Below are 112960 nucleotides of genomic sequence, written 5' to 3' on the forward strand. Positions count from 1 at the left end.
CGCAACCATCGCATCATCAATTCCGGCACCCATCCAACCGAAATGTTCCGCGACATGTGGCAGACCATCTCGCTTGGGAAGGTCTGGCGTGGCGAAGTCTGCAACCGGGCGCGAAACGGAGACTTGTACTGGGTGAATGCGACGATTGTTCCGTTGCTCAATGCCGCCGGAGAACCGGAACGGCACATCGCCATCCGTACCGATATTACCGACCGCAAGCGCATCGAGGCACAGCTCTCGGAACAACTCCATCTGGTTGAAGAGCTGATCGAAGCAATCCCGCTACCGGTTTATCTGAAAGATAGCGCAGGACGCTATGTTCGCCTGAACAAGGCCTTCGAGCTGTTTTTCCAGATCAGTCGCGAAGAACTGCTCGGTCACACGCTGAACGACCTCCTGCCGCCGGAAGATGCCAGCCTGCACACTGAAAAAGACGCCGAGCTGTTTGCCAACAAGGGCATGCAGTCGTACGAGGCCTCCGTGCACAGCAGGGATGGGCTGATTCACGATACGGTCTACCGTAAAGCGGTGCTGACTCGACGAGACGGAAGCGTTTCCGGCTTGCTCGGTGTCATCGTCGACATCACCGAGCGGAAGCGGGCCGAGGTCGAAGTCCTCCGCGCCAAGGAGGCAGCCGAAGCAGCCAGCCGGGCGAAAAGCGATTTCCTGGCCAACATGAGTCACGAGATTCGTACGCCGATGAACGGCGTCATCGGCATGACCGATTTGGCCCTGGAAACGGCGTTGACCGCGGAACAGCGGGAATACCTGACCATCGCCAAGTCATCCGCCGAGTCGCTACTCACGATCATCAACGACATCCTCGATTTTTCGAAGATTGAAGCCGGCAAGCTGCTCGTCGAGGAAATTTCCTTCGATCTGTATCGCCTCATCGCCGAAGTCCTTAAACCGCTGGCCCTGCGCGCCCACGAAAAGGGGATCGAACTGCTCAGCGAGGTGTTGCACGATGTCCCTCGCTACGTTCGAGGCGACCCCAGCCGCATACGGCAAGTGCTGGTCAATCTGGTCGGCAACGCCATCAAGTTTACCAACGATGGCGAAATCGCCTTGCGCACCGAACTGCTGCAGTTGCAGGACGGCCACGCGATCGTCCATTTTTCGGTGCGCGATACCGGCATCGGTATCGCTCCCGACAAGCAGGATCTGATTTTCGACGCCTTCTCGCAGGAAGACACATCGACGACCCGAAGGTACGGTGGCACCGGTCTTGGCCTGTCTATCTGCCGCCGTCTGGTCGAACTGATGGGTGGCCGAATCTGGCTGCACAGCCAGATGGGCGAGGGCAGCACCTTCCACTTTTCGGTGCAACTTGAGTTGTCGGAGCAGGCAACATCCGCCCAGGGGAGTCAGGTCAATCTGGTCGGCCGCCGCATCCTTGTGGTCGACGACAATGCCACCAACCGGCGCATCTTGAGCAGCATGTTGAGCTTGCTGAAAACCATTCCCCGCGCTGTCGATTCGGCTCAGGCGGCGCTGGCGTTAATGGAAGAGGGCAACACTGATTTCGATTGCATCCTGCTCGATGCGCAAATGCCTGAAATGGATGGATACGAACTGGCGCGCCGCCTGCACGCCACCTACAAATACCTGCCGCCCATGTTGATGCTCTCCTCCGGCGCCCTGCGTGGCGATGCTCAACGATGTCAGGAAGCCGGAATCGCCGGATTTTTCTCCAAACCCATTTCGCTGGACGAGTTGCATGCTGCTCTGGGGCGCCTGTTCGACAACGCGCCCATCACCAATGACGCGACAGGAGCACCGCTGGTCACCCGCCATTCGCTGCGCGAAGCCCGGCGCGCCCTGAATATACTGCTTGTCGAAGATCATCCGACCAACCAGAAACTGGCCCTCGGCCTGCTCGGCAAATGGGGACACCAAGCAACACTGGCCAGAAACGGCCAGGAAGCGCTCGATATTCTGGCCACCCGGTCCTTCGATGTGATCCTGATGGACATGCAAATGCCGGTCATGGGTGGCATCGAAGCAACGCAACGAATTCGCGCCCACGAGGCCGAACAGCAGATGATGCGCACGCCGATCATAGCGATGACTGCCGCTGCCATGCAGGACGACCGCGATGCCTGCCTGGCAGCCGGGATGGACGACTATCTGTCGAAACCAATCAGCGTCAAGGAGTTGCAGGAAAAACTGCAGTCGATTGGCGGAAACCACTGATTCAAAGCAGATTTTATTCGACGGACCGGTGACACAAGGTAAACTCGTCGTTTTTCAATTTCAGGCAATAAATCCGGTTGACCGTGGCAAGCACGCTGCATGGTCGGCACCCCGCCCTTATTCCTTGCCCCATGACCCAATCGAACAACCTGCTAAAGCTGCGCAAATATCTGGAAGGCCGTACCGGCAAGGCAATCATCGACTTCAACATGATCGAGGAGGGCGACACCGTGCTCGTCTGCGTTTCGGGAGGCAAGGATTCCTACACGCTGCTCGCCATGCTCATGGCACTGCAAAAGCGCGCGCCGGTCAAATTCCGCCTGATCGCCATGAATCTTGATCAGAAGCAGCCCGGCTTTCCGGCTGACATCCTGCCACGCTACTTCGAATCGATCGGCATCGAGCATCGAATTGTCGAAGCCGACACCTATTCGGTCGTCAAGGAAAAGATCCCGGAAGGGAAGACTACCTGTTCGCTCTGTTCGCGCCTGCGGCGTGGCGTCATCTACCGTACAGCCAAGGAACTCGGCGCCAACAAGATAGCCCTCGGCCATCACCGTGATGACATGGTCCATACGCTATTTCTCAACATGCTTTTCGGCGGCAAGCTCAAGGCCATGCCGCCCAAGCTCGTCACCGACGACAAGGCGCATATCGTCATCCGGCCACTCGCCTATTGCGCCGAGGCCGATATCGCAAAATTCGCGCGCGGCATGGAATTTCCGATCATCCCCTGCAACCTGTGCGGCTCGCAGGACAACCTGCAACGCCAGAAAATCCGGGAAATGATGCAGGACTGGGACAAGCGCTATCCCGGCCGTACCGAGTCCGTATTCACAGCCATGCAGAATGTCGTTCCTTCCCACCTGGCAGATGGCGACTTGTTCGATTTCCATGGGCTGACTCTGGACACTCCTGTCGAAGAAGGCGATATTGCATTCGACCTCCCGGAAATGCCGATCAGCGGGACAATCCCGATAAGCCTTTCGGCATAATGCAGAAGCGGCACGATCAACATATAATAAGCAGTCGTTAATCCATGGACTCCAGGTAGACAATGAGTGCCACGCAACGAAAACTGATTGTGATGTTCGCCGATGTCTCCGGCAGCACCGCGCTTTTCGAGCGTCTTGGCGACAAAGAGGCAATGCACGCTGTTGAACGTTGCCTCAAGCGTATGAAGCGATCCATCGATGGCTACAAGGGCAAGACCATACAGGTTGTCGGAGACGAGTTGCTGGGTGCCTTTGAAACAGCTGAAGATGCATGTCAGGCGGCGATCGACATGCAACAGCGGATCGCCGATCTGCCCCCCGTTTCCGGCCTGAAATTGACTATTCGCATCGGTTTGCATTGCGGAGAAGTGTCTGACGATGGCAAAAAACTAACAGGCTCAGCCATCTCCACGGCCGCGCGTATCGCCGGTATTGCTCGGCGAGATCAGATTTTGTGTAGCTCGCTTCTGGTTGAGGCTCTGTCCGAACCCTGCTTCATTTCTGCCGACCCCGTACCAGAACTTGGTAGCGTTCCTGAAGACGGCGAAGCATTGGCGCTTTTCCAGATCAACTGGCCAAACTATCAAGGTGCAACCGCCAATTCGGCACATTCAGCTTTTGGCCCAAGCAGCACCGCCCCTCCTGAACGGCTATGCGTTCGCCATCGCGGCAAAGCCTTCCTGCTTGACGACAAAACCCCGGTCCTGACTATCGGCCGGGATCTTGGCTGCAAGCTGATCATCGATGACCGCAAGGCCTCGCGCCAGCATGCTCGGGTCGAACGGCGCAACGATGGCTTTTATCTGATCGACACCAGCACAAATGGCTGCTTCGTGACCCTGTCAGGGCGTCAGGAAGTTATGGTCCGGCGCCATGAAATTCAACTCGAAAGTCGTGGCCAGATCAGTTTTGGCAATTCCGGTAGCGATCCGCTGGCCGATATTGCCGAATTCGAGCACTTGTAAAAAAGTCGGCCATCCGCAGATGGCCGACTATTCCCCGTACGGGTTGATTACTTGGCTGCAGCGTCGGCCGCGCACTTCTTCATAAAGCTGTTCTTGGCAGCACCAGCCAGTTTCTTTTCCTTGGCGGCGGCGGCACAAGCTTCGTTTTCCGGAGCAGCACCGGCGTCTCGGGTGCACTTCTTCATGAAGCTGTTTTTCGCGGCACCAGCCAGCTTTTTCTCGGCGGCCTGCGCAGCACAATCATCAGCGGCAAAAGCAGTGGTAGCAGTAAATGCGACAATCAACAGAGCAATCAATTTCTTCATTGGGAGTCCCCTCTATAAGGTTTGAAACGCCGATGTACTATCGGCGATTCATGCGTCATCGTCAAGCATCGTACGCTGCTGACGATCCATGAAATCCTGCATGCTGTCGATCCCCCGCAACTGAAGAATCGTGTTGCGCACAGCCGCTTCGAGCAAGACTGCCAGATTGCGGCCAGCCGCCACGGGAATGACAACCTTGCGAATCGGAACGCCGAGCACTTCATGGGTTTGGGCATCGAGCGGTAAACGTGGCGCATCGGCAGCCGTCGACGTTCTTTGCAGGTGAACGATCAGCTTGAGTTTCATTTTCCGGCGCGAAGCCGTTTCGCCAAAGATTGTCCGGATATTGAGCAAGCCAAGCCCGCGCACCTCAAGAAAATCGCGAAGCATTCCGGGGCAACGGCCTTCAATAGTGGTCGGCGCAATTCGGGCCATTTCGACAACATCGTCGGCAACCAGCCCATGGCCCCGAGAAATAAGCTCCAGCGCCAACTCAGACTTGCCTACCCCGGAGTCGCCGGTAATCAGGACGCCCATCCCGAGAACATCCATGAAGACGCCATGGAGGCTGACCGTATCGGCCAGGCGTGCAGACAGGTAAATGCGCAGCAGATCAATGATTGCCGAACACGGCTTGGGTGAAAAAATCAGCGGTGTCGTCAATTGGGTGCAAGTCTCGACCACCAATGGCGGTGGCGTCAGGCCATCCGCGACGATGACGGCTGGCGGTTGGGCCCCGAGCAGATCACTGAGCATCTGTGCGAAGCGACGCTCGCCAATGCGCATGGCCCACTCATATTCCGCCAGACCAAGGACCTGCAGACGCTCCGGATGAATAATATTGATGTGGCCAACCAGATCGGCACCGTAGTTATTGGAGCCCTTGATCTCGATGCGGCGGTCAGCATGGGGGACGATATTCCAGCTCAACAGCAACTTTTCGCGGTTGTCCTCGTAAAGCTGAACCAGGCTTACGTGACGCACGAACTAAACTCAGCCCTGAAAAAGGGCGACTACGGCGGCTGGATCAGCCGCGGCGTGCAATTTTTCGCGGAATGCCCGATCGGAAAAGTTCTGGGCCAACTCGGAAAGTATCTGCAGGTGCTGCTCGGTCGCTTGCTCGGGTACCAATAGCACGAAGAGCAGATCGACGGGTCGCCCGTCCGGCGAATCAAAAGGAACCGGTGTTGCCAGACGCAGGAAGGCGCCAACGGCTTGTTTCAGCCCTTTGATTCGACCATGGGGAATCGCTACACCCTGACCCAAGCCGGTGGAACCAAGCTTTTCGCGGGCGAACAAGCTATCGAAAATGATCGATCGGGCAAGACCAAGGCGATTTTCGAAAAGCATGCCTGCTTGCTCGAAGACCCGCTTCTTGCTGCTGGCTTCAAGATCGAGCAGTACCTGATCGGTTGATAGAAGGTTGGTTAGGGGATTCATAGGGAAGGTTGGAAAAACAAAGGCCGCAGCCTGTTACGGTGCGGCCCGTTCAACGCTTATTCAGCGACGGTGTGCAGCCCCGGCTTGTCACCGCGATGGTGGTCCTGGACTTTTTGCTTGTACTTCTGAACCTGACGGTCCAACTTGTCGAACAAGGCATCGATTGCGGCGTAGAGATCATCACCGGATTCTTCGACGTGAATATCCTTGCCAGGCACGTGGAGCGTGACTTCACCTTTCTGCTTGAGCTTCTCAACCGACAACACGACGCTGACGCCGGTTACCTTGTCAAAATGGCGGATCACGGGATCCAGCTTGTTTTCGACGTATTCGCGAAGTGCCGGGGTAACTTCAATGTGGTGACCACTGATCTGCAGATTCACTTTATTCTCCTCTCTCTACAGGGTCTTGCGTAAATTGACCGGTGGGATGTTGAGCGACTCGCGGTATTTTGCAACCGTCCGTCTGGCAACTACGATTCCCTGCTGGCCTAGTATTTCGGATAATTGACTATCCGACAAGGGCTTCTTGCCATCCTCGGCCGAGATCAACTGCTTGATCAGCGCCCGGATGGCCGTAGCAGAACAGGCACCACCGGTATCGGTGGAGACATGACTGCCGAAGAAGTATTTGAGTTCGAAGATGCCACGCGGCGTCGCCATGTATTTCTGGCTGGTGACGCGCGATACGGTCGACTCGTGCAAACCGAGAATATCGGCAATTTCGCGCAGGACAAGCGGCCGCATGGCGACTTCACCGTGCTCGAAGAACTGACGCTGGCGATCGACAATGGCCTGCGTCACGCGGTGTATGGTCTCGAAACGCTGCTGGACGTTCTTGATCAGCCAGCGGGCTTCCTGCAACTGCGTAGACAGATGGCCATTGCCGCGCCGCTGCTTGGAAAGAATTTCGGCGTAAAGACGGTTTATGCGCAGGCGCGGGTAAGCATCGGGATTGATGTACGCAGTCCACTTCCCCTTGAGCTTCTTTACGATCACGTCCGGCGTGATGTAGCGGGCTTCGATCTGCGAAAAGCGGGAGGCCGGTCGCGGATTCAGACTGGTTATCACCGATTGAGCCGCCTTCAGCAACTCGTCGTCACAACCAGTCAGGCGACGGATCTTGGCGAAATCGCGGGCGGCCAGTAGCTCCAGATGCTTCTGGACAATAGTCAAAGCCAGATCCCGGACCTCATCGCCGCGCGGCAAGGCTTTAAGCTGCAGGGCCAGACATTCCTGCAAGTTTCGGGCACCAATCCCGACTGGATCGAAGTTCTGGATGAGATGCAGTGCAATTTCCAGTTCTTCGATTTCAATTTCGTACTCCGGCGGCAGCGTTTCCCAGAGCTCCTCCAGCGTAGCCGACAGGTAGCCGTCGTCGTCAAGTGCCTCGATAAGGAAACGCACCAGACTGCGGTCGCGCTCCGAAACCTGGGTCATCCCGAGTTGCCAGCCAAGATGATCGCGCAGGCTGATGGTCGTGCCGTGAATGTCCTGCGAATCGCTGTCGTCATCTTCGTCGCGCCCGGCGCCGGTAAAGGTGCCAGCATCGGCCGCCCAGCGGTCGTCATCGACATCGGATGGGGCTGATGGAACATCCTGCTCGCGGTCGTCGCGCGCGTCACGTTCTTCGCGTTCGACCTTTTGTTCGCGTTCGCCTTCTGTGGTTTGCGGCGCATCGAACTGCTGAGCACTGGAAAAGGCCTCACCACCTTGCTCGTCCTCGCGCTCGAGCATGGGATTCTCAAGCAGATAACGCTCGAGTTCCTGCTGCATTTCGATCGTCGACAGCTGTAGCAGCTTGATCGACTGCTGCAGCTGAGGGGTCAGCGCCAGATGTTGGGAGAGTTTTAGCTGGAGTGCCGGCTTCATTGGTTGGGGTCGGTTTCTATCTAACGGTCAGAGCTTGAAGTGCTCGCCGAGATAAACCTTTCGTACGCTTTCATTATCAACGATTTCGTCCGGCCGTCCAGCCGCCAGAACGTTTCCGGCGTTGATAATATACGCGTGGTCGCAAATACCCAGGGTCTCGCGGACATTGTGGTCGGTGATCAGGACGCCGATTCCGCGCTCCTTGAGGAAGCGGATGATTTTCTGGATTTCGAGCACGGCGATCGGGTCCACCCCGGCAAACGGCTCGTCGAGCAGAATAAAACGGGGATTGGTCGCCAGCGCGCGGGCAATTTCAACGCGGCGCCGCTCGCCTCCGGACAGCGCCGACGCATTGACGTGGCGAACATGGCTGATGTGCAGTTCGCCCAGCAGCCCCTCGAGGCGATCGTTCAGCTCGGCTTCGGGCAAATTGAGCAGCTCGAGAATGGCGCGTATGTTTTCCTCGACATTGAGCTTGCGGAAAACTGAAGCTTCCTGCGGCAGGTAGGACAGGCCGAGCCTGGCCCGGCTATGCATCGGCAGGTGAGTCAGGCGATTGTCGTCGATATAGACCTCGCCGCCATCCGCCGCAACTAGTCCGACTATCATGTAGAAACAGGTGGTCTTGCCGGCACCGTTTGGACCCAGAAGACCGACAACTTCACCGGACTTGACCTCGAAAGAGACGTCCTCGACGACAGTCCGCGCCTTGTAGCGCTTCTTGAGATTGTGGGCCGAGAGTTTGGCTGCCGGCATGTTCATTCATCGACTCCCTGCATGGCCCGCCGGATGGCGTCGTTGGAAAAACCACGATATTGCAGGAAACGCATCTGTTTGCCACGCTCTTCGGCAGTTTCCGGCGGTCGACCGAATTTCTTGGCCCAAATGGCCCGGCAACGCTCGGTTTCATCACCGGCTTCGGGCAGGGCCGCGGCAATGTCAGTGTCGCTGACGCCTTGCTGCCTCAGTTCCTGGCGTAGGCGCGCATCGCCATAACGTCTGCCCCGCACGGCGACGCGCTGGGTGGCGTAGCGGCAGTCAGAGAGCAGGCGTTCGGCTTGCAGGGTATCGAGAACGGTCGACAGCTCCTCCGCGGATTCGGCATGCGGAGCGAGCTTGGCCTGCAAGCCGGCCCTGCTGTAATCGCGCCGGGTCAGCAGTTGCAGGGCGCGAACGCGCAGGTCAGGCATCCGCCGCAGCCGCCTTGGTCGGCTTGATGACGGTGGTGCTGGCCGCTTCGCGGATCTTGGCTTCGATTTCCTGGGCAATTTCCGGGTGCGACTTCAGGAATTCGCGAGAATTGTCCTTGCCCTGGCCAATCTTTTCGCCCTTGTAGGAATACCAAGCGCCGGATTTTTCGACCAATTTGTGCGCCACGCCCATTTCGACCACTTCGCCCTGACGGGAAATGCCTTCGCCGTAGAGGATGTCGAAGATGGCTTCGCGGAAAGGCGGGGCGACCTTGTTCTTGACGACCTTGACCTTGGTTTCGCTGCCGATGACTTCGTCGCCCTTCTTAATCGCGCCGATGCGGCGGATGTCGAGGCGGACGGAGGCGTAGAACTTCAGCGCATTGCCGCCGGTCGTCGTTTCCGGCGAGCCGAACATGACGCCGATCTTCATGCGGATCTGGTTGATGAAGATGACCAGCGTGTTGGTCTTCTTGATATTAGCGGTCAGCTTGCGCAGGGCCTGGCTCATCAGACGGGCGTGCAGGCCAACCATCTGGTCGCCCATTTCGCCTTCAATTTCAGCGCGCGGGGTGAGGGCGGCGACGGAGTCGATGACAATAATGTCGACCGAACCGGAACGAACCAGCATGTCGGCGATTTCAAGAGCCTGTTCGCCGGTATCCGGCTGCGAGATCAGCAAATCGCCGACGCTGACGCCGAGCTTCTGGGCATATTGCGGGTCGAGCGCGTGTTCGGCGTCGATGAAGGCGGCAACACCACCGATTTTTTGCATTTCGGCAATGACTTGCAGACAAAGCGTGGTCTTGCCGGAAGATTCCGGACCATAGATTTCAACGACGCGGCCGCGCGGCAGGCCGCCGACGCCCAATGCGATGTCCAGACCGAGCGAGCCGGTAGACACGACCTGAATGCCTTCGTCGATTTCAGCATCGCCCATCTTCATGATGGAGCCTTTGCCAAACTGCTTTTCAATCTGTTGCAGCGCCGCGGCGAGCGCCTTTGCCTTGTTGTCGTCCATGGTGTTACCTCGGAAATTTGAGCGGATTATGGCACAGGGGCCAAAGATGGAATAGAAATTGCTGAGCTTGATCGACTGGCTGATTGCTTCGGATAGGTCATCAGCAGTCGTCAATTTCAGCGATTACACGGACCGGACGGGTTATATTTCCTGCCCGCTCCGTCTTTACTTTTATACTGTGTATAAATACAGTACATATACCATGGCCGCTTGGCAAGAAAATTCTGCATTCAAATCAACGCTCGGCAAGCTGCTGCTCAGTGTTTCACTGTCCGTCCTGGCGCCCCAAGGCTGGGCCAAACCTGCGCCGTGGTACTGGTGGGCGAGCCACTCGACTGACCACCGCGTCTGCGCGCAGACTTCGCCCGGCGCCGGCTGGTTTCGTGAGAGCACGGCGTTCAGGGACAGCGGCTGCAGTATCCGGGTGAAGGCATTTTGACGGCCTATTTGCCGCCGCCCGACAACGGGCTGGCCATCATCCATGTCGATAACGAAATCATCGTCGTCGACAAACCGGCCGGGCTGCTATCCGTGCCGGGGCGCGGTGAAGGCATGGACGACTGCCTGGCATCGCGCGTCCAGGCCCGGTTTTCCGATGCGCTGATTGCTCATCGCCTCGACATGTCGACCTCCGGCCTGCTGGTCCTGGCCCGTGGTGCGGAAATGCACCGGCAGCTGTCGCGATTTTTTCGCGAGCGGCAGATCGACAAACGTTACGTCGCCGTCGTGCACGGGCAAATGGTGGAGGAGAGCGGCGAGGTTGAGTTGCCGCTAATCTGCGACTGGCCGAATCGGCCGCGACAAAAGGTCGATTTCGAGATCGGCAAGCCGTCGCTGACCCGTTTCCGCGTCGTCAGCCGCGATCCAGCCGCCAATACGACGCGGGTCGAACTCGAGCCGATCACTGGCCGCTCGCACCAACTGCGCGTCCACATGGCCTCGCTCGACCACCCTATTCTTGGCGACGACCTCTATGGCGGCGAAGCGACTGCGCTGGCTGATCGACTGCTGTTGCACGCCATGGATTTAGGCCTTTTTCACCCGCTGACCGCAGCAGCCATTCAATTTCATTCCGACGCCCCGTTTTGACGCTGCGAAACCGCGCAACGACCGTATAATTTTTGCGTTTTTAATCCTTTTTTCCGGTTGACCGTAGGATCATGCTGATCTGGTTCGTCGTCCTCTATCTGATGGTTTCCATCGGCATCGGCCTGTTTGCCGCGACCCGCGTCCATAGCGCCAAGGATTTCGCCGTCGCTGGCCGCCACCTGCCGCTGCCGGTCGTCACCGCCACTGTCTTCGCCACCTGGTTCGGCGCCGAAGCGGTGTTCGGCGTCTCCGCTACCTTCGTCAAGGACGGCCTGACCGGCGTTGTCGCTGACCCCTTCGGCTCGTCGATGTGCCTGATCATCGCCGGCGTCTTCTTCTCACGGAAGCTCTACAAACTCAACATCCTGACGCTCGGCGACTACTTCCGCCTGCGCTACAACCGCACGGTCGAGGTGCTGACCACGCTGTGCATCGTCGCTTCCTACCTCGGCTGGGTGTCGGCCCAGATCAAGGCGCTCGGGCTGGTTTTCAATGTCGTCACCGCCGGCTATGTCAGCCAGACCGCCGGCATGATCCTCGGCGCCGCCATCGTGCTGACTTACACGACCTTCGGCGGCATGCTCTCGGTGGCCATCCTCGATTTCGTCCAGATGGGCGTCATCATGGGCGGCATGCTGTACATCGGCTACGTCGTCTCCGGGCTGACCGGCGGCGTCGAAATCGTTATCAATCACGCCTCGGCGGCAGGCAAGCTCGACTTCTTCCCGCCGCCCGACCCGTGGCTGTGGCTGACCTTCCTCGGTGCCTGGATCACCATGATGCTCGGCTCGATCCCGCAGCAGGACGTCTTCCAGCGCATCACCTCGGCCAAGAGCCAGCGCATTGCGCTGTGGGGCTCGATCCTCGGCGCCACTATCTATTTCTGCTTCACCTTCGTACCGATGTTCATCGCCTATTCGGCAACGCTGATCGACCCCGAGCTGTTCAACGGCCTGATGCAGACCGACTCGCAGCTCGTCCTGCCAACGCTGGTCCTCAACCACACGCCGGTCTTCGCCCAGGCCATTTTCTTCGGCGCCGTGCTGTCGGCCATCATGAGCTGCTCATCGGCTACCTTGCTGGCGCCATCCGTCGCCTTCTCGGAAAACATCGTGCGCGGCTTCTATCCGCACATGGGCGACCACCAGTTTCTCAAAGTGATGCGCGGCTCCATAGTCGTTTTCGCCGGCATCGTCCTTGGCTTCGCGCTGTATTCCAACGCCAGCATCTTCAAGATGGTCGAAAACGCCTACAAAATCACGCTGGCCGGCGCATTCGTGCCGCTTTTCTTCGGCGCCTTCTGGAAACGGGCGACGACGCAGGGTGCGCTGGCCGCCATTTTTGGTGGTCTGTCGGCGTGGATCCTTGTTGAAGTTTTGGTCAGTGTCAGCGGCCAACCGTCCGGCGCGCCCGAGTACGCCTACGCGCTGGTCGGCATCGGTCAGGCCGTGCCGCCGCAGTTGATCGGGCTGGGCGTCAGCATTCTCGGCATGATCGCCGGATCGCTGTTGCCGCAATGGGTCGGCCATCGGCTGCCGCATGAAGACATCCATGAAGCCCTGCATCACCGGGCGGCAGCGGAGACCCATCACGCGACGGAACATCCGCATCACCATTAAGCCTGCACGAAACAACCGGAAGCACAGGATTTGCCTGACAGTGTAACCAACCGTCACCCGAAATTGGCCTACGCCGCCATCATTGTTACGACACATAAGGGCTGACGGGCCGGCCAATCGCCCCTAAAATCGGGTCATGCCTCATCACGGTCGTGGCCCCATCCTGCTTTCCCGCTACCTGGCGCTTGCCTGGCTCGGGCTGGTCGTCTACGGCAGCCTGCATCCGTTTACCGGCTGGCGCGATACGGGGGTGTCGCCGATTGCCTTCCTCGATGGCGGCTGGCCGCGCTACTGGACGGTCTTCGACCTGGCCGCCAATGTCGCGGTATATCTGCCATTGGGCTTCTTTCTGACACTGGCGCTGAGCAGTCTGCCCTGGCGCTTCACCGCCCTGATCCTCGCCATATTGCTCACCTGCGGCGTCAGTTTCGGTCTCGAAACAGTTCAGACCTGGCTACCCTCGCGCGTGCCGTCCAATCTCGACCTCGCCTGCAACACACTGGGCGGGCTGTTCGGCGCGCTGTGGGCACAACATGTCGGACCACGCGTATTCGCCCGCATCGCTGCGCTGGAACACCGGCTGATCGCCCCCATCCCGCACGCCGAACTCGGCCTGACCTTGCTCGGCCTGTGGCTGCTCGTGCCGCTGTCGCCGGAAACACTGCTCTTTGGGGCCGGCGATGTACGACAGATTTTCGGATTGACCGGTGCCGTTCCATTCGCCGCCGAGAGTTTCGTCATGATCGAAGCCAGCATCACTGCCTTCAACGTTGTTGCCGTCGGTCTGATCGTCCGCATGCTGTGCGCACGGCTGCTCTTCGCCTACCTCATCGTGCCGCTCTTCCTGCTCCTCTGTCTGGTCATCAGCACGGTCTCCGCCGCCGTTCTGGTCAGCCCGGCCGATTCGCTGGCCTGGCTGACGCCGGGAGCCAAGCTCGGGCTGGCTGTTGGCTGTGGCATCCTCGCCGTCGCCATTGCACTGCCGGCAACGCCGCGCCTTATGATCGCCGCGCTGGCGCTGATGGCGGGTACAGTGCTGGTCAACATGGCACCGCCCAACCCCTATTCGGAAGCTGCGCTGGCCGTCTGGCGGCAAGGACACTTCCTGAATTTCAACGGTCTGACCCGATTGGTGGCTACCTTATGGCCCTTCCTGACCATTCCCTTCCTGCTGCTGACGACGCGCCGGACCTAGCCTGGCATGCCGACACGGCGGAGGCTGCCGCCCAGCGGCTGGATGTAGATCACGCCACCGGCCTGGCCGACGATGAAGCAGCGACACGACTTTCCCGCCACGGCCACAACCGCCTGACCGAGCGCCCGGGTAAACCGGCCTGGCGACGCTTTGCCGCCCAACTCGGGCAACCTCTCGTCATCGTCCTGATCGGCGCCGGGATCGTTACCGGCGCCTTGGGCGAAGTGGTCGACAGCAGCGTCATTTTCGGCGTCGTGATCGTCAACGCCCTCATCGGCTACTGGCAGGAGGCCAAGGCCGAAGGGGCGCTGGCCGCTTTGGCGCGCAGTGTCGCGACGCCCGTCACCGTGCGCCGCGGCGGCCAGCGCCAACAACTCGACGCAACGCAACTGGTGCCCGGCGACATCGTCATCCTCGCTGCCGGCGACCGCATTCCGGCCGACCTCCGGCTGATCCAGCAGCACGAACTGCACACCGACGATTCGATGCTGACCGGCGAATCGCAACCCGCCTCCAAGAATATCGCCGCGCTGCCGGCCGACACCATGCTGGCCGACCGCCTGAATATGGCTTACGCCGGCACCACGGTGGTGGCCGGGCAGGGCACCGGTCTGGTCATCGCTACCGGCGACGCCACCGAGACCGGGCGTATCGCCGACCTGATCGCCGCCGCCCCCGATCTGGTCACGCCGCTGACGCGCAAGATGGCAACTTTTTCGAGCTGGCTGCTGTGGGCCATCGGCGGCCTGGCGCTGCTCACTGTTGGCGTCGGACTGGCCCGCGGCGGCTCGGCGTTCGACATGTTCATCGCCGCCGTGGCGCTCGCCGTCGGCGCCATTCCCGAAGGCCTGCCGGCCGCCGTCACCGTCACGCTGGCCATCGGCGTCGCCCGCATGGCCAAGCGACGGGCCATCATCCGTCACTTGCCGGCGGTCGAGACGCTGGGCAGCACGACGATCATCTGTTCCGACAAGACCGGCACGCTGACCGAAAACGCGATGACGGTGCGCGCCCTGTGGTGCACCGGCGAGGGCTACGCGGTGGGTGGCCACGGCTATAACCCGGAAGGTGCGATCAGCCACGACGAAATGCCGGCCCCTAGCGAAGGAGCATTGCGCGAGGGCCTGATTGCCGGCGCACTGTGCAACGACGCCTCGCTGCGCCACGAACACGGCCAATGGAAGATCACCGGTGACCCGACCGAAGCCGCGCTGCTCGTCGCCGCGCGCAAAGGGGGGCTGGACGAACATACGCTGAGCGCACTCTTCCCGCGCGTGGACGTGCTGCCCTTCGACGCCAGCCGGCAGTTCATGGCCACCGCCCACGATGGCGACGGGCAAGCCGTTGTTTACGTCAAGGGCGCGCTTGAGCGACTCTTGCCGCTCTGCATCGATCAGCTTTCGGCCAGCGGCCAACCGCTTGCCATTGACCCCGCCGCCATCGAGAAAGTGGCCCACGCCTACGCCGAACAGGGCATGCGCGTGCTGTTGCTGGCCCGTCGGGATTTCAATTCCGGGCAAAATTTCCGGTTGACCGTGGAATCGGTCGACAAGCTCACGCTGATCGGCCTCGTCGGCATGATCGACCCGCCGCGCAAGGCCGCCATCGGCGCCATCCGCAACTGCCATTCGGCCGGCATCCGGGTCAAGATGATCACCGGCGACCACGCCGTCACGGCGCTCGCCATCTCCCGGCAGATCGGGCTCAATGCGGACAAAGCGCTGACCGGCCGCGAACTGGCCTTGCTCGACGACAGCGCGCTGGGCGAAGCCGCCCACAACGTCGAGGTCTTCGCCCGCGTCGAACCGGAACAGAAGCTGCGCCTCGTCCGCGCCCTGCAGGCCCGCGGCGAAGTCGTCGCGATGACCGGCGACGGCGTCAACGACGCGCCGGCGTTGAAGCAGGCCGACATCGGCATCGCCATGGGTCTGGCCGGCACCGAAGTGGCCAAGGGCGCGGCCGACATGGTCCTCACCGACGACAATTTCGCCAGCATCGAAGCGGCCGTCGAGGAGGGCCGCGGCGTCTGGGACAACCTCGTCAAATTCATCACGTGGACGCTGCCGACCAATTTCGGCGAAGGCCTGGTCATCGTCACCGCCATCCTCTTTGGCAGCACGCTGCCGATCACGCCGCTGCAGATTTTGTGGATCAACATGACCACCGCTGTGCTGCTCGGCCTGCCGCTCGCCTTCGAACCGATCGAACGCGGCATCATGCGCCGGGCGCCGCGCCGGCTCGACATGCCGGTCCTCGACGGCGGCCTGATCCGCCGCATCATCCTCGTCTCGGTCCTTCTCCTGGCCGGCTCCTTCGGCCTCTTTCTGCTTGAACTGGAACAGGGCCACAGCCTGGCCGAAGCACGCACCGTCGCCGTCAATGTCTTCGTCATGGTCGAAGCCGCCTACCTCTTCAACTGCCGCTCGCTGACCCAGGGCTTCTGGAAACAGGGGCTGTTTTCCAACCCGTGGATCTGGGCCGGCCTCGGCTGCATGGCCGCCCTGCAAATGGCTATGACCTACCTGCCGGTGATGAATCGGCTGTTCCAGACGGCGCCAATCGGGCTGGAAGAGTGGGCAAAAATCTTGGCTGTCGCCTTGCTCTCATCGATGCTCATCGGGATCGAGAAGTGGCTGTCCGGCATCAAGAGGAAAAAAAGCTAAACTTGGCGGATCGCCATTCGTAATCCTCCCGATGACCGCCCCCTGCCTGATGAAAGCCTGGTCTGCCTGCGAAGCCGAGTTGCTCGGTTATCTGCGGCACCGGGTCGGGTACATCGAGGATGGCGAGGAAGTGCTGCAGGAAGTTTTCATCAAGGCCATGCGTCAGGGGCAAGGGTTTTGTCGCATCGACAATCCGCGCGCCTGGCTTTTCCAGGTCGCGCGCAATGCCCTGGCTGATCGCCTGCGCGTCTCGCGGGAACATGTGTCGCTGCCGGATGATCTCGTCGCACCGCTGCACGATGCGCCGTCACCGGTCGATGATCTGAGCCAGTGCCTGCCGCGCGTGCTCTCCGAACTTTCCGCGACGGATCGCCAGGCCATCAGCTTCTGCGATATCGAAGGACGCTCGCAGCAGGAACTCGCCGATTTGCTCGGCCTGTCGCTATCCGGGGCAAAGTCCCGCCTGCAGCGCGCCCGCCAGCATCTGCGCCAAAAAATGGAAAGCGCCTGTCAGGTTCGCTACGATGAATCCGGGTCGGTTTGCGGTTTTACGCCGCGGCCGCGGCTGCCGGAGCAATGACGCCTGGCGCACAGAGCGGCGCCTTTTCTTCCGGAAAATACGGGTTGCGTCTTTTTTTTCGATGCATCGTCTTCACAGGTGTGAACACCTTTGAGCAGAACCCGGAGCAAGGCCATGAGCACCGTTTCCGTCGCAACATCTGAGCGCAACAAACTGGTCCAGTGGCTGATCGGCATTTCCATAGCCACGGCCGTCTGGCTGTTTGCCTACAGCCAGCTCACGGCCTTTGCCGACTGGGTCGTCGATATTCTCGGCCTGTCGCGACAGACGCGTTTTGGCGAGGCCATTCATTTCTTCTTCTACGACAGCCCAAAGGTCGTCTTGCTGCTGACCGGCATTGTTTTTCTCATGGGCATCGTGCAGACCTTCTTTTCACCGGAGCGAACGCGGGCGATGCTGTCCGGCAAGCGCGAAGGCGTCGGCAATGTGCTGGCCGCCTCGCTCGGCATCGTCACACCGTTCTGCTCCTGCTCGGCCGTCCCGCTGTTCATCGGCTTTCTGTCGGCCGGCGTGCCGCTCGGCGTGACTTTCTCCTTCCTGATTTCAGCGCCGATGGTGAACGAAGTGGCGCTGGTCCTGCTCTTCGGCATGTTCGGCTGGAAAGTCGCCGCGCTCTATCTCGGATTGGGCCTGCTCGTCGCCATCGTCGCAGGACTGGTCATCGGCAAGCTCAAGATGGAACGTTTCCTTGAGGACTGGGTGCAGAAGATCCTTGGCGGGCAGAGCGCTCACCAGCCGGGTGAAACGCTTTCCTGGGTACAGCGTTTTGAAGCTGGTGGCGCCCACGTCAAGGAAATCGTCGGCAAGGTATGGCCCTACATTCTGGCCGGCATTGCGCTGGGGGCCGGCATCCACGGTTACGTGCCGGAAGATTTCATGGCCTCCTTCATGGGCAAGGATGTCTGGTGGGCCGTGCCCGCCGCTGTCGTCCTCGGCGTGCCGATGTATACCAACGCGGCCGGCGTCATCCCGATTGTCGAAGCGCTGATCGGCAAGGGCGCCGCGCTGGGCACCGTGCTCGCCTTCATGATGAGCGTCATCGCCCTCTCGGCGCCGGAAATGATCATCCTGCGCAAGGCACTCAAGCCGACGCTGATTGCCACATTTGCCGGTGTCGTGGCGTGCGGCATTCTGCTCGTCGGTTACGTTTTCAACTGGGTCCTGTAACCCATCCCTCTCCCGAGAAAGGAAGCAGCATGAAAAACATCAAGGTTCTGGGCACCGGCTGTGCCAACTGCCGCAACACGATTGCGCTGGTCGAAGCCGTCGCCAAGGAAAAAGGCGCTGAAGTTACGCTGGAAAAAGTCGAGGATATGGCCGCCATCATCGGCTATGGAGTGATGTCTACACCCGGCGTGGTGATCGATGGCGCCGTCGTCCATGCCGGCGGCGTGCCGTCGCGGGGCAAGGTAGAAGGCTGGTTTTGAGGCTTCCACGGTCAACCGGAAATAACGGCCAAAATTGAAATCGGCTCGTCTTTACGGAATCGCCGCTGAGGCCGTTCTTTTGATGCCGGCCAGGGCAAGCAGCCCGATGCCCGACAAAACGCCGGTCAGCAGGATGGCGACGCCACCGCCCCAATGTTCAAGAATGAGCGCCAGCAGAAACGGCGCGGCGGCCTGGGCGAGACGCTGACCGATGGCCAGCACACCCTGACGAACGCCGTAGCCGCTGGCGCCGAAGAGGGCGAGCGGCAAGGTGCCCTTGGCGATGGTGATCAGGCCGTTGCCGGCGCCATGCAGAAGGGCGAAGATGGCCAGCGCCCAGGGCGTCCCGCCAGCCAGCAGCAAGACCGCACCGCCCAGCGGATGCAAGGCCACTGCCACCCGCGCCGTACTCAGGGGATGCACGCGCAAACGTTTGCTGGCGACGAATTCGATCGCCCGGGCCGCCACCTGGGCCGGCCCGACCAGCGCCGAGGCAGCGATCGCCAGGCCGGCGGCGACGCCCAGGGCCTGCAACAGGCCGGGCAGATGCGCAGCCATGGCCGAGGTGACAAAGGAAGTGGCCGTGCCAAAAACGGCCACCAGGACAAATGCCCGTCGGCTGCCTGCAGCGTCGTCCGGGTGCGGTGTAGCAGACGCCAGTTCGGCCGTCGGCAAGTGACTGGCCGCCGGTGACAGCGTCAGCCAGTTGAGCGGCAGGGCAATCAGCAGATGCGCCGCTGCCCACATCAGGCAGGCCGTCGGCCAGTCGCTGGCGGCGACCACGGCCGAGGTCAGCGGCCAGCCTATCGTGCTGGCGAAACCGGCGAGCAGGGTGATGCCGGTAATCGACTGCCGGGCCTGCATGCCATGCTGGCGGACCAGCGCGGCAAACGCCGCGTCGTACAGGCCGAGCGCCATGCCGGAGCCGATCACCGCCCAGGCCGCGAACAGCATGACCACACTGGACGCCGAGGCGAGCAGGAGCAGGCCGGCAACAAACACCACATTGGAAAAACATAGCACCCGTCGCCCGCCATGCCGATCAATGCTGCGCCCGATAACCGGCCCGAGTGCCGCCATGACCAGCAAGCCGAACGAATACGCCGCGAATACCGTCGAAGTCGACATGCCAAGGCTTCGCGCGACAGGCTGGCTGATCACCGCCGGCAAATACGCCGACGAAGCCCAGGCGATGGTCTGCGCCGTTCCAAACGCAATAATTCGCCATCCGGACGCACCGCTCGCCGCTCCGCCTTCAGTCATCGTGTTTACCCATGCCCTGGATGGCCCATTGTGCAACAGCGGGCGACTTCCACGGTCAACCGGAAATAATGGCCAAAATCGAAATCAGCCGTTCACCGGAATCCGTTCAGGAAGGATTGTCCGCCTTCGGAATAATCCGAATAAGCACGATGCGCGGTCCGATCATCTTCTTCACCACGGCGTCAAATTGCGGAAAGGAGATGCGTTGCCCCTCTTCTGGCAGGGCGCCCAATTGCTGCAGGATCAGACCGCCAACCGAGTCGACGCCGGATTCATCGATGTCGATGCCCAGCGTACGTTCGAGCGTGAAGATGGGCAGACTGCCTTTGCCGATCAGCGAACCATCATCGAGCCTCGACCACTCGTTGTGGGTCTGGCGGAATTCGTCGCGAATCTCGCCGACCAAGGCGCCGAGCAGGTTATCGAGCGTGATGAAACCAATCGGATGACCGTCGCTGTAGGCGACCACGGCAAAATGCGGCGCGCCCTTGCGAAAGCGGCGAAACAGCTCGGTCGCCGAAAGACTCGGTGAAACGACGACGACCGGCCGCACCAGTTTCTCCAGCGTGTTGAGGTCCGGATCCTTGCGCAGGGCGATGAAGATGTCTTTCAGATGAACGACGCCCTTGGCATGACCATCGTCGGCCAGATAGGGATAGCGGCTGAAACGATGCTGCACGATCCGCTCGAGGCTGACCTCGATGTCATCCGTTTCCGACAACGGCACGGCTTCGCTGAAGGGCCGCATCAGGTCGGCCACCTCGAGGTCGCGAAAATCGAGCGCCTGGGCCAGGACCCGCCACTCGTCCCCGGTGAAATCGGCATTGGCCCGCGACGAGCGGAGAATAACCTTGAGTTCTTCAGCCGAGTAGTGGGTGTCGTGCCCGGTATTCACATCTAGATTGACCTTGCGCAGCACCCAGTTGGCGCTGTGGTTCAACACCCAGATCGCCGGATACATCGCCCAGTAGAAGGCATACAGCCCGGGCGCCGTCCACAGCCCGACCTTCTCCGTGACGCGGATGGCCATCGATTTGGGAGCCAGCTCGCCAACCACGATGTGCAAATAGGAAATGATGAAGAAGGCGACAGCGAAGGCAATGCCGTGCACCAGCTCCTCACCGGCGACGCCGAGCGCGTTGAGCAGCGGGCGCAGGAGATCGGCAAAGGCCGGCTCGCCGATCCAGCCCAGGCCGAGCGAGGCGAGGGTGATACCGAGCTGGCAGGCCGACAGGTAGGCTTCCAGATCCTGATGGACCTTGGCCAGAATGCGACCGCGCCAGCCGCGGGTCTTGGCAATCGCCTTGACCCGGCTTTGGCGCAGTTTGACCAGACTGAACTCGGCGGCAACAAAAAAGCCGTTCAAAACGACGAGGACCAGCGCCAGCACGACCAACATAAAACTATTACCCATATGGCGGGCACCTCGTGCCCCGCTCCTTCAAGTGAATTGGATGATTCGGATACTACCCCGTTGGTCCGCAGCAACATAAAATCACCGATCCGCCGCAACCAGCCTGGTTCGCCCATTGCCGGGCAGGGCAGGCTTCCACGGTCAACCCGAAAAAACGGCCAAAATCGAAATCTCCCGCCACGTTCCACGTGAAACCGGCTCGCCTATAATGCGAGGTCTGCACAGGAGACCCCGCATGAGCTACTTCAAACATCACGTTTTCGTCTGCACCAACCAGCGCGAAGGCGGCGAGCAATGCTGCAATAACGTCGGCGGTTCCGACATGTTCGCCTACGCCAAGGAGCGCATCGGCGCCCTCAAGCAGAATGGCGTCGGCGCCGTCCGCATCAACAAGGCCGGCTGCCTCGGCCGCTGCGAAGTCGGCCCGGTCATGGTCGTGTATCCCGAAGAAACCTGGTATTCCTTCATCGACAAGGAAGACGTCGAGGAAATCATCCAGTCCCACCTGATCGGCGGCAAGGTCGTCGACCGTCTGAAGATCTGACCCCCATGCGCGCCCCCGAAGAGAAAATCCTCATCGACGGCCCGGTCGGCAAGATCGAGGTCATCATGGAACGCCCTGATGCGCCGAAGGGCATCGCCCTGATCGCCCATCCGCACCCGATCGGCGGTGGCGCCAATACCAACAAGGTCGCCTACACGCTGGCCCGCACTTTCGTGGCGCTGGGCTATGCGGCTTTCCGCCCGAATTTCCGGGGCGTCGGCGACACCGAAGGCATCCATGACGACGGCGTCGGCGAGACCGATGACCTTCTCGCTGTCCTCGAAGACGCCAAATGTCGTTGCGGCAACCTGCCTGTTGCGCTGGCCGGCTTCTCGTTTGGCGCCTACTGCCAGACCCGCGTCGCCAAGCGCCTGGTCGAAGCCAACCACCCGGCCCAGCGCCTCGTCCTGGTCGGCACCGCCGCCGGCTTCGTCGAAGGCACCCGCCAGTACGACACCGAAGCCGTGCCGCACGACACCATCGTCATCCACGGCTCGGCCGACGATACCGTGCCGCTCGGCAACGTCCTCAACTGGGCGCAACCGCTCGACCTGCCGGTCGTCGTCGTGCCCGGCGCCGATCACTTCTTCCACCGTCGCCTGCACCTCATCCGCGACATCGTGACGCGCGCATGGCGGCATTAGAAGCCAGCAATCTGCGCAAGACCTACGGCGACAGGGAAGTCGTCGCCGGTCTGTCGTTCGCCGTCGAACCGGGCACCTGTTTCGGCCTGCTCGGCCCAAACGGCGCCGGCAAGACGACGACGCTGCGCCTCTGCCTCGGCCTGACCGCGCCGGACAGCGGCGACATCGTGCTCAACGGCCACGTCATTCCCGACGACGCGCAGGCGGCGAGGGCGCGCATCGGCGTCGTGCCGCAATTCGACAACCTCGACCCGGACTTCACCTGCGCCGAAAACCTGCTCGTCTTCGGCCGCTATTTCGGCTTTAAAGACGCCGACATTCGCGCCAAAATCCCGCAACTGCTCGAATTCGCCAGCCTGACCAGCAAGGCGGAGGCCCGCATTTCAACGCTATCCGGCGGCATGAAACGCCGGCTGACGCTGGCCCGGGCCATGGTCAACGACCCCGACATCATCTTCCTCGACGAGCCGACCACCGGCCTCGACCCGCAGGCCCGCCACCTGATCTGGGAACGTCTCAAACAGCTCAAGTCAGCCGGCAAGACGCTGATCCTGACTACCCATTTCATGGACGAAGCCGAACGCCTGTGCGACACGCTGATCGTCATCGACCACGGTCGCAAGATCGCCGAAGGCAGCCCGCGCCAACTGATCGCCGAGCAGATCGAACCGCAGGTCGTCGAGGTTTTCGACGAATCCCACGGTCAACTGGAAATTTTCGTCAAAAATCAAAAACACCTCGCCGAGCGCGTCGAAACCAGCGGCGAAACCGCCTTCTTCTATTGCCGCGACCCGCGTGAACTGCTGGCCCGACTTGCCGATGCCGACGGCCTGCGCTATGTGCACCGCGCCTCCAACCTCGAAGACGTCTTCATCAAACTGACCGGCCGCGAACTGCGCGACTGAACCCGGCGCAATCTGGCCAGGAAGCCGGCAAACAGGCCCGGAAACGAGACCAATCCAGCCCCTTGGCATTCGCCACCCGAGATGCCAAGCTCATGTTTCTCCTGGACATTTTCCAAAAGCTGCTAAAATGGAACATTGGCTCAGTTTGGAAATCGCAATGCGTTGGTTGATGGTCGCGGCAGTGCTCGCATTCTCGGCAGTGGAAGTGGGTGCCTCGGAACAAGGTTCCGACGAGGCAGCGTCCGTCGTCGACATGTCCGTAGCTGCCCAAGGCGTCACCATCTCGGCCATTCCGATGCCGCCGCGCGCCATCAAGGAACTGACGCTCGAACAATCTGACCGCTTGCGCGCCGCCAAAAAGGCACGCATCGAGGCGCGCCTCGCCAAGAAAAAGGCAGCGACCGTCCTCATGCTGAGCCGCACCGAGCGCCGCCAGGTCGCGCTTCTGAGCGCCAGTACGCACGCCGGCGAGCCACAGATTTTCACCTACGACCCGAACGACAACTATCAGGGCGGCCTCGACGAACTCGACCTGCACCGTTCGTTCAATCGCCCCAAAGTCGTCGACGAATCTGCCAGCGAAGAAGCTGATCGTGATGAAGTGCCCGGCCACATTCGACTCCGCCTGATGGTGGCGCGACTCAAGGCAGTCGAAGCCCACGCCCTGAGCCAGGTGCCGGATAGCGACGAGGCACTTCCTGATTCAGTCCTGCTTCGCCTCAAAGAAGCCCGCCAGAAAGCCGTTGAAGCGCATCAGCGCAAGTTCGGCTGATCTCCCAGCTCAGCCGAGCAGGGCGTCGACCACAGCAGAAAAATCATCGTAAATCGCCGCCGGACGAATGTCCGGATGCGCATCGTCGCCGGCCCGGAATTTCCCTGTCCGCACCAGAATCCCCGGAATACCCGCCGCCTGCGCGCCGCCGATGTCATCGCTCAGGTCGTCGCCGATCAGCACCGCCTGAGCCGGCGCGATACCCAGTTCAGCCAGCGCCGCATTGAAGAAAGCCGGTGCCGGCTTGCCGGTAATTTCGGCCGAGATCCCGGCCGAATACTCCAACCCGGCGACGAAGGCGCCCATGTCAAGCGATAGCCCGTCCGGCTCCATGAAATAGCGATTGCGCGCCATCGCCATGAGCGGCAGGCCGTCCATGAGCAGGCGGAAAGCATGATTGAGGATCGGGTAGGTGAAATGCGTCCCCATGTCGCCGAGCACGACGATATCCGGCTCGGCAGCGCTGTCACCCATTTCGGCGGCGATATCGGGGTGGATCAGCCACAGCGGGCGCAGGCCACGAGCCCGAACCAACGTTCGCGCCGCCAGCGCCGCCGTCTGTATCTCGCTGGCGGCCAGCGTGAAACCCATGCGCTGCAACTTGGCGAACAAAATCGAACTGGGCGTCCGCGTCGTATTGGTCAGGAAACGCAGCGGCAACCCCGACGCCCGCAGCCGGTCGAGTGCCCGCACTGCCCCCGGCAAGGCGTCATCCCCGGTGTGCAGGACGCCGGCCAGATCGATCAAAGCCGCTTTCGGTGAAATTGTCGGCGCCATCTCCGCCACCTTCGAAGAGTTTTAACAGTGGTTCGATTATCGTTTTTGACTAAAGTTTTGTCATTGGCTCAGCGGGCTAGAATAGACGGATGACGACACCTTCCGCCTCTGCCGAAAAGCTTTTTTATGAAGCCTTGCAGGTCATGGAGCAGGGCGATCTGGCTGCCGCAGAAAACGGGTTTCGCCAGACCTTGCTGCTGGCACCAACGCTGTCCGAAGCTCATGCCAATCTTGGTTACCTGCTCGACAGTCAGGGCCGCCATCAGGAAGCCGAGGAGAGTTACCGTCAGGCCCTGGCGCTGTCCCCGACACAGGTGCAGACCTACATCAATCTGGGCGCCCTGCTCGAATCCCAACAACGCTTTGACGAAGCCGAGGTGGCATATCAGAGTGCACTGGCCATCGACCCGGAATCGGCCGCCGCCTGGTCCAATCTCGGTGTGTTGATGACCTGCATGAAACGGGAAACGGAAGCCGAGCGCTGTTTCCGCAGCGCACTGGAACTGGCACCGGATTATCAGAAAGCCTCATTCAACCTCGCCCACCTGCTGTTGCGCCAGGGACGCTACGAAGAAGGCTGGCGCCACATGGAATCGCGCGACTGGTACGCCCAGATCGCGAAACACCTCGGCATGCCGCGCTGGCAGGGCGAAGCGTTGGCGGGAAAAGCGATCCTGATCGGGCTTGAGGCCGGTCACGGCGACATGATCCAGTTTTGCCGCTACGGCAAACTGCTCAAGGAACAGGGCGCCCGGCGCGTCTCCGTCCTTTGCCACCCGCCGCTCAAGACCCTGTTCCAGAACCTCGCCGGCATTGACGAGGCGATTGCCGTCGGCGACCCGGATCCCGGTATCGCCTGGGATTACTGGACGCCGCCCATAAGCCAGCCGTATTACCTCGGCACACGCCTCGACACCATCCCGGCCGAACTGCCCTACCTGCGGGTGGCGCCGGACAAGGTCGCCGCTTGGCGGGCCGTCATGGGCGACAGTGGCGACGCGCTGCGCGTCGGACTGGTCTGGAAGGGCAACCCGCGCTTCGAGAACGACGCTTATCGTTCACTGGGCTCGCTCCGCGAACTGGCGCCGCTCAGCGACGTCGCGGGCATCCGCTATTTCAGCCTGCAGAAAGGGGCAGGAGAGGACGAAGCGGCCAGCGCCGTCTCGCCGTTTGCTATCACCCCGCTCGGCGCCGATATCGCCGACTTTTCCGACACGGCGGCGATCATGATGAATCTCGATCTGGTCATCGCCGTCGACACCGCCGCCGCCCATCTGGCCGGCGCTCTGGGTCGTCCCTGCTGGGTCCTGCTGCCCGATTACAAGACCGACTGGCGATGGCTCGCCGAGCGCAGCGATTCGCCGTGGTACCCGAGAGTCATGCGGCTGTTTCGGCAGGGTGCCACCGGCAGCTGGGCGCCGGTTATCGCCGAACTCAAGAAAGCGCTGGCTGATCTGGTGAAGCAACGCAGCCAAGCAATCGCCAGCGGGCCGTGATTGTTAACCGGAGCTGGTGCCGTGCCGGTCCTGCCGCTGGGCGAGCGCCCTGGCCACTCGCGGCACCGGTTTTTCCCGGTCCTTCAACAAACCTTGCAGGCAGGCCGGATTGGCACGGGCCCCGCTCGATTGGTAGTCGGCGAGCAACGTCTGGCGGACGCTTTCGTTTTCCATTCGGAGACCGCCGGTCAGGTAGTCGAACAGGCAATCGACCAGTTTTTCCGGCGTCAGGCGACTGGTCTGGCCGGTGCTTTGCCATAGCCAGTCGGCGAAGGCGAGGAAGGCGGCAAAGGGCGAGGGGCCGGCGAGCAGGATGGGCAGGGTTTGCGGAAAGCGGCCGGAATTGGCGAGCAGATCCCAGTAACGGGCGAGGCGGGTGAAACGCTCGACGGTCGGCGCGTCGACCACGGCGGTTTGTCGAACGGTATAGGGCGGTTCGGCGTCGTAGACCATGCCGTAAGCCACGCTGTGCCGGGCAATCGGCGTGCCGCGCAGGCGTTTGAGGGCACCGAGCTGGATTTCCTGCGGATGCAGGGCGTACAGGCGGTCGAAACCGATGGCAAAGCTGGCCAGCGTTTCACCGGGCAGGCCGAAAATGAGGTCGGTATGCAGGTGGGCGTGGCTGTGATTGACCAGCCAGGCCAGGTTTTCACAGGTTTTGGCGTTGTCCTGCCGGCGCGAGATGGCCTGCTGGACTTCCGGATTGAAGGTCTGGATACCGACTTCGAACTGCAGCACGCCAGGCGGGAAGCGGGCGATCATTTCTTTCAGACGGTCCGGCAGGTGATCGGGGATCACTTCGAAATGCAGGAAGAGATCCGGCGTCAGGCGGTCAAGGAAGAATTGCAGGATGGTCAGCGAGCTGTCGATCTTGAGATTGAAGGTCCGGTCGACGAACTTGAAGTTGCGCGCCCCGCGCTCGTAGAGCGTTTCCAGCGCGGCAAGAAAGCGCTCGGGCTCAAAGGCCCAGGCCGTCTTGTCGAGCGAACTGAGGCAGAACTCGCACTTGAACGGACAGCCGCGCGACGCTTCGACATAGAGCAGGCGATGCGCCAGATCGTCGGCGCTGAACTCGGCGTAGGGCAGGGCGATGTCGTCCAGCGCCGGCTGCTCGCCGGGGATCACTTTCATGAGCGGCGGCGGCCCGTCTAGCAGGGCGCGGCACAGCTTCGGAAAACTCACGTCGCCCCAGCCGGTGATCAGGTGATCGGCCAGCCGGACGATTTCCTGTTCTGCCCACTCGTAACTGACTTCCGGCCCGCCGAGGACGATTTTCAACGCCGGCCGGGCCAATTTAAGGCGGCGGACGACCTCGGTCGTTTGCACGACGTTCCAGATATAGACGCCGAAACCGATGACCTGAGGCTCTTCGGCGAGCAGCGCAGCGACGATTTCCGCCACCGGTCGGGCTATGGTGAATTCGCACAAAACAGTCCGCTCACGCAGCCCGACGCCGCCATGCCGGTCCATGTTGGCGAGCAGGTAGCGCAGGCCAAGCGAGGCGTGGATGTATTTGGCGTTGAGCGTGCTCAGGATGATGGCGGGCGGCATTTCGCCATTTTGACAGCTTCGCCGACGCCTCCCGAAGCGATCCCACGGTCAACCGGAAAAAAGGCCCAAAATTGAAATCGCTCGAATGGCGAACTAAAGCGCTGTCGGCTCGGCCAAAGGCTAAAATGCGTCTTCCGTTTCATTCGTTCAGCCCCATGCTGCCTCTACCCTCCCTGCTCGGCTGGTTTCCCGTCTGGCAACGCAATTTCCTGGTCTGGAAGAAGCTCGCCCTGCCGTCCATTCTCGGCAACCTGGCCGATCCGCTGATCTACATGCTCGGCCTCGGCTATGGCCTGGGCGCCATGCTGCCGAGCATCGAAGGTCAGCCTTATATTGCTTTCCTGGCGGGCGGTACCGTCTGCGCCTCGACGATGAATGCCGCGACCTTCGAGGCCCTGTACTCGGCCTTCTCGCGCATGCACGTCCAGAAAACCTGGGAAGCCATCCTCAACACGCCGCTCGGGCTGGGCGATGTCGTCGCCGGCGAACTGTTCTGGGCGGCGACCAAGTCGCTGTTCTCGGGCGCCGCGATTCTCGTCGTCATCACCGGCATGGGCCTGACCAATGGCCCGCTGATGCTCTGGGCGCTGCCGGCCATCGTCCTCACCGGGCTGGCCTTCGCCGCCCTCGGCCTGATCTGGAACGCGCTGGCGCCGTCCTACGATTTCTTCATGTACTACTTCACCCTGTTCATCACGCCGATGACGCTGGTTTCCGGCGTTTTCTTTCCGACCGACCAGCTCCCAGGCTGGCTGGCGCTGATCGGCGGCTGGCTACCGCTGGCCCAGGGTGTCGCGCTGGTTCGCCCGCTGCTCGCCGGCCAGATCCCGGCCGACGCCCTGATCCACATCATGGCGCTGCTCGGCACCGCGGCCGTAGCCTTCGCGATTGCTCTCCACCTGACCCGTCGCCGCCTGCTCAAGTAGAATCCGCTAATGGAAACTCTGCTCGTCATCACCAACTGTCCGGACGAAGAAACCGCCAACGCCATCGCACTCGCCGCGGTTGAGGCCGGGCTGGCCGCCTGCGTGAACATCCTGCCGCGCGTCCAGTCGATCTATCGCTGGCAGGGCAAGGTCGAATCGGCTTCCGAAATTCCGCTGTTTTTCAAGTTGACCGCAGCAAACTACCCGGCGCTCGAAGCCAAAATCCACGAACTCCACCCCTACGAGTTGCCCGAAATCATCGCCCTGCCGATCAGCCACGGCTTGCCCGCCTACCTGATCTGGGTGGCAGCAGAAACGACCCCATGACCATGCGCCTCCTGTTCCTCGTTTTCGCCTTTTTCATCTCGCTCGCCCACGCCGAGGAATTCCTCGACCCGGCCGTCGCCTTCAAGCCATCGGTCAAGGCCCTCGACGGGCAGACGCTCGAAATCAGCTACGAGATCGCCAAGGGCTACTACCTCTACCGCGACAAATTCCGCTTCACTGTCGACGGCGAAACGGCCCCCCTCGGCACGCCGACCTACCCGAAAGGCAAGGAACACGACGACGAGAATTTTGGCAAGGTCGAGGTTTATTACAAGACCGTCGCCATCCGCGTGCCGGTCGAGCGCATGTCCTCCGGCCCCTTGGCGCTCAAACTCAACGTCACCTCGCAAGGCTGCGCCGACGCCGGCGTCTGCTATCCGCCGCAAACCCAGCCGCTCAACGTCGAACTGCCCGACCCGGCCAGCGCCCCGACTGCCGCGGCAGCACCGGCTAACGGCGACGAAAGCGGCCGGATCGCCGACACGCTCAAAAACGCCGGCTTCTGGACCAGCCTCGCCTTTTTCTTCATCGCCGGCCTCGGCCTGTCGCTGACCCCCTGCGTCTTCCCGATGATCCCCATTTTGTCCGGCATCATCGCCGGTCAGGGACACAAGAACTCGCATGCCCGCGGTTTCGCCCTATCCGTCGCCTACGTCCTCGGCATGGCTGTCACCTATGCCGCGGCCGGCATCGCGGCCGGCCTGAGCGGCACGCTGATTTCCGCTGCGCTGCAAAACGCGTGGGTGCTCGGCAGCTTCGCGCTGGTTTTCGTCGTCCTCTCGTTCTCGATGTTCGGCTTCTACGAACTGCAATTGCCGACCGCGCTGCAAAGCAAGCTGTCGGAAGAATCCGGCCACCTGCAGGGCGGACGCGGCATCGGGGTTTTCCTGATGGGTGCGCTGTCAGCCCTGATCGTCGGCCCCTGTGTTGCCGCCCCGCTGGCCGGTGCGCTGCTTTACATCGGGCAGACCGGCGACGCTGTGTTCGGCGGTGCCGCGCTGTTCATCATGGCGCTCGGCATGGGCGCGCCGTTGATCGCCGTCGGCATTGCCGGCGGTTCGCTGCTGCCCAAAACCGGGCCGTGGATGGAAGGCGTCAAGAAGGCTTTCGGCGTGCTGCTGCTCGCTACCGCCGTCTGGCTTGTCTCGCCGGTCGTCCCGCCGGTCGCGGCTATGCTGGCCTGGGCAGCGCTGCTCATCATCCCGGCCATCTACCTCCACGCCCTCGATCCGCTGCCGCCCCATGCCAAGGGCTGGCACCGTTTCTGGAAGGGCATCGGCATCGTCATGCTGCTAACCGGCGCCGCGCTGCTCATCGGCGCCCTGGCCGGCGGGCGCGATCCGCTGCAGCCGCTGGCCGGGCTGCGCGGACAGGCCGTCGCCGCCGAGGAAAAACGATTGCCCTTCGAACGTGTGACGTCGGTGGCCGATCTGGAAGCTCGAATCAAGACGGCCGGCAAGCCGGTCATGCTCGATTTTTACGCCGACTGGTGCGTCTCGTGCAAGGAAATGGAGCGTTTCACCTTCTCCGACCCCGCTGTTCAGGCCAAATTGGCTGGCTTCACACTGTTGCAGGCTGATGTCACGGCCAATTCCGACAACGACAAGGCTTTATTGGCTAAATTCAAGCTGTTTGGCCCACCGGGCATCATTTTCTACGACGCAAAAGGGCAGGAAAACAAGACCGTGCGCATCGTCGGTTTTCAGGATGCGGCCCAGTTCATGAAGACCCTGCAACAGAACGCGACAAGCAGCTAGATTTTTTGCAGTTTCGCCCGGCCCAGCGCCTGGCGCAGGCCTAGAACGCCGAACACCGTGCCCACCACGGCGCCGGCCACAACGTCGATGACCACATGCTGACGCGTCGCCACGGTCGACCACAAAATCGCCAGACAATGCAGCCAGATCAGCCAGCGCAGGAGCAACGGGGCGCTGATCGTCGTCACCAGCCGGTCGAGCCAGATCGCTGCAAACACCGCCGAAGCGACATGCAACGACGGGCAGGCGTTGCCGCTGGCATCGACGTCCTTGATGATGGCCATTTCCGGATAGAGCTTCCAGTCGATGCCAGCCGGCGGAACGCCGGTCGGAAAGACCCAGAAAATGCCCAGGCAGAGCAGGCACATGGCCGCCATCCACAGGCCGAACAGGATCAACGTCCTGACATCCCTGAACAGGGCGGCCGGCAGTGAGGCGAAAACCCACAGCGAGGCGTAGACCGGAAATGCCAGCGCCGTGACGGGAATCCACTCGTCAACCACCGTCAGCGGCATCAGCGTGACCGGGAACAGCGGGTTACGCAACACCCCGAAATAGGCCCAGAAGAAAAGCAGCATGAACAGCGTCGTGCCGACCGCCTTGAGGGGCCACAGGAAGATCACCCGGGAGGCAATCTGCCGGGTCCAGCGGGGGTCGTCGAACTGTTGCATTGATGGCTCAAAAGGGCGCGACTGGGTGAGGGCCGCCACCATGGTAACAAATGGCATGTCTGCTGCCCGGGTACGGTACACCAGCGCAAGAGTATGGGGGGAAACCTTTGGAAAACATGGGCTTTCAGCTAAAATGGCGGGTCTATGGAATCCATTGGCCTGATTCGCGATTTTCTCAAGGACCGCCTCGGCGTCGAGCCGGAAAATGTCGTTCCCGGCGCCGCGCTGGCGGAGCTTGGTGTGGACTCGCTGATGATGCTCGAACTGATGTTCGAGTTCGAGGACCGCTTCGGCATCAAGCTTTCCCGCGATATCAAAACCCCCCGGACCGTTGGCGAGATGGTGTCGCTGATGGACGGGCTGATCGCCAAGTCAAAGAGCTGAGCGATGAGCCAGCGGCGGGTGGCGATTACTGGCCTCGGATTGGTCAGTCCTTACGGTGGCGACCTCACTGATTTCTTCAGGCGCCTGTGTGCCGGCGAATCGGCCGTCGGCTACCTGCTCACCGATGATGTGCCACGCCCGCTGTCGATGCCCTTTGTCACGAGCCCCGGATTCGATCCGGCTGCCACGCTCGGCAAACCACTGGCCGGCATGATGGACCGCTACGCGCAGTTCGGCATGGCTGCCGCCTTCAGCGCCTGGGACGATGCCGGTCTGCCGCGACAGACCGCGGGTGAATGCCGCGATAACTGGGGTGTCGCCTGGGGCACCGCGCTCGGCGGCACGATGGCCTACGAGCACGGCTACCGCGAGCTATGGCAACGCGGCCGCGAACGTCTTTCACCGCTAACGGTCGTACTTGGCATGAACAACGGCGCCAATGCCCACATGTCCATCCAACTCGGGCTGGGCGGCGTCAGCATGAGCCACACTGTGGCCTGCGCCTCGTCAGCCATTGCCATCGGCGAGGCTTTCCGCCGTGTGCGCAGCGGCGAAGCGACGATCATGCTGACCGGCGGTTCCGACGTGCCGCAGGCCTACGGCGTTGCCCGCGCCTGGGAGGCCTTGCGCGTCATGGCACCGGGCGACGCCGACACCTCGGCTACCGCCTGTCGGCCCTTCTCGGCTAATCGCCGCGGCCTGGTACTCGGCGAGGGCGGGGCGGCCCTGGTCCTTGAAGACTGGGAGCATGCCGTCGCCCGCGGCGCCCGCATTCACGGCGAGATCGTTGGCTACGGCACGACTTGCGACCACAGCCATCTCGTCCGCCCGGAAGCCGAAGGGCAGATTCGCGCCATCCAGCTGACCTTGGCCGATGCCGGGCTGGGCATCACCGACATCGATTACGTCAACGCCCACGGCACAGCGACGGCCGAAGGCGATCCGGTTGAAGTCGCCGCGCTGAAGGCAGTTTTCGGCGAGCGCGCCGCATCCCTGCCGGTCAGCGCCACCAAGTCGATGCATGGCCATTCGCTCGGCGGCTCGGCCGCCATCGAAGCCATCGTCACCGTCCTCACCCTGCGCGACGGGTCGATTCCGCCGACCGCCCATCTCGGCCAACTCGACCCGGCCTGCGCCGGCGTCGACCACGTCACGACAGCCCGTCACGGCCAGCCGTTGCGCGCCGCGCTCTCCAATTCCTTCGCTTTCGGTGGCAGCAACGCGGTCCTCGCGTTCCGCGCCGTCGACCTGTAACCCCACGGAAGTACCGCCATGTCTGAAGCCATTTCCCCGGAAATCATCGAAGCCCTGCTGCCGGAAGTCGCCGAGCTGATTGTCACGGCGCTCAACCTCGACATGCCGCCAGCCGGCATCGAGCCGGATGCGCCGCTGTTCGGCGACGGCCTCGGCCTCGACTCGATCGACGTGCTCGAAATCGCCCTGGTCATTTCGAAGAAATACGGCTTCCAGCTCAAATCGGACAACGAAGACAACCTGCGCATCTTCTCGTCGCTGCGCGCCCTGTCTACCCACATCGCCACCCAGCGGACCAAATGACCCTGTCCCCGGGCCAGCTGCTGCGCGGCCTGGCCGTCATCGTCTTTCTTGCAGTCTGGGCCTTCCTGGCCCACACCGGCAGCGCCGGCGAAGGCTCCGGCGATCTCTCCGTACTACTCGGCCTCGCCCCCATCGTCACCGCCCTCGTGTTGCTGCTCTGGCGCAGCAGCCACCCGGCGCTGACCGCAACCGGCATATTCGCCATGCTCGGCGGTCTGGCCTGGTATTGGCCGACCCTGCGCGAAAATATCGCGTTGCTATTTTTTATCCAGCACCTCGGCACCAATCTGGCGCTCGGCACGCTGTTCGGACGCAGCCTGCATGGCGACGGCGAAGCGCTGATCACCCAGCTCGCCCGCGCCGTGCATCAGGGCGAACTATCCGAGCGCAAGCGCCTTTACACGCGACGCGCGACACTGGCGTGGACGCTGTTTTTCCTCGGCAACGCACTGATTTCGGCCATTCTCTGGCTGCTCGCCCCGCACACCATCTGGTCTATTTTTGCCAATCTGATGTCGGCCCCGCTGCTCGCCGCCATGTTCATCGGCGAACACATCTGGCGGGTCAAAGCCCTGCCGCCAGAAGAGCGGCCGAGCATCGCCCAGGTCGCCCGCGCCTACCGCATGCGCAACCAGCAGAAAGCGCCGGTGGCCGATCCCGATACGCCGCAGCCGCCTGCCAATCCGTCATGAATACCGTTCCACTGCTCGCCCACGGCGACCTCGACGCCATTTTTGCCTGGACACCGGAAGGCCCGATCAGCGTCGGCGACTACCTTGCCGACGCCCACTGGCTGGCCGAACAATTGCCGGCCACTGGCTATCTGCTCAACCTCTGCCACGACCGTTACCGCTTTGCCGTCGGCTTCGCCGCCGGCCTGCTGCGCGGCATGACCAGCCTGCAACCGTCGTCGCAATCGCCGGAAACCTTCCGCCGCCTGCAGGCCGAGTACCCCGGGCTGCTTTGCCTGTGCGACGGCGCCGCCGACACGCTCGACCTGCCGCGCCTCGACTTCCCGGCGATTTCTACGGTCAACCGGAAAAAAGAGGCAAAAACGAAATCGGCCATCCCGCAGATTTCCGCCGATCACCTTGCTGCCATCCTGTTCACTTCCGGCTCGACCGGCCTGCCGCAGGCCCAGCGCAAGACCTGGGGCAAGCTCGTCGCCAACGGCCGCTCAGAAGCCATCGCCCTCGGCCTTGACCGCCAGCCGCACGCCATCGTCGGTACCGTCCCGGTCCAGCACAGCTATGGTTTCGAATCGACCTTCCTGCTCGCCCTGCACGGCGGCTGCGCCTTCTGGGCCGGCAAGCCGTTCTATCCGCAGGACATCGCCGGCGCGCTGGCCGCCGTGCCACAGCCGCGCCTGCTCGTCACGACGCCTTTCCACCTCTCGGCACTGCTCTCGGCTGAAATCGAACTGCCGCCCGTCGACATGCTGCTCTCGGCCACCGCGCCGCTGTCGACGACGCTGGCCGCCGAAGCCGAAGCCCGCACCGGCGCCCCGATGCTGGAAATCTACGGCTCGACTGAATCCGGCCAGCTAGCCAGCCGACGCACCACAGCCGGCGCGGCGTGGACATTGCTTCCCGGCGTCCGGCTCGAACAGGACGGCGACGACACCGTCGCCTGTGCCGGCCACGTCGAAGGCCGCGTCGCCCTGTCCGACCTCATCGAACTGCTGCCCGACCAGCCCACGCAACCCCTTCAACAGTTCCTGCTCCACGGCCGCCACGCCGACCTCATCAACATCGCCGGCAAACGCACCTCGCTGGCCTACCTCAACCACCAGCTTTGCGCCGTGCCCGGTGTCGTCGATGGCGCCTTCTTCCTGCCCGACGAGGAAGGCCCGGACGGCATCACCCGCCTGACCGCTTTCGTCGTCGCGCCCGGCCTGACTGGCCGGCAAGTTACGGTCGAACTGCGCCAGCGCATCGATGCCATTTTCCTGCCCCGGCCGCTCGTCCTCGTCGACAAGCTGCCACGCAACAGCACCGGCAAACTGCCGCGTGGTGATCTGCAGGCGTTGTATGTAGAGAAAGTCAGCCATGGCGGACGCTGAATATCGCTGGCTGGTCCCCGCCGACCACCCGGCTTTCGCCGGGCATTTTCCCGGCCGGCCCATCGTACCCGGCGTCGTCCTGCTCGACCGCGCCATCCTGTTCGCCGAAGAAATGCTCGGTAAGCCAGGCCTCAACTGGCAAGTCGGCAACGCCAAGTTTTTCAGCCCGGTCGGACCTGAGGAAGCGCTCACTTTCTCGCTAACGACCAAGCCAAGCGGGGCCATTGCCTTCACCGTGCGTGCCGCCGAGCGCGACGTCGCCTCCGGCAGCCTGACGCCCAGCGCGCCATGAGCCAGAAAGAGCCAACCGACGCCGACTGGATGCGCCAGCAGGAACGCAGCAATCTGGCCATCCTCAAGCTCATGGTGTGGATTTCGCTGACCTTCGGCCGCCGCGTTGGCCGCCTCGTCCTTTACGGCATCGCCGCCTATTTCGTCCTGTTCGCCCCGCGCGCCCGCCGCTTCAGCCGCGACTACCTGCATCTGGCGCTGAACCGTTGGGCCGAATGGTCGGACGGCTTCCGCCACGTCTTCAGCTTCGCGAGCACGATCCACGACCGGATCTACCTGCTCAACGACCGTTTCGACCTCTTCGACATCGAAATCATCGGCAACGAAGCCGTGCAGAAAGTCGCCGCCGAGCACCCCGGCGCCTTGCTCATCGGCGCCCACCTCGGCAGCTTCGAAGTCCTGCGCGCCGTCGGCCGCGGCAAGCAGGGGCTCAAGGTGGCGATGATGATGTACGAGGAAAACGCCCGCAAAATCAATTCGACCCTCGAAGCGATCAACCCGGCGGCCAGTCAGGACATCATCCCGCTCGGCCGCATGGATTCGATGCTGCAGGCCCGCGACCGCCTCGACGAGGGCTACCTCGTCGGCATGCTGGCCGACCGCGGGCTGGGCGACGACGCCACGGTCGATTGCGATTTTCTTGGCAAACCAGCCCCGTTCCCGCTCGGCCCCTTCCGCATGGCCGCCATGCTGCGTCGTCCGGTCTTCTTCATGACCGGCCTCTATCTCGGCGGCAATCGCTACCAGCTGCATTTCGAGCCGCTGGCCGATTTTTCGCAGACGACGCGTGAAGAACGCGACACGGCAATCCACGCCGCCATGCAACACTACGCCGACCGCCTGACGCATTATTGCCATCTGGCGCCGTATAACTGGTTCAATTTCTTCGATTTCTGGCAGAAAATATGATCAAACTTCTCCTCGGCTGTCTTTTTCTGCTGGTTTTGGCCCTGCCGGCCTCAGCCGCTTTCGATGTCGGCCAACTGATGACCGACCTCGCCAAAAACAAAGGCGGCAAGGCAAAATTCACCGAGAAAAAATACATCTCGCTGCTCGACAAGCCCGTCGTCTCGTCCGGCGAAATGAGTTACACGGCGCCCGACCGGCTCGAAAAGCGGACGCTGGTTCCCAAGGTCGAAACCCTGCTGCTCGACAAGGACATCCTGTCCATCGAGCGCGAGAAGCAGAAACTGAGCATCAATCTGGCCAACCAGCCGGAAGCGCTGGCTTTCGTGGACAGCATCCGCGGAACGCTGTCGGGCAACCGGGCGGCGCTAGAGAAAAACTATGCCCTGCATTTATCGGGCAATGCCGACAAGTGGGTGCTCACACTACTGCCTAGCGACCAGAAAATCTCGGCCCTGGTCCTGCGCATCACGGTCAGCGGCAGCAAGAACCTGATCCGCAGCATCGAGTACCTGCAGGCCGACGGTGACCGCTCGGTGCTCAACATGGAGCCGATCGAGACCAAATGAGCGCGGCGGCTCGTGCCTTCCTGATCTGGCTGCTGGCCATGCTGGCCGGGGCAGCCGTTGTCTGGAACAGCCACTTTTCGGCCGACATGTCCTTTTTCCTGCCGGCCCGGCCGAGCCCGGCGCAGCGGGTACTGGTCGACCAGTTGAAGGAGGGCGTCGTCACCCGACTGCTCATGGTTGCCATCGAAGGCGGCGATGCGGCGCAGCGGGCGACCGTTTCGCGCCAATTGCACGGTCGACTGGAAAAATTGCCCGAATTCGTCGCCGTCGAGAACGGCCAGGCCGGCAGTCTCGATGCCGACCGCGACTTCCTGTTCCGCCACCGCTACCTGCTCAGCCCGGCCGTCAAGCCTGAGAGATTCACCGTCGACGGCCTGCGCGACAGCATCGCCAACAGCATCGATCTGCTTGCCTCGCCGGCCGGCATGATGATCAAGCCCTTGCTGCCGCGCGACCCGACCGGCGAAATGATCGAGCTGCTCTCCGGCCTCGGCGCCGGCGCCCAGCCCAATGTGCGCGAGGGCGTCTGGGCCTCACGCGACGGCGAACGGGCCATGCTGCTGATCCAGAGCGCCGCCCTTGGGTCGGACACCGATGCCCAGGAACAGGCCATTGCCACCATCCGCAGCCAGTTTGCCGAGAGCGCGCAATACGCCGGTTTCAGCGACGCCCGGATCGTGATTTCCGGCCCCGGCGTCTTCGCCGTCAAATCGCGCGAAACGATCAAGAGCGAAGTCAGCAAGCTGTCGGCAATCAGCACGCTGGCCATCATCGCGGTGCTGCTCTTCGTCTATCGCTCGGCCCGCTTGCTCAGCCTCGGCCTGCTGCCCGTGGTCAGCGGGGCGCTGGCCGGCATCGTCGCCGTCAGCCTTGTCTACGGCACGGTCTTCGGCATCACCGTCGGCTTCGGTGCGGCGCTGATCGGCGAGGCGGTCGATTACTCGATCTACTATTTCGTCCAGTCCGGCCGGCTCGGTGCGGCTGAATGGCGGGCGCGCTTCTGGCCGACCATCCGCCTCGGCGTGCTGACCTCCGTTTGCGGCTTCGCGGCGCTGCTCTTTTCCGGTTTCCCCGGCCTCGCCCAGCTCGGCCTCTATTCGCTGAGCGGCGTGCTGACCGCCGCGCTGGTCACCCGCTTCATTCTGCCGGCCCTGGCCGGCAACGACCATCCGATCCGCGATCTGAGTCACCTCGCGCCGCCGCTCAAACAGGGCATCCGGGCCCTGCAGGGTCTGCGCTGGGCGATCATCCTGCTCACGCTCGCCGCCGCCACTGTCCTCGTCATCGACCGCCATCAACTGTGGCACCCCAACCTGTCGGCGCTGAGCACGGTCAGCGCCGAAGACTCGGCCACCGACATGGCACTCCGCGCCGACATTGGTGCCCCGGACTCACGCTACATGGCCGTCATCACGGCGCCCGACCGCGAAGCTGCGCTGCGGGCTGCCGAAAAGGCTGGGCAGCAACTCGATGCGCTGGTCGCCAAAGGCATCATCGGCGGCTACGACAGCCCGGCCCGCTTCCTGCCCAGCCAGGCCATGCAGGACAGCCGGCGGGCCAGTTTGCCGGCCGGCGACGTTCTGGCTGAGCGCCTGCACACCGCGCAGGCCGATTCGCCGCTCGCCGCCAACAAACTCGGCGCCTTCCTCGACGAAGTCGCCAGGGCGAAAGAGCAGGGCAGCATCACCCGCGAAACGCTCAACGGCACCAGCCTGGCGCTGGCCGTCGATTCGCTGCTCATGCAACGGCCGAACGGCTGGAGTGTGCTGCTGCCGCTGCGCCCGCCAGCCGGCGTCAAGGGCGTGGACATCGACATCGAGCCGGTACGCGCCACACTGGCCGGCAGCGGCGCGCTGTTCATCGACATGAAGTTCGAATTCGACCGGCTCTACAACGACTATCTCGACGAAGCGACGCTGCTCTCGCTGGCCGGCTTCTTTGCCATCGTCGCGCTGCTCGCCGTCACCCTTCGCTCCGTCCGCAGGCTCGGCGCCGTCCTGCTGCCGCTGCTGCTTGCCGTCATTCTGGTCGTCGCTGGCGTCCATCTGGCGGGCGAACAACTGCACCTCATGCACCTGATCGGCATGCTGCTGATCGTCGCCGTCGGCTCCAATTACGCGCTGTTCTTCGACCGGGCCGGCAATGAACACCGGCTCGATCCGCCGACCCTGGCCTCGATGGCCATCGCCAACCTGACCACCGCCATCGGCTTCGGCACGCTCGCCCTGTCCAGCGTGCCGGTGCTGCACGCCGTCGGCATCACCGTCGGCCCGGGCGCCGCGCTGGCCCTGCTGCTGTCGGCCTGTTTTTCGAGGCGCGAAGGTGACTGAGCGCAATTCCACGGTCAACCGGAAATATTGGCCAAAAATGAAAACCCACGTTTCACGTGAAACCGCCGCATGAGCGCCGCGCTTAGAACCCTGCGCCATGACGGTGGCGGCGACAGCCTGCTGGTCCTGCTCCCCGGCGCCTACATGACGCCCGAACATTTCGTCGCCAACGGTTTTTTTGCCGACGCCGCCGTGCGCCATCTCAAGCTCGACATCGTCGCTGTCGACCTCGGGCTTGACGCCGTGTCGAGCGGCGACGCGTTGCCCGCGGTCATCGAGCAGATTTTGATCCCGGCCCGCGCCCAGTATCGGCAAGTCTGGCTCGGCGGCATCTCGCTCGGCGGCCTGCTCGCGCTCTGCCTCAACGCCGATCATCCCGGCCTCGTCGATGGCCTGTGCCTCATCGCGCCGTACCCCGGCAGCCGGCTGACCACCAACGCCATCAAGCGGGCCGGTGGTCTCGACCTCTGGGAACCAAACGCCGTCGATCTGACCGACCCCGAGTTCCGCGCCTATCGCTGGCTCAAGGCGCCGCCGGCCGGTTTCCCGGTTTTCGTCGGCTACGGCACGGAAGACCGCTTCGCCGAAGGCATGCGAGACATCGCCGACCGCTTCCCGACCGCCACCCGCTGCGCCTTGCCGGGCAACCACGACTGGCCGGTGTGGCGTGATTTGTGGGAACATTTTCTCAACCTTGGCCACTTCGCCGCCTGACATGCCGACGCCCAGGAAGCCGACCCTCGCCATCAAAGCCACGCTCGCGACCCACGCCGCGGCTGCCGTCGGCTGCCTCGCCGCGCCGGCCATCTGGCCGTGGGCCGTCGGCGCGCTAGTCATCAACCACGCCATCATCACGACGGCCGGCCTGCTGCCACGGACAACGCTGCTCGGCCCCAACCTCAACCGCCTGCCAGATGACGCCGTGGCCCGCCGCGAAGTTGCCATCACCATCGACGACGGCCCCGACCCGGAAGTCACGCCGCGCGTCCTCGACCTGCTCGATGCCACCGAAGCCAAGGCCACCTTTTTCTGCATCGGCTGGCGCGCCCGCGAAAACCCGGCGCTATGCCGGGAAATCGTCGCCCGCGGCCATCGCGTCGAGAACCACGGCGACTCGCACTCCAAAGCCTTCGCCTTCTTCGGCCCCGGCCGCATGAAGGCCGACATTGCCGCGGCGCAAGCGACTTTCAGCGAAATCACCGGTCAGACGCCACGCTACTTCCGCGCCACGGCCGGCCTGCGCAATCCTTTCCTCGACGCCGTGCTGCACGGCCTCGGCCTCAAGCTGGCCAGCTGGACGCGCCGCCCCTACGACACGCGCTGCGGCGACCCGGATATCATTTTTCGACGCCTCACCCGCAATCTCGGTCCCGGCGACATCCTGCTCCTGCACGACGGCCACGCCGCCCGCACGGCAGATGGCCAGCCGGTCATCCTCGCCGTTCTGCCGCGCCTGATCACCGCTCTGCGCCAACATTCACTCAACCCCGTCACCTTGCCCGACGCCACCTCATGACCAAGCGTTTCCTGCGCACCCTGCTCGACGAAGCCAGCCGCCCCTTCATCGGCGGCGGCCATTTCGCCTACCACTACTCGCGCGGCAAGCTGTCCTCCGACAGCATCTTCCGCGAGATCCTCAAGCGCGGCCTGTTCCCGGCCGAAGGCCGTTATCTCGACCTCGGCTGCGGCCAGGGCAGCCTGTTTTCATGGCTGCTCGCCGCCCGCAAGCTGTACGAGGCCGGCAACTGGCCGAAGGGCTGGCCGGCGGCGCCCAAGGCCCTGAGCCTGCGCGGCATCGAACTCATGCAGAAGGACGTTGACCGCGCCGCCCGCGCTTTCGGTGCTGATCACCCGATCGTCCGCATCGAGCAGGGCGACATGACCAAGGCCGACTTTGGCCACGCCGACGTCATCACCATCCTTGATGCCCTGCATTATTTCGACCACGCCCACCAGAAAGACGTCATCAAGCGCATCCGCGCCGCGCTGCCGCCGGGCGGCCTGTTCCTCACCCGCGTCGGCGACGCCTCGGCCGGGCTGCCTTACCACGTCTGTAACTGGGTCGATCACGCCGTCACTTTCATTCGCGGCCATCGCCTGCCGCGCCTCTATTGTCGGCCGCTGGCCGAGTGGATCGCGCTGCTCGAATGCCTCGGTTTCACGGTCGAGACCGACCCGATGAACGACATCAAGCCCTTCGCCAACGTCATGCTGGTCTGCCGCGTTCCGGCCAATCTGCCCGCCTGACGCCATGCGTTGCAGCCGCCTGGCCATCCTCACCGCTGCGCTGCTTGCCACACTGGCCGGCTGCTCGCTGTTCGAGGAAGGCGAGGAGGAGGGCGGCGCGCTACCGCCCGACATGGCACGGCGGGCCGATGGCAAGACGGCCTCCGCCTGGCCGACTTCGCTGGCCGAAGGCGACGTCAAAAAGCGCATCGTCCGCCTGATTCCCGCTTACGCGAAAGACCGTCAGGGCTGGGCCGACGACCTGCACACGGCCTTCAAAACACTTGAAGTTCCGCACGCGACGCAAACCTATTGCGCCGCCCTCGCCATCATCGAGCAGGAATCGAGCTTCCAGGCCGATCCCAGCGTGCCCGGCCTGCCCAACATCGTGCGCCGCGAACTCGACAACCGGGCCGGGCGTTACGGCGTGCCGTCGCTGCTCGTCAATGCCGCGCTGAGCAAGAAGTCGCCCGATGGCAAGAGCTACAACGAGCGCATCGACGCGCTGAAGACCGAAAAGCAGGTCAATGCCCTGTTCGAGGACATGACCGGCGAGCTGCCCTTCGGCCGCCAGTTGTTTGCCGACTACAACCCCGTGCGCACCGGCGGCCCGATGCAGGTCAGCATCGATTTCGCGACGCAGCAGGTCAAGGAGCGCAACTACCCGTATCCGATGGCGAAAAAGGTGCGCGACGAGGTGTTCACGCGGCGCGGCGGCGTCTATTTCGGCAGCGCCATCCTGCTCGATTACGAAGTCCCCTACGACACCATCACCTACCGTTTCGCCGACTTCAATTCAGGCCGCTACAGCAGCCGCAACGCCGCCTTCCAGCTAGCACTCGGCAAGCTCACGGGCAAACCGCTGTCCCCGGACGGCGACCTGATGCGCTACGAAAACGGCCAGCCGGCAACCGTACCGAGCAGCGTCGAGGAAGCCGCCATCGGCATCGCCAAACAACTAGACATGAGCCGCCCGCAAATCCGCCGCGACCTGCTCCTGGAAAAATCCCCGGCCTTCGGCCGCAGCCCGCTCTTCAACCGCGTCTTCGAACTGGCCGAAAAAGGCGCCAAGCCGATGCGCCGGCAAACCCTGCCGCAGATCGACCTGAAAAGCCCGAAAATCAGCCGAAAACTGACCACCGAATGGTTCGCCCGAAAGGTCGAAGGGCGCTACCGGACCTGTCTGGCCCGCAGCAGCGGTCGCTAGCCGAATGCTACGGTCAACCGGAAATTTTGGCCAAAATCGAAATCAGAAATACATCTGCGCCAGCGAGTAGGCGACGATCGTCGAGGTGATGACGCCGATCCAGCCGGGAATCATGAAGCTGTGGTTGAGCAGGTATTTGCCGATGCGCGTCGTGCCGCTGCGGTCCATGTTGATCGCCGCCAGATCGCTCGGGTAGAAGGCGAAGAAGAAGTAGGCGTAGCAGGAGGGCATGAGGCCGAGCAGCAGTTGCGGGCTCAAACCGAGAGCGAGGCCGAAGGGCAGCATGATGGTCAGCGTCGCCGCCTGACTCTTGACGAAGGCCGAGACGGCGAACATGGCCAAGGCGAAGGTCCATGGCGCGTATTCGACCATGGCCTTGATGTTTTCAACCAGGAAAGCCTCGTTGGCCTTGACGAAGGTGTCGCTCATCCAGGCGATCCCGAAGATCGAGACGACGGCGATCATACCGGCCGTAAATACTTCCGATTTGGCGATGGCTGCCGCCTTGACGTCGGCGGCGAAGAGGATGAAGGCGCCGAAAGCGAGCATCACCAACTGGACGACAGTGGTCATCGGAATCGGCTTGCCCTTGGCCAGCGGCAGCACGCTCGGGTAGAGGGCAAGGGCGACGATGGTCAGGATGCCGGTAAAGAACAGCACGACCGACAGGCGGGCCGACTTGGGCAGGGTCTTGTCGAGCGTCGTCACCGACATTTCGACCGTGGCGCGGAAAGCCGGGTCTTTCATGCGTTCCTGAAACTCCGGATCCTTGTCGAGATCGAGGCCACGATTCATGCTCCAGAAGGCCGCCGCCAGAACGCCGATGAGGCCGGCCGGCAGCGTGACCATGAGGATCTGGGCCAGCGTCACCGGCGCATCGGTCTTCGCCGTCATCGCCAGGAAAGTCGTCACGGCGGCCGCCACCGGGCTCGCCGTGATGCCCATCTGCGAAGCGACGCTGGAAATCGCCATCGGCCGTTCCGGGCGGATTTTGGTTTTGAGCGCCACGTCAGCAATGACTGGCAGCAGCGAATAGACAGCGTGGCCGGTGCCGACGCAAACAGTCAGCAAAAAGGTGGAGAGCGGCGCCAGAATCGTGATCTGCTGCGGATGCCTGCGCATCACGCGTTCGGCCTGCTGGACCAGCCAGTCGAGGCCGCCAGCCACTTGCAGCGTCGCCGAGGCGGTGACCACGGCGAGGATGATGAGCATGACGGTAATCGGCGGTTCCGATGGTGCAACGCGGAAACCGAAACTGAGCACCGCCACGCCTAACCCGCCGATCAGCCCAAGTGCCACCCCGCCGCGACGAATACCGATCAGGATAGCGGTCAGAACCAGCGCAAACTGAATCCAGAAATCAAACATGGTGTTCCCCTTAAGCAAACTCTTATATGCTGCAGCGCAGCAATTTCAGGTCACTATGCCACAGGGGAACAGGCGACATAAGGGCGTCGGCAAGGTAAATCTGCACGGGTGTTGATCTGCATCAGCCCCAGCCGGGCTTGCCACGGTCAACCGGGAAAAAGGGGCAAAAATGAAATCTGAAATCAGCGAGCCAGCACCCAGCCGGCAATCTGCCCAACAACTTGCGACTCAATGCCATTGAAGCCGTGATAGGCCATCGCCTCGCACGGATCGCCCCGGCTGATTCCATCACGAAAGGATAGCAACTGCTGGCGCGGCAGCCCTTCCAGCCTCTGCATGAGGTTCGGTATTTCGCTGAAGGCGCAACGGCTGCAGCCGTCCAGCTCATGATGGGCGACGAGCACCGGGATACTCAACTTATCCAGCGCCATGGCCGGCACCGACGGCGCCTTCGGATCGGTCAGGATGGTCGAAGTCAGCACCAGACCGTCCGGCCCGTCGGCCCGACTCAGGCGTGTCGCCACCGCCGCAATCGACTGCGTCCCCCGGCTGGTCCCGACCAGCCACACCGGCAAGCCCGGTTGCTGGCGCACCCAGGCGATCACCGCCAGGGCATCCGCCGCGTGCTCCGGCCCCTGGCGGTAGCCGGCCAGAAAGGGCGGCGATTGGCGATCCGACGGCGCGTCGATGACCACTGTCAGCAAGCCATTATCGACAAACAGCTGTCGGCTGCGCATCAGGAAATTTGCTTTGCCCCAGCCGAAAGAGCCATCAGCAGCAATCTGCAAGCCGCCATGCCCACCGGCGAAGAGAATCACCGCCGCCTTGGGCGAGGGCGGGGCGAGAACCAGCAGGCGCTGCGTGACGCCGGGGCGTGTTGGAATGTCGACGACCTTGGACTCGGTCTGGCCGAAAGCCAGAGTAACGAAAAACCATAAGACCAGGCCCCGCCAGTTTTTCAGTAAGCCATGCATCTTCGTAACCCATCTTCCCGCGATAAAAATATTAAGAAGTCCATGCTCCTATAAGCCTGATGGAGTTGACCGCTAACGTACAAGCCCGGAAGAACAGTCTGGCTTATCCGCAGATAGGCAATCATGCCATCCATTTACAACGGCCCCCTCTGCTAAAATTCACGTCACCCCATTTCGAGCGCCACCGTGACCCCGCTGCTGCTTTCCGCCTACACCGCCACAACCTGCCTCGGGCGCGGCCTTGATACCACGCGCGAGGCTTTGCGCAATGGGCGGAGCGGGTTGGTGCCGTGCGCTTTCGAAACAGTGCAACTCGATACCTGGATGGGCGAGGTCGCTGGCGTTGATGCAGAAATACTGCCGGAAGCGCTGGTTGAATACGATTGCCGCAACAACCGGCTAACGCAGATGGGCCTCGAAACCGACGGTTTTGCCGACCGCGTGCGCGAAGCGATTGCGCGTTACGGCAAATCGCGGGTCGGCGTATTCCTCGGCACCAGTACCGCCGGCATCCTGCAGACCGAGCTGGCCTATCGCCGGCGCGACCCGGAAAGCGGTGCGCTGCCCGACGATTTTCATTACCGCACAACGCACAATTCCTTCTCGCTGGCCGAATTCACGCGCGATTATTTCGGGCTGGAAGGCATGGCGATGGCCATTTCGACGGCCTGTTCGTCGAGCGCCAAGGTCTTTGCCGCCGCTGCCCGCCAACTGGAACTCGGCAGCATCGACGCGGCCATTGTCGGCGGCGTCGATACGCTGTGCCTGACCACACTCTACGGCTTCGCCTCGCTCCAGCTGACCTCGGCCCAACCATGCCGTCCCTACGATGCGGCACGCAACGGTATTTCGGTCGGCGAGGGCGCCGCTTTTGCCCTGCTTGAACGTTGTGACCAGCCGGCCGCTGGTTCGGTATTGCTGCTGGGTACCGGTGAATCTAGCGACGCTTATCACATGTCTTCGCCCCACCCGGAAGGGCTGGGCGCCAAAATGGCCATGCAAGCCGCGCTGCGTTCGGCCGGACTGACGGCTGGCGACATCGACTACATCAACCTGCACGGCACCTCGACACCGGCCAACGATGCCGCCGAGGGCAAGGCCGTTGTAGCCCTGTTCGGCAACGGCGTTCCCTGCAGTTCGACCAAGGGCGCCACCGGCCATACCCTGGGCGCCGCTGGAGCGGTCGAGGCGATCATCTGTGCCCTGACCCTGACCGACGGCTTCCTGCCCGGCAGCCCGGGCACCGAGAATGTCGATCCGGCCATTCCCGTCGATTACCTGCTCAAAACTCGGGAGGGCAAGGTCAGCCGTGCCCTGACCAATTCCTTCGGCTTCGGTGGCAGCAATTGCAGCCTGATTCTGGGAGTCGCAAAATGAGCCGCCCGCTGACTGCGTGGATCGAAGGCATCGGCTTTCTGGCCCCCGGCCTGCCGGACTGGCCGACCGCCCGTGCCGTTTTGCGCGGCGAAACGCCGTTGACCGCAGCACCTTCCGTTTTGCCGGCACCGAGCATCCTGCCGCCGGCCGAACGGCGCCGGGCCAGCCGCGTCGTCAAGCTGACGCTGGCTGTCGGCCTCGAAGCCGCCGCCCATGCCGGCGCCGACGTCGCGACGCTGGCCACCGTTTTTTCGGCCTCAGGCGCCGACGGCCACAACTGCCACGCCTTGTGCGAGCAACTGGCCACCGACGACCGCCAGATTTCGCCGACCCGTTTCCACAATTCGGTGCATAACGCCGCCGCCGGTTACTGGGGCATTGCCACCGGCGCGATGGCGCCGTGCCAGGTCATCTGCGCCTACGATGCGAGCTTCGGCGCCGGCCTGATCGACGCGCTGGGTCAGGTCGTTCTCGACCGCCAGACTACGCTTTTGATCGCCTACGACAGCGAATATCCCGAGCCGCTTTTTGCCAAGCGGCCGGTGCCGGATGTAGCTGGCATCGCACTGTTGCTGACACCTGAACGCAGTGAGCGCTCGCTCGCATCGATTACGGTGACGCCGGATAGCGCGGCCGCCGAGCCTCTGGCCGACGCCGCACTGGAAGCACTGCGCGTCTCCATCCCGGCCCTGCGCGCGCTGCCGCTGCTGCAAAAACTGGCGCGCGGCGAGAGCGGGAAAATCTGTCTCGACTACCTGCCGCCGATGCAGTTGTCGATCGATATCGAATGTTGCTGACCCACCTAAACCTTCGCCGGCAAGGGGAAACGGTTTGATTCTGCGCATGGCCACGCCACTCGACCACGCCTGGATCGCCGCCCACATCCCGCATCAGGGCAGCATGTGCCTGCTCGATGCGGTGAAGGAATGGTCCGACTCGGCGATCACCTGCCGTGCCATCAGCCATGCCGACCCGGCCAATCCACTGCGGGCCGAAGGCCGACTTGGTGCGGCTAACGGTATCGAATACGCCGCGCAGGCCATGGCCATCCACGGCGCGCTGATTGCCGGCGACGACGCATCTCCGCGCCAGGGCTACCTGACCAGCGTACGCAGCGTCAGCCTGCATGTCGCACGTCTCGACGACCTGCCGGGCGAACTCGACGTGCAAGCCGAGCGCCTGTCCGGCGACAACAACAACATTCTCTACCAGTTCTCGCTCAGCCACGCCGGCCGCTGCCTGCTCGAAGGCCGCGCCGCCGTGGTCCTCGACGCTGCGGCGCTGGGCTGAGCCTTCTACGGTCAACCGGAAATAATGGGCAAAAAGGAAATGTCATGAAGCGCGCTCTCGTCACTGGCGGCAGCGGCGGCATCGGCGCTGCGATCTGCAAGCGCCTCGCCGCTGACGGCCATCACGTCATCGTCCATGCCAATCGCAGCCGCGAGAAGGCCGAAGCTGTCGTCGCCGAGATCATCGCCGCTGGCGGCAGCGCCGAAGCCGTGGCTTTCGATGTCACCGAGCGCGCCGCGACCGCCGCTGCGCTGGAAAAGCTGCTCGAACCGGGGCCGATCCAGATTCTCGTCAACAACGCCGGCATCCACGCCGACGCCGTTTTCCCCGGCATGAGTGCCGAGCAATGGCATTCAGTTGTCGACGTCTCGCTCAACGGCTTTTTCAATGTCACCCAGCCGCTGACCATGCCGATGATCCGCACGCGCTGGGGCCGCATCATCAATATTTCGTCGATTGCCGGCATCACCGGCAACCGCGGCCAGGTCAATTACTCCGCTGCCAAGGGGGCATTGCATGCCGCCAGCAAGTCGCTGGCCCTCGAACTGGCCAGCCGTGGCATCACGGTCAACGCCGTGGCGCCGGGCATCATCGCCACCGACATGATCGAAGGCGCCTTCGATGCCGAAGCGATCAAGAATCTCGTGCCGATGAAACGCGCCGGCAAGCCGGAAGAAGTGGCTGATCTGGTCGCCTTTCTCGCCTCCGAGCGGGCGGCCTATATTTCCGGGCAGGTCATCTCGATCAACGGCGGCATGATCTGAAGCCATCCTTCCGGCACGACAAATAATTCATCTTGCATGGTTCGGCCCGATACCGGATGATCGGATTCGACCCGTCGAAAAGGAGAATCCGCCATGCCCGACTTCTATCCCCGCGTTACCGCCAAAACATCGTCGGAGCCACTGACAACGGCGCCGCTCGACTTTTTCCAGAACCCTTTATCCGCCTGGCAATCGTTCCAGATGCCCCTGTCTGGCGACGTGACGCAGGCAATCAATCCGTGGTCATGGACCTTCGGCTCGGCGACCAGCCAGCTCGGGCTGGTCAACATCAACCTCGGGCGCAGCTGCAACCCGGAAGTCGAGCAGGAAGTGCTCGATGAAGTCGGCAGCTACGGCAAGCAGCTCGGCTGTATCGGCGACGCGCTAGGGGTGCTCATCAAGCACGTCAAGCTGGACGAACTGGCGCCCGCCGAGCGCGACGCCATCACCAAGTTGCGTTTCCAGCTTGAGGCCATCGAACAGATCAAGACCGGGCACCGGACCACGAAAAAGGTAACGAAGCGCACGTGACTCTACTGTGCAAGGCTAGAATGAAGCTGCCCAAACCTTGTAGGAGGTGTCCATGAATCCCCCAAATGACAGCTGTCTGAGCCTGCACGACGCGGCGCAAACACTGGCCGCCGGACCGGATGCCCAGCATGAGATTGAAGTCGCGCTGGCCCACGCCATCGAACATGGCGAATTGCACGCCAATGTGAAACGCTGGGCGACCGAGCAATGGGAAGGGCGGCAGTTGCCGGGCAATATCAACCGGCTGGAAACCTTCATCGAGCGCGCCGAACTGGATGCCTGGCAGCGAAGCCGCCAGCCGGCCTGAACGAATCAGCCGGCGAGCAGTTCGCTGATTTCCTGAGTGTTGGTCGGCCGGACGACACGGCCGATTTCCTGACCATCACGCATGAGGATCAGCGTCGGCCATAACTTGACGCGAAACGTGCGTCCGAGTCGACGGCCCGGGCCGTCCTCGACCTTGATGTGGCGAAGATCGGGAGTGGCCTGCAAGGCGGCCTCGATGAAGGATTGGGCGCCCTGACAGTGCGGGCACCAGTCGACACCAAATTCGATCAGCAGGGCGCCGGGCAGGGCATCGATTTCGGCCCGGTCCGGTGCCGCTTCCGGGTATTTGGCCACATAGCTCATGCTTGTCTCCTCAGGCGGAACGCAGGATCAACGATTTCAGGCGCGCCAGCTTCGGAGCGACCAGCGGCACGGTCAGCATGGTGCTGACCACAGCCATCAACAACAGGGCCGTGAAGGTCTCGCTGGTGATGATCCGCTTGTCGAGCAGGATGTTGGCGAAAATGATCATGATCAACGCCTTGGTCTGCAGCAGCCAGCCGATGATACTGGCCTCGCCCGGCGCCCATTTGAGGATGCGGCCGGCGATCCGGACGCCGATCAATTTGCCGGCGACCGAGGCAAGCAGCAGCAGGGCGGCGGCAATGAAGACGGCGGTGCCGCCAACGTCCCAGTTGGTGCGCAGACCGGTGGACAAGAAGAAGACCGGCATGAAAACGAGCAGCACGTGGTGGCGCAGCAGGTCCATTTTTTCCTGATCGAACCAGGCGGCTTCCATGCTCGCCCCGGCCAGGAAGGCGCCGACCATGAAATGCAGGCCGGCCCAGTCGGCGCCAAAGGCGACCACAGCGAGCCAGATCAGCGCGACATACCAGCGGTCGCGCGCCGGAATGCGCACCATCAGTTTGTGGAACAACCAGGCAGCGACAGCAAAAACGAGCAGAAAGGTGACCTGCCGGCCGATCCGTTCCCAATCCATGAGGATCAGCGCCAGCACGCCCCAGATCGCAATGTCGTCGAGGCTGGCGTAGCGCAGGATGCGCTGGCCGATGGGCTGGCGCAGGACTTCGAGCTTTTCCATGAGCAGAATGAGGATGGGCAGTGCGGTCACCGCGCAGGCCATGCCGACGCCGACGACGAATTGCCAGGTCATCGCTTTCTCGCCAATCCAGCCGTCAAAGCCGAGCATCAGCAGTGCCGCAGCACAACCGAAGGCGAGCGGCGTGCCGAGTGCCAGGCCGGCCGTTATGCCGCTCTCGCGCCGATAGGCCCAGACTTTCTTGAGATCGAGCTCGACGCCGGCAATCATCACGAAAAGCATGACCGCCCACCAGGCAATGCCGTTCAGCGACTGGATGACGGTCGGGTTGAAGACGAACTGGTAGTACTCGGGAAAGGCCCGACCGAGAATGCCCGGCCCGAGTAGGATGCCGGTGATGATCTGAACGACGACGAGCGGCGCGTAATAGTCGGTGTTGCCCAGTCGCCAGATCAGGTAGGGCACGGTAAAGATAATCGCCATGGCGATCAGGAAGACTTCGGTCGTATTCATGTCAATCGGCGCAGGATCAGCAGGGGCAGGCGCAGCACGAAGCCGATGAAGAGGCGGGTGTGCATCCACGTCAGCAGCGTGTTGTCACGCAGGTACTTGAAGTGCGAAACGCCGCCCTCATCAGCCCGGAAATAGCGCACCGGGGCGTCGATGTTGAGCGGCCGGACACCAGCCCAGCACAGCCGAACCACCGCTTCGGGATCGAAATCGAAGCGGCGCATGAAGCGGTTGGCGCGCATGATTTTTGTGAGCGGCTGGATCGGATAGACGCGGAAACCGTAGAGCGAATCACCGATGCCCATCCACAGCGTTTCAAGATTGGCCCAGCCGTTCGAGACCTTGCGGCCATTGACGCGCAGGGCCGGTGCATCGGCGGCGAACACCGGCTTGCCGAGCACCATTCTGTCCGGCTCGGCCTGCGAGGCGGCCATGAAGGCGGGGATCAGGTCGGCCGGATGTTGGCCGTCGGAATCCATGGTCAGGGCGTGGGTGAAGCCGGCGGCTGCGGCTTGGGTTATGCCTTCGAGCACGGCCGAGCCCTTGCCACGATTTTCCGGCAGGACGATGACTTTGAGGCCGGCATCGCTGGCGGCCAACGCCTGCAGCTTTTCGGCGCTGCCATCGGTGCTGCCATCGACCACGACCCACACCGGCGTCCATTGCGCCCGGGCGGCCAGCACGGTGGCAACGACCTTGGGACCGGGGTTGTAGCTGGGAATCAGGACCAGATGGGTTTTTGAAGCGGCGGACATGGTGAAAAGAGTTCGGACAGGGTTCAGGCAGCGATTGCCACGGTCGACCGGAAATTTTGGCCAAATTCGAAATTGAAATAGGCGTCGAGCTCGGCAGTAAAAGTCTGGATGTTGGCTGGCGGCGGAAAGCGGCGGCCGAGGCGGACCCGGCAGGTGAGCGGCAGTTCGGGGCGACGGAAGAGTGGCCAGGCCTTGCCGAGATACGGGGTGGAAAATTCGATGAGCAGGGTCTGGACGTCGACCTTGCTGCGGCTGGCGATCAGGCCAACGCTGGGCGAGCTGGCGTCAAAAGGAAAATCGAGCGTCCGTGAACCTTCGGGAAAAATGACCAGATTCGCGCCTTGCTGCAACTCGTCGCGCGCCCCGAGAATCATGTCGAGCGCCGCGTCGTTGCGGATATAGCGCGCCAGCCGGGCAGCAGCGCCGAACAGCAGGTTGTCCATGAGCGACGCCTTCATGACGCAGACAGCGTTGGGCAGCCGGGAAACGATCATTACGGCATCAAGCAGGGAAGGGTGGTTGGCGGCAACGATGAGCGGCCCCTGATCACGCAGACAGTCGATTTCGTCGAGGTCGAAATGGCAGGCGCAGAATGCACTCAAAATGCGCAGATAGAGCCGGAAACCCCATGAAATCGTGGCACGGCCAACCGTTTGACCGAGACGCCGAGGCAACAGGAGATCGAGAAGCAGCGCGCAGGGCAGCCAGATCAGGCAAAGCACAGCCAGCGCGCCGAGACCGACGAGCATGGCAAGGTACTCGTAGGCGATCCACAGGGGATTGCCTGCGCGCGAACGATCAGTCATCGACCTTGACGCGGGTTGAAGACTCTCCGAAAACCCAGGTGACGGCGATGCCGGCAGCGAAATAGTCCTTCTGGCGAACCAGCGGGCTGTCCTCGAAGGTGGCACCACTCAGATTATCGTAACGGACGAAGCCGCCGACCCAGTATTTCGGGAAGCGCTTGGACAGCGCGACGAGATACTGCATGCCGGCGTAACCTGCCTTGGCCTCGTAGGCCGGGCGGTCGGCCGTCGCGTACTGCGGGGCGACGGTGTAGTAGTAGGCGTGCTGGCGCTTGTCGCCGAACAGCGGGCCGGCCAGCATGCCAAGGTTCCAGCCACCCATGCCAGGGATGTCGGTGATGTCCATGTTGAGCTTGGGGTGGAAGACCCAGCCGATGTCCTTGGGTGACCCCTGGACTGTCACGGCGGCACGTAGCGGCAGCAACAATTTGACGAAACGGGCGCGGTTTTCAGAACGCCAGAACGTGACGTCCATTTGCGGCCCGATTTCGAAGGTTCCTTCTAGGTCCGGCATGCCGGCGCGCGCGGTGATGTCGTCGCTGCTGACCGGTGGCGCGAGAGCCAGGCTGACAGTCAGGTCGAGCCGGTCGGAATCGAAGAAGCTGCCGCGAATACCCTGGCGGTCAGCCTTGAGGAAATCGCCGTGGTAAGTGAAATGGGGCACCGGCATCAGAAAATTGTGGGTCTGGTCCGAGCCACGATAGGTTGGAAAACTGAAGGCGGCGACACCGGCCCCGACTTCCCACAACGGCTGGTCACCGGCCGCCTGCACACTGCTCACCATAGTGACCAGCCCCAGGGCCGCCAGCGCACCCTTGCCCAATTTTTTCGCCATGGCCATCAAGCTTCCTCCAGCGAGTGTGAGGCCATCGCCTCGATTTCCAGCAACAGATCATGCCGACAGATATCGGCCTGCATGTAGACAATGTCGGCCAGACCAATCAACGGCGCCAGCGTTTCGCGAATGACCCGGAAATCGGCGGCCTGACGGATATAGACGCGGTAGGAAAGATCCGTCAGCGCGTACGGCGCGGTGCGGCACAAGCGATTGGCCTCGGCGACGACGGCGGAGATATTGGCCATCGATTCGCGGCATTGCCCGGCCACATCGCCCGACGCCACGGTCTGATGACCGACGATGCTGGCCGTGCCCGAAATGAACAGAATTTCCTGAGCCGGTGGGTAGACCAGCGCGCCGCGCGAGAAAGTCGGGCTGCGCGGGCCGTAATCCGCCGGGTAGTTGTAGGCGCTGACCTGACGCGGATTCTCGAGCGGAACCGCCGGCGAAGCTCCGGCCATGAAAGCGATGCTCAGCGGGCTGCCGGCCAGACCGATGGCGCAGGCCGCCGGCACGTTGCCGGTGGCGCCGCGATCGCAGTCGAGGAAGGCATCCTGGCGGCCGATGTTGAACTGGCGGTAACGTTCCAGACCGTCGGTTTCCAGATTGATCGCCGACAGATAATTCCAGACCCGCCACAGGTGCGGCACCTCTTCAACATCGAGCAAACGGAAAATACGGCGATAGGCCTCCTTGCTGGCCGCCTGCAAGGGCGAACAACCCGGCGATGCGGCAAAATCGGCTTCATCGAGTTCAATGACGCCATAAAGCAGACCATCCGTGCGCCGCCATACGATGCCCTCGCAGTGACCGGCAATGACCGGCTGATCACTCAGCCAGGTTTCATGAATGGCCGCTGAAGTCGCCCCGAGCAGGGGGGCAAAAACCCGTTGCACCGGCCAGACCGGGACGGCACCGCTGGGCGGCTCGCCAACCAGGGCACCACCGAGTTCGCTGCCCGTTTCACGTGAAACAGCAGACGGCGAGGAAACGAACTGGAGCGCCACTATGCGTTGTACACGACCGCGTCGTCGACCTTGCGAATGTTGAAGCGGCGCTGTTTCCAGCCCTTGAAGGCGAGCCTCGGCTGGGTAATGTTGGCGATGTAGTAGAGCATCTTGAAAGCAAAGATCGACGACCAGATCGGAGTCTTGCCAAAGATGTCGCCGGCCAGCATGGACAGCACGGCCTCCTTGGCGCGGAAGAGATTGCGCGGTCCCATGAAGAATTCACGCATGATCGGGTTGGTCACACGATAGATGAACCACGAGAATTCCTTTGGTCCGTGCTTCATCAGCGCATCGAATTTCTTGAGCGCCGCCGGCGCCTTGGCCGGGGTCTTCAAACAGGTATCGATGGCCTCGGCGGCGATGACGCCGCTGTTCATGGCGAGCAGCACACCGGAGGAGAACACCGGGTCGATGAAGGCATAGGCGTCGCCGAGCATAACGTAGTTGTTGCCGTGATTGCGCTCGGAAACGTAGGAAAAGTTGCCGGTGGCCTCGATTTCGTTGATCAGTTTGGTGTCCTGCAGGCGCTCAGTCAGCTTCGGGCACTGGGCGAAGCCGTCACGCAGGAATTGTTCAAGGCTGCGCTCGCCCTTGGTTTTCATGTAGTACGGCCAGGTCACCATGCCGATGCTGGTAATGTCGTTTTGCATCGGGATGAACCAGAACCAGCCGTGCTCGAACCAGAAAATGGTGATGTTGCCTTCGGCCTGACCTTCATGGCGTTTGGCGCCGGTAAAGTGGCCGTAGATGGCCGAACTGTTGTGCTTGGGGTTGCGGTGCTTGATCTGGAAACGGTTGGCCAGGAAGGTATCACGGCCGGAGGCATCGACGACGAAGCGGGCCTGCCACTCGGTTTCCCGACCATCGTCGTGCATGGCGCGGACGGTAGCCGTGTTGTCCGGCAGGAAATCGACAGACTTCGCTTTGCATCCTTCATGAACCTCGACGCCTTTTTTCGCCGCATTGCGGATCAGGATGGTATCGAACTCGTCGCGCTTGACCTGATAGGCGGTGGGCATCGACTTGTCCCAGGCATCGGCAAAGACAAATACTGATGACATTTCATGGTTCGGCGAAACGAACTCGGCGCCTGGTTTGACCATGCCAATGGCCTTTACTTCCTCGGCAATGCCCATCCGCTCGAAGAGCGGCAGATTGGCCGGCAGCAGGGATTCACCGATATGAAAACGCGGGTGGTGTGCCTTTTCCAGCACCACCACCTTGTAGCCCTTTTCGGCCAGCATCGGCGCCACGGTACAACCGGCCGGCCCGCCACCGATGACCAGTACATCGCACTGCTTTCGCTCCACTCCCTGCACTTGTTCCATCATTGAAACCCTTGTTTTGTTCTCTGTGGCGGCGATGAGTTATTTGCCTTTGTAGGTCATGTAGCCCACTGTTTCGGAATGGCCGTCGATCTTGCTGACGCTTCCCTTGGCCCAGTACACGTAATAGGGGCCGAAACTCGACCACCAGTAGCGCCAGTAGGGACCATCCAGGCGCGGATTTTCATTGGTTTGCGGATGACCGACCGCCATGATGACCTGTTCCTTGGTCATGCCTTTCATGAGCTGACCCTTGGTGATCGCATTGCGCACAGCCGGCGAAAACCTGGCCATCTTCACTTTCGGGTCGTCGAGCACGACCATCTTGCTGACCCATTGTTCGGTCGTTTCCTCGGCCCGGCCGAAATCATGGCCCAATCGATAGGCCTTGCCTTCAACGTCGATATTGGCGCGGTAGCCGTCAATCTTCAAAACCTTGATCGGCGTGCCGACCGGAATAAAGGGCAATTGAGCCAGATTCGAATCGCTGATCCAGTCACCCGAATAATGCAAATTGCAGCAGGCGTAACCGCTGCGTACTGCAGATTCCTTTTTTACTTCGGCCGTTGGCTTGCCGTCTTCCGGTTTCGTTTCGTTGCCCTTGCAGGCGCCCAGCGCAACAACAACGCAGGTTGCCACGGTCAACCGGAAAAAACAGCCAAAAAAGAAATGTTCCTTCATGTCAGTGCTCCCCGATGCCCATGACGAAAGACGGGCGATTATACCGCTGCCTGTACGGCTGACGGCGTACAGCATGCCGAAGCTTCATAGACAAGCGGAATAATCTGTTTGGCGGCTTCCCGCCGTGTCAGCTTGACCGGCGACAACGAGACGATGTTGTCAATCAGCAGTTCGGTCGATAGCTGCGGCTTGAGACCAAGCGGCTGACGCGGATGTAGCTTGAATTCGCGGGCCGCTTTTTCCAGTTGCTCCTTGTTGGAACTGAAGTAACGCGCTGCGGCGATGGTTTCCGGCAAGTGCTTGAGCACATGCCACAGGCTCCAGCGATGCTGCCACAAGCGCTTGGCGAAACGGCGCCGATAGCCCTTGCTGTCATAGAAGCGTTTGACGTGCCAGTTGTACAGCGCATCCATTTCTTCTCGCGACGTGAAACCTTCCGGCAGATAGACAAAATTCAGGCAGTTCATGAGGCGCCAGTCCTCGACGAAATCGCCGGTCGGATCGTTGATGCACTCGTCCCAGATCGGCGCCCCGTGCAGCGGGCTGAACTTGGTCATGTTCATTTCATCGAGTTCGAGCGACAGGATGAAATCGCTCGTTGTCCGCACGGTTTCGGGTGTTTCGCCCGGCATGCCGAAAATGAACAGGCCCTTGGCACGCAAACCGGCGGCGTGGATCGAATGCACGGTTTCGCGCACCGCTTCCAGCGTAACGCCAGCCTTGTGTCGCTCCATCATTTCCGGATCCGCCGACTCAATGCCGATCGACACCATGAGTGCTCCGGCCTTTTTGAGCTTGGCCAGCATTTCATCCGAGGTATGGCCGGCGCGAATTGCACAGTTGAATTGCATGCCGAGCGGATTTTCGATCAACAGTTCGCACAAATCGAGAACGCGCTGTTTCTTCGCCGTAAACAGATCGTCGTACATGTTGATATGCCAGACACCGAAGTTGTCCCGCAAATACTTCATGTGATCGTAGATGTACTGTGGCGAATTGGTCTTGTAGGCCCGCTCGAAAACGGTCCGGTCGCAGAATGAGCAGGTGTAGGGACAACCACGCGAGGTGATCATTGTCGCGCCGTGGCGCTTTTCATAGGCGAAAAGCGGCAAATGATAGGCGTGCGGAAAACCTGCCAGCTTTTCATAAGCCGGAAAGGGCAGTTCATCGAGACTGGTGATGCGGTCACGACGGGGGTTGGCGACGATCCGCCCAGCCTCGTTGCGCCAGATCAGGTTGCCGATTGACGCCAGCGGCTTGCCATCGGCCAATTCCAGCATTGCGCCTTCGCCTTCGCCGATGACCAAATAATCGATTTCCGGAAATTTTTCGAGAATGGGCGCGCCTAATGAAGAGACATGGACGTTGCCGAACACAATCTTGATTTCCGGCCGCCGCTCACGGATATAGGAGGCAATCTCGAAGGCATCCATGAAGCCTGAAGTCGTTGCCGAAAAACCAACCATTTCCGGATCCGTCGCCAGCACGATTTCGGCATTTTCAGCAGTAGTCGGTGGCGCATAAGGCCCGAGGCAATCGTGCAGTTGCACACTGTGACCAAATTTTTCCAGCCAACTTGCCAGCTGCATGATGCCGATGGGCGGCATGCGATTGGCCAGAACGGAAAAATCCGGTTGGCCAGGCACAAAATTGAAGCCGGCAGGGTGAACAAGCGTGACGCGCATCTGTTTTCCTCAAACGAAGTGGCTGAATTTTATTAGAAAATGCCGACGCACTTCAGTTCCGGAAAAAGTATTACAAAAGCCTGAACGTATCCCAGGAAAATTTCACGATCAAGACAGCCACCGTGATCAAAAACAATTGGCGAATGAAACCACTGCCATGCTTCAAGGCCAAGCGCGTACCGATCACCGACCCCGTGACATTAGCCACGGCCATCATGACAGCCAGCAGCGGTAAAACGTGGCCGTGTGGCAGGAAATAACCAAGGGCAGCGAGATTGGTTGCCACATTGACCACCTTGGCGCCGGCCGAGGCATGCAGGAAGTCAAACCCAAAGAAGCGGACAAACAGGAAAATAAGAAAGCTTCCGGTTCCCGGACCAAAAAAACCGTCATAAAAACCAATAATTCCACCCAGCAGAACGGCAAAAATCAGCTCTCTATGACCGGCATGAGATGGTTTGTGAATCAATCCGAAATTCTTGCGTTTTAGCGTGTAGACCGCAGCAATGATCAGCAACAGCAAAATTAGTGGCCGAACTACATCCTTGGGCAGCCAGGCAACAACTGCCGCGCCGATGTAGGAAAAGCCAAACGCTGCTATCGCTGCCGGCAGGATGGTCCGCCACGGCATGACAACCTGCCGGGCATAGCGCCAGGTAGCGTTGGCCGTTCCAAAAACGCTGGCAAATTTGTTGGTACCAAAAAGCGTCGCAGCCGATTCGCCTGGATGCACGGCAAACAGGGCGGGAATCTGAATCAGTCCACCACCACCAACGACCGCATCAACAGCGCCAGCCATCAGGGCAGCAAACAATAGAACCATTATTTCAGGTGTGATGAAGTCCAAGTTGCGGATCCAAGATTCAAGTTTGTGCGGTGTACAGGGTTTTAAATAATAACTATATGTAAACCTACTACTGAGAATAACTTAGCAACAAGTCTGTGGATAACGTTAAATTTTGGTTTATTTTCATTAAGTTGAATGTACTTAGTCCCGCTTGGTAACCCACTGGCTTGCCTGTGGATGGATTCCGGATAGTTTTTGGTTTTTTGAAAACGGACAACTTGCCCACAATTGCTGGACAGCTTGTACACAGGTTTATCTACAACCCTTAAAACGCACTATCAATGAAGGATTGCAGGCATTGCTGCGCTCCAGAAATGCGAAACCCGGCGCGAGGCCGGGTCAGTTTTTCAATTGGTAATTTTCGAAAATCACTGCTGGCAGCAGTTATCCAGCTATTTCGATGCTCCGTTCAATTTTTGTCTGACTCGGAAGGAAGGTCATTCAGGCCATCAATCTCGTTGTAGGCAATGATCTGGCTGCCGGCGCCATCAAAGATTGATGGTGACGAATTCTGTTTTCGTTCCGGCAAGATGCTTTTCAGAAAATCCTCGGTAAGAAACTCCAAGGGATCTCGGGTACCCAGTACATATTCTGATCGACGGGCGGTGATTACGACAAACGACTCCGCTTCCATCTCATAAGCTGTCAGGTATGAAGTCCGGATTATCGACGCTTGCGGGAAGCGGGGGTTAGAACTCGCTACTTCACCTTCTATACACGCAAGGTACAGACCATTTTCCGGCGCTTTCGCGTGAATGATTTTCCAATGGTTGAGTACGTTTCGAGTATTCATTTGCATGTCATGAAGTGATTGTTGCCTATTTTCCGATGCAGAACCGGCTGAAAATTACCCCCAACAAGTCGTCGGCGGTGAACTCGCCAGTAATCTGGCCCAGGGATTGTTGAGTCAGACGGAGTTCTTCGGCAAAAAGTTCGAGCGCAGGAAAAGTGCCTTCGACAACATTACGAGCGGCGGCGATGTGTTCCTGCGCATCCGACAAAGCACGGAGATGGCGTTCACGGGCAATGAAAACATCTTCCGCCTGATGCCATCCGGCAATGCGCAGCAACTCCTGGCGCAGCAAATCTATCCCATCACCAGAACGTGCAGACAGTGAAATTGCCGTGGTATCCGGCTCATCGTGTCGTTCGGCCTGGGCACCGGAGAGATCGATCTTGTTGTAAATGGTGACCCGTTTCAGGCGCTCCGGCAGACGGGAAAGTATTTCCTTGTCGGCAGCGGTGACGCCAGTTCTTGCATCAACCAGCAAGAGGACCGCATCGGCACGTTCTATTTCCTTCCAACTGCGAGCAATGCCGATCTTTTCAACCTCGTCTTCGGTCTCGCGAAGCCCGGCTGTATCAATGATGTGTAACGGAATACCTTCGATTTGAATGGTCGACCGTAAGGCATCGCGGGTGGTGCCAGCAATCGGCGTGACGATGGCCAGATCATCGCCAGCCAGCCGGTTGAGTAGCGAGGACTTGCCAACGTTGGGTTGCCCGGCCAGTACGACATGCAGACCGGATTGCAGTAGTTTTCCCTGGCCGGCCCGGTCGAAAATCTCGGCTAGCTTGAGCTGCAAGGTTTCCAGACGACCAAAGGCGTTGGCCGCTTTGAGGAAATCGATGTCCTCTTCCGGGAAATCGAGCGTCGCCTCAACCAGCATGCGGAGGTTGATCAGTTCATCGTTGAGTTGGCCGATGGCCCGCGAGAACTCGCCTTGCAACGAACGCACCGCAGAGCGGGCTGCGCTCGTCGTGGCGGCATCAATAAGATCGGCGACGGCTTCGGCCTGGGTCAGGTCCATCTTGCCGTTCAGGAAGGCACGCCGGCTGAATTCACCGGGTTCGGCCAGCCTTGCCCCGAGATCGAGACAGCGGCTGAGCAGCATCTGCATGACGACCGGGCCACCGTGGCCTTGCAACTCAAGAACGTCTTCGCCAGTAAACGATTGGGGATTCGGGAAAAACAGCAATATTCCGCTGTCGACCGTGGAATCATCGGCGGCCTTGAAATCAGCCAATGTTGCGTAGCGCGGTTTGGGCGATTTTCCGGTCAGTGCAAAAGCAAAGGGCAGCAAATTGCTGCCCGATACGCGGATGACGCCGACACCACCACGGCCCGGGGCCGTAGCGATGGCGGCGATGGTATCCGCAGGTTTTACACCAGTCACACCTTAGGCTTTCGCATCGTTGGCAGCCTTGCCGCCAGCATCGATCAGCCGCGTGATCTGCCACTGCTGAGCAATGGAGAGCACATTGTTGACGACCCAGTAGAGCACCAGACCAGCGGGGAACCAGAAGAACATGAAACCGAAGATGAGCGGCATGGCCATCATAACCTTGGCCTGGATCGGGTCCGGTGGTGTCGGGTTAAGTTTGGTCTGGATGAACATCGAAACCATCATTATGACCGGCAGGATGTAGTACGGGTCGGCCGAAGCCAGATCCTTTATCCACAGAATCCACGGTGCATCGCGCATTTCGACCGCACCGAGCAGTACCCAGTAAAGAGAGATGAAGACCGGGATCTGGACCAGAATAGGCAGGCAGCCACCAAGTGGATTGACCTTCTCCGTCTGGTACATCTTCATCATTTCCTGGTTCAGGCGCTGCTTGTCGTCGCCGAAACGCTCTTTCAACTGCATCAGACGCGGCGTAAGCAACTTCATCTTGGCCATTGAACGGTAGGAAGCAGCCGACAACGGGAAGAAAATGGCCTTGATAATGATGGTCAGAATGACAATTGCCCAGCCCCAGTTGCCAACCAGCTTGTGGATCGCTTCGAGCGCCCAGAAAATTGGCGCTGCAACCACCGTCAACCAGCCGTAGTCGACGACCAGATCAAGCCCGGTCGCCACTTCCTTGAGGGCCGACTGTTCCTGCGGACCAGCATACAGGCTGACCGAAGTTTCGCCTTTGGCACCCGGCGCAATTTCGGCAACCGGCACAATGACGCCAGTCTGGAAGACGTTGCTGCCTTCAACCTTGCGCATGTAGAACTCGCGCTGGGTCTTTTCCTTTGGCACCCAGGCGGCCACGAAGTAATGCTGGACCATGGCCAGCCAGCCGTTGTCAGCCGTCTTGGCAAACTTGGCCTTGTTGTCGGCGATATGGCCAAAATCGATCTTCTGATACTTCTCCGCATCGGTATAAACAGCCGGACCGGTAAAGGTCGAAACCATCTTGGTTTCGCCAGCCGGCGCCACGTCATCGCGCTGCAACTGGTAATAGGCGTGCGGGGCGATGGCCTTGTCGCTGCCATTGGCAATTTCCCAGGCAATATCAACCAGATAGGAGCCACGCTTGAAGGTCAGGATCTTGGCAACCTTTATACCGTTCTGATCCGTCGATTCCAGACGCAGTTTCAGCTCGTTTGCACCATCAGCCAGCGTCGTTGCACCTTCGACACGCTTGAATACCGAGCGATGCGTCGGCAAACCTTCGCCAATCAGGCCGGCCTGGGCCAAATACTGATGTGCCGGGTCGAACAGGACAAAGGTCTTGTCCTTGTTGTCATGTTCTTTGTACTTCAGGAGTTCAAGACCGACCACATCGCCACCCTGGGCGGAAATGGTTGCCTTCAGCAGATCGGTGGTCACCGTAAAAGTCTCGGCGGAAGAAACCGGTGCTGAAACTGCAGGGGTGATGGGAGATGCCTTGGCCTGCAGTGAAGCAGACGGCGTTGGGGCAGCGCTGCCAGCAGGGGTTGTTGCTACCGCATCGGCGGTCGGCTTCGGCTGGTTGTATTTCTGCCAATTTTCCCAGAGCATGAAGCTCGAGAAAGTGAAGATCATAACCAGTATCAGGCGTCGAGTATCCATGAACAACCTACAAAAGAATTCTTGAATCAGGGTACAGGATCATACCCACCAGGATGCCATGGGTGGCAACGGCTGACTCTTTTCAAGCCCAGCCAGCCACCCCGGAAGGCGCCATATTTCTGTACAGCTTCTACCATATAGGCCGAGCAACTCGGCTCATGTCGGCAGTTGCGCCCGAGAAACGGACTGATCGCGTATTGATAGACGCGAATCAGAGCAATCAACAGGTACTTCATCAATCTTCCCGCTTCGGCCGAGGCCGTTGCAGTTTATTCAGCAGGGCGAGGAAATCTTCGGCCAGCAACTTGCCGTCGAGCGGTGCCGGTTTTGCTGCCAGCCGGATCACCAGATCGACAGGCGGCAAGCCTGCCAGCCGCAGACGGAACTGCTCGCGAACCACGCGCTTGACCTTGTTGCGGTCGACCGCCCGTTTGAGCAGTTTTTTAGCGACAACAAGACCCAGACGTGCTTCGGTATTTCCTTCGGGACGTGGCTGATAATGCAGCATCAGCAGCTTGCCTCGAATTGCCCTCCTGAAACCAAAAACGGATGAGAACTCATCCGTTTTTGTCAGGCGATAGCGTCGGGCGAAGGTTTGTTCCACCTCGCCGAACGTCCGGTTTATACGGCCAGACGCGTGCGACCCTTGGCGCGGCGAGCAGCAATGACTGCACGGCCACCCTTGGTGCGCATACGGACCAGGAAGCCATGGGTGCGCTTGCGGCGCACGACCGACGGTTGATACGTGCGTTTCATGTTGTTATCCCTTGATGTGCGAAGAAAAACGCGTGATTACACCTTGTTTGAAGGTGCTTTGTCAAGATCAATTATTTTCCAAAGCTGTGGATAACTTCCCGGATGGCGGGTAGAATCTTGCCTTTGCTGGTCTCCGTCCGGTCATCAGCTAAATCAAAAAACGGTTTTTAAATCAAGTATCTAATAACCGCCATCGAGGTCAAAATCGAATGCGCGGGGAGGAGTGTTTTCGTCAATGGCCGGTTTCTGGGAATCCTGTTTGCAGCGCTTCGAGCAGGAATTGCCCGCGCAGCAATTCAACACCTGGATCAGGCCCTTGCGGCTCGAAGGCGAAACCACGGCTCTGGACGACGGCCTGCGTCTTATCGCACCGAATACTTTCATTTTGAAATGGGTACGTGACCGCTACTTGACCCGTATTGAAGAATACAGCCGGAGCTTTTTCTCCGGCCCGGTCAGCATCGCACTGGTCATTGGCAGTGGAAAAACAGCGAACCGCGTTGAAACCGGTGGCGATTCGGGCGAAAAATCACCCGCCAAACCAAGTTCAGGAAGCGAAAAGAAGGCATCGGCGCCCGAGAAACCACGCGCCAAGAGCGGAAATTACGAAAAATCCCGTCTGTTTCAGTCCTTCACCTTCGACAATCTGGTTGTCGGCAAGGCCAATGATCTGGCGCGTGCGGCGGCCGTTCAGGTAGCCAATAATCCCGGTGGCGCCTACAACCCGCTGTTTATCTACGGCGGTGCCGGCCTCGGCAAGACTCACCTGATTCACGCCATCGGCAACGCCATCGTCGCTGAAAACCCGGAAAAGATTGTCCGCTATGTTCATGCCGAGGATTACTACTCGGACGTTGTGCGCGCCTACCAGCAAAAGTCCTTCGACACTTTCAAGCGCACGTACCGTTCGCTCGATGTGCTGCTGCTTGACGATGTCCAGTTCTTCAATGGCAAGAACCGCTCGCAGGAAGAGTTTTTCTTCCTGTTCAATGCGCTGATCGAAGCCCGCAAGCAGATCATCATCACCTGCGACACCTATCCCAAGGATATCAACGGGCTCGATGATCGTCTGGTCACGCGCTTCGACTGGGGCCTGACGGTCCAGATCGAGCCGCCGGAACTGGAAATGCGCGTCGCCATCCTGAAAAAGAAGGCGGAAGCGGAAGGTATTCATCTCGATGATGAAGTCCCATTCTTCATTGCCAAGCATTTGCGTTCCAATGTGCGCGAACTTGAAGGCGCATTGAAGAAGGTTCTGGCCTACTCCTCTTTCCATGGCCGGGCCATTGCGCTCGACCTGACCAAGGAAGCGCTCAAGGACGTCATCGGTTCGGCCCGTAACGTTGGCATCGACAATATCCAGAAGACCGTTGCCGACTATTACAAGATGAAAGTCGCCGAGTTGTTCTCGAAAAAGCGTACCCGCGCCATTGCCCGGCCGCGTCAGGTCGCGATGTGGCTCTGTCGGGAAGTGACTTCACACAGTTTTCCTGAAATCGGCGATGCCTTTGGCGGCCGCGATCACACGACGGTCATTCATGCCGTCAAGACCATCGATGCCCTGCGCCTCAAGGAAAATGAACTCAACCACGACCTGCATGTGTTGTTGCAGGTATTGAAAGGGTGAGGTTGTCGATAAGTCTGTGGAAAAGCTGTGTATGAATTGTGGATCATATGGAATTACCCACTTTGTGGGAAAATTGTCCGGATTTCACCCACAGGCAATCCAGTCGTTTTCGCAGATCGTAAAACTTGATTCAATCACCTGAAATTAAACAATATTTTTCAGTTATTCACAGAATTGTTCCCGATATAGTCTACTTAGGAATTTAATTTATGGTTCTTATCAAAACCCAAAGAGACACGCTTCTGGCCCCGCTGCAGTCGGTATCGGGAATTGTCGAGCGTCGTCATACGCTGCCTATACTGTCCAACGTCTTGCTGGAAAAGAAGGGTGATCGCCTGACCTTGCTGGCCACCGACATCGAAATCCAGATCACCACGAGTACCGAAGGTGCTGGCGGCGATGGCGATGGCGCCGTAACGGTCGGTGCACGCAAGCTGCAGGAAATCCTGCGCTCGCTGCCCGATACCACTGAAGTCAGTCTGGTTCTCGAAGACAAGCGCCTGCTGGTGCGCGGCGGCAAGAGCCGGTTCAGCCTGCAGACCCTGCCAGCCGACGATTTCCCGCGCATGACGGTGAATGAAGGCGAAACCAAGCAGTTCTCGATTTCTCAAAAAGCTTTCCGCCAATTGATCAGCAAGACCCAGTATTCGATGGCAGCGCAGGATGTGCGTTATTACCTGAACGGCCTGCTCTTGCTGGTCGAAGGCAAGGAACTGCGTGCCGTGGCAACCGACGGTCACCGCCTGGCCTACGCCAGCGTCGAGATTGATACCGATCTGCCGCGCCAGGAAATGATCCTGCCGCGCAAGACCGTGCTCGAATTGAATCGTCTGTTGCTCGACAACGACGATGCCTTGAACATCACGCTGACGCCCAATCAGGTACGCTTTGCTTTCGGTTCCGTGGTGCTGGTGTCCAAGCTGATCGACGGCAAGTTCCCGGATTACGAGCGCGTCGTTCCGGCCACCCTGAAGAACCACATGAAGGTTGGCCGTCAGACGCTGATGCAGGCCATGCAGCGCGCCGCCATTCTGACCAACGAAAAATTCCGTGGCGTTCGCGTCGTTCTGGGCGAAAACAGCCTGAAGCTGATCGCCGCCAATGCCGAGCAGGAAGAGGCCGTCGAAGAGATCGAAGTCGACTACACCGGCGATGTCATCGATGTCGGCTTCAACGTCGGTTATCTGCTCGATGTCCTCAACAACATCCACACTGAAGAAATTCAGTGGAGTTTCAACGACGCCAATTCCAGCGCGCTGATCACTGTCCCCGGCAACGACCGCTTCAAGTACGTCGTGATGCCGATGCGTATCTGATAGCCCGAGCAATAACCCAAGAAGGCCTGCCCAGCCGGGCAGGCCTTTTGCAGTTTCACGTGGAACCAAAACAATGAGTGAAGAGAACGTCCCGCAATCCGAGTCGCCCGCTTATGGCGAAGCCAGCATCCAGATCCTCGAAGGCCTGGAGGCTGTCCGCAAGCGCCCCGGCATGTACATCGGCGACACCTCCGATGGCTCCGGTCTGCACCATCTGGTCTTCGAAGTCGTCGACAACTCGATCGACGAAGCGCTGGCCGGCCATTGCAACGACATCATCGTCACCATTCATACCGACAACTCGATTTCCGTCATCGACAACGGCCGGGGCATCCCGACCGGCGTCAAGATGGACGACAAACACGAGCCGAAGCGTTCGGCCGCCGAAATTGCGCTGACCGAACTACACGCTGGCGGCAAGTTCAACCAGAACTCCTACAAAGTGTCCGGTGGTTTGCACGGTGTTGGCGTTTCCTGCGTCAATGCGCTGTCCAAGTCCCTGCGCCTGACCATCCGCCGCGATGGCAAGAAGCACTTCATGGAGTTCTGCCGTGGGGTGCCGGTTGATCGTTGCATCGAGGTCCGCGACGGTTTCGAAATTTCACCGATGAAAGTGCTCGGTGATACCGAAAAGCGCGGTACTGAAGTTCACTTCATGGCCGATGACGAAATTTTCGGGCACATTGAATTCCATTACGAAATCCTCGCCAAGCGCCTGCGCGAACTGTCTTTCCTGAACAACGGCGTTTCCATCAAGCTGGTCGACCAGCGCGTTGGCAAGGAAGAACTCTTTGCCTTTGCCGGTGGCGTGCAGAGCTTCGTCGAGTACATCAACCGCAGCAAATCGGTCCTGCATCCGAACATTTTCTACTCGGCTGGCGACGCCAAGGTGGGCCAGGGCGCTGCCGATTCCGCCATCACCATCGGTGTCGAAGTGGCGATGCAGTGGAACGATTCCTACCAGGAACAGGTGCTCTGCTTCACCAACAACATTCCGCAGTCGGACGGCGGCACCCACCTGACCGGCCTGCGCGCCGCGATGACCCGCGTCATCAACAAGTACATCGACGAAAACGAGATCGCCAAGAAGGCCAAGGTCGATATCGCCGGTGACGACATGCGCGAAGGCCTGGCCTGCGTGCTGTCGGTCAAGATGCCCGATCCGAAGTTCGCCTCGCAGACGAAGATGAAGCTGGTTTCCTCTGAAGCCCGTGCGGCGGTTGAAGAAGTCGTCGCCCAGAAGCTCGCTGATTTCCTGCTTGAGCGTCCGGTCGATGCCAAGATGATTTGCGGCAAGATCGTAGAAGCCTCCCGGGCCCGTGAAGCGGCCCGTCGCGCCCGTGAAATGACGCGGCGCAAGGGCGTTCTCGACGGTGTTGGCCTGCCCGGCAAGCTGGCTGACTGCCAGGAAAAAGATCCGGCGCTGTGCGAAATCTACATCGTCGAGGGCGACTCCGCCGGTGGCTCCGCCAAGCAGGGCCGCGACCGGAAGTTCCAGGCCATCCTGCCGTTGCGCGGCAAGGTGCTCAACGTCGAAAAGGCCCGTTTCGACAAGCTGATTTCGTCCGAACAGATCGTCACGCTGATCACCGCCCTCGGCACCGGCATCGGCAAGGACGATTTCAACGTCGAAAAGCTGCGCTACCACCGCATCATCATCATGACTGACGCGGACGTTGACGGCGCGCACATCCGTACCCTGCTGCTGACGCTGCTCTATCGCCAGATGCCCGAGCTGATTGACCGCGGCTACGTCTATATCGCCCAGCCGCCGCTCTACAAGGTCAAGCACGGCAAGACCGAGCGCTACCTCAAGGACGACCTCGAATACAACCAGTTCCTGCTCAACATGGCGCTCGACGAAGCTGTCCTGACGCCGCGTGTCGACGCTGAGCCGATTACCGGACCGGCGCTCGAAGGTCTGGCCCGCTCGTGGCTGGCCACCGAAGCGGTCATCGATCGTCTGTCGCACCTGATCAATCCGGAAGTGCTCCAGTCCATCGTTCGTCACAACATCGCGGTCGACTTGTCGAACGAGGAAAACGCCCGCGCCAGTGGCGAACGGATAGCTGCCTTCATTCCACCCAGCACCCGCATGGTGCCAAAGTACGACGATATTCAGGAACGCTGGATATTGCGCGTCGAGCGCATGCACCACGGCAACCTCAAAGTCGGCCTGATCGATGAAGATCTCCTGCTGTCGGGTGACTTCATCCAGTTGCGCCGGACGGCCGAGACGCTGGCCGACATGTTCGGCGCTGGCGCCATCATGGCCCGCGGCGAGAAGAAGCAGGTGGTCACCAACTTCGGCGACGCCATGAAGTGGCTGCTCAACGAAGTCGAGCGCGGCATCAGCAAGCAGCGCTACAAAGGCTTGGGCGAGATGAACCCGTCGCAACTGTGGGAAACGACGATGGACCCGAAAGTCCGCCGCCTGCTGCGCGTGCAGATCGACGACGCGATTGCTGCTGACGAGATCTTCACCACGCTGATGGGCGAAGATGTCGAGCCGCGTCGGGCATTCATCGAAACCAACGCCTTGAGCGCGCGGGTCGATATTTGATTTCAAGATAGCTGGAAATTTCCCGCTATTCTGAGCAAGGAAAGGCCCCTATCCGGGGCCTTTCGTCTTTATCGGGATTGCTTGAACGCGGTATCTATGAGGCGTCAGTTCGGCTTATTTCTTGCTGTTGTTCAACTGGTTTTTGGCCGCGCTATAGCTCGCGACGCAATAGGGGACCACGAAATTGAGGGCGACGTGGGGCCAGGAAATTCCGGACCATGAAATGAGTGCCTCGCCCTGGTTTATGAGGTTCAGCACGCTGCCGACGACGAGCGCGATGCGAATGGCGTTGGTCACTATGGGGCGGGTGAGCGCGGTGCAGAGGACGTCGTTCATTGCGGCTTTGGGGGAGTTGGCGGGGCGTTTGGTTCATTTTGACAAGGAATTCGGTATGCGGGTAGTCATTCAGCGGGTCAAGGAAGCCAGTGTCACGGTCAACCGGAAAATTTGCGGAAAAATAGAATCGGGCTTGCTGGTGCTGGCCGGGTTTGAAGAGTCTGACTGCGCAGCCGATCTGGACTGGATGGCCGGCAAGATCGTTCGCCTGCGGCTATTTGGTGATGAGAACGGGGTAATGAACCGCAGCGTCGTCGAGGCGGGCGGGGAGATTCTTGCCGTCTCGCAATTCACGCTTTATGCCTCGGTGAAAAAGGGCAATCGGCCGTCATGGAGCCGGGCGGCGCGCGGTGATGTTTCACAGCCGCTGTTCGAGCAGTTTGTCGCACGGTTGTCGGCGGAGCTCGGCAAGCCGGTGCCGACCGGGGTATTTGGGGCCGAGATGGAGGTCAGCCTGATCAACGACGGGCCGGTCACGCTGAGCATCGACTCCAGGGCGCCAGAGTAGGCGCTTCAGGCGCTGGCAACGGCCGCGTGCAGGTGGTTGATGCCGGCGAGGCCGCCGATGGCTAGCCCGATGCCGTTTGCCGTGTCGGGCACTTCCGGCTCGCCGGGGTTGATGCGGATGAGCTTGCCGCCGCTATCTTCGGAAAAATGGCGGACGGTGGGGATGTTCTTCCCGGCGCCGATTTCGATGCAAACGAGACGCGCCGTCGTCGCCAGCCACTGTTGCAGACGCTGGTATTGCAGCGTCGTCCGTCGCTCGACCCAACCCCAGTCGCCGAACATCAGGATGTTGGGCCGAGCCAGGGCGCCGCAGTGCGGGCAATGGGGTAATTCGTTGAGCAGACGGCAGTTGGCGGCGTCGATTTCGGGATCAAAGTCGTCGGCCGGCCAGATTTGTTCGCCGCAACTGGCCGCGCATTGCAGGTGATGGATGGAGCCATGGATTTCGCAGACCTGATCGGAAGCGAAATCGGCTTTCTGGAACTGGCCATCGACATTGCTGGTAAAGGCGCGGATGCCGTGCCGCATGTCTTTCGCCAGGGCGAGGAGCCTCGCGAAGCCGGCGTGTGGCATGGTTTTTCGGTAGAGGACCAGGCGATGGCCGTAGAAACCCCAGGCGAGGCGCGGGTCGGTTTCGAAGGCAGCCGGGTTGGCGATCGATTCGAAGGCGATTCTGGCCCTGCCGAGCGCCGGGTAGACTGACCAGAAGCCACCCGGCCCGCGAAAGTCGGGCAGGCCGGAGTCGATGCCCATGCCGGCGCCGGCGGTGATCAGCAGGCCGTCGGCCTGACGCAGCCATTCGGCCGCCCGGGAAAGGTTTCGGGCCTGTTGCCGGTCAGGCACGGGTTTCTCCGCCCGATTCCACGGTCAACCGGGAAAAAGGCCGAAATTTGAAATCGTCCAGCCTCAGTCCAGACCGCCTTCGGTACTCGACAGCACGCCCGGGTAGCCCGCTGGATCGTCCTGGTGATGAAAAATCTCGTTGATCTGGAACTCCAGATCGGTGAGGGCGCCGTGTTCGTCGGCGTAGATTTCCTTGATGCGGAGAACTTCCGGTATGGCCCGCCGGAAAGCGTCGATCAGCTGCGGGTCGAAATGCTTGCCGGATTGTTCGTAGAGGTATTGCAAGGCTTCCTCGACCGGCACCGCCTTCTTGTACGGGCGCACCGAAACCAGCGCATCGAAGACGTCGGCGATGGCGACAATCCGGCCTTCCAGCGGGATGTTCTCGCCCGCCAATTGCTGCGGGTAGCCGCTGCCATCCCACTTTTCGTGGTGGGTCAGGGCGATGATGCGGGAGGTTTCGAGCAGTTCGTTGTCGTGCTTGCCGATGATTTCGGCACCCATGATCGGGTGCTGGTGCATGACATCCCATTCTGCGGCATCGAGTTTCGCCGGCTTGAGCAGGATGGCGTCGGGAATGCCGATTTTGCCGATGTCGTGCATCGGCGCCGTGTTGAAGATGATGTTCGCTGCCTCTTCGCCGAGGCCGTGGGCAATGGCGATGATGCGGGCGTAGTGGCTCATGCGCAGGACGTGATTGCCGGTCTCGTTGTCCTTGAACTCGGCAGCCCGGCCAAGACGGCGGATGATCTGCTGGCGCGTCGTCAGCAGCTCATGGGTGCGCTGGCGAACCATGCGCTCAAGTTCGCGCGACTGGTCGTAGAGGGCCAGATGGGTGCGCACGCGGGCTTTGACGATGGGTGGGCTGATCGGCTTGGTGATGTAATCGACGGCACCGGTTTCCAGGCCGCGCTGTTCGTCCTCGACGCTGGTCATGGCGGTGACGAAAATGATCGGGATGCGCCGACGGTCGGGGTTCGATTTGAGGCGTCGGCAGATTTCCAGGCCGCTCAGGCCGGGCATCATGATATCGAGCAGGATGAGGTCGGGCGGCTCGTCGGAATAGACGATCTTGAGCGCCTTCTCGCCCGAGGTGGCGATGCGGATTCGATAGTCGTCACGCAGCAATTCGCTGAGCAGATCGATGTTTTCCGGGCTGTCGTCGACGACCAGGATGCATTGTTTGGGGAGCAGGGGGGACATGATTTATGGTTCTCGTCAGGTTGGCTCAAGGTTTGCCCTGAATCGGGGCGAGCTGCTGCAGGGTTGCCGATGCTTCTTCAAAGTCATATTGCCCGATCTGCCGGGCAAGTTGTTCGACCAGATGCGGGTCGCAATGCTGACGAAGCGAAGCGGATATTTCTTCAAAATGCTGGACAGCGGCAGCATCGTCATCGTCCAGCAGCTGGTGCAACGTGGACAGCGCATTGGCCGGCAGTTCGGAAGCGGCGCTTGGGGCGATCGGTGGTGCACCCTCCGGCAGGGTCGCCGGTATGGTCAGGGCGGTCGGCAGCGCGGCGCCCAGTTTGGCCAGCAGCGTGTCGATAGCCTCGTCGTCGACCGGTGTTCCTTTTCTCAGCTTCTCTTCCAGTTCGCCGGCCAGACGGGCGAGGGCGACGGCGCCGACATTGCCGGCCAGGCCGCGCAAGGTGTGGGCGCGCAGGATCATGGCGGCGCTGTCGCCCTGTTGCCGGTCAGACTTAAGCCGCTCGACCACGTCCGCCTGATTCTCGCGGAAGCGGATGACCAGACGGTCGTACATGCTGCGATTGCCGCCCATCCGCGCCAGGGCCGCGGCGGTGTCGATGTCGGCGGTCTCCGTCGGGCTTTCAGGGATGGCGACAGCGGGGCGAGGCAGGCTGTCGCCATCCCGTGGCTTCAGCCAGTGGGCCAGCGTGGCGTGGAGGACGGCCACGTCGATGGGCTTGGGAATATGGTCGTTCATGCCGGCCGCCAGGCAGTGCTCACGGTCGCTGGCCAGCGCGTTGGCGGTCATGGCGACGATCGGCAACTGGCGCAGCTGCAACTCATCGCGGATTTTGGCGGTCGCGGCATAACCGTCCATGACCGGCATCTGGCAATCCATCAGCACCAGTTCGTAAGCGTTACGCTGCACGGCGTCGACGGCCTGCTGGCCATTTTCAGCCGTATCGACACTCAGCCCGATGTTGCTCAACATTTCCTCGGCCAGTTCGCGATTGACCTCGTTGTCTTCAACGAGCAGCACGCGCCGGCCCGCGAACTGGCGCATCAGATTGTCCGGCCTGACCAGCGGCACGGCAGCCAGAGCCGTTTCACGGTGCAGCGCGACCATGATGCTGTCGAACAACGACGACGGCGTCGCCGGTTTGCTCAGGATGGCGCCCACCGTCAGGCTGCCGAGCGCCGCCTGCAACTCTTCGTGGTCGAAGGCGGTGGCCATCACGACGGCCGCCTTGCCAGCCGCTGCCGTCTGGCTGATCCGCTTGACCAGCTCGACGCCATCCATGCCCGGCATCTTCCAGTCTACGATGAGCAATCCGTAGGATTGTCCAGCCTGGCTGGCAGCGGCAAGTTCGTCCAGCGCCGCGCTGCCGCTGGCTACGGCATGGCTGGCGATGCCCAGCGCGGTCAGCATCTGAGTGAAGATTTCGCAGGCGCCGGGGCTGTCATCGACAACCAGGGCGCGCAGGTCATTTGGCAGCCCGATGCGTCGCGGCATGGCGTCATCGCCGATGATCATCCCGAAACCAAGGCGGAAGCTGAAACAACTGCCAGCGCCAAGCCGGCTGGTGACGCTGATGCTGCCGCCCTGCAGGTCGACGATGCGCTTGCAGATCGACAGGCCAAGGCCGGTGCCGCCGTATTTTCGGGTCGTGGAGGTGTCGGCCTGGGTAAAGGCCGAGAACAGTTGCGCCTGCTGCTCGGGGCTCATGCCGATGCCGGTATCGCGCACTTCGAAGCTCAGTTCGACCTTGTCGTCACTGCCCGCCAGCCGGTGCACGACCACCGTGATTTCGCCGGCTTCGGTAAATTTGATGGCGTTGCCGACCAGATTGAGCAGGACCTGACCAAGGCGCAGAGAGTCGCCGATCAGGCGGTCGGGAACGTCGGCGGCAACGTCGTAGAGCAGTTCGAGGCCACGTTCGCGGGCCTTCTGGGCACACAGGTCGCCGAGGTGGCGCAGGCTGGCGTCGAGACTGAAGGGCGCCTGCTCGAAATGCATCATGCCGGCCTCGATCTTCGACAGGTCGAGAATGTCGTTGATGATGCCGAGCAGGCCCTTGGCGGCGTTGTCGACCTTGCTCAGGTAGTTTTTCTGGCGGGGAGTCAGTTCGGTCTGCAGCGCTAGGTGGGTCATGCCGATGATGGCATTCATCGGCGTCCGGATTTCGTGGCTCATGTTGGCCAGGAAGTCGGCCTTCGCCGCTGCGGCCGATTCGGCGGCGGCCTGCGCCCTTTCCGCCTCGCGCTTGGCTTCCTTGAGCGGCGAGATGTCGACGATGATGCCGATCAGGCCGCCCGGCGTGCCGTCGGGCGAACGGAAGCCGCTGATCGAGTACAGCGTGTCGCGCAGCCTGCCGGTGGCATCGGCCATCTGCACTTCGCGGGTAACCCTGCTGCATTCGGCGATGACTTTTTCGTCTTCTGCCTGATAGGCCTGGCGGGCATCTTCCGGCAGATAGTCGAGATCGACCACGCGCTTGCCGATGAAGTGGTGACGGTCGACGCCGAAAAACTCCTCGTAGGCGTGGTTGCAACCGAGGAAACGGGTGTGGGCGCCCTTGTAGAAAATGGCGTTGGGAATGGTGTCGAGCAGTGCCTGCAGGAAGGCAAACTGGCGAATCAGCTCGATTTCGATTTCGCGGCGCTCGGAAATGTCGAGGACGGTGACGAGCAGCGAGTCGAGCTTGCCATCCTCGTCGCGGATCGGGGCGATCTGGACGTCGCCCCAGCTGGTCTTGCCATTCGGATCGAGGAACTCGAATTCCTGGCGAACGCTTTGACTCTGCCCGGAAGCGATCTGGGGCAGGACTTCATTCATCCGGGTGTGAATTTCGACCGGAAAAACGATGTTTTCCGGGTGGGCCAGCAAGCTATCGATTGACTGGCCGACAAAACGGGCAAAGGCCGGGTTGACCAGCGTCGGCTTGCGGTCCGGGCTGAGGCTGACGATGCCGACCGCGGCGTTGTCGAAAATGGCCCGGAAGAAGGCTTCGCGCTTTTGCAGGATGTCCTGGCTCTGGCGCAAGGCGTGAGTGCGCTTGGCCACCTTGAGTTCCAGCTCGATCTGGGCGTCTTCCTGCGCCCGGCGGGCGCCGCGCAGGTGCTGGCGCATGCCTTCGAGGGCAGCAGCGAGCTGGGTGACTTCGCGCCAGGGCGCCTTGGTGGCCACCGGCTGGTCGAGTTCGAGCCGGCCGATGCGTGCGCTGTCCTCGGCCAGGGCGTGGAGCGGCTCGCCAAAGCGGCGGGCGATGTGGATGGCGACGGCCATGCCGAGCGCCAGGGCGGAAAGGGTAATGAGGGCGAGCAGCAATAGATCTTCGCGGGAAATCGGGACAAAGTCGTTTTCCGGGGCAATGACGCCGAGCAGGATGCCGCTGGCGTTGCCTTCGAGCGGGCGGAACAGGCTGACCCAGCGCCCGTCGGGGCGATCGAATTTCTGGACACCATGGGCGGTCGCCGGCATCGCCTGCCAGCGGCTGAAAGCCTCTGAGAATTCAGGCAACTCGAGCTCTTCGGATGTTTTGAGCAAGGCCTGGTTGATGGCCTGGCGGTCGTTGAAACGGGTGTCACGCGGCGGCGCGATGAGCTTGCCTTCCTTGAGAAAAAGTGCCGCCTTGCCCTGCGAGCCGAAAGTCATCCGGGTGGTGAATTCGGCGATGTCGATGAGCCGTACATCGTGGGCAATGACGTAGTTCGAACCATCGCTGGCCGTCCACCGCATGGCGGCCGTGATGCCGGGTTCCTTGGTGGTGAAGAAAATGTACGGTTCGGTCCAGTGCACTGCCTGCGGCCCGGTCAGTGTCATGGCGCCCTTGAACCACGGGCGTTCCCGGGCGTCGTAGTTGCGCTCGCGCATCTCGACACTCTCGATCTGGCGATTCTTGTCCCAGATGATCCAGTAAGTCTGGTTGCCCCATTCGGCCGGGTTGCTGATGCGGTTGGTCCACCGACCGTCATCGGTCATCAGGAGCAGGATTTCACGGCCCGATTCGTGGGCGAAGATGACCGAGGTGATCTCGCCATGATTGGCGATGATGGGGAAGAAATACTCGTTGAAACGCAGCAGCTCGGCTTGGTCGAGATCGTTATTGACGCCCCAGCCATGGCTGCTGCGCAAGGTTACTTCGACGGTCTTGAAAAGGTGGGTGACGCGGGCTTCGAGTTGTTCAGCGGCGAGCCGCATCTGCGATTCGGCCAATCGGTCGACGGTGGGCCGGCCGATCAGCTGATACAGGGCGAAAGCGAAGACGGCGAGCGAAAGCAGGATGAGCAGGCCGATACGTAGTACCAGACTGTTGGCGAACCCCGGCTTGTTGAAGAAACCACCCCGCAGCATTCTGTCCCCTGTTCGTGAATGCCTACGTTCCCCTGATGATGAATTGTTGTTTTTGTTTCAGCAGCAATGTTACGAGAAATCAGTATCGCGCGTATACATGTCAGGAGAATGAATTTCTCTCAGGGAAGCACTGTCAGTTCAGGTGTCTGTCCGATGAATTCGAGGCGCTGGCGCAGGGCTTCTGTGACGAAAATCCGGTTGTCGCGGTCGATGCGCAAAACGAGGCCGATTTCCATCTTCTTTGCCATGTCGCGCCAGCCGTCCGGGCCGGCGATGAAGATCGGCTTGGACGTGGCGTCCGACAAGGTGCCGGAGCGCGGTCCGGCCGGAATGAGCACGGTAACGGCCTGCGTGTGGTCGGCCGGGTAGCCGGTACGCGGATCGAGCAGGTGGGCGTAGCGCCGGCTATCGACCTCGAAGAAGCGCTGGTAGTCGCCCGAGGTGCCGATGGCTTCGCCGTCGGCCAGGGTGACGGTGGCCAGCGGACCGGGCTGGCGCGGGTGCTGGATGCCGACGCGCCACGGCTTGCCTTGCTTGCTGCCGAGCGCCATGACATTGCCGCCGATGTTGATCAGCGCGTTGTTGATGCCCTGGGCGCGCAGGATGGCAGCGGCGTGGTCGAGGGCGACGCCTTTGAGGTAGCCGCCAAAATCGAGGGCGACATTGGGGTTGCGGCTGCGCACGGTGGTGCCGTCAAGGCTGATGTCGGCGATCGAAGGTTTGCTCGCCAGCCAGGCCTTGATGTCGGCCGGCGGCGGCAGTTCGGCCTTGAATTCATCGGCCTGGAAGCCCCACAGCTTGATGAGCTGGCCAATGCCGGGATCGAACAGGTAGTCGCCCTGTTTTGACAGGGCTTGGGCTTCCTGAATGAATTCGGCCAGTTCCGGGGTCACTTTCCACGGTCGACCGGAAAAAATGGCCGAATTCAAAGTCGTCAGTTCGGATTCCTGCCAGGCGTGATAGGCCCGGTGCAGGCGGTCGAACTCGCGCAGCACGGCGGCGATGGCCTTGCGCCCCTGTTCCGGGTCTTCGCTGACGACCAGCACTTCGACGCGGGTGCCGAAGACGTAGGCCTGTTGTTCCTGCAATGGTGTACGGCCGCAGGCGGTGAGGAGCAGGGCGCAAAGCGCCGCCAGGAAAAGCTTCAGGAAAGGTGTCAGCTGAGGCCGCATGCGTGTTCGATGGCGGTGATGAAAGCGCCGGCCGCATCGAAGCCCGACTGCTGACGGATTTCGACCATGCAGGTCGGGCTGGTCACGTTGATTTCGGTCAGGAGGTCGCCGATGACGTCGATGCCGATCAGCATTAGCCCGCGTTTGAAAAGGATAGGACCGAGTGCTTCGGCGATTTCCCGGTCACGGGCCGAGAGTTCCTGGGCGACGCCAGTGCCGCCGACGGCGAGGTTGCCACGCGTTTCGCCAGCCTTGGGAATGCGCGCCAGGCAAAAGGGTACCGGCTTGCCGGCGATGATCAGGATGCGTTTGTCGCCGTGGCTGATCTCGGGCACGTAGCGCTGCGCCATGATCGTCCGGGCGCCTTCGTGGGTCAGCGTTTCGACGATGACGTTGCGGTTCGGGTCGTTGCGATGGACGCGGAAAATCTGGCTGCCGCCCATGCCGTCGAGCGGCTTGAGGATGACGTCGCGCTCTTCGTCAATGAAATGATGGATTTGCGCCATGTCGCGGCTGATCGCGGTGGTCGGGGCAAAGTGGGCGAATTCCATGAGCGCCAGCTTTTCCGAATGATCGCGCAGCGCCCGCGGCCGGTTGAAGACCTTGACGCCGTCGGCCTCGGCCCGTTCGAGCAGCCAAGTCGCGGTCAGGTATTCGAAATCGAAGGGCGGATCCTTGCGCATGATGACGCCGTCGAAGGCTGTCAGTGGCAGCCATTCGCGGCCGGTTTCGCGGTACCAGTCGTGGTCGTCCGGGCGCAGCAGCAGGTGCGTTGCCTCGCCGACCACGCCGCCGGGGTGACCGGCCTCCGGCTTGCGCCAGCCGAGCGTCGCGGCGTTGATGGCGTAAACATCGTGGCCATGGTTTTCGGCGGCGCGCATCATGGCGATGGAAGAATCCTTCCACGCCTTGAGATGCTCGAGCGGATCGACGATGAATGCCAGTTTCAACGACCGGGCGCTGCCGCCGAGCAGGTGTTTCTCGAAGTGGAGTTGCTGAGCCACGGCGCTCAGTCGTTTTCCGGCGCCGTGCGCTCAAGTTCGATGGCCGCCGCCAGACAGGCCAGCCGGCCGACCACGCCGTAGGCGTAGAAGCGGTTGGGCGCGGCGTCCGGGTTGTTGCAGCCGTAGTCGGGCATGTTGCAGCCGGTCTCGAAGGCCAGCGGCTCGAAATGCATGCCCGGCGCGTTGAGGTTCTCGTCCTTGCCGCGGCCGGTGTGCACGCGGTAGAAGCCGCCGACGACGTAGCGGTCGATCATGTAAATGACCGGCTCGGCAACAGCCTCGTTGAGCGTTTCGAAGGAATGTACGCCTTCCTGGATGAGCACTTCGGAGACTTCCAAGCCTTCCTTGACGACGCTCATCTTGTTGCGCTGCTTGCGGTTAAGGGCGATGACTTCATCGACATTGCGCACGGTCATGATGCCCATGCCGTAGGTCCCGGCATCGGCTTTGACGACGACGTAGGGCGTCTCTTCGATGTCGTATTCGCGGTATTTTTCCTTGACGATGTCGAGCACGGCCGAGACGTTGGCGGCCAGGCATTCCTCGCCCTGACGCTCATGGAAATTGACGCTGCGGCAGACCGAGAAAGCCGGATTGATGCGCCACGGATCGATGCCGATGGCCTTGGCGAAATCGTTGGCGACCTGATCGTAGGCGGCGAAGTGGTTGGACTTGCGGCGCACGGCCCAGCCGGCATGCACCGGCGGCAGCACGACCTGTTCGTTGAGGCCTTGCAGGATGGCTGGAATGCCGGCCGACAGATCGTTGTTGAGCAGGATGGCGCAGGGGTCGAAACCGTCGAGGCCGAGGCGGTGCTGGGTACGGACCAGCGGTTCGAGCAGGAGTTGCTGGCCATTCGGCAACTCAACAGGTGTCGGCTGAGTGATTTCCGGATTCAGCGAGCCAAGGCGCACGTTGAGGCCGGTCTGCTTGAGGATGGCGGCGATCTGGGCGACGTTCTGCAGGTAGAACTGGTTGCGCGTGTGGTTCTCGGGAATGAGCAGCAGGCTGCGTGCTTCCGGGCAGAATTTTTCGATGGCGCTCATCGCCGCCTGCACGCAGAGCGGCAGGAAGGCGGGGTTGAGGTTGTTGAAGCCGCCGGGAAACAGATTGGTGTCGACCGGCGCCAGCTTGAAGCCGGAATTGCGCAGGTCGCACGACGAATAGAAGGGCGGTGTGTGCTCGAGCCATTGGCCGCGCAGCCAGTGTTCAATCTGCGGGCTGGCAGCGAGGAAGCGGCGCTCGAGCTCGAGCAGGGGGCCGGTGAGGGCGGTGGTGAGGTGTGGAACCATGTGCTGTGTCTCAATCCAGGGGTTTTTATTTTGGCTGCAAATCTTACACCGCAGTGCAGCAAATGTGCGCCCTTGCTGCGGTCAACCCCTTGAAAACAGGTAAAATTCACCCCTTCGTTTTGCCGCTTTTTTGAGATAGGAATCGTAGTGCTCGTCGCCGCCAATATCACCATGCAGTTCGGGGTCAAACCCCTGTTCGAGAACGTCAATGTCAAATTCGGCGAGGGCTACCGCTATGGCCTGATCGGCGCCAACGGCGCCGGCAAGTCGACCTTCATGAAGATCCTGTGCGGCGCGCTCGAACCTTCGGCCGGCAATGTCTCGAAAGACAAACACGAGCGCATGGCCTACCTCAAGCAGGACCAGTTCGCTTACGAAGACATGCGCGTCCTCGACGTCGTGCTCATGGGCCACGAGGAAATGTGGGCCTGCATGAGCGAGCGCGACGCCATCTACGCCAATCCGGAAGCGACCGAAGACGACTACATGAAGGCCGCCGATCTCGAGCATCAATTCGGCGAGTTCGATGGCTACACGGCCGAATCGCGTGCCGGCGAACTGTTGCTCGGCGTCGGCATCCCGATCGACCAGCACAACGGCCCGATGAGCCAGGTGGCGCCCGGCTGGAAGCTGCGCGTCCTCCTCTGCCAGGCGCTGTTCGCCAACCCGGACATCCTGTTGCTCGACGAACCGACCAACAACCTTGATATCAACACCATTCGCTGGCTCGAAGACACCCTCAATGCCCGCGACTCGACGATGATCATCATCTCCCACGATCGCCACTTCCTGAATCAGGTCTGTACCCACATGGCCGACCTCGATTACGGCAAGATCACGACCTACGCCGGCAATTACGACGACTTCATGGAAGCCGCCCAGCAGGCCCGCGAACGTCTGTCGAATGCCAACGCCAAGGCCAAGGAACGGATCGCCGAACTGCAGACCTTCGTCCGCCGCTTCTCGGCCAATGCCTCGAAGGCCAAGCAGGCGACCAGCCGCGTCAAGCTGATCGAAAAGCTCAAGCCGGAAGACATGAAGCCATCGTCGCGCCAGTACCCGTGGATTCGCTTCGATTACGACGAGAAGCAGAAGCTGCACCGTCAGGCCGTCGAAATCGAGAACGTTTCCTTCACCTACGAAGGCGGCGAGCGCAAGATTTTCAACAACCTGACGCTGACCATCAACGCCGGTGAAAAGATTGCCGTGATCGGTGAAAACGGCGTCGGCAAGACCACGCTGCTCAAGCTGCTGATGGGCGAAGTGACGCCGCAATTTGGCACCATCAAGTGGGCCGAAAAAGCCTACCCGGGCTACTACGCGCAGGACCACAGCACCCAGTTCGCCGGCGAAGAAAGCCTGACTGAATGGATCGCCGGCTACGCCCGCGCCACCATCGAAGACGGCGGCGACCTCGAAACCCTGATCCGCGGCACGCTGGGCCGTCTGCTTTTCTCGGGCGACGAAGTGAAGAAGTCGGTCAACGTCATTTCCGGTGGCGAGCAGGGCCGCATGCTGTTCGGCAAGCTCATGCTGTCGAAACACAACGTGCTGCTCATGGACGAACCGACCAATCACCTCGACATGGAATCAATCGAATCGCTGAACAGTGGGCTGGAGAAATTCCCCGGTACGCTGGTCTTCGTGTCACATGACCGCGAATTCGTTTCGTCGCTGTCTACCCGCGTGCTGGAAGTAAAGAACGACGGCCGGATTATCGATTACCTCGGCGGCTATGAGGATTACCTGGCTTCGCAGGGCGTCGAATAAACGCCATTCCCGCGCGAGCGGGAATCCAGGCATTTCATTTTTAGCCGTTTTTTCCGGTTGACCGTGGCAAGCCCGGTTTGACCGAGGAAGGCCGAAACGCAACGCGTTTTCGGCCTTTTTTCTATTAGATCTTGCCGCCGGCAGCCAAGGTGCGGATAAGGCGCACGCAATCGACGTCGGACTGGTGATAGGCCGACTTCACGTATTCGATATAGGCCCGTTCCTCGGAGTTCGGATCGGTCGCCAGCGTCGTCTGGTAGGCAAAGCGCAGGAACAGGAAGCCCGGTTCCGGCTCCTCAATTGTGATCATCAGGCTGCCGCCGGGATGGACCTCGGACGGCTGGATGTCGAAACGCACCGAGGTCATGACGGCCAGCGTCACCCGGTCGTGAATCACGGCCGGGCCGAAATCCAGCTCGCGGAGCAGCGTATCGGCCTGCCGTTCAAGAATGGTGCACGATTCCAGTCCGGGCAGGAAAGGAACGGCATTTTCGACGCGGTGGAGCAGTCCCTGCCACAACTGATCGCGGGTCATGGTCTCGACCAGCGGATTTTCCGGGTCGTTGATTTGTATGAGATGTTCGAAATTCATGGGGCGGATGTTAACATCTCGACCATGCAACTAGAACGTATCCTCCAAAAACACGGTTTCGGCTCCCGCAGGGAATGCCGGGGCCTCATCCGCCGTGATCGTGTCGCGGTCAACGGCAAGATTTGCGACGATCCTTTCGTCGAACTCGACACCGAAGGCCTGGTTTTCACCGTCGATGGCGTCGATTGGCCCTATGCCGAATTCGCCACGCTGATGCTCAACAAGCCGGCCGGCTACGAGTGCTCGCGCAAGCCGAAACATCACGCCAGCGTCCTCGAACTGCTGCCCGTGCCCTTGCGCGAACGCGATGTCCAGCCGATTGGCCGCCTCGACGAGGACACCACCGGTCTGCTGCTGATCACCGATGACGGCCAGTTAAACCACCAGCTCTCCTCGGCTAAACGCAAGGTGCCGAAGGTTTATCTGGCAACGACCAAGCACCCGCTCGATCAGGCGCAGATCGACCAGCTGCTGGCCGGCGTCGTGCTCGCCGACGAGTACGAAACGATTGCCGCGGCTGCTGCCGAAATTGTCGGTCCCAACCAGCTACGCCTGACCCTGACTGAAGGCAAATACCATCAGGTCAAACGCATGGTCGCTGCCGTCAGCAACCGCGTCGAGGCGCTGCATCGCGAGGCGGTGGGCGAACTGACGCTGCCACCCGACCTCAAGCCCGGCGAGTGGCGCTGGCTGTCGGCGGCCGACCTGCAAAAACTGGGCTATTCGCAATGACCCTGACCGAAATGCGCTACATCGTGGCCCTGGCCCGCGAGCGGCATTTCGGCAAGGCAGCAGACGCCTGCCACGTTAGCCAGCCAACCTTGTCAGTGGCGCTCAAGAAGGTCGAAGGCCAGCTCGGTTCGCCGCTTTTTGAACGGGGCGCCAGCGATGTCCGCATCACCCCGCTCGGCGAGCGTATCGTCGCCCAGGCCACCCGCGTGCTCGAAGAGGCCGTCAAACTCGAAGAGATCGCCGAAGCGACGGGCGAACCGCTGAGCGGCCAACTCCGTGTCGGCATCATCTACACCATTGCGCCCTACCTGCTGCCCCAGTTGATTCCAGCGCTGAGCAAGCAGGCGCCGAAAATGCCGCTCTTTCTCAAGGAAGATTTCACGGCCAACCTGATTCCCGCGCTCAAGGCCGGTGAACTTGACGTCATCGTCATCGCGCTGCCCTTTGCCGAACCCGGTTTGGTCGCCCAGCCGGTGTACGACGAGCCGTTCCGGGTTGTCGTCCCGGCCAGCCACCCGTGGGCTTCCCGCTCGGACGTCAATGGCGACGAACTCGACGGCCAGAACCTGCTTCTGCTCGGCCAAGGCAACTGCTTCCGCGATCAGGTTCTCGAATCCTGCCCCCGCCTCAGCGCGCCGGATGCGCTCGAACACTCGCTCGAAGGCAGTTCGCTCGAAACCATCCGCTACATGGTCGCCAGCGGCGCCGGCGTCGCGGTGATGCCGAGCACGGCAGCCGACCCGCTGATCACCAAGGAGCCGATGGTCAAAGTGCTGCCCTTTGCCGGTGTTCAGCCCAAGCGCACGGTCGGCCTCGTCTGGCGCATCACCTTCCCCCGCCCGCAAGCCATCGACGCTGTCCGCGCCGCGCTGCTCTCCTGCCAGCTACCGGGAGCCTCGGCAGTGCGCTGAGGTTTCACGTGGAACGGTGGGTTCGACAGCACTCTCGACAGCATTCTTTTCGCAGTGCGAAAAAAAGCCCTCTGCGTTTCCGGAGGGCTTTTTGTTGATCTGCTGCCAGTAAATCAGGTCGCCGCGTCGGCTTTCTTCTTGGCCGGCGCCTTGGGTTTGGCCACCTTTTTCTCGAACTCAAAGCCAACCTTGCCATCCTTGGCTACCAGGTAGGCCGAGAACTTGCGGCGGGTGCGGTTGGAGACGAATTCCTTGAGCAAGTCGGTCTTGCCTTCGGCCAGCAGCTTTTTCATCTGGCCCAACTCAATGGGCTGTTGAAGAATGATCTTGCCTGAGCGGAAGTCACAGGTCTTGTCCGGGCCAACCGATTTTTCGCAGACGTAGGAATTGCCGTGGTCGAAAACATTGCTGGCGCATTTCGGGCATTTGCCGATGCTTTCCTGGGCCGAGAAGTCGACTGGCTCGGCATCCGCCGCGTCGGCCTTGTCCTGACCGAAGTCGAATTCCGGTTCCTTGTTGTCGTTGAGCTTGATGGCGGCGGAGAAGGTGCGGCCCATCTTGTTGCGGAAGCCGGTCAGCGGGCCGATCGTGCCTTCGTTGATCAGGGCGTCGATTTCAGCCGGTTCGAACTGGCGGCCGGCGACTATCTTCCACAGCGAGTAGTCGCAGCCACCACACTGGAATTTCTTGTAGGTTTCGCGAATTTCGCCGCCGCAGCGCGGGCATTTCGCGGTCAACACGCCGAAATCGCCGGGAATGGTGTCGGCTTCGTAGTGCTTGGCGCGTTCGACCATGTGTCGCGTCATTTCGGCAATTTCGCGCATGAATTCCTCGCGCGTGAATTCACCCTTTTCGATGCGGCCGAGCTTCCACTCCCAGTCGCCGGTTAGTTCCGGCTGGGTCAGTTCGTTGATGCCGAGGCCGTTGAGCAGCGTCATGAGCGAGAAAGCCTTGGCCGTCGGGATCAGTTCGCGGCCTTCGCGGTGCATGTATTGCTCGCCGATCAGGTTTTCGATGATCTGGGCGCGTGTCGCTGGCGTGCCGAGGCCACGGCCGGCCATGGCCGCCTTGAGTTCCTCGTCGTCGACCATCTTGCCGGCGCCTTCCATGGCGGAGAGCAGGGTGGCTTCAGAGTAGCGTGGCGGCGGCTTGGTGGCGTTGGCCTTGACGGTGACTTCTTCGGTTTTGACCTTTTCCTTGGCGTCGACCGCAACCAGGTTGCCGTCATCGCCGTCCTGGCCTTCCTTGCCATAAACGGCCAGCCAGCCCGGATTGACCAGTACCTTGCCTTCGGTCTTGAAGGGCTGGCGTTCGACACGGGTGATGCGGGTGGTCACCATGTACTCGGCGGCCGGGAAGAAGACGGACAGGAAGCGTTTGACGACGAAGTCGTAGAGCTTCTGTTCGAGTTCGTTGAGGCTTTTCGGGGCCTGCGGCGTCGGAATGATGGCGAAGTGATCGCTGATTTTGGCGTTGTTGAAGATGCGCTTGTTCGGCAACACCCAGTTGCGGGCCAGGATCTGGTGGGCAAACGGCGAGTAGCGGGCGAGCAGCACCTCGTCGTGACCCTTGCCGGCGCCTTCTCCGGTCAGGATGGTCAGTGTTTCCTTGACGGTGGGCAGGTAGTCTTCCGGCAGGCAGCGCGAATCGGTCCGCGGGTAGGTCAGGACCTTGTGTTTTTCATACAGCGCCTGGGCCAGCGAGAGCGTGGTCTTGGCCGAGAAACCGAAGCGGCTGTTGGCTTCGCGCTGCAGGGTGGTCAAATCGAAGAGCGCCGGGGCCATCCGGGTTTCCGGCTTGGCTTCTTCGGTGACTTCGCCAGGCTTGCCAAGGGTGGCGGCACGGATGGCATCGGCCTTGTTTTGTTCCCACAGGCGATCAGCGCGGGCGTGTTCGTCGTCGTTCTTGCCCTTGAAACTTTCGTCGAACCACTTGCCTTTGTAACTACCGGCTTTGGCGGTGAATTCGGCTTCGACTTCCCAGTAGTCGCGCGGCTTGAATTCGCGGATACGTTTTTCGCGCTCGACGACGATGGCCAGCGTCGGGGTCTGAACGCGGCCGACGGTGGTCAGGTGGAAACCGCCGGTCTTCGAATTGAAGGCGGTCATCGCCCGTGTGCCATTGATGCCGACCAGCCAGTCGGATTCAGAGCGGCAGACGGCGGCGTCGCCGAGGCCCTGCATTTCGTTGCCATTGCGTAGCCGCGAGAAACCGTCGCGGATGGCGCCTTGCGTCATCGATTGCAGCCATAGCCGTTGTACCGGTTTGCCGGACTTGGTGTGCTGGGCGATGTAATTGAAGATCAATTCACCTTCACGCCCCGCGTCACAGGCATTGATCAGGGCGCTGACATCCTTGCGCTTGATCAGCTTGGCCAGCACCTTGAGACGGGATTCGGTCTTCTCTATCGGCTTCAGCGCAAAGTGTGGCGGGATGACGGGCAGGTGAGCAAACGACCATTTGCCGCGCTTGACCTCGAATTCCTCGGGGCAGGCGAGTTCCAGCAGGTGACCGACAGCCGAGGAAATGACGTGGGTGTCACTTTCGAAATAGTCGTCGTGCTTGGTGAAGCCCCCCAGCGCTTTGGCGATGTCGGCAGCGACGGAAGGTTTCTCGGCAATAATCAGCTTTTTGGTCATGTTGGGGCCTGTGGAGTCCGGGGCATGATAAGTGCCCGGTGCGCGGCTTGGCAAGCCGTCTCTATATATAAGGGGCCTAGCTTAGACGCTGGTAGCGGTTGCCGGGCAGGGGGGCGATTTTGCCCGAGAGTTCGAGCATCAGGAGTTCGGGGAGCAATAGTTCAGCGCTCTGGCCGGTGTAGACGACGAGGTCGTCCAGACTGCATGGATCGTGGCCGATGGCGGCGAGTACTGGGTGTTCGTCGTCAGTCGGGGTAGTTTCCAGTTGTTCTTCCGGAGAAGTGAAGTTACCTAGTTCTTCCAGAATATCGTTTGCCGTTTCGACCAGTTTGGCGCCCTGCTTGATCAGTTTGTGACAACCGCGAGCAACGGGCGAGTGTATGGAGCCGGGGATGGCGAAAACCTCGCGTCCTTGTTCGCCGGCGAGGCGTGCCGTGATCAATGAGCCGCTTTCTGGGGCCGCCTCGACGACCAGTACGCCGCGCGAGAGGCCGGAAATGATGCGGTTGCGCCGCGGGAAATTGGCGGCAATTGAGGGCGTTCCAAGCGGAAATTCGGAAATGACGGCGCCGTGCTCGACAATGGCCAGCGCTAGTTCCTTGTTGCGGGCGGGGTAGATGCGGTCGGCTCCGGTGCCAATGACGGCAATCGTATCGCCACCCGCCGCCAGCGCGCCGCGGTGGGCGGCTGCATCAATGCCGAGTGCCAGTCCGCTGACGATGCAGAGGCCTTTACCGGCTAGCGTCTTGGCAAAGTTCTCAGAGGTTTGCAGGCCTTGCGGTGTCGCATTTCGGCTGCCGACCATTGCAAGGCAGCGCATCTTGAGTATGGTGGGATTGCCGCGAACGTAAAGCAGGCTGGGTGGGTCGGCGATTTCGAGCAGCGCCTTAGGGTACGCGTCGTCGGCCAGAGTCAGGATATGCTGCCCCGGCTGACTGGCCCACTCGATGCTGCGGTCGACCTCTGCCGCCGGATCAAAATCAAAGAGCAGGTCGGCGCGGTCGCCGATAACGCTGCGTGCAGCGAGTCGCCCGGCGGCGAAAACAGCCTCGGGTAAACCGAAAGCGGCGAGTAGCTTTCTTTGCGACTCGCCGCCGATACCGGGGATAAGCGTCAGCCGCAACCAGGCGGCCAAGCCTTCGGAGATGATCACGGGTTTCTTGCCGAATCCCCAATGATGACTGATTTGGATGAGCTGACGACCAGAGCGTAGGCAACCCGGTCGAAGACTCGGAAGACGAAGGCCAATCCGTACCGTTCTTCTGGTACAGGAGTATCGGTTCGAATGCCGTCATCGTCGATATTTGTTGAAACGCGATTGCGGAATAGCGCAACGACGTGGCCGACTTCAAGTCCATCATTCTTGCCGCGGGTCAGGGAGACGACGGATGTTGTCCCACCTTCTTGAACGCCGCCATAGATCGACATGACTCTGGCTTCGATTGCCTGATCCGGGCGGTGTGGAACATAGGAGATGATTTCTGGCGGCCGGGCCGGGATCAGTTCGTCACCGCGCGCAATTTCTTCTTTAGCCAGCGTGACGCGTAGCGTAGCTGGTTCGCCCGGCTTGATCAGACGAGCATTGCCGAGGTAAAAGGCCTCATAAGCAAGGATCTCTCCGGTTTTCGGATCCTTCAGCGGCTTGCCCTTGCGGAAAATTTGCCATTTTTCGACGCTGCCATCGGGGATCCCATTGGCGTAGAAAGAGTCGCCTGTACCGAGCAGCATGCGGTCTTCCTGAGCTGCGACGATTACTGTTTTGCTGTTGCTTCCGCTTGACTCGACGATCAGTGGCTGGGAAATGAACGGCTCAATGATATTCGACGGAATGCTTGGGATGACCAGCTCGCCGGGGGTGCTATGAATCATCGGCTGGACCTTGCCGTCCTGGCCGGTGACACGCTTGGCCATTTTGAGGCGTGGTGATCCGCTCGATGTATCGAGCAGGATGATGTCACCAGGATAAATCCAGTGCGGGTTCTTGATTTCTTCCTTGTTCATCTGCCAGATTTCCGGCCAGCGCCAAGGTTGCTTGAGGAATTTGCCCGAAATGCCCCACAGGGTGTCGCCTTTGACGACGATGTGGCGGTCAGGTGGGTTATCGACGAGCGTTAGCGGCTCGGCGGCCGATGCGCAGGCGGCCGTCACGGCCAGGATGAGCGCGGATATAATGCGAACCATAGTCGTAACCTCACGTGCCGGCGGAACGCATTACCGTCGTCGCAGTCTCAATACAGCGGCGATCAATTTGCGTTCCATATCTCGGGAATTGCTTTAGATTCTGCACGTAATAACCTAATCGAGCAAGCTTTTATTCCTATTTTCATATGGCCCTCTTACCCATTTTGCGTTTCCCCGACCCGCGTCTGAAAAAGGTGGCGGCACTTGTTACCAAGGTCGATGACAGCACCCGAAAACTGGTCGCCGACATGGCAGAAACCATGTACGAGGCACCGGGAATCGGTTTGGCCGCGACTCAGGTCGATGTGCACAAGCGCATCGTTGTAATTGATGTCTCTGAGGACAAGAGCGAGCTGCAGGTTTTCATCAATCCGACCCTTGGCCGGTGCGAAGGCTCGCAGATCGGCGAGGAAGGTTGCCTGTCGGTGCCCGGTATTTACGACAAGGTGGAGCGTGCCGAACGGGTGTCGGTGACGTATCTCGACCTTGATGGCAAGCAGCACACGCTGGAGGCCGAGGGCCTGCTGGCGGTGTGCATCCAGCACGAAATCGACCATCTCAACGGGACGGTGTTCGTCGATCACCTGTCGCTGCTTAAACAGACTCGGATCAAGAACAAGATGGCCAAACAAGCGCGCGTTACCGCATGAAGCTGATTTTTGCCGGGACACCGGAATTTGCCGCGCAGGCTTTGCAGGCCATTGTTGCTGCCGGGCACGAAGTGGCGCTGGTATTGACGCAGCCGGATCGGCCGGCCGGGCGTGGCATGAGCTTGCAGCCGTCGGCGGTCAAAAGGGTGGCGCTTGAGCACGGCATTGAGGTCTTCCAGCCGTTGGCGCTTAAGGATGCCGAGGCGCAGGCGAAGATCGCCGCGATTGGTGCCGAGGTCATGGTCGTTGCTGCCTACGGTCTGATCCTGCCGCAGGTCGTGCTCGACTTGCCGCGTTTCGGCTGCATCAATATCCACGGCTCACTGTTGCCGCGCTGGCGTGGCGCGGCGCCGATCCAGCGTGCCCTGCTGGCCGGCGATGCCGTGACGGGTGTGTGCATCATGCAGATGGAGGCCGGGCTCGATACCGGGCCGGTGCTATTGCGCGGTGCGTTTCCCATTGAGGCCAGCGATACCACGGCTTCGCTGCACGACCGACTGGCCGAGCTTGGTGCTCAGCTCGTCGTCGAGGCGCTGGGCAAGCTGCCCCTGCAGGCCCAGCCGCAGCCGGCCGACGGCGTGACTTACGCGCACAAGATCGAAAAGGCCGAGGCCTTGATCGATTGGTCGAAGAGCGCGGCGGAACTGGATCGCCATATCCGTGCCTTCAACCCGTTTCCCGGTGCGCAGGCCTTGTTTGGCGGGCAGACGGTGAAATTGTGGCATGCAAGGCCGGTCGTTGGCGATGGCGAAATTGGCGCGATTTTGGCGGTTGACCGTAGCAGTGTCGTTGTCGCCTGTGGCGAAGGCGCGCTGGCGATTACTGAATTGCAGAAGGCCGGTGGCAAGCGTTTGCCGGTGCAGCAGTTTCTGGCCGGACATCCGCTGAAAGTTGGCGACCGCTTCGATATTCCGGCTTGATGTCCTCAGGCTGTGCCGACGCGGAGTGGTATTTCGCGAATGCTTGGCGGTAGCGTCCCGACGACCGCCAGACTGGGCCTTTCGCCCGGCTTCTGGTGGCGTAGCGTCAGGTATCGCAGGCAGGTGACGCGCAGGAAGGAGGCGAAGTTTTCGACTTCGCCGCGGTAGGCTTCGATTTCATCGTAGAGCTTGGCGATGAGTTGGTTGGTCGTCATTCCTTCGTTGCCGGCCAGTTCCGACAGGATGTCCCAGAACAGGTTTTCCAGCCGAATCTTGGTCACAAAGCCATGAATGCGTAGCGAGCGGGCCCGCGATTCGTAGAGCATCGGGTCGGCCTTGACGTAGATTTCACACATGCAGCCTCCTGGTCGGAACGGGCAACATCGGCGTGACGTTGCCCGGGCAGTTGGTCAAAGAATGATCTGGGTGCCAAGTAATGGCAGGAATTTGGCCAGCCAGGCCGGGTGCGCAGGCCAGGCCGGGGCGGTTACCAGATTGCCGTCCACCTGGGCCTGATCGACGGGAATGTCGGCATATTGTCCGCCGGCCAAACCGACTTCAGGGGCGCAGGCCGGGTAGGCGCTGCACGAACGACCATTAAGGACGCCCGCCGCTGCCAGCAGTTGTGCACCGTGGCAGATTGCCGCGATCGGTTTGCCGGTGTCGGCAAAGTGGCGAACCATGGCCAGGACTTCAGGGTTCAGGCGCAGGTATTCGGGGGCGCGACCGCCGGGAACGACCAGTGCGTCGTAATCTTCGGCGCGAATGTCGGCGAAGCTGGCGTTCAGCGTGAAGTTGTGGCCGGGCTTTTCGCTGTAGGTCTGGTCGCCCTCGAAGTCGTGGATGGCCGTGCGCACCGATTCGCCGGCCTTTTTGCCCGGGCAGGCGGCATGGACGGTGTGGCCGACCATGAGCAGTGCCTGGAAGGGCACCATGGTTTCGTAGTCTTCGGTGTAGTCACCGGTCAGCATGAGTATTTTTTTGGCAGCCATGTTTGTCTCCGTTGTCATGCCGCCGGCAATATCGCCAGCGGGCAGAATCATTGTCGGAGGATTTTGCGGCCGGCGGGTAGTAGCCGGCTGCTACTTTGCCGGTGCCAGACAGCCGCGTCCGACGCGTGTGCACTGCCGGTTTTCCGGCGCGAAACGGTCGATGACTTCGTCGAACAGGGCACTAGCCTTTGAGCTGTTGTCGCCACTAAAGTTGCAGACGTAAACATCAAGCGTGACGCTGGCGATCTCGGGCCAGGTGTGCACGGCGAGGTGGGATTCGGCGAGGACAACGGTGCCGGTAACGCCGGCCGGCTGGCCACCCGCGTCGTGGAAGGTATGGAATAGCCGGCCGACGACGGTCAGGCCGTGGCGCTGGCAGGCATCGACGCAGAACGTTTCGAGTGCCGACGCGTCGAGCAGGAAGCCCGGAGCGCAGCGGCAGTCGTGGAGGTCAGCGATCAGGTGCAGGCCGTTCATATGACAATTTTATGGGGTTTCACGTGAAACGCGCTGGCCGAAAATGGCTTCGAGCAGTCCGCCTAGCCGGTAGCCGGCCTCGACGATGCGGCGGTCGGCAATTTCCCGGCTGTGCCGGCGAAAATCCTCGGTGATGATCGGCAGCAGGCTGCCGATGGCATCCGGGTAGGCTTCGGTCAGCAGGCGATGGCTTTCGTCGCGCCACAGCCCGACATTGCCCTGCCTTGGCGCCTGGTGGTTTTCAAGCAGGCGCGCCGCGTTTTCTTGCAGGCGTTTGCCGCGTAGCCAAGGCGGGCCGGGCAGATCGTCCCAGTAAACATGCAGGCTGCTGAACGGCAGGCGTTTGTTGAACGGATTTTCGATTTCGACCTCGTTGCCACCTTCATCACCGTGGCGGCCGACGTGCAGCGGCTGGTGGATGTCACCTACGAGGTGGACTAGCCAGGGCAGGGCATTTGATATTTCGGCCTTTTTTCCGGTTGACCGTAGAACTCGGCTCAGGCGCTCGATCTGGACATCCAGTTCGCCGGATTTCGTCTGGCCGGCAGCGTTGAGGTCCACGTAGTGCCAGCGTTTGTGACGTGCCGTGTCGGAAAGCCCAGGGAGTGCCGGCGTGGCGGGTTCGCGGTCTTCGTCGTAAAAGCGCGGGTCGTTGCGAATGTCGTCCGGCCAGGTCGAGGCTTCGGCAAAGATATCGACGTCTTTTCTCGAGCGCGATTTTTCGATCCAGCGCTCGTAATCCAGGTGGCGGGACAGCGCTTCGCTGATCGCCGCCTGGGTTGGCGGCGACAGTTGCTGCCAGGCAATGACGGCGGTCAGCCGGTGGCCTGCCGCATTCCAGGCACTGGCTGGCGCGGCTACGGCAAAGAAAAGCAGGGCGAGGAGGATTTGCCGCATTCGGCCATTATGCCGCGTGCGATAATGCCCGCCTATGTCCAGTTTGCCGCTCAATTCACTCGCTTACGCCCTGTTGCAGGCGTCCCGTATCGATACCGCAGTTTTCGGCGGGCAGAGTCTGGCCGACGGCCTTCTCGGCCGGGTCGAGCCGGAAGCCCGCCCGGCCGTTCAGGATCTCGTTTACGGCAGCCTGCGCGCCTACGGGCGCGGCGATTTCTTTCTGTCCAGGCTGCTGCAAAAGCCGCTGGCCAGTGACGAAGTGCGCGCCCTGTTGCTGGTCGCCCTCTATCGCCTCGAAACCCGGCCGGATGCGGCACATACCGTTGTCGATCAGGCTGTTTCGGCGGCCGCCGAGGTAGCTGGCGGGAATTTCAAGGCGCTGGTCAATGGCGTCCTGCGCAACTTCCTGCGTCAGCAAGCAGCGCTGACCGCGGACTTCGCCGCTGATCCGGTTGCTTCGGCCATGCACCCCGACTGGTGGCTAGCCGAGTTACAGGCTGCCTATCCGCAGGACTGGCCGGCCATTGTCGCCGCCGGCAATTTGCCGCCGCCGATGGGCCTGCGCGTCAATTCCCGTCGTGTTTCGCGCGACGATTACATCATGAAGCTGGCGGCCGAAGGCATTGCGGCCCGGCCGGTCGGCGAATGCGGGCTGGCTCTCGACAAGCCGGTCCCGGTCGACGCGCTGCCCGGTTTCGCCGATGGCCTTGTTTCGGTGCAGGACCCCGGAGCACAAATGGCCGCTACGCTGCTCGATCCGGCCCCGGGCAGTCGCGTGCTCGATGCCTGCGCCGCACCGGGCGGCAAGACGGCGCACCTGCTCGAGCGCGGCGAAATCGATCTGCTCGCCCTCGATCTGAAACCTTCGCGCTGCCGGCGCGTCGCCGAAACGCTGTCGCGCCTTGGCCTGAGCGCCGAGATTCAGGATGCCGACTGCGCCAAATTGACGAGCTGGTGGGATGGCCGGCCCTTCGACGCGGTACTCGCTGACGTCCCATGCACCGCCAGCGGCGTCGTGCGCCGCAATCCGGACGCGAAGTGGTTGCGCCGCGAGGCCGATATCGCCAGTTTTGCCACAACGCAGGCGCGAATTCTCGACGCTTTGTGGCAGGTCGTGCGGCCGGGCGGTAAACTGCTCTACGTGACCTGCTCGGTTTTCCCGGCCGAAAATGGCGGGCAGATTTCGCGCTTCCTGGCGCGTCAGCCGCAGGCTCACCGTTGTCATGAAGAACAGCTCTTGCCGAGCGTTGAACACGATGGATTTTTCTACTGCTTGCTCGAAAAGCGTGCTTGACCCACTGCGCCGATGGCTGCTGTTGCTGCTTTTCGTGCCCGTTTTGGCGTGGACCGCAGAAATCGACATCAGCAATCCGCAGCTTTCAGCCAGCGAAGACGGTTATGTACTCTCTGCTGATTTCAAATTCGAACTGAATCCGCGCCTCGAAGAAGCGGTGACCAAGGGCGTCGTGCTCTATTTCGTTGCCGATTTCGAGTTGAGCAGAGCCCGCTGGTACTGGCTCGATGAGAAACTGGTCAGCCGCAGCCTGACCTATCGCCTGTCTTACCACGCGCTGACCCGGCAATACCGGCTGACCACCGGTGGCCTGCATCAGTCCTTCCAGACCTTGTCCGAGGCCATGCAAGTGCTCTCCCGCCTGCGCAGCTGGACCGTCATCGACAAGAACGAAAAACTGGTCCGCCCCGGCGAACCCTACGAAGCGTCGTTGCGCATGCGGCTCGACGTTACTCAATTGCCAAGGCCCTTCCAGATCAGCGCACTTGGCAACAAGGACTGGAGCCTCGGGTCCGACTGGAAAATATGGCCCGCCAACCTGCTTCCGGCAGCGCTGCCGGCGGAGGCCAAATGAAGCGTATTGTTGCGGCGGGCGGCGCATTTGCGGCAGCCGTCGGCGGTATCCTGTGGTTCCTGCTGCTGATGTCTACGGCAGCTGATACCGTGATTTTCTCCCGCAACTATCCGCTGCTTATCGCGCTTAACGTCGTGCTGGCGCTCGGTATGCTCGGTCTGGTCGGCTGGCAGTTGCGGACGCTGTGGCGTGATTATCAGGCCCAGGTTTTCGGCGCCCGCCTCAAGTTGCGCCTGATGCTGATGTTCGGCGTCATCGCCGTATTGCCCGGGGCGCTTGTCTATGGCGTTTCGGTGCAGTTCGTCACCCGCTCCATCGAAAGCTGGTTCGATGTGCGGGTCGAGAAGGCCCTCGAGTCCGGCTTGCAACTCGGCCGCTCGGCACTCGATTCGCTGTTGCTTGATCTCGGTGAAAAGGCGCGCAGCATGGCCGCCGAACTGTCCGACATCCAGGAATCGTCCCGCCGCTCGGCCCTGTTGCGCCTGCGCGAAGAGAAAGGCGTCCAGTCGGTGGCTCTGTTCTCGGTCGGTGGCCAATTGTTGTCGAGTGCCACGACCGAACTATCCAGTCTGCTTCCCGATTTGCCCAGCCAGACCCAGCTGAAACAGGCACGTAGCACGCAGATGGTCAGCACCATCGAAGGTGACGGCGGCAAGCTCTCCCTGCGCGTGCTCGTCCCGGTCAGCGCCCGGGGCATGTTCGAGGAGCCGCGCATCCTGCAACTGACTCAGCCTGTCCCGCCCGGGCTGGCCCATGACGCCGATGCCGTGCAAGGCGTTTATCGCGACTATCAGGAATTGCATCTGGCCCGCGAAGGCCTGACCCGCATCTACGCCCTGACGCTGACGCTGACTGTACTCGTTGCGCTCTTCGGCGCTTTTGCGCTGGCCTACGTCATGGCCCGCCGGCTGGCGGCGCCGCTCTATATTCTGGCCGAAGGCACGCAGGCTGTGGCTCAGGGCGACTTTTCCCCGCGCCAGGCCATCTATAGCGGTGACGAACTCGGCGTCCTGACCCAATCCTTCAACCGGATGACCCGCCAACTCGATGATGCCCGCCGCGAAACCGAGCGCCACCGGGCGGAACTTGAATCAGCGCGTGGCTATCTCGAATCGATTCTGGCCAATCTGTCCACCGGGGTGCTGGTTTTTGATCGCCACTTCGTTCTGCGTACCGTCAACGAGGGTGCCCTGACCATTTTGAACGACGATTTCATGGATCTGGTCGGCGCCGCTGCCGAGAATTGGCCGCGCCAACAGGCGCTGGGTGCTTTCATCCGGGAACATTTTTCCGGTACGGAAGAAGCCGAATGGCAAGCCCAGCTCGAAATGGAACGGCCGAACGGCATGCCGCAGGTGTTGTTGTTGCGCGGCTCCCGTCTGCCGGAAGCGAGCGGTGGTGGCGATGTTGTGGTCTTTGACGACGTCACGCGCCTGATCGCCGCCCAGCGTAGCGCTGCCTGGGGCGAAGTGGCACGTCGCCTGGCGCATGAAATCAAGAACCCGCTGACGCCGATCCAGCTCTCCGCCGAGCGCCTGCAATTCAAGCTCGCCGGCAAGCTATCGAATGGCGACGCCGACATGCTGGCGCGTGGTACGCAGACAATCATCAACCAGGTTCAGGCCATGAAGCGGATGGTTGACGATTTCCGCGATTACGCGCGGATGCCGGCACCGGAAGTGGCCGAGCTCGATCTCAACGAACTGATCGGTGAAGTGCTGGGACTCTACGAAAGCTCGTCGGCGACCATCGAAACCCGACTGGCCGCCGATCTGCCGCCCATTCTCGGTGACGCCACGCAATTGCGACAGATCATCCACAATCTGCTGCGCAACGCCGAAGATGCGCTGGAAGGCCGTGACGAGACGCGCATCCTGATCCAGACCGAAGCAGTTGGCCGTCAGGCCAGCCTGACGATTGCCGACAACGGCCCCGGTTTTCCGGTCGAACTGTTGCCGCGCATCTTCGAACCTTATGTCACCACCAAGGCTCGCGGCACAGGCCTCGGTTTGCCCATTGTCAAAAAAATTGTCGAAGAACACCTGGGTACCATCGAAATAAGCAATGCACCCGAGGGCGGCGCGCGGATCGATATTCGCCTGCCCCTGGTGAAAGCGGAGGAAGTCAAAAATGGCAATAATTCTGGTCGTTGACGACGAAGTCGGTATTCGCGAACTGTTGTCGGAAATCCTGATCGACGAAGGCTACGACGTGCGTGTCGCCGAAAATGCCACGGCTGCCCGCCTGATCCGCAGCGAATTGCGTCCTGACCTCGTGCTGCTTGACATCTGGATGCCCGATACCGATGGCATCACGCTGCTTAAGGAGTGGCACGCGGCTGGGCATCTCAACATGCCGGTGGTCATGATGTCCGGACACGGCACGATCGATACGGCGGTTGAGGCGACGCGCTTCGGCGCTTTCGATTTCCTCGAGAAGCCAATCGCCCTGCAAAAACTGCTTTCTACTGTCCAGAAAGCCCTCAAGCACGACAAGTCACCGGCCCGCCCGGCGCTGACGCTTGAGGCGTTCAGTCGCCTTTCTTTCGTCAAGGAATTCAAACGGCGCCTCGAGCAGGCGGCTGCAAAGTCGCCCATTTTGCTGATCAAGGGTGCCAATGGCGGCATGGCCGAAATTTGTGCCCGAACCCTGCAGCCACCGCGTGCACCATGGCTTGATTTGTCTGGTGTGAGCAGTGCTCTGACGCAGGAAATGCTCGAAAAAGTGACCGGAGGCATCTTGTTTGTGCCGGATATGGCCGGGCTCGGCAAAATGCAGCAAATGAATATGGCTTTTGCGGTCGACCGTCTGGAGAAGCTGAATTTGCAAATGATCGCCGCCACGGTGAGCAGTGCCAGCGCACTCAGCGAAGCGGGCTGGGACAGCAAGCTGCTGGCCCGTCTTGGCGAAATCTGGGTAGCCATGCCGTCGCTGGCCGGACATGGTGATGAACTGCCGGAAATCGCCAGCCTCCTGCTGACCAATTTCGTTGAGCGCGGCGAGGTGCAGGCTCGTCGTTTGTCGAGCGCAGCACTCAATGCTCTGCGCACCTTGTCCTGGAAAACCAACCCGGAATCAAGCTGGAACGACCTCTATGCGCTGGTGCGCAATCTGGCGATCACTTCCCTCGAAGAGGAAATCAGCGCCGACGACGTTGCCCGTGTGATGCCGGTAGACGCTGGTGGCAACCCGGAAATTCTTTCGTTGCTGCCGCTCTTCGATCAACCCTTGCGCGAGGCGCGCGATGCCTTTGAAAAAATGTACTTCGAGCATCATCTGCGCCTTGAAGGTGGCAACATGACCAAGCTGGCCGATCGCTCGGGGCTTGAGCGCACGCATTTGTACCGAAAACTCAAACAACTGGACGTCAAGCTCGGCAAGCGCAGCGAAGAATAATTACCCGGATACAAGGGGGGAGACATGAAAGTCATCATTCTCGGTGCCGGACAGGTCGGCGCCAGTGTAGCCGAAGGCCTGGTTTCAGAAGAAAACGACATTACGATCGTCGATTACGATGCCGCCCGGCTCGCCCAATTGCAGGACCGGCTCGATCTGCGCACGGTCGTCGGCAACGCGGCGACGCCGTCGGCGCTGCGCGAAGCCGGGGCGGAAGACGCCGACATGGTCATCGCAGTGACTCAGAGTGACCAGTCCAACCTGGTGGCCTGCAAGCTGGCGCACAGCGTCTTCAATGTGCCGACGCGGATTGCCCGTCTGCGTTCGCGCGACTTTCTCGAGGATGAGAGCCTGCTGTCGCCGGAAAATTTTGCGGTCGATTTCGCGCTCTGTCCGGAACAGGTCATTACCGACTACATTCGTCGTCTGATCGAGTTCCCCGAAGCGCTGCAGGTACTCAATTTCGCCAAGGGTCGGGTCAGTCTGGTGGCCGTGCGTGCCTATGAGGAAGGGTTGCTGGTCGGCAAGCAGATCAAGCAGATGCGCGAGTTTCTGCCGCCTGACATGGATGCCCGGATTGCTGCCATTTTTCGCCGTGACCAGGCAGTTTTTCCGGAAGGCGAAACGGTCGTCGAGGCCGGTGACGAGGTCTTCCTGCTGGCTGCTGCCGAGCATATCCGGCCGGTCCTGCGCCAGCTCAGGCGGATGATGAAGCCGGTCGAGCGGATCATGATCGCAGGCGGTGGCAACATTGGCTTGCGTCTGGCCAAGTCGCTGGAGAAGCGCTACGAAATCAAGCTGATTGAAGGCCGCAAGGAGCGCGCCGAATTGATTGCGAATGAGCTGGACAACACCCTTGTCCTGCTTGGTGATGCGACCGACGAGGAGTTGCTGGAGCGGGAGAACATCGCCGAGATGGACCTCTTCCTTGCTGTGACCAACGACGATGAAGACAACATAATGTCCGGCAGCCTGGCCAAGCGTTTGGGCAGCAAACGCGTAGTCGCCCTGATCAACCGTCGTGCCTACGCCGAGATGATAGAAGGCGGGCCGATCGACATCGGTATTTCGCCAGCCCAGGTTTCGATTGGTGCGCTGCTGGCCCATGTCCGGCAGGGCGATGTGGCGGAGGTTCATTCACTGCGGCGCGGTGCGGCCGAAGCTTTGGAACTGGTGGCCCACGGCGACGCGAAAACGTCGCAGATCATTGGCAAGCGTATCGACCAGATTGACTGGCCGCATGGCGTCACGGTCGCCGCGCTGGTACGGCATTTTGACAGGGCGGTGGTCGTTGGTCAGACCGATGACTGGACTTCGATTACCCGTCACGGCGAGGTCGTCATCGCGCATCACGACACGGTGATTGAAGCGGAAGACCACGTGATCGTTTTCTGCACCCGCAAGAAGCTCGTCAAGAAGGTCGAAAAGCTGTTCCAGGTCAGTTTTCACTTCTTTTAAGGGGTAGACCGTGACACGTTTTGCCCCTGTTTATCGTGCGCTGGGCATGATCATCATGCTCTTCGGCCTGACCATGCTGGCGCCGCTGATACTGTCCTATGTCACCAATGACGGTGCGCAGACGGCCTACGACGAAGCCTTCGCGCTGACAATGCTGTGCGGCGCCTTTCTCTGGTATCGCTACCGTCGCTGCAAGCGCGAATTGAACATTCGTGACGGCTTTCTGATGGTCGTCCTGGTCTGGTCGGTATTGCCGGCTTTTGCGGCTATCCCGCTCATGCTCCAGCTCGGTATCAGCCATACCGACGCCTATTTCGAAACGGTCTCCGGGCTGACCACCACCGGTTCAACGGTGTTGTCCAATCTGGATACGCTGCCCATGTCAATCAATCTGTGGCGCCACCAGTTGGTTTGGGTCGGTGGCATGGGTTTGATCGTGCTGGCCATCGCCATCCTGCCTTTGCTTGGTATCGGCGGCCGGCAGATGTTCAAGGCAGAAACGCCGGGTCCGATGAAGGACTCGAAAATGACGCCACGCATCGCCGAGACAGCCAAGGGCCTGTGGCTGGTTTATCTGGGCGTTTCGATTGCCTGCATTCTGGGCTACCGGTGGGCCGGCATGACCTGGTTCGATGCCATCTGCCATGGGTTTTCGACCATGGGGTTGGGTGGATTTTCTACCCATGATGCCAGTTTTGGCTATTTCAACTCGCCTGCCATCGAGATGGTGGCGATTGTTTTTATGCTATTTGCCGGCATGAATTTCGGGACCCTGTTCATGGCCGTTAGCGGACGCTCCCTGCGCCCCTATCTGCGCGATCCGGAAGCCGCTTGGTTCATCGGAGTCTGCGCTGCCAGTATCCTGGCTGTCGCGCTCTATATCTGGAAAGACGGCGCCTACGCCGATCTTGACACGGCGTTTCGCCATTCCGCCTTCAATGTCATTTCGATTGCGACAACCACTGGTTACGCCAGCGTCGATTTTGCGTTGTGGCCGATCTTCGCGCCATTGTGGATGCTGTTCCTGTCCAGTTTTGCTACCAGCGCGGGGTCGACCGGGGGAGGCATCAAGATGATGCGGGCGATCCTGCTTTACAAGCAGGTCTATCGCGAACTGGTGCGCGCGATGCACCCGAATGCCGTATACAACATCAGAATTGGTGGCCAGACGGCGCCGCAGCCCATCTTGTTTGCGGTTCTCTCGTTCGCCTTCATGTACATGGTCAGCATTGTTTCTCTGACCTTGCTCATGGCCTTTACCGGGCTCGATATCATATCGGCCTTCACCGCCATTGTCGCCAGCGTAAACAACACAGGACCCGGCCTGGGCGTGGTTGGCCCTTCGACAACCTATGCCGTGCTTGAAGACTTCCAGACGTGGATCTGCATTTTCGCCATGCTGCTCGGCCGGCTTGAAATTTTCACCCTGCTCGTTGTTCTGACCCCCGCCTTCTGGCGTAAGTGACCCGGCGCCCGGAAAGGCGGATAATTCCGCCTTTCCGAATTTCTGGCGGAGTCCGACGTGAGCCGACCCAAGAACGATACTTTCCTGCGTGCCCTTCTCAAAGAGCCGACCGAATACACCCCGCTGTGGCTGATGCGTCAGGCCGGCCGTTACCTGCCCGAGTATTGCGAAACCCGCAAACGGGCAGGCAACTTCCTGAACCTGTGCAAGTCGCCGAGCATGGCCTGCGAAGTAACGCTGCAACCGCTGGCGCGCTATGATCTCGATGCCGCCATCCTGTTCTCCGATATCCTGACGGTGCCGGATGCGATGGGACTCGGCCTCTACTTCGCCGAAGGCGAGGGGCCGAAGTTCGAGCGTCCGCTGCGCGAAGAATGGGCGATCAACAATCTGACGGTGACAGATCCCTATGAGCATCTGGGCTACGTTATGGATGCCGTTTCGGAAATCCGTCGTGCGCTCGATAACTCGGTGCCGCTCATCGGCTTCTCCGGCAGCCCCTACACGCTGGCTTGCTATATGGTCGAAGGCGAGGGCTCGAGCGATTTTCGCAACATCAAGGGCATGCTCTACAACCGTCCGGACCTGCTGCACCGCATCCTGTCGGTGACGGCGGATTCCGTCATCGCCTACCTGAACGCCCAGATCGACTGCGGCGCCCAGGCCGTGATGATTTTCGATACCTGGGGTGGCTCGCTGTCAAACGCGGCCTACGAGGAATTTTCGCTGCAATACATGCGTCGCATCGTTGCCGGCCTGAAGAAGGAAAAGGACGGCCAGCGTATTCCGAGCATCGTGTTTACCAAGAACGGCGGCCTGTGGCTGGAAAAGATTGCCGACATCGGTTGCGATGCCGTTGGCCTCGACTGGACTATCGATATTGGTGAAGCGCGTCGTCGCGTTGGCGACAAGGTGGCGCTGCAGGGCAATCTTGACCCGAACGTGCTGTTTGCGCAGCCGGAAATCGTCGCTGCCGAAGCGAAAAAAGTGCTCGATAGCTTCGGCCCGGCGAATACCGGCCACGTTTTCAACCTGGGCCACGGCATTTCTCAATTCACGCCGCCGGATAGCGTGACGGCCTTGGTTGAGAAGGTGCATTCATACAGCAAACTATTACGTAAGTAATACCTATAAGTGAGGGGCAAGGCTTGACTTATACACAGAGTTTTGCCTCTCGCCAAAAATAAACTCCAAAAACCCCTTGACTCAACATTGTTTATTTAAATTACTGAATTTAAACGAATAGTAATGTTGCTCAATATTTCGGCAGGGTGACGGAATCCTTACCAAACCGTTACCCAGCGCCAAAGTCAAAAAGAAATCCACAAAGTTATCCACAGTTTTTGTGGACAACTCAAAAACCCCGGTTTTGGGTCGCAATAAATCCGAAAATTTGGAGAAATAACGGCTTTGGCCGGTAAATCCATGCCCGTATTACGCGTCGCCCTCGATTTGCCGTTACATCGCCTTTTTGATTATCTGGCTGAAACGGCGTCGACCGCAGATATCGGCTACCGGGTTCGCGTCCCATTCGGGCGCGGCGAGAAACTGGGCGTTATCGTCGACGTGGTTGGCGAAAGCGACTGGCCGCTGGATCAGTTGAAGCAGGCAGTCGAAATTTTGCGCGACATGCCGCCATTGCCGGCCGATTTCTTTCGGCTCTGCGAATTCGCAAGTACTTACTATCAGGCCGCATATGGCGAAGTCGTTCTGCAGGCCTTGCCGGTCGGGCTGAAGCGTCTCGATCCGCCGGATCGCCGCAGCGGACGCGCCACGCGAAAGCCGGAGGCAATTCAGCCACCAGCCCTAACCGACGAACAAGCCACGGCTTTGGCTGCCATCGACCCGGCCGCCGGTTTTTCCGTCCATCTGTTGCATGGCGTGACCGGTAGCGGCAAAACAGAGGTCTATCTACGCCTTGTCGAGCAAGCCTTGGCGGCTGGTCGGCAAGCCCTGTTGCTGGTCCCGGAAATCAACCTGACGCCACAACTGGAGGGCCGGGTTCGCGCACGTTTTCCCGAGGCGGGTGTCGTTTCCCTGCATAGCGAACTGGCCGAGGCAGCCCGTGAGCGGAACTGGCGGGCGGCCTTTGCCGGCGAGGCAAGCATCATTCTCGGTACCCGGCTATCGATCTTCACGCCCATGCCCCGGCTCGGCCTGATCGTCATTGATGAAGAGCACGATCCATCGTTCAAGCAGCAGGACGGCATGCGTTATTCGGCGCGCGATGTCGGGGTTTTCCGGGCGCACCATCTGGGCATACCCATCCTGCTCGGCTCGGCGACGCCGTCGCTCGAGTCATGGGCGAATGCGCAGGGTGGGCGCTATGGCCTGCTGACCTTGAATCAGCGGGCCAACCCGGAAGCGACCCTGCCGGCAGTGCACATCATCAATACGCGCAAGATGGTCCTGAAGGAGGGCGTCAGCGAGCCGTTGATTGCCGCCATCAAGGAGCGTCTGGCGCGTGGCGAACAGAGCCTTGTCTTCCTCAACCGCCGTGGTTACGCCCCCGTGCTGGCTTGCCCGGCCTGCGGCTGGATTTCGCGGTGTACGCGCTGTGCGGCCAACATGGTCCTGCACCTCGCCGACCGCCGCCTGCGCTGCCATCACTGCGGCTGCGAACACCGCGTACCGAAAGCCTGCCCGACTTGCGGCAATCAGGACATCCATCCGTTTGGGCGAGGTACGCAGCGTCTTGAAGCGTGGCTGCAGGAGCAGTTTCCCGAAGCGCGCGTCTTGCGCGTCGACCGTGATTCGGTGAAGAGTCGCAAGCAGTGGGAGGCCATGCTGGATCTCATTCATGGCGGTCAGGCCGACATTCTGGTTGGCACCCAGATGCTGGCCAAGGGCCACGATTTTCCCAAGCTGACACTGGTTGGCACTCTCGGCGCCGATGCCGCCCTCTACGCTGCCGACTGGCGGGCGCCGGAACGCCTGTTCGCACAGTTGATGCAGGTCGCCGGGCGGGCCGGCCGGGCTGAACTGAAGGGCGAAGTGCTGATTCAGACCGAGTATCCGGATCACCCGCTGTTTGCCGCGCTGGCCGATCACGACTTCCCGGGATTCGCTGCACAGCAGCTCAAGGAGCGCGAGCAGGCCGGCTTCCCGCCCTACGCCTTCCAGGCCGTGTTGCGTGCCGAGGCGCCGGATATGGCCGATTCCATTGCCTTCCTGAACACGGCCGCCGCCTTGCCGCTGATCGGCGAACACGAGAATGTCATGATCTATGACCCGGTGCCGATGAAGCTGGCCCGGCTGGCCAATCTGGAGCGCGGACAATTGCTGGCCGAGTCCTGTTCGCGCCCGGCCTTGCAGAATTTCCTGCCGCGCTGGCGGGAGGCGATCGAAACCATCAAGGCGCCCTCGAAACTGCGCTGGCACATCGAGGTTGATCCACTCGAATTTTGAGTTGGTTGTTTTCGACGCCTTCGGCACGTCCCTTGCGATGGAGTTATTCCAATCCGCGTAAGGAGTTCATCATGAAAATTCAGGAATCGAACGTTCAACTGTCGGCCACCCATGAAGCGAGCCGCAGCCATTCGTTGGAGATAACCACGGAGCGAGAGTTTCGGGGCATTTTCGACCATCTTGCGCTGAGTACGGATGAGGCGCGGACTACCGAGCGGCAGAATTTCCAGAAGCTTTTGCAATCGCTGATCGACGCCATCATGGCGGCAATGGATGGCAAAAAAGTTGAGGAAAAGTTTGCCGCCGGCGACGCGATGCCGGCTAAGTCGGCCGAGTCGGCTGCGCCGAGAAGTGGCCTGGAAATCAGCTGGCAGCGCACGATCCGGGAAAGCGTCACTGAGTCTGAAAAGACGACAGTTTGCGGCAACGGTTCGGTAACGACTTGCGATGGCCAGGTGATCAAGTTCGACTACGCACTGGCCATGGAGCGAAATTACGCCAGCGAGAAGGTCGAAGAAGAGAACAGCACGGTCAAGCTGAGCGATCCGTTGATGCTTAGTTTCAACGGTATGGCTTGCGAACTGACCGAGGATTGCATCAGCTTCGATCTGAACGCCGATGGCACTGCCGAGCAGATTCCGGGCATCGGCAAGGGTAGCGGCTATCTGGTTCTGGACCGCAACGGCAATGGCAAGGCCGACGATGGCAGCGAATTGTTCGGCGTGGCCAGTGGCAATGGTTTCGCCGATCTGGCCAAACTTGACGACAACCATAACGGCTGGATCGATGAGGCCGACGCCGCTTTCAGCCAGCTCGGCATATGGTCTGGCGATGGCTTCGGCTCGCTCAAGCAGCAGGGGGTCGGGGCGCTCTTCACTTCCACGGTCAACGCGGAATTTTCGCTAAAAACGAAATCCAACGAACTGCTTGGGCAGATTCGGGCGGCCGGGCTTTATCTCTCCGAGGCGGGGGAGGTCGGCCACATGCAGCAGGTCGACCTCGTCGTCTCAGACTTGCCGGCGGGGTCGGAGCATCCAGAGCAGGGCGAGAAACTGGCCGCCTAAGAGCGTGAAGAAGGCGGTGCGGAAAGCCGCATCGCCAGCCCAGCCTTGCGCCTGCAGGGCATCAACGAGTATCCCGATGCCCCATTGCAGGCCGAAGGCGCCGGCGAAGACAAGCAGATTGAGGGCGGTGTTCGCCCGTCCGGAAAGCGCGGAAGGGAAGGCTTGGGCGACCAGCGAATAGGAAACGTTGGAGAGCGAAAAACAGGCGCCGAGGACAGGCCACAGCAGATTGCCGGCGAAGCTGGGCAGGCTGCTGATCAGGGCGAGCAGGCTGATGGCGACGATCATGGACGTGCGATAGATGGTGTCGAGCTTGATCCCGCGCCGCACCAGCCCGGTGGCGAAGAAGGCCATGAACAGGAAGCCAGCCAGCATGGCGCCGCTCATCCAGGTCAGGCGGGCGGCAATCGCGGCGCCTTCCAGCCCTTCCATGACCGTCATCCAGCGCGCTACCCACAAGCCCTGAACGGCCATGAAACCACCGGTAAACCAGAAGCCCATCGGCGCGTAGCGCCAGAAGTGCGGGCTGGAAAAAATTCTTTTTACCCCGGCCATCTGGGCGGCGAAGCCCGTGCCACCTTCCTCGCCCGGCTTGTCGGGCGCGACGAACCAAAGCGTCGCGGCGACGGCCAGCGTAGCCCCGGCCAGGCCGAAGGCGATTTCCTGCCAGGTGGCGAAGCCGAGTGCCATTTCCAGTGGCTTCGAGGCGGCCAGCGCACCGAGGCCGCCCGAGGCCATGACCCAGCCGGTCAGCGAGGCCTGCCGTTCGGGTGGAAACCACTGGGCAAAGGCTTTGAACGAAGCCATCAGGCAGGCCGAAACGCCGAGGCCGATCATGGCGCGGCCAATGGCCAGGCCGCCAAGCTCATCGGACAGCGCAAAAACGGCGGCCCCGGCGGCAGCGATGAGCAGCAGGCCGGCTTCGACGCGACGCGGACCGAAGCGGTCGAGCAGCATGCCGAGCGGCAACTGGGCAGCGCCGAAGGCGAGAAAATAGGTGCTGGTCAGCAGGCCGAGCGCGTTGTCGCCCAGATTCAATTCGCTGGCGAGGACCGGCCCGATCACAGCATTGGCTGTCCGGTAGAGGTAGGACAGGAAATAGCCGGCGGCAAAGGGCAGGAATAGCCTGATCCAAAGGCGGCGCGCGTCGGTCTGATTCATAGGTTCTCGGGTTTCACGTAGAACGCCGCCGGCGTGGGCGACGTCTTTTCTGGATTTTTTCGGAGCCATTCGACCCGCGAATCGATCTTTTGTTGCCAGTTCTTGGCGATGCCGGGGCTGGCGGAGAGTTTTTCCAGATCGGCGAGTGCGGGGCGGTGAGCCTGCCAGCACAGCATCGCTTCGGACAGTGTGAAGCTGCCTTCCGCCGCATGCAGGAGTTCCAGCGTATCGCCCGGGGCAACGCGGCCGGTTTTGACGACCCGCCAGTACCAGCCGGTCAGCCGATGTTCGGCGATGAAGGCAGCCATGCCGTCGCTGGCGAAGCGTTCATCGATTTTCCAGCACGGGTTGCGCGGCTGGCAAACCTGCAGCTCGGCGCTGCCGAGGCGCCAGATGTCGCCGATCCGAACATCGGTTTCGTCAAGTTCGGCCGTCGAAATGTTTTCGCCGAGGCTGCCGATGACGAGCTGTGGCGCGGCCTCCGGGAAGCGTTCGGCCAGTCTGGCGTAGTGGCGGGCCGGGTAGAGATGGACGGCCTTTTCCGGGCCGCCGTGCACGCGCCGGTCGGCCTGCTCGTCGCCGACGAAGCCTTCACTGCCGAGTTCGAGCGGGCCAACGGCCGGTTGCTTGTACATGCCGGTCGGGCGACCGGATTCAGGAAGCGGGCGGATGCCGCCGATGAAGAGGGAAACGTGTGCCATGGTCGCCGGATTTTGCCATCAATCCCACAACCATGCTGCGCCGCGCACCCCCGAGGAATCCCCATGTTTCGGCGGCAGGAATTTTGTGCTGAATGCATCCGAAAAAACGAGGGGACGGCACGCGTCCGGTAGGTTGCGGTAAAGCCGCTGCATGTTTGACAGGCCGCCGCCGATGACGATGACCTGCGGGTCGAGGAGGTTGATGACGCCGGCCAGGGCGCGACCAAGGCGGTCTTCGTAGCGGCGCAGCGAGGCTTCGCAGGCGGGGTCGCCGCTGGCAGCGAGGCGGTCGATTTCGCTGGCAGTCAGGATTTGCCCGGTGTGGCGGGAATGGTCGGCGGCCAGTGCCGGGCCGGAAAGATAGGCCTCGGTGCAGCCGGCGCGACCGCAGTAGCAGGGCGGCAGGGGCAGGTCGTCGCCGCTTGGCAGGGGGAGCGGATTGTGGCCCCATTCGCCGGCGATGGCATTGGCACCGGTCAGCACCTGGCGGTTGATGACGATGCCACCACCGACGCCGGTGCCGAGAATGATGCCGAAAACAATCTCGGCATCCTGCCCGCTGCCGTCGACGGCTTCGGACAGCGCGAAGCAATTGGCGTCGTTGGCCAAGCGGATTTCACGTTGGAGCAGGGCCTGCAAGTCGCGTTTCAGCGGCTTGCCGATCAGGCAGGTGGAGTTGGCATTCTTGATCAGGCCGGTGGCCAGGGATTCGGCACCGGGTATGCCGATGCCGACCGTGCCCCGTTGTCCGAGGCCGTTTTCGACGCTTTCAACCAGCCAGGCAATCGCCTTCAGCGTCGCCATGTAGTCGCCTTGCGGCGTCGGAACGCGGTGGCGCAGCAACTCGCGGCCATCTTCGGCCAATGCGATGATCTCGGTCTTGGTCCCGCCGAGGTCGACGCCGAGGCGCATCAGACGCGAACGGCGACGCCCTTGACGTTGCCGTAGGTGGTCGTCAGCGTGCGCAGGACGCTGGCACCGGCTTCGAGCAGCAGCATGAACAGGTTGCGTTCGGTGTACAGGCAGACCTGTTCATGGATCCCGTATTTTGCGGCGAGCGTCGGGGCCAGTTTGGCAAAACGCTGATCGACCGTCGATTCGCCGTCAGCGTAACCTTCGCTCAGTTCGGAATGCAGGCCGAGGACGGAGATGTACAGCTTGCCGCCAATTTTCAGCTTGAGCAGCAATTTCCGGACAATGCGGCGGGCTTCTTCGTAGGGCATGGCGCACAGGCCACGGCGGATGATGATGATGTCGAACGGCTCGCCCTGAGCTTCGTCGGGCAGTTCCGGGAAGGCGCAGGGAGCAAACAGGATTTCCTCGCGCAGAGCGGCGGCGAGTATTCGACCCTCGATTTCCTGTTGCAGATCGGGATGGTCGGCAACGATAACCTGGGCACCGAGGCGGGCAAACTTGATCGACATCTCGCAGCGTTTGTCGGGGAGGATCAGCACCGAAACGCGCTGGTCGAAACGATGACGCTTGACGCACTCCTCGAGCGCATAGCGCTCTAGCTCGTCAGCCCCTGTCTCAAGCGGATTGGCGTTAATATTTGTTGTCATGCTCGTTGCCTCCCTCCGGCTCATTGTGCCCAAGGCGGGGCAGTGTGACAACCGGGAATCCATGCAGGGAAAGGAAAAACAATGTTAGTCCGCTTTTATTCCAGTGAAACCGGGGAGTTGCTGATGTTCGCCGAGGCGGCCCGGCCGCTGTTGCAGGTGCTCGGCAAGGCAACCACGGCGCGGGGAACCTTTACGCTGGCCGAGATGGCGCCGGCCGCGCAGACCTTGCGCGACGCGGTGAAGCGGGCCGAGGCTCCGCCTCCGCCACCGGATGAGGATGAACGGGATGAAACGGGGAAAAAGAAGGAGCCGGTCGTTGCCATGAGCCAGCGCGCCTGGCCTTTGATCGACATGCTTGAGCGGACCGGCAAGGGCGGGCCGAAAGCGAACATCGTCTGGGAAGCGTCGGCCGATTTCTGAGCGCGTGCTCAGTCGGCTGATTCGATACCGAAGCCGACAGCGATTCCGTCGATAACGGTGCGCAACGCCAGCTCGAACTGGCCGAAGACCGGTTCGGATGGCAATTCACCCTCTCGCAGGGCTTTTTCGAGCGCCATGGCGGCATTTTGCAGGTCCAGCGCGCCGATCGTTCCGGCCAGCCCCTTGGCGCTGTGGGCGTGGCGTTCGGCGCTGACGAAGTCGCCACTGGCCAGGCTGGCGCGAATGACCTGTGGCGCATCGATCAGGCGGGCGTGAAAGTCGCGCAGGATCTTTTCGTAAAGCGCCGGCTTGTTGAGCATGCGCTTGAGGCCGTCGGCCTTGTCGATGCCGGGCAGGTCGGGTAGTCCATCCCCGGTGGTCATGGTCGTGCTGTCGCGTGACGGCTGGTGGCTTCCAGAGCATTCATTTGGGGTATCCCGGCATCCTCGCTATGAGGCCTTGATGTTACCGTCATTGGCGCTCGGCTTCAATGAGCGGTGCTAATGACATGGCTTAGAAAAGCTCGATATCGTCGTTCTTCTCTTTCATTTCGGCCATGAACCTGTCGACGGCTTCGTGCACCGGCATGCCGTGCATGACAGCTTCGAACATGGCGATTTCATCGCGCGTCGTGTATTTGGCCCGGATTTTGTCCTGCAGGGAAACCCATTCGCTCGGGTTGTACAGGCGTCGCCCGTCGGCTACCAGATCACTGAGATCGCCTAGGCTGATGCCGACGTGAGCCAGCCGCTGGACCAGCTTGTCGTAGAACTGGAAAGCGATGATGGCTTGATGGACCATGCCTGAAACGTGGTCGGAGATGCCGCTTAAATTTTGCTTGGCGACGCCGACTTCGCCCTGGTCGGGCAGGGTCTGCACGGTGTCGGAAATCATCCGCATGTAGCTCGCCATGCTGGTGAAGGAATTGGTCAGCACGTCGACCGAAGCGTTGCTGTCCTTCATCGCGGTTTCGATCTGCACGGCAGAGAGTTCGAGCATCAGCACGGTCTCGCGAACCTGACTCCAGTTAAGGTCGGGCATGTGGGCGCTGGTGCCGCGCGGATGGATGGTCTCTTTACTCATTGTTTTGCTCCCTGGCTGGCCAGAAACTATAGCGCAAAACTTGCCGGGCGTTCCATGCCTACGGTGGCTTTACCGCCCGGATTGGCGACTTGGCGCGATAATTGGCCGATGACTTTCAAGAACGTTTTCATTTTTGCCCTGTTTTTCCGGTTGACCGTGGCAATTGCCGCACCATCGCTGATTGCCGTCGATGTCGGGCACGGTGGTAAAGATGGTGGGGCGACGAGCGCGCGCGGCCGTCCGGAGTTCGCCTTCAACCGGGAATTCGCCGGAATTCTCGCCGGTGTCTTGCGCGAGCGAGGCCAGGACGTCCGCGAAATCAATTTTGCCGGCGACATCGGCAGCCTGATCGCGCGGCCCGAGCAGGCGGCGGGGAGCGATTTTTTCATCTCCATCCACCACGACTCGATTGGCGAATCCTGGCTGAAAACCTGGGTTTGGGAGGGCAGCGAGCAGACCTACACCGAGGTCAAGCGCGGCTATGGAATCTTCGTTTCGGCCCAGAATCCCGATCTGGAAACCAGTCTGCGTTGCGCTTCGAGCATGGGTGCCATGCTGCGTCGGGCCGGATTTGAGCCGTCGACCTGGCATGGTCGCAAGCATCTGGCGGCCGATGCCGAAAACGGCGTCTGGTATTACGACAATCTCGTTGTGCTCTACCGGACGACCCTGCCCGCCGTGCTCTTCGAGGCCGGCGTCATCAAGCATCGGGACGAGGAACTCGAACTGGTCGACCCCGAACGTCAGGCCCGGATGGCCGATGCGCTGGCGACCGGCGTCGCCGCCTGCCTGTTCGTTACAGGAAAATCGGCTCGGGAGTGAGGGCGACGTCGAATTTCGCTTTTACGTCAGCCTGAACGGCGGCCATTGTGCGTTTCACGTCGTCACCCGTCGCCCCGCCGCGATTGACCAGTACCAGCGCCTGCTTTTCGTACATGCCGACCGGGCCGAGATTCTTGCCCTTCCAGCCGGCCTGCTCAATGAGCCAGCCGGCGGCCAGCTTGACCCGGCCATCAGGCTGCGCATAGCGCGGCAGCGTCGGGAAATCGACGGCCAGCGCGGCGGCCAACGTCGCCTCGACGACCGGATTGTGGAAAAAACTGCCCGTGTTGGGGATGACCGCCGGGTCCGGCAACTTGCGCTGGCGCACGGCGATGATGGCGTTGGCGACATCCTGCGCGGTTGGCGTGGCAATGTTGCGGGCGGCCAGTTCCTGATTCACCTCGGCATAACGCAGGTTGGGCGTCCACGCCTTCGGTAGCCGGAAGACGACTGAGGTGATCGCCATCCGCCCGCTCAAATGCCAGCCTTCCTGCTTGAAAATGCTGTCGCGGTAGCCGAACCGGCAGTTGCCACGGTCAACCGGAAAAAACGCCTGTTTTTGAAAGTCCCAGGCCGTCAGCGAATGAAAGCATTCGCCGATTTCCAGCCCGTAGGCGCCGATATTCTGAATTGGCGCGGCGCCCACCGTGCCGGGAATCAGGCTCAGGTTCTCCAGCCCCGGCCAGCCCTGCTGCAAAGTCCATTGCACGAAATCATGCCAGTTCTCGCCGGCCCCGGCTTCGATGTAGAAAGCCTCGGCGTCTTCCTTCAGCAAGCGCTTGCCGGGAATCGCCATGTGCAGGACGAGGCCGGCGAAATCGCCGGTCAGGACCAGATTGCTGCCACCGCCGAGAATGAAGCGGCGCTGGCCCACCAATTCCGGCGCCGCCAACTGATCGGGGGCGGTGACTTTTTGATAGGTGGCCGCCTTGCCGGGCAGGGCCAGGGTGTTGAAAGGAGTCAGGTCGACGTTGTGGGCGGAGGTCATAGGCAGAATTTTCGTCGATTTCGGGCCTTGTTTGGAGTTTGCCTGCCGGCTTGACCCGGACACGATCCTGAGAGTAAAACAGGATCAACAGATGGGGACCGATTTCCGGCCCGCCTGGACAGACCACGGCGATCAAACATGAAGCCTCCTGACCGGCATCTCTGGCAACGATTCTGGGCAATAGCCTCTCCTTACTGGCGTCAGGACGACAAGCTCAAGGCCTGGGGATTGCTCACCCTGCTCGTTCTGTTGCTGCTTGGTCAGACCCGTTTTGCCGTGCTGTTCAACGAGCAGACCGGGGAGTTCACCTCGGCGCTGGCGGCCCGTGATGAGGAGCGTTTCTGGGCGTCGATCAAATTTTGCCTCGGGCTGCTGATCGCGGCCGTACCGATCTACGCCCTGTATTATTTTGTCCGGGACACGCTCGGTATCCACTGGCGGCGCTGGCTGACCCATCGATTTCTCGACAGCTATTTCAGCCACCGGCATTTCTACGAGCTGAATGCCAACGCCGGCATCGACAATCCCGATCAGCGGGTCGCCGAAGACATCAACACCTTCACCCAGCGCTCGCTTTATTTTCTGCTCATCTTCATCGGTTCGGTGCTGCAGCTGGTCGCTTTCAGCACCGTGCTGTGGTCGATTTCGCGGGAGCTGGTCTATTTCCTGGTCTTCTACGCGACGGCCGGGACGCTGATCACCATTTTCGTCTTCGGCAACCGGCTGATGAGCCTCAACTTTTATCAGCTGCGCCGCGAAGCCGATTTCCGTTTCAGCCTGGTGCGCATTCGCGAG

112 protein-coding genes (2 of these 112 running past the window's edge) are annotated in these 112960 nt (G+C 61.1%); 59 read left to right on the forward strand and 53 right to left on the reverse strand.

From position 1 onward, the window contains the following. The 3 genes from WBK19_RS19725 to WBK19_RS19735 form a co-directional block, all read left to right on the forward strand. Positions 1-2196 carry the 3' portion of a response regulator gene (locus WBK19_RS19725; protein ID WP_511292775.1) on the forward strand. The gene continues 561 nt to the left of window position 1, outside the view, so only the last 2196 of its 2757 coding nucleotides appear in the window; the start codon falls outside the window, past its left edge; it ends in the stop codon at positions 2194-2196. A gap of 131 nt (positions 2197-2327) precedes the next feature. Further along, the gene (gene ttcA, locus WBK19_RS19730; protein ID WP_511292776.1) at positions 2328-3191 is read left to right on the forward strand and encodes a tRNA 2-thiocytidine(32) synthetase TtcA; all 864 of its coding nucleotides are present in this window, start codon (positions 2328-2330) and stop codon (positions 3189-3191) included. A gap of 62 nt (positions 3192-3253) precedes the next feature. Then, positions 3254-4156 carry an FHA domain-containing protein gene (locus WBK19_RS19735; RefSeq protein WP_511292777.1) on the forward strand — a complete coding sequence of 301 codons (903 nt, stop codon included), beginning with the start codon at positions 3254-3256 and terminating at the stop codon, positions 4154-4156. 47 nt (positions 4157-4203) lie between these two features. Here WBK19_RS19735 and WBK19_RS19740 read toward each other — a convergent pair whose 3' ends face one another. Genes WBK19_RS19740 through recA form a run of 8 tightly spaced genes read right to left on the reverse strand, consistent with a single transcriptional unit; the run spans position 4204 to position 9983 of the window. Then, a complete protein-coding gene (locus tag WBK19_RS19740; protein WP_511292778.1) occupies positions 4204-4461 on the reverse strand; it encodes a hypothetical protein in 258 nt (85 codons plus the stop codon). Positions 4462-4509: 48 nt separating this feature from the next. Continuing rightward, positions 4510-5445 carry an HPr(Ser) kinase/phosphatase gene (gene hprK, locus WBK19_RS19745; RefSeq protein ID WP_494646487.1) on the reverse strand — a complete coding sequence of 312 codons (936 nt, stop codon included), beginning with the start codon at positions 5443-5445 and terminating at the stop codon, positions 4510-4512. 9 nt (positions 5446-5454) lie between these two features. After that, entirely contained in the window at positions 5455-5901 is a 447-nt protein-coding gene (ptsN, locus tag WBK19_RS19750; protein WP_494646486.1) for a PTS IIA-like nitrogen regulatory protein PtsN, read from the reverse strand. Positions 5902-5957: 56 nt separating this feature from the next. Then, a complete protein-coding gene (hpf, locus tag WBK19_RS19755; RefSeq protein WP_226403128.1) occupies positions 5958-6284 on the reverse strand; it encodes a ribosome hibernation-promoting factor, HPF/YfiA family in 327 nt (108 codons plus the stop codon). 15 nt (positions 6285-6299) lie between these two features. Further along, a complete protein-coding gene (locus WBK19_RS19760; RefSeq protein ID WP_511292779.1) occupies positions 6300-7772 on the reverse strand; it encodes an RNA polymerase factor sigma-54 in 1473 nt (490 codons plus the stop codon). Positions 7773-7799: 27 nt separating this feature from the next. Next, complete coding sequence (lptB, locus tag WBK19_RS19765; RefSeq protein ID WP_511292780.1) at positions 7800-8534, reverse strand: LPS export ABC transporter ATP-binding protein; 735 nt, start codon at positions 8532-8534, stop codon at positions 7800-7802. Beyond that, positions 8531-8962, reverse strand: a complete 432-nt coding sequence (recX, locus tag WBK19_RS19770) for a recombination regulator RecX (protein WP_511292781.1) — start codon at positions 8960-8962, stop codon at positions 8531-8533. The genes lptB and recX overlap by 4 nt, the downstream gene beginning before the upstream one ends. Continuing rightward, the gene (recA, locus tag WBK19_RS19775) at positions 8955-9983 is read right to left on the reverse strand and encodes a recombinase RecA (RefSeq protein ID WP_511292782.1); all 1029 of its coding nucleotides are present in this window, start codon (positions 9981-9983) and stop codon (positions 8955-8957) included. Before recA ends, recX begins: the two co-directional genes overlap by 8 nt. Before the next feature lie 58 nt (positions 9984-10041). Between recA and WBK19_RS19780 the strand changes: the two genes are divergently transcribed. From WBK19_RS19780 to WBK19_RS19815, 8 genes are all read left to right on the forward strand, one after another. Beyond that, positions 10042-10422 carry a hypothetical protein gene (locus WBK19_RS19780; RefSeq protein ID WP_511292783.1) on the forward strand — a complete coding sequence of 127 codons (381 nt, stop codon included), beginning with the start codon at positions 10042-10044 and terminating at the stop codon, positions 10420-10422. After that, positions 10416-11072 (forward strand): pseudouridine synthase, encoded by a 657-nt coding sequence (locus WBK19_RS19785; protein WP_511293093.1) that lies wholly within the window; start codon positions 10416-10418, stop codon positions 11070-11072. Before WBK19_RS19780 ends, WBK19_RS19785 begins: the two co-directional genes overlap by 7 nt. Positions 11073-11143: 71 nt before the next feature. Continuing rightward, positions 11144-12691, forward strand: coding sequence for a high affinity choline transporter 1 (locus WBK19_RS19790; protein WP_511292784.1), 1548 nt, complete (start codon positions 11144-11146; stop codon positions 12689-12691). Positions 12692-12827: 136 nt separating this feature from the next. After that, positions 12828-13886: a VanZ family protein gene (locus tag WBK19_RS19795; RefSeq protein WP_511292785.1), complete on the forward strand. Its 1059-nt coding sequence runs from the start codon at positions 12828-12830 to the stop codon at positions 13884-13886. Continuing rightward, positions 13835-16549 (forward strand): cation-transporting P-type ATPase, encoded by a 2715-nt coding sequence (locus tag WBK19_RS19800; protein ID WP_511292786.1) that lies wholly within the window; start codon positions 13835-13837, stop codon positions 16547-16549. Before WBK19_RS19795 ends, WBK19_RS19800 begins: the two co-directional genes overlap by 52 nt. 31 nt (positions 16550-16580) lie before the next feature. Continuing rightward, positions 16581-17129, forward strand: a complete 549-nt coding sequence (locus tag WBK19_RS19805) for a sigma-70 family RNA polymerase sigma factor (protein ID WP_511292787.1) — start codon at positions 16581-16583, stop codon at positions 17127-17129. A gap of 114 nt (positions 17130-17243) precedes the next feature. Next, positions 17244-18296: a permease gene (locus WBK19_RS19810; RefSeq protein WP_511292788.1), complete on the forward strand. Its 1053-nt coding sequence runs from the start codon at positions 17244-17246 to the stop codon at positions 18294-18296. Positions 18297-18325: 29 nt separating this feature from the next. Beyond that, the gene (locus tag WBK19_RS19815) at positions 18326-18556 is read left to right on the forward strand and encodes a thioredoxin family protein (RefSeq protein ID WP_511292789.1); all 231 of its coding nucleotides are present in this window, start codon (positions 18326-18328) and stop codon (positions 18554-18556) included. Between the two features lie 51 nt (positions 18557-18607). On the opposite strand, the gene WBK19_RS19820 is transcribed toward WBK19_RS19815, so the two are convergent. Beyond that, a complete protein-coding gene (locus WBK19_RS19820; RefSeq protein WP_511292790.1) occupies positions 18608-19819 on the reverse strand; it encodes an MFS transporter in 1212 nt (403 codons plus the stop codon). A 106-nt stretch (positions 19820-19925) separates the two neighbouring features. Beyond that, entirely contained in the window at positions 19926-21233 is a 1308-nt protein-coding gene (locus tag WBK19_RS19825; protein ID WP_511292791.1) for a hemolysin family protein, read from the reverse strand. A gap of 235 nt (positions 21234-21468) precedes the next feature. Between WBK19_RS19825 and WBK19_RS19830 the strand changes: the two genes are divergently transcribed. From WBK19_RS19830 to WBK19_RS19845, 4 genes are all read left to right on the forward strand, one after another. Continuing rightward, complete coding sequence (locus WBK19_RS19830) at positions 21469-21777, forward strand: (2Fe-2S) ferredoxin domain-containing protein (protein ID WP_511292792.1); 309 nt, start codon at positions 21469-21471, stop codon at positions 21775-21777. A 5-nt stretch (positions 21778-21782) separates the two neighbouring features. After that, entirely contained in the window at positions 21783-22421 is a 639-nt protein-coding gene (locus WBK19_RS19835; RefSeq protein WP_511292793.1) for an alpha/beta hydrolase, read from the forward strand. Beyond that, a complete protein-coding gene (locus tag WBK19_RS19840) occupies positions 22409-23326 on the forward strand; it encodes an ATP-binding cassette domain-containing protein (RefSeq protein WP_511292794.1) in 918 nt (305 codons plus the stop codon). The genes WBK19_RS19835 and WBK19_RS19840 overlap by 13 nt, the downstream gene beginning before the upstream one ends. Before the next feature lie 157 nt (positions 23327-23483). Then, positions 23484-24098: a hypothetical protein gene (locus WBK19_RS19845; RefSeq protein WP_511292795.1), complete on the forward strand. Its 615-nt coding sequence runs from the start codon at positions 23484-23486 to the stop codon at positions 24096-24098. Between the two features lie 9 nt (positions 24099-24107). On the opposite strand, the gene WBK19_RS19850 is transcribed toward WBK19_RS19845, so the two are convergent. Next, positions 24108-24875: a TIGR01458 family HAD-type hydrolase gene (locus WBK19_RS19850; RefSeq protein ID WP_511292796.1), complete on the reverse strand. Its 768-nt coding sequence runs from the start codon at positions 24873-24875 to the stop codon at positions 24108-24110. Positions 24876-24964: 89 nt separating this feature from the next. On the opposite strand from WBK19_RS19850, the gene WBK19_RS19855 reads away from it, so the two are divergent. Continuing rightward, positions 24965-26371 carry a tetratricopeptide repeat protein gene (locus WBK19_RS19855; RefSeq protein WP_511292797.1) on the forward strand — a complete coding sequence of 469 codons (1407 nt, stop codon included), beginning with the start codon at positions 24965-24967 and terminating at the stop codon, positions 26369-26371. 3 nt (positions 26372-26374) lie between these two features. Here the strand turns inward: WBK19_RS19855 and WBK19_RS19860 are convergent, their stop codons facing one another. Beyond that, positions 26375-27922, reverse strand: a complete 1548-nt coding sequence (locus tag WBK19_RS19860) for a B12-binding domain-containing radical SAM protein (protein ID WP_511292798.1) — start codon at positions 27920-27922, stop codon at positions 26375-26377. A gap of 155 nt (positions 27923-28077) precedes the next feature. Here WBK19_RS19860 and WBK19_RS19865 point away from each other — a divergent pair, with 155 nt between their 5' ends. The 3 genes from WBK19_RS19865 to dsbD are packed head-to-tail and all read left to right on the forward strand — an operon-like array spanning position 28078 to position 30932. Next, positions 28078-28848, forward strand: a complete 771-nt coding sequence (locus WBK19_RS19865) for an ABC transporter permease (RefSeq protein WP_511292799.1) — start codon at positions 28078-28080, stop codon at positions 28846-28848. Positions 28849-28857: 9 nt separating this feature from the next. Next, positions 28858-29175 carry a divalent-cation tolerance protein CutA gene (gene cutA, locus WBK19_RS19870; protein ID WP_511292800.1) on the forward strand — a complete coding sequence of 106 codons (318 nt, stop codon included), beginning with the start codon at positions 28858-28860 and terminating at the stop codon, positions 29173-29175. Then, positions 29172-30932: a protein-disulfide reductase DsbD gene (dsbD, locus tag WBK19_RS19875; RefSeq protein ID WP_511292801.1), complete on the forward strand. Its 1761-nt coding sequence runs from the start codon at positions 29172-29174 to the stop codon at positions 30930-30932. The genes cutA and dsbD overlap by 4 nt, the downstream gene beginning before the upstream one ends. Here the strand turns inward: dsbD and WBK19_RS19880 are convergent. Beyond that, on the reverse strand, positions 30929-31603 hold the full coding sequence (locus WBK19_RS19880; protein WP_511292802.1) for a phosphatase PAP2 family protein: 675 nt from the start codon (positions 31601-31603) through the stop codon (positions 30929-30931). The genes dsbD and WBK19_RS19880 overlap by 4 nt on opposite strands. A gap of 144 nt (positions 31604-31747) precedes the next feature. On the opposite strand from WBK19_RS19880, the gene WBK19_RS19885 reads away from it, so the two are divergent. From WBK19_RS19885 to WBK19_RS19945, 13 genes are all read left to right on the forward strand, one after another. After that, the gene (locus tag WBK19_RS19885) at positions 31748-31987 is read left to right on the forward strand and encodes an acyl carrier protein (protein WP_511292803.1); all 240 of its coding nucleotides are present in this window, start codon (positions 31748-31750) and stop codon (positions 31985-31987) included. Positions 31988-31990: 3 nt separating this feature from the next. Continuing rightward, positions 31991-33241, forward strand: coding sequence for a beta-ketoacyl-[acyl-carrier-protein] synthase family protein (locus tag WBK19_RS19890; protein WP_511292804.1), 1251 nt, complete (start codon positions 31991-31993; stop codon positions 33239-33241). Between the two features lie 18 nt (positions 33242-33259). Further along, positions 33260-33544 (forward strand): phosphopantetheine-binding protein, encoded by a 285-nt coding sequence (locus WBK19_RS19895; protein WP_511292805.1) that lies wholly within the window; start codon positions 33260-33262, stop codon positions 33542-33544. Next, the gene (locus WBK19_RS19900) at positions 33541-34236 is read left to right on the forward strand and encodes a COG4648 family protein (RefSeq protein WP_511292806.1); all 696 of its coding nucleotides are present in this window, start codon (positions 33541-33543) and stop codon (positions 34234-34236) included. The genes WBK19_RS19895 and WBK19_RS19900 overlap by 4 nt, the downstream gene beginning before the upstream one ends. Continuing rightward, positions 34233-35606 (forward strand): AMP-binding protein, encoded by a 1374-nt coding sequence (locus tag WBK19_RS19905; RefSeq protein WP_511292807.1) that lies wholly within the window; start codon positions 34233-34235, stop codon positions 35604-35606. The genes WBK19_RS19900 and WBK19_RS19905 overlap by 4 nt, the downstream gene beginning before the upstream one ends. Next, entirely contained in the window at positions 35593-35898 is a 306-nt protein-coding gene (locus WBK19_RS19910) for an ApeI family dehydratase (RefSeq protein WP_511292808.1), read from the forward strand. Before WBK19_RS19905 ends, WBK19_RS19910 begins: the two co-directional genes overlap by 14 nt. Further along, the gene (locus WBK19_RS19915) at positions 35895-36806 is read left to right on the forward strand and encodes a lysophospholipid acyltransferase family protein (protein WP_511292809.1); all 912 of its coding nucleotides are present in this window, start codon (positions 35895-35897) and stop codon (positions 36804-36806) included. Before WBK19_RS19910 ends, WBK19_RS19915 begins: the two co-directional genes overlap by 4 nt. Next, positions 36803-37372 (forward strand): LolA-related protein, encoded by a 570-nt coding sequence (locus WBK19_RS19920; protein ID WP_511292810.1) that lies wholly within the window; start codon positions 36803-36805, stop codon positions 37370-37372. The genes WBK19_RS19915 and WBK19_RS19920 overlap by 4 nt, the downstream gene beginning before the upstream one ends. Beyond that, positions 37369-39702, forward strand: coding sequence for an MMPL family transporter (locus tag WBK19_RS19925; RefSeq protein ID WP_511292811.1), 2334 nt, complete (start codon positions 37369-37371; stop codon positions 39700-39702). The genes WBK19_RS19920 and WBK19_RS19925 overlap by 4 nt, the downstream gene beginning before the upstream one ends. Before the next feature lie 69 nt (positions 39703-39771). Then, complete coding sequence (locus WBK19_RS19930) at positions 39772-40416, forward strand: alpha/beta fold hydrolase (RefSeq protein ID WP_511292812.1); 645 nt, start codon at positions 39772-39774, stop codon at positions 40414-40416. Between the two features lies 1 nt (position 40417). Then, positions 40418-41218 carry a polysaccharide deacetylase family protein gene (locus tag WBK19_RS19935; protein ID WP_511292813.1) on the forward strand — a complete coding sequence of 267 codons (801 nt, stop codon included), beginning with the start codon at positions 40418-40420 and terminating at the stop codon, positions 41216-41218. Continuing rightward, entirely contained in the window at positions 41215-41949 is a 735-nt protein-coding gene (locus WBK19_RS19940; protein WP_511292814.1) for a class I SAM-dependent methyltransferase, read from the forward strand. The genes WBK19_RS19935 and WBK19_RS19940 overlap by 4 nt, the downstream gene beginning before the upstream one ends. A 4-nt stretch (positions 41950-41953) precedes the next feature. Further along, on the forward strand, positions 41954-43135 hold the full coding sequence (locus WBK19_RS19945) for a DUF1615 domain-containing protein (protein ID WP_511292815.1): 1182 nt from the start codon (positions 41954-41956) through the stop codon (positions 43133-43135). A 42-nt stretch (positions 43136-43177) separates the two neighbouring features. Here the strand turns inward: WBK19_RS19945 and WBK19_RS19950 are convergent, their stop codons facing one another. Next, complete coding sequence (locus WBK19_RS19950; protein WP_511292816.1) at positions 43178-44503, reverse strand: anaerobic C4-dicarboxylate transporter; 1326 nt, start codon at positions 44501-44503, stop codon at positions 43178-43180. Positions 44504-44685: 182 nt separating this feature from the next. Further along, positions 44686-45477: an alpha/beta hydrolase gene (locus tag WBK19_RS19955; RefSeq protein ID WP_511292817.1), complete on the reverse strand. Its 792-nt coding sequence runs from the start codon at positions 45475-45477 to the stop codon at positions 44686-44688. Positions 45478-45663: 186 nt separating this feature from the next. Here WBK19_RS19955 and WBK19_RS19960 point away from each other — a divergent pair, with 186 nt between their 5' ends. The 6 genes from WBK19_RS19960 (at position 45664) to WBK19_RS19985 (ending at position 49746) form a co-directional block, all read left to right on the forward strand. Next, entirely contained in the window at positions 45664-46854 is a 1191-nt protein-coding gene (locus tag WBK19_RS19960) for a beta-ketoacyl-[acyl-carrier-protein] synthase family protein (RefSeq protein WP_511292818.1), read from the forward strand. Next, a complete protein-coding gene (locus tag WBK19_RS19965; protein WP_511292819.1) occupies positions 46851-47651 on the forward strand; it encodes a beta-ketoacyl synthase chain length factor in 801 nt (266 codons plus the stop codon). The genes WBK19_RS19960 and WBK19_RS19965 overlap by 4 nt, the downstream gene beginning before the upstream one ends. 34 nt (positions 47652-47685) lie before the next feature. Beyond that, positions 47686-48144, forward strand: coding sequence for a hotdog family protein (locus WBK19_RS19970; RefSeq protein ID WP_511292820.1), 459 nt, complete (start codon positions 47686-47688; stop codon positions 48142-48144). 44 nt (positions 48145-48188) lie between these two features. After that, positions 48189-48908, forward strand: coding sequence for a 3-oxoacyl-ACP reductase FabG (fabG, locus tag WBK19_RS19975; RefSeq protein WP_511292821.1), 720 nt, complete (start codon positions 48189-48191; stop codon positions 48906-48908). A gap of 93 nt (positions 48909-49001) precedes the next feature. Next, complete coding sequence (locus WBK19_RS19980) at positions 49002-49439, forward strand: hypothetical protein (RefSeq protein ID WP_511292822.1); 438 nt, start codon at positions 49002-49004, stop codon at positions 49437-49439. A gap of 52 nt (positions 49440-49491) precedes the next feature. Next, complete coding sequence (locus WBK19_RS19985) at positions 49492-49746, forward strand: hypothetical protein (RefSeq protein WP_511292823.1); 255 nt, start codon at positions 49492-49494, stop codon at positions 49744-49746. Positions 49747-49751: 5 nt separating this feature from the next. On the opposite strand, the gene WBK19_RS19990 is transcribed toward WBK19_RS19985, so the two are convergent. The 16 genes from WBK19_RS19990 to rpmH form a co-directional block, all read right to left on the reverse strand. Beyond that, complete coding sequence (locus WBK19_RS19990; RefSeq protein ID WP_511292824.1) at positions 49752-50069, reverse strand: thioredoxin family protein; 318 nt, start codon at positions 50067-50069, stop codon at positions 49752-49754. Positions 50070-50079: 10 nt separating this feature from the next. Continuing rightward, complete coding sequence (locus WBK19_RS19995; protein ID WP_511292825.1) at positions 50080-51279, reverse strand: cation:proton antiporter; 1200 nt, start codon at positions 51277-51279, stop codon at positions 50080-50082. Continuing rightward, positions 51276-52031: a glycosyltransferase family 2 protein gene (locus WBK19_RS20000; protein ID WP_511292826.1), complete on the reverse strand. Its 756-nt coding sequence runs from the start codon at positions 52029-52031 to the stop codon at positions 51276-51278. The genes WBK19_RS19995 and WBK19_RS20000 overlap by 4 nt, the downstream gene beginning before the upstream one ends. A 23-nt stretch (positions 52032-52054) precedes the next feature. Next, positions 52055-52837 carry a lysophospholipid acyltransferase family protein gene (locus WBK19_RS20005; protein WP_511292827.1) on the reverse strand — a complete coding sequence of 261 codons (783 nt, stop codon included), beginning with the start codon at positions 52835-52837 and terminating at the stop codon, positions 52055-52057. Then, complete coding sequence (locus WBK19_RS20010; protein ID WP_511292828.1) at positions 52830-53672, reverse strand: MipA/OmpV family protein; 843 nt, start codon at positions 53670-53672, stop codon at positions 52830-52832. The genes WBK19_RS20005 and WBK19_RS20010 overlap by 8 nt, the downstream gene beginning before the upstream one ends. Positions 53673-53677: 5 nt before the next feature. Further along, the gene (locus WBK19_RS20015) at positions 53678-54682 is read right to left on the reverse strand and encodes a chorismate transformation FkbO/Hyg5 family protein (protein WP_511292829.1); all 1005 of its coding nucleotides are present in this window, start codon (positions 54680-54682) and stop codon (positions 53678-53680) included. After that, on the reverse strand, positions 54682-56016 hold the full coding sequence (locus WBK19_RS20020; protein WP_511292830.1) for an NAD(P)/FAD-dependent oxidoreductase: 1335 nt from the start codon (positions 56014-56016) through the stop codon (positions 54682-54684). Before WBK19_RS20020 ends, WBK19_RS20015 begins: the two co-directional genes overlap by 1 nt. A 36-nt stretch (positions 56017-56052) precedes the next feature. Continuing rightward, a complete protein-coding gene (locus WBK19_RS20025; protein WP_511292831.1) occupies positions 56053-56691 on the reverse strand; it encodes a hypothetical protein in 639 nt (212 codons plus the stop codon). Between the two features lie 38 nt (positions 56692-56729). After that, on the reverse strand, positions 56730-58376 hold the full coding sequence (locus WBK19_RS20030; protein WP_511292832.1) for a B12-binding domain-containing radical SAM protein: 1647 nt from the start codon (positions 58374-58376) through the stop codon (positions 56730-56732). 70 nt (positions 58377-58446) lie between these two features. After that, a complete protein-coding gene (locus WBK19_RS20035) occupies positions 58447-59223 on the reverse strand; it encodes a sulfite exporter TauE/SafE family protein (protein WP_511292833.1) in 777 nt (258 codons plus the stop codon). 409 nt (positions 59224-59632) lie between these two features. Further along, the gene (locus WBK19_RS20040; RefSeq protein WP_511292834.1) at positions 59633-60016 is read right to left on the reverse strand and encodes a hypothetical protein; all 384 of its coding nucleotides are present in this window, start codon (positions 60014-60016) and stop codon (positions 59633-59635) included. 25 nt (positions 60017-60041) lie between these two features. After that, positions 60042-61400: a tRNA uridine-5-carboxymethylaminomethyl(34) synthesis GTPase MnmE gene (gene mnmE, locus WBK19_RS20045; RefSeq protein WP_511292835.1), complete on the reverse strand. Its 1359-nt coding sequence runs from the start codon at positions 61398-61400 to the stop codon at positions 60042-60044. 3 nt (positions 61401-61403) lie between these two features. Continuing rightward, complete coding sequence (gene yidC / locus WBK19_RS20050) at positions 61404-63050, reverse strand: membrane protein insertase YidC (RefSeq protein ID WP_511292836.1); 1647 nt, start codon at positions 63048-63050, stop codon at positions 61404-61406. 26 nt (positions 63051-63076) lie between these two features. Beyond that, positions 63077-63286: a membrane protein insertion efficiency factor YidD gene (gene yidD / locus WBK19_RS20055; protein WP_511292837.1), complete on the reverse strand. Its 210-nt coding sequence runs from the start codon at positions 63284-63286 to the stop codon at positions 63077-63079. Continuing rightward, positions 63286-63654 carry a ribonuclease P protein component gene (gene rnpA, locus WBK19_RS20060; protein ID WP_226496684.1) on the reverse strand — a complete coding sequence of 123 codons (369 nt, stop codon included), beginning with the start codon at positions 63652-63654 and terminating at the stop codon, positions 63286-63288. Before rnpA ends, yidD begins: the two co-directional genes overlap by 1 nt. A gap of 17 nt (positions 63655-63671) precedes the next feature. Continuing rightward, positions 63672-63806 carry a 50S ribosomal protein L34 gene (gene rpmH / locus WBK19_RS20065; RefSeq protein WP_011289924.1) on the reverse strand — a complete coding sequence of 45 codons (135 nt, stop codon included), beginning with the start codon at positions 63804-63806 and terminating at the stop codon, positions 63672-63674. Between the two features lie 235 nt (positions 63807-64041). Between rpmH and dnaA the strand changes: the two genes are divergently transcribed. From dnaA to gyrB, 3 genes are all read left to right on the forward strand, one after another. Then, the gene (dnaA, locus tag WBK19_RS20070) at positions 64042-65433 is read left to right on the forward strand and encodes a chromosomal replication initiator protein DnaA (RefSeq protein ID WP_511292838.1); all 1392 of its coding nucleotides are present in this window, start codon (positions 64042-64044) and stop codon (positions 65431-65433) included. Positions 65434-65642: 209 nt separating this feature from the next. Continuing rightward, positions 65643-66749 (forward strand): DNA polymerase III subunit beta, encoded by a 1107-nt coding sequence (gene dnaN / locus WBK19_RS20075; RefSeq protein WP_511292839.1) that lies wholly within the window; start codon positions 65643-65645, stop codon positions 66747-66749. A 73-nt stretch (positions 66750-66822) separates the two neighbouring features. Continuing rightward, a complete protein-coding gene (gene gyrB / locus WBK19_RS20080; RefSeq protein WP_511292840.1) occupies positions 66823-69312 on the forward strand; it encodes a DNA topoisomerase (ATP-hydrolyzing) subunit B in 2490 nt (829 codons plus the stop codon). A gap of 114 nt (positions 69313-69426) precedes the next feature. Here the strand turns inward: gyrB and nrtS are convergent, their stop codons facing one another. After that, positions 69427-69609: a nitrate/nitrite transporter NrtS gene (gene nrtS / locus WBK19_RS20085; protein ID WP_511292841.1), complete on the reverse strand. Its 183-nt coding sequence runs from the start codon at positions 69607-69609 to the stop codon at positions 69427-69429. Between nrtS and dtd the strand changes: the two genes are divergently transcribed. Then, on the forward strand, positions 69536-70156 hold the full coding sequence (dtd, locus tag WBK19_RS20090; RefSeq protein ID WP_511292842.1) for a D-aminoacyl-tRNA deacylase: 621 nt from the start codon (positions 69536-69538) through the stop codon (positions 70154-70156). The genes nrtS and dtd overlap by 74 nt on opposite strands. Before the next feature lie 5 nt (positions 70157-70161). Here the strand turns inward: dtd and WBK19_RS20095 are convergent, their stop codons facing one another. The 6 genes from WBK19_RS20095 to gshA all read right to left on the reverse strand — a co-directional run bounded on the left by WBK19_RS20095 (position 70162) and on the right by gshA (position 80008). After that, on the reverse strand, positions 70162-70998 hold the full coding sequence (locus tag WBK19_RS20095) for an SIR2 family NAD-dependent protein deacylase (protein ID WP_511292843.1): 837 nt from the start codon (positions 70996-70998) through the stop codon (positions 70162-70164). Positions 70999-71061: 63 nt separating this feature from the next. Beyond that, the gene (locus WBK19_RS20100; RefSeq protein WP_511292844.1) at positions 71062-72201 is read right to left on the reverse strand and encodes a response regulator; all 1140 of its coding nucleotides are present in this window, start codon (positions 72199-72201) and stop codon (positions 71062-71064) included. 25 nt (positions 72202-72226) lie between these two features. Beyond that, complete coding sequence (locus WBK19_RS20105; protein WP_511292845.1) at positions 72227-76540, reverse strand: response regulator; 4314 nt, start codon at positions 76538-76540, stop codon at positions 72227-72229. A gap of 119 nt (positions 76541-76659) precedes the next feature. Continuing rightward, positions 76660-77712 (reverse strand): FAD:protein FMN transferase, encoded by a 1053-nt coding sequence (locus WBK19_RS20110; RefSeq protein ID WP_511292846.1) that lies wholly within the window; start codon positions 77710-77712, stop codon positions 76660-76662. Continuing rightward, complete coding sequence (gene gshB, locus WBK19_RS20115) at positions 77697-78716, reverse strand: glutathione synthase (RefSeq protein ID WP_511292847.1); 1020 nt, start codon at positions 78714-78716, stop codon at positions 77697-77699. The genes WBK19_RS20110 and gshB overlap by 16 nt, the downstream gene beginning before the upstream one ends. 5 nt (positions 78717-78721) lie before the next feature. Next, positions 78722-80008: a glutamate--cysteine ligase gene (gene gshA / locus WBK19_RS20120; protein WP_511292848.1), complete on the reverse strand. Its 1287-nt coding sequence runs from the start codon at positions 80006-80008 to the stop codon at positions 78722-78724. A 147-nt stretch (positions 80009-80155) separates the two neighbouring features. Here gshA and WBK19_RS20125 point away from each other — a divergent pair, with 147 nt between their 5' ends. Beyond that, complete coding sequence (locus WBK19_RS20125; protein ID WP_511292849.1) at positions 80156-81778, forward strand: ABC-F family ATPase; 1623 nt, start codon at positions 80156-80158, stop codon at positions 81776-81778. Between the two features lie 124 nt (positions 81779-81902). On the opposite strand, the gene WBK19_RS20130 is transcribed toward WBK19_RS20125, so the two are convergent. Then, a complete protein-coding gene (locus WBK19_RS20130) occupies positions 81903-82370 on the reverse strand; it encodes an SRPBCC family protein (RefSeq protein ID WP_511292850.1) in 468 nt (155 codons plus the stop codon). Between the two features lie 24 nt (positions 82371-82394). On the opposite strand from WBK19_RS20130, the gene WBK19_RS20135 reads away from it, so the two are divergent. Both WBK19_RS20135 and WBK19_RS20140 read left to right on the forward strand, forming a co-directional pair. Next, positions 82395-83102, forward strand: a complete 708-nt coding sequence (locus WBK19_RS20135) for a pseudouridine synthase (RefSeq protein ID WP_511292851.1) — start codon at positions 82395-82397, stop codon at positions 83100-83102. Beyond that, positions 83099-84013, forward strand: coding sequence for a hydrogen peroxide-inducible genes activator (locus WBK19_RS20140; RefSeq protein WP_511292852.1), 915 nt, complete (start codon positions 83099-83101; stop codon positions 84011-84013). The genes WBK19_RS20135 and WBK19_RS20140 overlap by 4 nt, the downstream gene beginning before the upstream one ends. Positions 84014-84126: 113 nt before the next feature. Here the strand turns inward: WBK19_RS20140 and WBK19_RS20145 are convergent, their stop codons facing one another. From WBK19_RS20145 to WBK19_RS20155, 3 genes are all read right to left on the reverse strand, one after another. Next, complete coding sequence (locus tag WBK19_RS20145) at positions 84127-86652, reverse strand: DNA topoisomerase III (RefSeq protein WP_511292853.1); 2526 nt, start codon at positions 86650-86652, stop codon at positions 84127-84129. A gap of 76 nt (positions 86653-86728) precedes the next feature. Then, positions 86729-87802 carry a DNA-processing protein DprA gene (gene dprA / locus WBK19_RS20150; RefSeq protein ID WP_511293094.1) on the reverse strand — a complete coding sequence of 358 codons (1074 nt, stop codon included), beginning with the start codon at positions 87800-87802 and terminating at the stop codon, positions 86729-86731. Further along, positions 87802-88833, reverse strand: coding sequence for a LysM peptidoglycan-binding domain-containing protein (locus tag WBK19_RS20155; RefSeq protein ID WP_511292854.1), 1032 nt, complete (start codon positions 88831-88833; stop codon positions 87802-87804). Before WBK19_RS20155 ends, dprA begins: the two co-directional genes overlap by 1 nt. A 146-nt stretch (positions 88834-88979) precedes the next feature. On the opposite strand from WBK19_RS20155, the gene def reads away from it, so the two are divergent. Next, complete coding sequence (gene def / locus WBK19_RS20160; protein WP_226496704.1) at positions 88980-89483, forward strand: peptide deformylase; 504 nt, start codon at positions 88980-88982, stop codon at positions 89481-89483. After that, entirely contained in the window at positions 89480-90403 is a 924-nt protein-coding gene (gene fmt, locus WBK19_RS20165; protein ID WP_511292855.1) for a methionyl-tRNA formyltransferase, read from the forward strand. Before def ends, fmt begins: the two co-directional genes overlap by 4 nt. A gap of 5 nt (positions 90404-90408) precedes the next feature. On the opposite strand, the gene WBK19_RS20170 is transcribed toward fmt, so the two are convergent. The 4 genes from WBK19_RS20170 to WBK19_RS20185 all read right to left on the reverse strand — a co-directional run bounded on the left by WBK19_RS20170 (position 90409) and on the right by WBK19_RS20185 (position 92769). Continuing rightward, the gene (locus tag WBK19_RS20170; protein ID WP_511292856.1) at positions 90409-90759 is read right to left on the reverse strand and encodes a ribbon-helix-helix domain-containing protein; all 351 of its coding nucleotides are present in this window, start codon (positions 90757-90759) and stop codon (positions 90409-90411) included. 54 nt (positions 90760-90813) lie between these two features. Further along, positions 90814-91395, reverse strand: coding sequence for a DJ-1/PfpI family protein (locus tag WBK19_RS20175; protein WP_511292857.1), 582 nt, complete (start codon positions 91393-91395; stop codon positions 90814-90816). Between the two features lie 90 nt (positions 91396-91485). After that, positions 91486-91872 carry an adenosylmethionine decarboxylase gene (gene speD, locus WBK19_RS20180; protein ID WP_511292858.1) on the reverse strand — a complete coding sequence of 129 codons (387 nt, stop codon included), beginning with the start codon at positions 91870-91872 and terminating at the stop codon, positions 91486-91488. A 9-nt stretch (positions 91873-91881) separates the two neighbouring features. Continuing rightward, complete coding sequence (locus tag WBK19_RS20185; RefSeq protein WP_511292859.1) at positions 91882-92769, reverse strand: S1/P1 nuclease; 888 nt, start codon at positions 92767-92769, stop codon at positions 91882-91884. Positions 92770-92803: 34 nt separating this feature from the next. On the opposite strand from WBK19_RS20185, the gene rsmB reads away from it, so the two are divergent. The 9 genes from rsmB to WBK19_RS20230 all read left to right on the forward strand — a co-directional run bounded on the left by rsmB (position 92804) and on the right by WBK19_RS20230 (position 105428). Beyond that, the gene (rsmB, locus tag WBK19_RS20190; protein ID WP_511292860.1) at positions 92804-94063 is read left to right on the forward strand and encodes a 16S rRNA (cytosine(967)-C(5))-methyltransferase RsmB; all 1260 of its coding nucleotides are present in this window, start codon (positions 92804-92806) and stop codon (positions 94061-94063) included. Next, entirely contained in the window at positions 94056-94637 is a 582-nt protein-coding gene (locus WBK19_RS20195) for a DUF4390 domain-containing protein (RefSeq protein WP_511292861.1), read from the forward strand. Before rsmB ends, WBK19_RS20195 begins: the two co-directional genes overlap by 8 nt. Further along, positions 94634-96790: a sensor histidine kinase gene (locus WBK19_RS20200; protein WP_511292862.1), complete on the forward strand. Its 2157-nt coding sequence runs from the start codon at positions 94634-94636 to the stop codon at positions 96788-96790. The genes WBK19_RS20195 and WBK19_RS20200 overlap by 4 nt, the downstream gene beginning before the upstream one ends. Continuing rightward, positions 96768-98033: a sigma-54-dependent transcriptional regulator gene (locus WBK19_RS20205; protein ID WP_511292863.1), complete on the forward strand. Its 1266-nt coding sequence runs from the start codon at positions 96768-96770 to the stop codon at positions 98031-98033. The genes WBK19_RS20200 and WBK19_RS20205 overlap by 23 nt, the downstream gene beginning before the upstream one ends. Positions 98034-98057: 24 nt before the next feature. Then, positions 98058-99491: a Trk system potassium transporter TrkA gene (gene trkA / locus WBK19_RS20210; RefSeq protein WP_511292864.1), complete on the forward strand. Its 1434-nt coding sequence runs from the start codon at positions 98058-98060 to the stop codon at positions 99489-99491. A 10-nt stretch (positions 99492-99501) separates the two neighbouring features. Further along, the gene (locus tag WBK19_RS20215) at positions 99502-100956 is read left to right on the forward strand and encodes a TrkH family potassium uptake protein (protein ID WP_511292865.1); all 1455 of its coding nucleotides are present in this window, start codon (positions 99502-99504) and stop codon (positions 100954-100956) included. Between the two features lie 57 nt (positions 100957-101013). Next, on the forward strand, positions 101014-102081 hold the full coding sequence (gene hemE / locus WBK19_RS20220; protein WP_511292866.1) for a uroporphyrinogen decarboxylase: 1068 nt from the start codon (positions 101014-101016) through the stop codon (positions 102079-102081). Between the two features lie 300 nt (positions 102082-102381). Then, positions 102382-104364 carry a primosomal protein N' gene (locus tag WBK19_RS20225; protein ID WP_511292867.1) on the forward strand — a complete coding sequence of 661 codons (1983 nt, stop codon included), beginning with the start codon at positions 102382-102384 and terminating at the stop codon, positions 104362-104364. Between the two features lie 71 nt (positions 104365-104435). Beyond that, entirely contained in the window at positions 104436-105428 is a 993-nt protein-coding gene (locus tag WBK19_RS20230; protein ID WP_511292868.1) for an SPM autocatalytic domain-containing protein, read from the forward strand. Here the strand turns inward: WBK19_RS20230 and WBK19_RS20235 are convergent. From WBK19_RS20235 to WBK19_RS20250, 4 genes are read right to left on the reverse strand one after another with little or no spacing between them, the layout of a single operon-like run. Further along, positions 105372-106589, reverse strand: a complete 1218-nt coding sequence (locus tag WBK19_RS20235; protein ID WP_511292869.1) for an MFS transporter — start codon at positions 106587-106589, stop codon at positions 105372-105374. The two genes, WBK19_RS20230 and WBK19_RS20235, sit on opposite strands and share 57 nt — an antisense overlap. Then, a complete protein-coding gene (locus tag WBK19_RS20240; RefSeq protein ID WP_511292870.1) occupies positions 106586-107290 on the reverse strand; it encodes an MOSC domain-containing protein in 705 nt (234 codons plus the stop codon). The genes WBK19_RS20235 and WBK19_RS20240 overlap by 4 nt, the downstream gene beginning before the upstream one ends. Before the next feature lie 18 nt (positions 107291-107308). Continuing rightward, positions 107309-108202 (reverse strand): ROK family protein, encoded by an 894-nt coding sequence (locus tag WBK19_RS20245; protein ID WP_511292871.1) that lies wholly within the window; start codon positions 108200-108202, stop codon positions 107309-107311. Next, positions 108202-108852, reverse strand: coding sequence for a class I SAM-dependent methyltransferase (locus WBK19_RS20250; RefSeq protein WP_511292872.1), 651 nt, complete (start codon positions 108850-108852; stop codon positions 108202-108204). Before WBK19_RS20250 ends, WBK19_RS20245 begins: the two co-directional genes overlap by 1 nt. Positions 108853-108933: 81 nt before the next feature. Between WBK19_RS20250 and WBK19_RS20255 the strand changes: the two genes are divergently transcribed. Further along, positions 108934-109272, forward strand: coding sequence for a DUF1840 family protein (locus WBK19_RS20255; RefSeq protein ID WP_511292873.1), 339 nt, complete (start codon positions 108934-108936; stop codon positions 109270-109272). Between the two features lie 8 nt (positions 109273-109280). Here the strand turns inward: WBK19_RS20255 and WBK19_RS20260 are convergent, their stop codons facing one another. Together WBK19_RS20260 and WBK19_RS20265 are read right to left on the reverse strand one after the other, a co-directional pair. Beyond that, complete coding sequence (locus WBK19_RS20260) at positions 109281-109655, reverse strand: Hpt domain-containing protein (protein ID WP_511292874.1); 375 nt, start codon at positions 109653-109655, stop codon at positions 109281-109283. Between the two features lie 130 nt (positions 109656-109785). Then, positions 109786-110355, reverse strand: coding sequence for a hypothetical protein (locus tag WBK19_RS20265; protein WP_511292875.1), 570 nt, complete (start codon positions 110353-110355; stop codon positions 109786-109788). A 108-nt stretch (positions 110356-110463) separates the two neighbouring features. Between WBK19_RS20265 and WBK19_RS20270 the strand changes: the two genes are divergently transcribed. Then, positions 110464-111177: an N-acetylmuramoyl-L-alanine amidase family protein gene (locus tag WBK19_RS20270; protein WP_511292876.1), complete on the forward strand. Its 714-nt coding sequence runs from the start codon at positions 110464-110466 to the stop codon at positions 111175-111177. Here the strand turns inward: WBK19_RS20270 and murB are convergent. After that, entirely contained in the window at positions 111152-112165 is a 1014-nt protein-coding gene (gene murB, locus WBK19_RS20275; RefSeq protein WP_511292877.1) for a UDP-N-acetylmuramate dehydrogenase, read from the reverse strand. The genes WBK19_RS20270 and murB overlap by 26 nt on opposite strands. Before the next feature lie 138 nt (positions 112166-112303). Between murB and WBK19_RS20280 the strand changes: the two genes are divergently transcribed. Beyond that, a protein-coding gene (locus WBK19_RS20280; RefSeq protein ID WP_511292878.1) for an ABC transporter ATP-binding protein/permease crosses the window boundary here: on the forward strand, positions 112304-112960 show its 5' portion. It continues 1062 nt past the right edge of the window; the window shows 657 of its 1719 coding nt (coding positions 1-657); it begins with the start codon at positions 112304-112306; its stop codon lies off the right edge, out of view.

It is taken from the genome of Azonexus sp. (genome assembly GCF_049652925.1).
Taxonomy (GTDB): Bacteria; Pseudomonadota; Gammaproteobacteria; order Burkholderiales; family Rhodocyclaceae; genus Azonexus.

Excerpts from the sequence above, each read along its gene's own strand:
- ttcA (WP_511292776.1), top strand. The coding sequence starts at position 2,328 with ATGACCCAATCGAACAACCTGCTAAAGCTGCGCAAATATCTGGAAGGC.
- WBK19_RS19735 (WP_511292777.1), top strand. The coding sequence starts at position 3,254 with ATGAGTGCCACGCAACGAAAACTGATTGTGATGTTCGCCGATGTCTCC.
- WBK19_RS19740 (WP_511292778.1), bottom strand. The coding sequence starts at position 4,461 with ATGAAGAAATTGATTGCTCTGTTGATTGTCGCATTTACTGCTACCACT.
- ptsN (WP_494646486.1), bottom strand. The coding sequence starts at position 5,901 with ATGAATCCCCTAACCAACCTTCTATCAACCGATCAGGTACTGCTCGAT.
- WBK19_RS19760 (WP_511292779.1), bottom strand. The coding sequence starts at position 7,772 with ATGAAGCCGGCACTCCAGCTAAAACTCTCCCAACATCTGGCGCTGACC.
- lptB (WP_511292780.1), bottom strand. The coding sequence starts at position 8,534 with ATGAACATGCCGGCAGCCAAACTCTCGGCCCACAATCTCAAGAAGCGC.
- recX (WP_511292781.1), bottom strand. The coding sequence starts at position 8,962 with ATGCCTGACCTGCGCGTTCGCGCCCTGCAACTGCTGACCCGGCGCGAT.
- recA (WP_511292782.1), bottom strand. The coding sequence starts at position 9,983 with ATGGACGACAACAAGGCAAAGGCGCTCGCCGCGGCGCTGCAACAGATT.
- WBK19_RS19790 (WP_511292784.1), top strand. The coding sequence starts at position 11,144 with ATGCTGATCTGGTTCGTCGTCCTCTATCTGATGGTTTCCATCGGCATC.
- WBK19_RS19795 (WP_511292785.1), top strand. The coding sequence starts at position 12,828 with ATGCCTCATCACGGTCGTGGCCCCATCCTGCTTTCCCGCTACCTGGCG.
- WBK19_RS19800 (WP_511292786.1), top strand. The coding sequence starts at position 13,835 with ATGGCCCTTCCTGACCATTCCCTTCCTGCTGCTGACGACGCGCCGGAC.
- WBK19_RS19805 (WP_511292787.1), top strand. The coding sequence starts at position 16,581 with ATGACCGCCCCCTGCCTGATGAAAGCCTGGTCTGCCTGCGAAGCCGAG.
- WBK19_RS19810 (WP_511292788.1), top strand. The coding sequence starts at position 17,244 with ATGAGCACCGTTTCCGTCGCAACATCTGAGCGCAACAAACTGGTCCAG.
- WBK19_RS19815 (WP_511292789.1), top strand. The coding sequence starts at position 18,326 with ATGAAAAACATCAAGGTTCTGGGCACCGGCTGTGCCAACTGCCGCAAC.
- WBK19_RS19820 (WP_511292790.1), bottom strand. The coding sequence starts at position 19,819 with ATGACTGAAGGCGGAGCGGCGAGCGGTGCGTCCGGATGGCGAATTATT.
- WBK19_RS19825 (WP_511292791.1), bottom strand. The coding sequence starts at position 21,233 with ATGGGTAATAGTTTTATGTTGGTCGTGCTGGCGCTGGTCCTCGTCGTT.
- WBK19_RS19830 (WP_511292792.1), top strand. The coding sequence starts at position 21,469 with ATGAGCTACTTCAAACATCACGTTTTCGTCTGCACCAACCAGCGCGAA.
- WBK19_RS19835 (WP_511292793.1), top strand. The coding sequence starts at position 21,783 with ATGCGCGCCCCCGAAGAGAAAATCCTCATCGACGGCCCGGTCGGCAAG.
- WBK19_RS19840 (WP_511292794.1), top strand. The coding sequence starts at position 22,409 with ATGGCGGCATTAGAAGCCAGCAATCTGCGCAAGACCTACGGCGACAGG.
- WBK19_RS19845 (WP_511292795.1), top strand. The coding sequence starts at position 23,484 with ATGCGTTGGTTGATGGTCGCGGCAGTGCTCGCATTCTCGGCAGTGGAA.
- WBK19_RS19850 (WP_511292796.1), bottom strand. The coding sequence starts at position 24,875 with ATGGCGCCGACAATTTCACCGAAAGCGGCTTTGATCGATCTGGCCGGC.
- WBK19_RS19855 (WP_511292797.1), top strand. The coding sequence starts at position 24,965 with ATGACGACACCTTCCGCCTCTGCCGAAAAGCTTTTTTATGAAGCCTTG.
- WBK19_RS19860 (WP_511292798.1), bottom strand. The coding sequence starts at position 27,922 with ATGCCGCCCGCCATCATCCTGAGCACGCTCAACGCCAAATACATCCAC.
- WBK19_RS19865 (WP_511292799.1), top strand. The coding sequence starts at position 28,078 with ATGCTGCCTCTACCCTCCCTGCTCGGCTGGTTTCCCGTCTGGCAACGC.
- cutA (WP_511292800.1), top strand. The coding sequence starts at position 28,858 with ATGGAAACTCTGCTCGTCATCACCAACTGTCCGGACGAAGAAACCGCC.
- dsbD (WP_511292801.1), top strand. The coding sequence starts at position 29,172 with ATGACCATGCGCCTCCTGTTCCTCGTTTTCGCCTTTTTCATCTCGCTC.
- WBK19_RS19880 (WP_511292802.1), bottom strand. The coding sequence starts at position 31,603 with ATGCAACAGTTCGACGACCCCCGCTGGACCCGGCAGATTGCCTCCCGG.
- WBK19_RS19885 (WP_511292803.1), top strand. The coding sequence starts at position 31,748 with ATGGAATCCATTGGCCTGATTCGCGATTTTCTCAAGGACCGCCTCGGC.
- WBK19_RS19890 (WP_511292804.1), top strand. The coding sequence starts at position 31,991 with ATGAGCCAGCGGCGGGTGGCGATTACTGGCCTCGGATTGGTCAGTCCT.
- WBK19_RS19895 (WP_511292805.1), top strand. The coding sequence starts at position 33,260 with ATGTCTGAAGCCATTTCCCCGGAAATCATCGAAGCCCTGCTGCCGGAA.
- WBK19_RS19900 (WP_511292806.1), top strand. The coding sequence starts at position 33,541 with ATGACCCTGTCCCCGGGCCAGCTGCTGCGCGGCCTGGCCGTCATCGTC.
- WBK19_RS19905 (WP_511292807.1), top strand. The coding sequence starts at position 34,233 with ATGAATACCGTTCCACTGCTCGCCCACGGCGACCTCGACGCCATTTTT.
- WBK19_RS19910 (WP_511292808.1), top strand. The coding sequence starts at position 35,593 with ATGGCGGACGCTGAATATCGCTGGCTGGTCCCCGCCGACCACCCGGCT.
- WBK19_RS19915 (WP_511292809.1), top strand. The coding sequence starts at position 35,895 with ATGAGCCAGAAAGAGCCAACCGACGCCGACTGGATGCGCCAGCAGGAA.
- WBK19_RS19920 (WP_511292810.1), top strand. The coding sequence starts at position 36,803 with ATGATCAAACTTCTCCTCGGCTGTCTTTTTCTGCTGGTTTTGGCCCTG.
- WBK19_RS19925 (WP_511292811.1), top strand. The coding sequence starts at position 37,369 with ATGAGCGCGGCGGCTCGTGCCTTCCTGATCTGGCTGCTGGCCATGCTG.
- WBK19_RS19930 (WP_511292812.1), top strand. The coding sequence starts at position 39,772 with ATGAGCGCCGCGCTTAGAACCCTGCGCCATGACGGTGGCGGCGACAGC.
- WBK19_RS19935 (WP_511292813.1), top strand. The coding sequence starts at position 40,418 with ATGCCGACGCCCAGGAAGCCGACCCTCGCCATCAAAGCCACGCTCGCG.
- WBK19_RS19940 (WP_511292814.1), top strand. The coding sequence starts at position 41,215 with ATGACCAAGCGTTTCCTGCGCACCCTGCTCGACGAAGCCAGCCGCCCC.
- WBK19_RS19945 (WP_511292815.1), top strand. The coding sequence starts at position 41,954 with ATGCGTTGCAGCCGCCTGGCCATCCTCACCGCTGCGCTGCTTGCCACA.
- WBK19_RS19950 (WP_511292816.1), bottom strand. The coding sequence starts at position 44,503 with ATGTTTGATTTCTGGATTCAGTTTGCGCTGGTTCTGACCGCTATCCTG.
- WBK19_RS19955 (WP_511292817.1), bottom strand. The coding sequence starts at position 45,477 with ATGCATGGCTTACTGAAAAACTGGCGGGGCCTGGTCTTATGGTTTTTC.
- WBK19_RS19965 (WP_511292819.1), top strand. The coding sequence starts at position 46,851 with ATGAGCCGCCCGCTGACTGCGTGGATCGAAGGCATCGGCTTTCTGGCC.
- fabG (WP_511292821.1), top strand. The coding sequence starts at position 48,189 with ATGAAGCGCGCTCTCGTCACTGGCGGCAGCGGCGGCATCGGCGCTGCG.
- WBK19_RS19980 (WP_511292822.1), top strand. The coding sequence starts at position 49,002 with ATGCCCGACTTCTATCCCCGCGTTACCGCCAAAACATCGTCGGAGCCA.
- WBK19_RS19985 (WP_511292823.1), top strand. The coding sequence starts at position 49,492 with ATGAATCCCCCAAATGACAGCTGTCTGAGCCTGCACGACGCGGCGCAA.
- WBK19_RS19990 (WP_511292824.1), bottom strand. The coding sequence starts at position 50,069 with ATGAGCTATGTGGCCAAATACCCGGAAGCGGCACCGGACCGGGCCGAA.
- WBK19_RS19995 (WP_511292825.1), bottom strand. The coding sequence starts at position 51,279 with ATGAATACGACCGAAGTCTTCCTGATCGCCATGGCGATTATCTTTACC.
- WBK19_RS20000 (WP_511292826.1), bottom strand. The coding sequence starts at position 52,031 with ATGTCCGCCGCTTCAAAAACCCATCTGGTCCTGATTCCCAGCTACAAC.
- WBK19_RS20005 (WP_511292827.1), bottom strand. The coding sequence starts at position 52,837 with ATGACTGATCGTTCGCGCGCAGGCAATCCCCTGTGGATCGCCTACGAG.
- WBK19_RS20010 (WP_511292828.1), bottom strand. The coding sequence starts at position 53,672 with ATGGCGAAAAAATTGGGCAAGGGTGCGCTGGCGGCCCTGGGGCTGGTC.
- WBK19_RS20020 (WP_511292830.1), bottom strand. The coding sequence starts at position 56,016 with ATGATGGAACAAGTGCAGGGAGTGGAGCGAAAGCAGTGCGATGTACTG.
- WBK19_RS20025 (WP_511292831.1), bottom strand. The coding sequence starts at position 56,691 with ATGAAGGAACATTTCTTTTTTGGCTGTTTTTTCCGGTTGACCGTGGCA.
- WBK19_RS20030 (WP_511292832.1), bottom strand. The coding sequence starts at position 58,376 with ATGCGCGTCACGCTTGTTCACCCTGCCGGCTTCAATTTTGTGCCTGGC.
- WBK19_RS20040 (WP_511292834.1), bottom strand. The coding sequence starts at position 60,016 with ATGAATACTCGAAACGTACTCAACCATTGGAAAATCATTCACGCGAAA.
- yidC (WP_511292836.1), bottom strand. The coding sequence starts at position 63,050 with ATGGATACTCGACGCCTGATACTGGTTATGATCTTCACTTTCTCGAGC.
- yidD (WP_511292837.1), bottom strand. The coding sequence starts at position 63,286 with ATGAAGTACCTGTTGATTGCTCTGATTCGCGTCTATCAATACGCGATC.
- rpmH (WP_011289924.1), bottom strand. The coding sequence starts at position 63,806 with ATGAAACGCACGTATCAACCGTCGGTCGTGCGCCGCAAGCGCACCCAT.
- dnaA (WP_511292838.1), top strand. The coding sequence starts at position 64,042 with ATGGCCGGTTTCTGGGAATCCTGTTTGCAGCGCTTCGAGCAGGAATTG.
- dnaN (WP_511292839.1), top strand. The coding sequence starts at position 65,643 with ATGGTTCTTATCAAAACCCAAAGAGACACGCTTCTGGCCCCGCTGCAG.
- gyrB (WP_511292840.1), top strand. The coding sequence starts at position 66,823 with ATGAGTGAAGAGAACGTCCCGCAATCCGAGTCGCCCGCTTATGGCGAA.
- dtd (WP_511292842.1), top strand. The coding sequence starts at position 69,536 with ATGAGTGCCTCGCCCTGGTTTATGAGGTTCAGCACGCTGCCGACGACG.
- WBK19_RS20100 (WP_511292844.1), bottom strand. The coding sequence starts at position 72,201 with ATGTCCCCCCTGCTCCCCAAACAATGCATCCTGGTCGTCGACGACAGC.
- WBK19_RS20105 (WP_511292845.1), bottom strand. The coding sequence starts at position 76,540 with ATGCTGCGGGGTGGTTTCTTCAACAAGCCGGGGTTCGCCAACAGTCTG.
- WBK19_RS20110 (WP_511292846.1), bottom strand. The coding sequence starts at position 77,712 with ATGCGGCCTCAGCTGACACCTTTCCTGAAGCTTTTCCTGGCGGCGCTT.
- gshA (WP_511292848.1), bottom strand. The coding sequence starts at position 80,008 with ATGGTTCCACACCTCACCACCGCCCTCACCGGCCCCCTGCTCGAGCTC.
- WBK19_RS20130 (WP_511292850.1), bottom strand. The coding sequence starts at position 82,370 with ATGAATTTCGAACATCTCATACAAATCAACGACCCGGAAAATCCGCTG.
- WBK19_RS20135 (WP_511292851.1), top strand. The coding sequence starts at position 82,395 with ATGCAACTAGAACGTATCCTCCAAAAACACGGTTTCGGCTCCCGCAGG.
- WBK19_RS20140 (WP_511292852.1), top strand. The coding sequence starts at position 83,099 with ATGACCCTGACCGAAATGCGCTACATCGTGGCCCTGGCCCGCGAGCGG.
- WBK19_RS20145 (WP_511292853.1), bottom strand. The coding sequence starts at position 86,652 with ATGACCAAAAAGCTGATTATTGCCGAGAAACCTTCCGTCGCTGCCGAC.
- WBK19_RS20155 (WP_511292854.1), bottom strand. The coding sequence starts at position 88,833 with ATGGTTCGCATTATATCCGCGCTCATCCTGGCCGTGACGGCCGCCTGC.
- def (WP_226496704.1), top strand. The coding sequence starts at position 88,980 with ATGGCCCTCTTACCCATTTTGCGTTTCCCCGACCCGCGTCTGAAAAAG.
- fmt (WP_511292855.1), top strand. The coding sequence starts at position 89,480 with ATGAAGCTGATTTTTGCCGGGACACCGGAATTTGCCGCGCAGGCTTTG.
- WBK19_RS20170 (WP_511292856.1), bottom strand. The coding sequence starts at position 90,759 with ATGTGTGAAATCTACGTCAAGGCCGACCCGATGCTCTACGAATCGCGG.
- WBK19_RS20175 (WP_511292857.1), bottom strand. The coding sequence starts at position 91,395 with ATGGCTGCCAAAAAAATACTCATGCTGACCGGTGACTACACCGAAGAC.
- speD (WP_511292858.1), bottom strand. The coding sequence starts at position 91,872 with ATGAACGGCCTGCACCTGATCGCTGACCTCCACGACTGCCGCTGCGCT.
- WBK19_RS20185 (WP_511292859.1), bottom strand. The coding sequence starts at position 92,769 with ATGCGGCAAATCCTCCTCGCCCTGCTTTTCTTTGCCGTAGCCGCGCCA.
- rsmB (WP_511292860.1), top strand. The coding sequence starts at position 92,804 with ATGTCCAGTTTGCCGCTCAATTCACTCGCTTACGCCCTGTTGCAGGCG.
- WBK19_RS20200 (WP_511292862.1), top strand. The coding sequence starts at position 94,634 with ATGAAGCGTATTGTTGCGGCGGGCGGCGCATTTGCGGCAGCCGTCGGC.
- WBK19_RS20205 (WP_511292863.1), top strand. The coding sequence starts at position 96,768 with ATGGCAATAATTCTGGTCGTTGACGACGAAGTCGGTATTCGCGAACTG.
- trkA (WP_511292864.1), top strand. The coding sequence starts at position 98,058 with ATGAAAGTCATCATTCTCGGTGCCGGACAGGTCGGCGCCAGTGTAGCC.
- WBK19_RS20225 (WP_511292867.1), top strand. The coding sequence starts at position 102,382 with ATGCCCGTATTACGCGTCGCCCTCGATTTGCCGTTACATCGCCTTTTT.
- WBK19_RS20230 (WP_511292868.1), top strand. The coding sequence starts at position 104,436 with ATGAAAATTCAGGAATCGAACGTTCAACTGTCGGCCACCCATGAAGCG.
- WBK19_RS20235 (WP_511292869.1), bottom strand. The coding sequence starts at position 106,589 with ATGAATCAGACCGACGCGCGCCGCCTTTGGATCAGGCTATTCCTGCCC.
- WBK19_RS20240 (WP_511292870.1), bottom strand. The coding sequence starts at position 107,290 with ATGGCACACGTTTCCCTCTTCATCGGCGGCATCCGCCCGCTTCCTGAA.
- WBK19_RS20245 (WP_511292871.1), bottom strand. The coding sequence starts at position 108,202 with ATGCGCCTCGGCGTCGACCTCGGCGGGACCAAGACCGAGATCATCGCA.
- WBK19_RS20250 (WP_511292872.1), bottom strand. The coding sequence starts at position 108,852 with ATGACAACAAATATTAACGCCAATCCGCTTGAGACAGGGGCTGACGAG.
- WBK19_RS20255 (WP_511292873.1), top strand. The coding sequence starts at position 108,934 with ATGTTAGTCCGCTTTTATTCCAGTGAAACCGGGGAGTTGCTGATGTTC.
- WBK19_RS20260 (WP_511292874.1), bottom strand. The coding sequence starts at position 109,655 with ATGACCACCGGGGATGGACTACCCGACCTGCCCGGCATCGACAAGGCC.
- WBK19_RS20265 (WP_511292875.1), bottom strand. The coding sequence starts at position 110,355 with ATGAGTAAAGAGACCATCCATCCGCGCGGCACCAGCGCCCACATGCCC.
- WBK19_RS20270 (WP_511292876.1), top strand. The coding sequence starts at position 110,464 with ATGACTTTCAAGAACGTTTTCATTTTTGCCCTGTTTTTCCGGTTGACC.
- murB (WP_511292877.1), bottom strand. The coding sequence starts at position 112,165 with ATGACCTCCGCCCACAACGTCGACCTGACTCCTTTCAACACCCTGGCC.